This is a genomic window from Polyangium jinanense (assembly GCF_028435365.1).
The window spans coordinates 1-92177 of record NZ_JAGTJJ010000046.1; the positions used below are offsets into that span (position 1 = coordinate 1).

The window sequence follows — 92177 nt, forward strand, 5'->3', positions numbered from 1 at the left end:
CCTGGACTCGAGCTGGAAGAACTGCGCGATGCGCAGTTCTTCCACGGGCCGGTGGCAAGACCAGGAGGGGGGGTTGCACGCTGGCGACGGGCCTGTTGAATCGTCAGCGCCGCGGTCTTGATGGGCAGGGTCGTCGCTGGTCTTGCCTCGGCCTGTTCGATGAACTGCGCATCGCGCAGTTCATCGACCCCGGGTCCAGCGCTTGCGCTGGTCCAGGTCCAGGGGCGGACAGCCCCTGGTCGGGGTCCGGGGTGAAACCCCGGCGCTACGCTTTGCCCTGCCGGAGCCCGCGCAGGCAATGCTGGAGGCCCTGACGCAGGGTTGCGTGCGTCACGATGCCGCCGAGGTCCACGCCGAGCGTCACCATCGTCTGCGCGACACTCGGCCGGATGCCCGTGATGATGCCTTCCGCGCCGAGCAGCTGCACCGCGCGCAGCAGGTCGAGCATGTAGCCTGCCGTGGCTGTGTCCACGGCCTCGACGCCCGTCAGATCCAGCAAAACGAACTGGGATGCCTTGTTCACCACCTCGGCGAGCAGGTTCGTCATCACCATGGCTGCGCGCGTCGAATCGACCACGCCGAGCAGCGGCAATGCCAGCACCTTGTCCCAGACCTCGATGATGGGCGTCGACAGCTCGCTGATCACGCGCTGCTGGCGTTCGATCGTCGTGAGCCTCTCGCGCAGCTCCTGCTCGGCGTGCCGGGCCTCGGTGACGTCCATCGACACGAGCGAGACGAGCTCGACCTCGCCGGCTGCGTTTTTCAGCGGAAAGCACCAGTTCTGCCAGATGATGCCTCCGTACTCCCAGGAGACCTGCACGATCTCGCCGTTGAACGCGCGCTCGACGTAGGGCGCGCATGCGTGCTCGCCGAAGACCTCGTGGAAGCTCTGCCCGACGAACTGCCCGTCCTGGAGACCCAGTCCTTCGAGGGCTTTGCCTTCGTAATAGATGATGTAGCCTGCCTGATCGACGGCCCACATGGCCACGGGCGCCGTCGACAGGAGCACGCGCAGGATGGCCAGGCGCCGCGCGACGTCCGGATCCTTTCGACCATCGATGATCCCGTCGCCGAGGAAGGCGGTGGGCTCGCGGCGCAACAACTGGGGTGCGCGCAAGTGACCGGTCGCGGGATCGACGACATAAAGCGAGAGCGCGAACCCACGCTCCACGATCGTGTTTGCTTGCTCCTCCGAAAGTCCGAACGCCAAGCATGCGGCGAGCAGCCGCTCGCGCGGCGCGGGACCATGGGCATGGAGCAGTTTCGCGACTGCGGCCGCGTATGCCGCCGCCTGAATGTCCGTCATCGTGCCAAGTTGCCCCAACTGCCCGCGTGAAATCAACGCGCTCCCGCGTGTCCGAGGAGGCTTTCGTGCCCTTTTCCCACCCGCCACGTGTGGCAGGTCTCAATCCCGCTTGGATTCCGGGCTTTCCACGTGTGGCAGCGCCGTATGCCGAACGGGGAGGATTACGTACACACGTGTCACATGATTGACGGCGTCCTCGCGAATGTCCTGCCACGCTGTGCAGATGCCTGCGGAGGTCGGGGGCGGGCGGTGACACATGTGGCAGGCCCGGGACGAGGTCGGCTCGGTCGGGGTGCCACGTGGGGAAGGTGGCTCGGGAGCGCGGCGGATGCGGGTGAACCAGAGGGTACCCGGGAGGGGAGGTCGGCGAGGGCGGGTTCCACGTGTGTCGGCCGGGGATCGGGCTCAGAGGCAGTGAATGGACAGCTTCACCGCCAGCAGGCGTCCAGCGTCGTCGTTTACCGCATTCATGAACGGCCAATCCAGCCCAGGAGAAGAGGGCTGGCCCGAATGGCGGCTACGGTCCAGCTCGATGCCCCGCTGCTGCGGCTGCTTTACGTCTAGCCTGCCTGGCGCCTCGACCAGCATTTTCACGAACAGCGGTGGCGGTACCCCCGGGTTGGTAGTGCGTAACAATTCCGACATGTGCGACGCGCGGGAGCCTGGCATGCTCGCTCGAATGTGACGCGCAGGCGCCACGCAGAAGCTCGAATGACGAGGGCATCCGCAGGCTTTTCGCGCTCCCGACGCAATATAACCAAGCGAGATTTGCCATGACCATCCAGAGCGTTATTTGCCATCTGTCCGCGCTGACCTTCGCCGCCGCCACGCTGGGCGCTGCTTCCGTGGCCCAGGCCGAACCCTTAATCCAGGGTCGTTGTGCCAACGACGTGCTCTCGCCCGACCAGGCGCGCCTGCGCCTCGAATGGGCGCGCGCCTGCGGCGTCCCCCATCACGTCGGGGCATTCGACACCGGACTGGCGTCGGCGAACAATGCCGGCTACCTCTGGGAGTACATCGAGACATTCGATTTCTGGGGGAAGAACGCGTACTCCGGCATCTCCAGCGGCAATCAGATCAACGACACGTTCGTCCGCAACCAGTACTACAACGGGCCGACGTACCAGTTCACCGTGAACGGGTACAAGAAGTGGGCGCGGACGAACCTCCTGCCGCAGCCCATGTACCCCACGTTCGGAAACACCGCTGACATCAACACCGCGACGCCGCTCTACCCGCACCCGACGCTCGCGGATTGCCGGCTCTACTTCGACAAGAAGGGGCAGCTGCCGATCCCTGTGGGGGGCAGCTTCTACGTGAACGCCTATTGCGCATCGGGCTGCTACACGCCCGACCAGAAGGTGCTCTTCCCCGATGGGGAGAAACCCATCCTCGACGCGATGAACGAGGTCGTTCCGAAAATGATGACTCTCTCCACGGGCTCCACGCTGGAGAGCCCCGAGCTCGTGCGCAACGAGGTCTACAGCTACACGAGCGAGCTGCACGATGGCACGCACGTGATCTTCGTCCTCAAGACGGCCTCCGGCGGCGAGCTGCGCGTCACGGACAAGCACCCCGTCATCGACGGGCGCGGCAAGGTCGTCGAGGCCCGCTCGCTCAAGGTGGGTAACAACCTCATTCGCCCCGACGGCAGCTTCGACCCCATCGTCTCCGTGGAGAAGACGCTGCACAGGGGCAAGGTCTACAACATTCGTCCGGCGACGGAGGACCGCGTGTCGAACGTGCTCGTGGCGCAGGGCTACCTGGTTGGCTCCTCGCGTTACCAGAACGAGGATGCCGATTACATGAACCGGGTGATCCTCGGCCGTGCCATTCCCAAGGACGTCCTCCCGGGCGTCGAGCCCTGACGAACCCACCGCGCGGACGCCGCCACGTCCGGAGGGGAGGGGCGGCGTCCGCGCGAACGAGCGCGTCCACCCCACCACCAGCGGCGCCGGCAACGACCGGGGTTGTTTGTGCGGACAATTCCGACATGTGCGACGCGCGGGAGCCTGGCATGCTCGCTCGAATGTGACGCGCAGGCGCCACGCGGAAGCGCGAATGACGAGAGCATACGCAGGCTTTTCGCGCTCCCGACGCAATGCAAGCAAGCGAGGTTTGCCATGAGCATCCAGACGGTTATTCGCCATCTGTCCGCGCTGACCTTCGCCGTCGCCACGCTGGGCGCTGCTTCCGTGGCCCAGGCCGAACTCGTTCTCCAGGCCTGTTGTGCCCACGACCCGCTCCGCCCCGACGAGGCGCGCAAGCGCCTCGAATGGGCGCGCGCCTGCGGTGTGCCCAACCACGTCGAGGTTATCGATACCGCACTGCCGTCGGCGAACGGTGCCGGCAACCTCGTGGAGTACATCGAGACATTCGATCTCTGGGGGAAGAACGCGTACTCCGGCATCTCCAACGGCAATGAGATCAACGACACGTTCGTCCGCAACCAGTACTACAACGGGGCGACGAGCCAGTTCATCGTGAACGGGTTCAAGAAGTGGACGCGGACGAACCTCCTGCCGCGGCCCGCGTACCCCACGTTCGGAAACGCCGCTGACGTCAACACCGCGAAGCCGCTCTTCCCGCACCCGACACTCGCGGATTGCCGGCTCTACTTCGACAAGAACGGGCAGCATCCGCTCCCTGTCGGGGACAGCTTCTACGTGAACGCCTATTGCATATCGACTTGCTACACGCCCGACCAGAAGGTGCTCTTCCCCGATGGGGAGAAACCCATCCTCGACGCGATGAACGAGCTCGTTCCGAAAATGATGACCCTCTCCACGGGCTCCACGCTGGAGAGCCCCGAGCTCGTGCCCAACGAGGTCTACAGCTACACGCGCGAGCTGCACGATGGCACGCACGTGATCTTCGTCCTCAAGACGGCCTCCGGCGGCGAGCTACGCGTCACGGACAAGCACCCCGTCATCGACGGGCGCGGCAAGGTCGTCGAGGCCCGCTCGCTCAAGGTGGGTAACAAACTCATTCGCCCCGACGGCAGCTTCGACCCCATCGTGTCCGTGGAGAAGACGCTGCACAGGGGCAAACTCTACAACATTCGTCCGGTGACGGAGGACCGCGTGTCGAACGTGCTCGTGACGCAGGGCTACCTGGTTGGCTCCTCGCATTACCAGAACGAGGATGTCGATTACATGAACCGGGTGCTCCTCGGCCGCGCCATTCCCAAGGTCGTCCTCCCGGGCATCAGGCCCTGACGAACCCACCGCGCTGACGCCGCCACGTCCGGAGGGGAGGGGCGGCGTCGGCGCGACCGTCCTGTGCCCTGCCAGATGAAGGAGGACTCCAGCATGACGTCGAAGGTGGCCGGCGTCTGCTCTCGCCCGTCGGTTACGTCGCGATTTCAGCGCGTGAGCGGGACGTCCCCGGAGACGCCCCATTTCCTCTGGAACGAGCTCGACCAGCCGCTCGACGACGTGAGCGCGTTCCACGTCCCGTCAGAGGGCCGGAAGAACAGAAGCTCCGCCTTTCCGTCGCCGTCGAGGTCCGCGCCCGCGAGAGGCGTGTCGGTCGATGCACCCCAGATCTTCACGAGGGAGCTCTGCCAGTTGCTCGTCGACGTACGGATCGTCCACGTCCCGTCGGAGGGGCGGAAGACCGCCATGTCGGCCTGCCCATCGCCGTCGTAATCCGCGCCGGGGACGGCCACATCGCCCACGTTGCCCACGATCCCCTGAATGGCGCTCTGCCAGTTGCTCGACGATGTGAGCACGTTCATCGTCCGGTTCCCGGGCCGGAAAATCACGAAATCGGCCTTCCGATCGCCGTCATAATCGGCGCCCGCGAGCGGCACGTCGCCGTTGATGCCCCATTTCCTCTGGAGCATGCTCTGCCAGCTCGTCGCCGATGTGAGGACCGAGAAATTCGCCGTCGCGGGATCCCATATCGAGATGTCCGCCTTGCCATCGCCGTCGAAATCCGCGCCCGCGAGGGCCATGACCCCGCTCGCGCCGAGCTTCCGTGTGATCGCGTTCTGCCAGTCGCTCGACGACGTGAGGATGGTGAACGTCCTGTCCGAGGGGCGGAATGCGGTCATGTCGGCGCGGCCATCGCCGTCGAAATCGGCCCCGCCGAGGCCCTGATCCCCGACCTGCCCGATCGTCCGAAAGGTCGCGGACTCGAAGCCGCCCGAGGAGCGCAGCACGTTCATCGTGCGGTTGCCGGGACGGAACACGACGATCTCTGCGCGGCGATCGTCGTCAAAATCGGCGGGCGACGTGGGCCGGTTCAGGAAGTCCTCGAAGACCACCTTGCGGTGCGGCAGGAACACGGTCGTGAGGGCGGGCGAGATGGGGAATCGATTGCCTTCGGGACCCGCCTCCTGGAACTCGGAGACGTGGACGAACCCGAGCGAAGAAGGCCAGGTCAGGCCTCCGCCGAGGTTCGTCCCATTGGAGAGCTGGTGGCAGCCGCCGCAGGAGAGCGCCTCGGCGCGGGCGACGATCTGCGTCGGCGTGAGGTTGCTGCCGAGGGCCAAAAGCTTCGCCTGAATGGCGGTCCCGAAGGCACCGCCGCCGCCGAACTGTGCGGTGTAATCGTTCGCGCTCGGCGCCTGGGAGACGCTGTCGCCAGCGTTGAAGATGTCGGGTACCTGGTACACGAAAAGGTTGATGTCGGGCACGGCGAGGCTCTCGAGCTGCGAGACGAAGTGGTCCTGGAATGCCTGCCGGCGCGGCTCGATTGAGTTCGGGCCGAAGAGGGCGCCGAAAGGGTTCACCTTGTCCGTGACGGGGACGAACTTCAGCGCGCACCCCGCGGCGGGGCAGGATTTCTGAAGCGCGAACTCGCGCAGGGACCAGGGGCCCTGCATGAACTGGTTCGTGCGCACCTGGCCCGTGGGGCGCCTGAGGCCCGTGTTGCCGTAGTTGTCCACGTGGATCACGGGCGAGACGCCGGGGAGCCCGTCGAAATAGAAGTCATGGAGCAGGGCGGCGCGCGAGGCGACATTGCTGTTGCTCGAGAGATCCCTCCAGAAATTCGCCACGGGCCGGCACCCCTCGAGGCCGATCTCGGGACGCGGGTTGGGCAGGACGGCCTCGAAGTTGACGAGGTTGCGCCCGCCCCCGGAGGTCCGGGCGAAGATCACCCGGTACTCGCCGCAATGCGCCCCGTTGGCCGGCGCGAGGTCGAAGCGGTTGAAGAGGCCGATCGCGGTGTAGTGTGTGATTTCCGTCGCCGGCGCGCTCGCCTGACCGCCCTCGGTGGTCCGGCACGGATAGGAGAAGCCATTCAGCGAGGTCTGCTTGTTCGTGATCTGGTCGTCGCAATGGGGGCCGCTCGTCGTTCCCGGCTTCGGGTTCTGCGTGTCCCACAACTGCTCGAAGAGCGACAGCCCGGTGACACCGGGCACGCCGCTCTGCGCCGCGAGCGCGTCGAGCACCGCCTGGAGCGTGAAACGCGAGGTGATCGCCACCTCGGTGACCGCGAGCGAGCGTCGGGCATCGATCGTCACCGGACCCGGGACCAGCGCAAGCTCCGCGACCCCGATGCCCCCGCGATCGGAGCGAGGGGGCCCTTCATCGCTTCCATCGTCGTGCCTGGTCTCCCCGCAGCCCGCGCCCCCGAGCGCGATGACGACGAGACCCGCGATGGTATCCCTCCGCATGATGAACCTCGCTTCCTCAGGAGATCTGCGATCCCATGTCAATGCGCGACGCGGCGGAAGAAGAGGTCCTCCTTCCCAGCTCCGGGGCCGAGGAGCTCACCTTCGACATGGCCCGCGATGACGATGCCGCCGCAGCCGTCCGGGGCGAGCGCCGAGACGTGCTCGCGCGCCGTCGTGCTTGCCTGCCATGTCCTCACCTGCGCTCCCTGCGCATCGAATACCAGGACAAACGGCTCCTCCGCGCCGCTCCCGCCTCCCCCGGGAAGCAGGCTCCCCGGGCTCATCCCGGAGACGTACACCTGACCGTCGGGCCCGACGTCGAGGGATGTCACCCAATCGGATGCGGCGGAGCCAGCCTGCGCGGCCCAGAGCGTTTTGCCCGTGTCGGGCGCGAGCTTCAGGACGAACGCGTCCTGCTGTCCGAAGCTCTGCTTGCCCAGCGTGAGGAAGCTCGAGCCCGCGACGATCAGCTCACCGGCGGGCGAGAGCACGACGCCGGCCACCCAGTCGAGTGTTGATTTCGAGAGGATCTTCTTCCACACGACGGTGCCGGCCGCGTCGAGCCTCTCGACGAAGACACCCTGGCCAGGCCCGCCCACCGCCACGCCCGTGACGAAGAGCGCCCCGCTACCGTCCTGCGCCGCGGCCACGCCCGTGAAGGAATCCGGGGCCGGGGTCTCTGCCTGCCACCAATTGATCTTCTTCATTCCCCCCGCAGGAATTACCGCAAACCGGCCCCAAAAGCTGTCCTCCACGGACTCGACGTAATTCGAGGGGACGTACACGTCGTCATAGCCCGCGACCACCACGTCGCCGCCCGGGAGTAAGGCGAGCGCGGTCGGGTGCTGCGGTCGTTTGGAGCCCGCCTGCGTCAAACCAAGGAGCTTTCCTTCCGTATCGAGCGCGACGACAAAGAGGTCGAATTTCCCGGCGTTCTTCTGTCCCCTGAACGCGCCGCTCGTGCGCCCGACGACGAACACCCGGCCGCGCGCGGTGTCGACGACCACGCGCTCGGCGGTGTCGGTGCCCGCCGTGTTGAAGATCCGCCGCCAGAGCTGCGTGCCGGTCGGCGAGCGTTTCTCCACGAAGCCCCGGGAGTCGCCGTCGGGCTCGATGTTCGTCACGCCCGAGAGCCCCTGCTCAAAGCCGACGAGGTAAACGTTCTGCTTGTCGTCCCGGGTCATTCCCAGGATTCGATCGTCGAGCGGGGTGCCCCTCTGCTCGTCGACGGCCCACGGCGTGCAGGAGGTCTCGCCGCCTCCGCCAGCGCCGCCTCCGCCGGTCCCGCCGCCAGCGCCTCCTTCGCCGGCCCCGCCGCCAGCGCCGCCTCCGCCAGTCCCGCCGCCAGCGCCGCCTCCGCCGGTCCCGCCCCCGGCGCCGCCTCCGCCGGTCCCGCCCCCGGCGCCGCCTTCGCCGGTCCCGCCGCCAGCGCCGCCGCCAGCACCGCCCGTCGCGTCCAAGTTGGTACGATTGCAGCCGGCGAGCACGCTGCCGAGCGAAAGCGCCACCACGAGCAGAGCCCGCGCGCTCAAGGACGCACCTCCGTCGCGAGCGAGAGCTCGTTCTTCCGCCGTTGCGCAATCGAATTCGCGATGAAATCGATCAGCGCCTCGAGCCGCGTCCCCTTCGCCGCCTGCACCACGCCCGCGGCGCGCTCCGGCGCGTGGTCGAACAGCAATGCATAGAGTTCCATCTTGTTCGTGGCGATGGAGAGGCGCATGTCCGTGCCCATTTCTTCGGTGAAGTTGTCCGCCAGGAGGATCTGCTCGATCGTGTCGAGCAACGCCTCGTGCGAGGGGTTCTCGCCCCACACGAGCGCTTCGCGCAGGTAATCGATCTTCACCATGCGCGTCATGTTTCCCTGGAGCGTCTCCCTCGTCTCGCCAGGATGGAGGAGACCCTGCTTCACCTCGGCGTACATCGTCTGGTCGGAGAGCAGCTTCTCGTATTGCTTGCGGCTCTCGCGATCCAGCAGAACGTGCTCGTAGTAATAGAGGAACGTGCCGACGTTCTTGTCCTTGTCCACGATGTTCCTGAGCAGGTCGCCGAGGGGGTTGTCATCCCATTCGTCGCTGGACGGCGTGGCCGGCTCCTCATCCTGCGTCGCAGTCTCCGCAGGCGCCTCCAGCGACAGGCGAGGGGCGGTCGGCGCGACTTCCCGGTCGATCACGGGATTCGTCTCGTGGCCCTGGATCGCGACGGTCGCGTGCGGCGTGTGCGCCGCGATTTCGCCCCGCCGGAGTAGGAACAACCCGCCGAGCGCGCCAAGCGCGAGCGCGGCGACTGCCCTTGTTCGCTTGGATTTGCGCTTCGCGCAGGGGGGCCGCCTGGAAGCATTTTTCGACGTCATGCTGGAGTCCTCCTTCAATCTGGCAGGGCACGGGACGGTCGCGCGGACGCCGCCTCTCCCCTCCGGGCGTGGCGGCGTCCGCGCGGTGGATTCGTCAGGGCCTGACGCCCGGGAGGACGATCTTGGGAATGGCACGGCCGAGGATCACCCGGTTCATGTAATCGACATCCTCGTTCTGGTAACGCGAGGAGCCAACCAGGTAGCCCTGCGCCACGAGCACGTTCGACACGCGGTCGCTCGTCACCGGACGAATGTTGTAGACCTTGCCCCTGTGCAGCGTCTTCTCCACGGAGACGATGGGGTCGAAGCTGCCGTCGGGGCGAATGAGGTTGTTACCCACCTTGAGCGAGCGGGCCTCGACGACTTTGCCGCGCCCGTCGATGACGGGGTGCTTGTCCGTCACGCGCAGCTCGCCGCCGGAGGCCGTCTTGAGGACGAAAATCACGTGCGTGCCATCGTGCAGTTCGCGCGTGTAGCTGTAGACCTCGTTGCGCACGAGCTCGGGGCTCTCCAGCGTGGAGCCCGTGGAGAGGGTCATCATTTTCGGAGCGAGCTCGTTCATCGCGTCGAGGATGGGCTTCTCCCCATCGGGAAAGAGCACCTTCTGGTCGGGCGTGTAGCAGCTCGCTACGCAATAGCCGTTCACGAAGAAGGTGCTCCCGACAGGGATCGGCTGCTGCCCGTTCGTGTCGGAGTAGAGCCGGCAATCCGCGAGTGTCGGGTGCGGGAAGAGCGCCTTCGCGGTGTTGATGTCATGGGTGTTTCCGAACGTGGGGTACGCGGGCCGCGGCAGGTGCTTGTCGTTCGTCCGCGTCCACTTCTTGAACCCGTTCACGATGGACTGGCTCGTCGGCCCGTTGAAGTACTGGTTGCGGACGAATGTGTCGTTGATCTGATTGCCGTTGGAGATGCCGGAGTACGCGTTCAGCCCCCAGAAATCGATTGTCTCGATGTAGTCAATGAGGTCGCCGGCGCCGTTCGCCGACGGCAGTCCGGTGTTGATAGGCGGCGCGACGAAGTTGGGCACACCGCAGGCGCGCGCCCATTCGAGGCGCGTGCGCGCCTGTTCGATCGAGAGCGAGTCGTTGGAACAACGAGCCTGGAGAACGGGTTCGGCCTGGGCCACGGAAGCAGCGCCCAGCGTGGCGACGGCGAAGGTCAGCGCGGACAGATGGCAAATAACCGTCTGGATGCTCATGGCAAACCTCGCTTGCTTGCATTGCGTCGGGAGCGCGGAACGCCTGCGTATGCTCTCGTCATTCGCGCTTCCGCGTGGCGCCTGCGCGTCACATTCGAGCGAGCATGCCAGGCCCCCGCGCGTCGCACATGTCGGAATTGTCCGCACAAGCAACCCCGGTCGTTGCCGGCGCCGCCGGTGGGGGGGTTGCCGCCGCCGCCCCTGTTGGTGGACGTGCTCGTCGACGCGTCGGCTGGACGTAAAACAGCCGCCGCGGCTGGATATCAAACAGGATCGTGTAGCCTCGGGCCTGCCCAAGACGTCTCTTTCCCGGCTCGAAGCGACGCGCGACGTCCGGCTCCTTTCGAGCATCGATGATTCCGTCGCCGAGGAAGGCGTTGGGCTCGCGGTACGCGAGTTGGGCGCGCGCAAGCTGCCGCTTTCGTGCCCTTTTCCCACCTGCCACACGTGGCAGGTCTCGATCCCGCGCGGGCGCCGGGCCTGCCACGTGTGGCGGCGCCGCAAACCGAGCGAGTCGGATGGTGTACACACGTGTCACGTGACGAAGACGTCCTCGCGGGTGTCCTGCCACGCCGTGCAGTCGCCTGCGGAGGTCAGGGGCGGGCGGTGACACACGTGGCAGGCCCAGAACGAGCTCGGCTCGGCGGGGTGACACGTGGGGAAGGTGGCTCGGGAGCGCGGCGGATGCGGGTGAACCAGGGGGGACCCGGGCGGGGAGGTCGGCGAGGGCGGGTTTTACGTGTGTCGGCTGGGAATCGGGCTCAGAGGGTGTTCCACAGGCGTCGCGCCGGGGCGCTGCCCCGGACCCCGCGGGGGCTGTTCGCCCCTCGACCCGAACCAGGGCAAGCCCTGGACTCGAGTTGGAAGAACTGCGCGATGCGCAGTTCTTCCACGGGCCGGTGGCAAGACCGTCGAGCTTGGTCTCACGCACGGCCAGCGTTGCCGGTCGAAACGTCAACGTCGCTGTCTTGGTCGGCAGGGTCGCTTGCGGTCTTGACCTGGCCTGTTCGATGAACTGCGCATCGCGCAGTTCATCGACCCCGGGTCCAGCGCTTGCGCTGGTCCGGGTCCAGGGGTGGACAACCCCTGGTGGGGCCTGGGGCAACGCCCCAGCGCAGCGTCTCGTGAGCCTTCTAGCCGCCGCTGCTCCGCTCGGGAATCACGCCGCCGAACGTGCCGTCGCGCCGGCGCCTGAGCCCCATCCGATCGAACCACTGACCGACCGATTCGAATAACCCGGGGCGCGCGACACGGAGCACCTCGGCTGGGCCGTTCACGTCGGTGCGCACGTGCAGGATCTCGATTCCCTGCTCCTGCCACGAACGAAGGATCGGCGCGAGATCGGCGGCTGGGTGATCCGCCTCGCGCTGGACGAGCGCGGCCCTCCGGATGCCCGCGCGGGCGAGCGTCTTCACCGAGGGGAAATCATTCGGGAAGACGAACGAGCGATTGTCGTATTTGCCCGGTTCGAGCAGTACGCCTTTCCCCATCCGCCGCTGGTCGAGCAGGAACGCCGGCGGCGCGTCTTGCGCGAGCCCCGAGAGGCTCGACGCCGCGTCCACGAGACTTTGCATCGTCTCGGCGTAAGCGATGACGCCCTCGGGCGCGGGAATGGCATTGTACAAAGGCACGGGGCGGAATCCGTGCCGGCCGAGCGCCGCGCCGACGCGCACCCCCGCGGCTCCCGGCAGGTCCAGGATCACGGCGGTGTCCTGCCGTCGCGGCGCGCTGCGATAGGTATGCTCCCCGCCCGGCGCGGCCTGCGCATGCGCATGGATCGGCGCGACGATACGCGCCTCGATCCACGAGGGCGGGGAGGGCAGGGCCTTCGGCTCCGGATCCTCGACGAGATACGCGAAGAGGACGGGCTTGACCCACGCGCTCCACGTGGCGTCGTCGGGCGCCCACAGCCGGTGCACCTCTTCTCGTTTCATGGCCTCTCCTCCGCGATGAGCACGGCGACGTCCGTCGCCCCGGCGTCGATGAAAGGTTTTTCCGTCACCCGGCCATACGCACCCGCCGCGCGACCGTCGACGGTGTAGACGCCGATGCACGGGAGCATCGGTCCGAGCGGCGTTTCGAGCGGGACCGTGACGAACTTTCGCTGCGCCACCCAGCCGGACGGCGCGAGGGAGACACGGAGGGCGAGGTTTGCCCATTCGAGAGCCGTCATGTGCGGACGCATCGATACCGTGTCGCCGGTGTTGCAATAAGCCGATTTGAGGATCCATCCGTCGTCCCGGAGCCAGGGCGCGTCCCTGGGATCACGGGTCTCGGGGAGCAGGCGCCGCCACGTATCGAGGCGCGCGCCGAGCTCGTCCCAGACGAGCGGGAGCCGCTTGCTTTCGCTGAGCGCCGCGGTCCCCGGATTGGAGACCGGGGTCCGGCCGCCGACGAAGAGCGGCTCCCAATCGACGGCGCGCGGCAGGCGCGGAAGCCATTCCGCCTGGTAAAACCGTACGAGGGCCCCGAGCGGCCCGTGATACTCCGCCGAAATCAGGTGCGCCCGCCCGTCGTGGAAGCGGACGTGCGCCGGCGAGGCGCAAAACGCCGCGGCGCCACGATCCCGGAGCTGCTTCGCGAGGTGCGTGACGACCTGATGATCCTCCATGAACCCGGGCGCGGAGAGGAGCGCAATCGCGCCTTCGTCACGGGCTCGGCCGAGCAGCGCGTCGACGAGGCGTTTCGTCGGGTCGCCGGCCGCGCGGGTCCCGGGGAAACACCCGGCCACGAGGGCCGTGAAGTGCGTCGCCTCGGTGAAGCCACCCGGCACGTCGCTGTTGACCTCGGAGATGCGCCATCCTTCCGTGGTGAAATGAAAATCGAAGCGCATCACCCGCGCCGCGGACGGGGTGGGGCGTGCGGCCGCGGCGCGGCGGAAGAGGCGCTGGAGCGCGGGGGGCAACCAAATGCGGCGCTGGAGGGCCGGACGGTCGAGGATCTCCCGCTCGGCCGCGAGCGTCTCACGCGTCAGGCGCTCGGCGAGGCCTCCGAGATGCGCCCAGGTGGCCTCGTCGAGGAAGAGCGGGAAGGGCGCGAGGGCGGTGGTGTCGCCGACCTGCACGTCCCATTTGAAGCAGGCGAGCTCCATCGTGCGACGGAGCTCGCGAAACACGGCAGGAGCGAGCGCGGGGCCCGCGCGGAGGGGAGCACGCGCCTTCGGATCTTCGGCACGCGTCGCGCGGGTCATCAATCGCCGAGGAGATCGAGGTAAGGACCGTCGTAGATGCCCGAATCGGCGAGATACTCGAAGCGGCCGCTTTCGAGCGCATCCGCGTACCGCTCGAGCAGCGTGGCGAGGTCGGCGCTGCCGGTCGTGAAGGGCCCGCCCGCGACCTCCCACTTGATGACCTGCCCGACGCGGCCTGCGCGGCCCGGCGCGAGGTCGATGCAGTAGAGATTGCCGCAGCCGTCCTCGGCGATGGGAATCCAGGCCTCGTGCCACTTCACCGGTTTTACGCGCGGGCGACTTTGCTCGAAGACCTCGTGGTCGTCGAACGTCCCCTTCTTGCGCAGGGATTCGAGCCCGGCGCGCATCTTCCTCGACGCGGCTGCGCCCAGGCCGGCATACTCGAAAATCGGCAGGCCATCATGGACCTTCCACATCGCCACGAGCTCGGGCGGGAGCGGCTTGCCGAGGGCCTTCGCGAGCGCCTGCACGGAGGCATCACGGACCGGTGGGCGAAGCGCCTCTTCGGATGCGTGTTTTTGCAACCAGGCCGCGACTCGCCGCGTCGCCGCCGCGGCCCGCTCGGGACGGTCGGAATCTTTCGGAGAAGCCATCCGCGCCCCGTACGCCAACTCCGCGGCTGCGACAAGCGCCTGACGCCGAGGAACTTGGTTCCCGCCCCCGGCTGGGTCATCCTCCCCGCCGCCATGCGCGCCCACGTCCTTGCGATGCTGCTCCCTGTCGCCGTCCTCCTCCCGGCCTGCGCCGGCTACACGTCCGAGGCACGGCGCGCGGAGATCGCAGGCGAGATCTCGAAGACGAATCTCGAGAGCCGCGGGCGCGCCCTCGCGGCGACGCTGCGCGCGCATGGCGCCACGGCCCTCTCCGTCGAGGACGAGCCCCTCATCGCGCCCGACCTCGATCGATGCTTCTCCGGGTATCGCAATGTCAATCCCACGCCGCTGGAGACGATCGAGCTCGAGCGCGGCGGAGGCCGTAAGCTCACCGCGCCTTGCCGCGCCTTCGCTGATGGTCTTCACACCGGGGCCGCCGAGGCCACGACGGACGACGCAAACCACGTGCTCGTCGTCCGCTCGCGGAACGACCGCGAGGTCTATCCACTCGCCACCACCGCCGATGGAAAACTCCTCGTGCTCCGGCCGCAGCTCAGGGTCGTCGAGCGGCGCGTCATCCGCGTGCCGGGCACCTGCAATCGGATGCCAGGCAGACCTCCCCTCTTCACGACGATCGAGAGCGTCTACGTGCTCGAAGGACGTCGCGCCGATACGGTCGAATACGTGGACGTCCCCTACGACGGCCTCGACGAGGACGTGCACTGTGACGAATACGTGTATTGACGCGCCACGCCATGGCTTGGCTGGTAAGCCCATTGCCCACGCCAGGCCGGCTGTCGCCGCGCGTTCACGTGAAGCACCCCCTCCGACGTTTACACAGCGGACGAGCGGCGTGGTCCGAGAGATGGGGTGTCACCTCGAATCGCCGGGCGCGCAAAGAAAGCTTCCCCATGGCAGGGGCCTTGCTTAAGCTCATGTACTTGCCTTCCTCGGCAAAGGAGACCTTCCATGCGTAAAAGCGGTATCCTCGGGCTCTTGGGCCTTGCCATCGGCCTCACGACGGCGCTCCCCGCGAGCGCGGGCGTCGACCAGTGCGGCAACATCCGTTTCGAGGGGCTTTCGAACTGCGAGGTGCGCGTCACGGCCCAGTGCACGGCCGGGTGCAGCGAGCTCGGCATCTACAAGACGGCGTGCGCCACGAAGCTCGTTCAGGTCTGCGGCAACCAATGCACGTTCTCGGCGGACGCAACCTGCACGGACGACTGCACCGTGCAGTGCAAGTCCGACTGCGACAACGGCGTCAACGTCATCTGCTCCCACAACTGCTTCGAAGAATGCACGACGAGGCGCGACACCGAGTGCGCGGCCAAACCCGACCCGGCGCAGTGCGCCGCGACGTGGGACGCGAACTGCGACAACGAGTGCGACGCCAAATGCGTGACGGTGGACGGCGGCTGCTATCAGCACTGTATCGAGTGCTGCGGTGGCTCGTGCACGGCCGACGCCAACATGAACTGCCAGTACAGCTGCCAGGACGTCGAGTTCGAGCAGTGCGAGCAGGAGTTCCGTGCGAACTGCGAGGCCTCCTGCAGCGGCGACGGAGCGCTCTTCTGCGACGGCGAGTACATCATCTCCGGCTCGCAGGTGCCGGCCTGCCTGCAGGCGCTCGCCGCGCAAGGCATCGAGGTGAAGGCCGAGGCAAGCGTGAGCATCGGCCCCGACGGCATCAATGGCAACATTGCCGCGGGCGTCTGCTCCTACAGCCCGGGCGACAAGGCCACCGTCATCGGGCCGTTCGCGTTGTTCGCCGCGGCCACGGCCGGCTTCCTCTCGCGGCGCCGCAAGCGCGATTCGCGTTCGTCGCGGTGATCCCATGACCGTGCGGCCGACCCCCCTTTCGTGTTTCGTGCTGCTCGTCCTTTCCCTCGCTGGTTGTGCCGATGAGGAATCGAGCACGGAGGTGGTGGTCGGCCTCACGACCAACATGGCCGTTGGTTTCGATTTTTATGAGCTCGATCGGACCCTGAAGGTCGACGGCGTCGCCCTGCAAAGCGAGCATCTTTCGTATGGCGCGGGGAGTTTGCTCCTCCCGGCGGAGCTTCGGGTTCCGACGGCGGAGGACGGCGCCACGATCGAGCTGTCCCTCACGGCAAAACGTATTGGCGAGGACACCCCCGTCGTGACGCGCGAGGCAAGGACGCGCGTGCTCGGCGGGCAATCGCTGCTCTTGCCCGTCTCCCTGGACGAGGCGTGCGCCTTGGTCTCGTGCGCGGCGAATTCGACCTGTGTGCGAGGCGCGTGCGTCGATCCCTTCCTCGACCCGTCGTCCCTCGCGGCCTACGATCCGGCGTGGATCCATTCGGCGGACGATGCGTGCAAGACGGCGTCGTCGGGGGATCCGGCCATCGTGGTCGGGCAGGGGCAAATGGCGTTCGCCACGCTCACGGAGAGCGAGGTGGTGCCGATCGAGCAGGGCCCGCAAGGAGGCCACCACGTGTGGCTCGCGCTCCGCGTGACGGGCCTCCGCCAGATGGGCTCGAAGCTCAAGGTGAGCGGGTTCTATCCCGATCTCGAATACAAGCTGCCTCCGTTCTCCTCGCAGGTCACGCTCCGCAAAGCAGGCGACCATTGCGAGATGTACGGGATCCGGTTCCAGGTGGACCGAGGCATCGCGGTCGAGACCGTCCGGGGCCTTCCACTCGACATCGATCTCGTCCTGACGGACCCGACCGGCGATACCGCGACGGCCCGAACGCAGGTCGTCATCGCGCCCTCATGACACAAGAATCCCTCATGAGAACGGAGAGCGAACGAGCCGAACGACGCAAGCGGTGGGGCGACCGCGTGCCCGTATGTGTCGTCTTCATTGGGCTACCCGGGGCCGGAAAGTCGACGTTCTTCCGGGCGCGGTTCGTCGACACGCACATCCGCATCAACGGCGACATGCTCCGCACGGCGGCCCGCGAGCGGCTGCTCGTCGACGCTTGCCTGCAAGGCGGCACGAGCTTCGTCGTCGACAAGACCAACGTCTCCCGCGCCGAACGAGCGAGGTACATCCAATCCGCGCTCGAAGCGGGATTTTTCGTGCACGGGTATTTTTTCGAGAGCCGGAAGGACGTCTGCCTCGATCGCAATGCGAAGCGCCCGCCCCACGAGCGCGTGCCGGACGTGGCCGTGCTCGGAATGCGGTCGAGGATGGAGCTACCCTCGCGGGAGGAGGGATTCGACGAGCTCTTTTTCGTGCGCGGGGTGGAGGGGACGTGGTTCGTGGAGGCGTATCGCGAGGGAACGTGACACGCGCCCCGCGTGCGTCACGCGAGCGCGAACCAGGAGAAGCCCACGACCGAGTGATACCCCATCGCCTCGTAGACCGGATATCCCATGTCCGTCGCGTGCAGCACCGTGCGATGCAGGCCCGTCGCGGCTTGTGCCTCCGCCAGCGAGCGGCGCATCACGGCGTCGCCATACCCCTTTCGACGGTGCTCGGGGTGCGTCGCCACCCACGCGACGTACAGACGCCCATCGACGGGCGACGTCAGCGTGCAACTGACGGGCTCTCCGTTCACGAAGCCGACGTGCCCGTAAAAGTCATCATCCCAGTAGAAGTCTCGCGCGATGGCCTCGCGGCCAAGCTCGATCGGCATTCCGTACGAGATCATATTCAGATCGGAGAGCGCATTTCGCGTCTCCTGGTCGCGCACACGCCGGATCTCGAGCTCGGCAGGGAGGGGCCTCTGCGGAGGAAGGAGCACGTCGGTCACCATTCCTTTCGTGCCGAGCTGCCTTGTGAGACCCAGCCCCGAAAGTACCTCCTCTGCATCCTTGGGATCCCCGAGCCACGGGTCACACGCCGAGAAGAGCCAGGGCGCCCCGCTCGCCTTGCCGTACTCGATGGCCATGCGGCACCGCTTCGCGAGGTCGTCCCGGTCACGCACGGGCGAGGAGAGATGAATCAGGTTGACGAAGGTCATCGGCGTGCCCGAGAGGGTGACCGTGATCCCGGGCAACGCCTCGACCTTCGCGTCGGGGAACTTGCCGGCGAAGATGCTCCATATCCGGATCATCTGATCAACCGACTCCACAATCTCGTCGTTTCGTTCGTGCTGGCTCATGGGTAAGGTGCGGGCAGGTTATGCTGTCGTCGCGCCGCGCGTCAATGATCCTGGAACGGGGTGGAAGATTGCCGTGAGCTTGTCCTCGGCTTGATCGCAAAGTTGGCGCAGGGTTCGTTGGAACAAAAGGCACGCCTCGGTGTCGAGGCGCGCCATGAACATTCTCCGCATGGCTCTTCTGTGTTTCCTGACCCTCCCCGCCTGCTCCAGTGACACGGGGAGAAACGTCTTTTCCAGCGGTGGCGGCTTCGAGGGCGGCGAGGGCGGCGCCGGGGGTGGTGCCGCTTCGAGTTCGTCGAGCGCGAGCTCCGGCAGCGGCGACGGAGGTGGTGCCTCGTGTGGCCCCTCCCTGGGGTTGCTCTCGTTTCACGGCGTGCGCACGACCTCGTTCGATAACACGACGGCCATGGTCTCGGGGACGTACAGCAACCCGAACGACAGCACGCTCTCCGCGTACTGGGAGGCCGACGGAATGCTGCAGCTCCACGCCGAGAATGCGGATTGGGAGGTGGAGCTGAGTCTCCAGCTCGGGGCGAACATCGATCCGCCTTTGACGATCACCCCGGTGAGCTTCCCGCATTCCGTGTACGGAGCGTGCTTCAGCAGTGGCATCGGAATGGGAAATTCGTATTGCGCTGACGACGCCTTCGAGGTGACGGTGGACAGCCTGGAGTGCAATCACATCCAGGGCTCGTTCAAGGGCAGGGCCATATCCCTCAACGACCTCTATTTCCTCGACGTCGATATGGGCACGTTCGACGTGCCGATCGGTTCGATGCCTTGATGGGCGAGACCCGTCCCCGACATCACGTTTGGTTGCAGCACAAAACGAACGTGCCGCATGCTTTTGCCCGGGCCCGGCAAGATGCTATTGAAGAGGGATGCGAGCCATTCTCCTCCTCGGTTGTCTTCTGGTCACTTCAATGACCACCGGCTGCGTCGCTACGGTGCGTGGCGGTGCATACGCGCGCGATGACGATCGTTGGGACAGGAACCGGTCCCGCACGACCACGTACCGATCGACGTCCTCGCGTCCGAGCGCGTCCCGTCCGAGCACCCCACGTCCCTATGCCAGTCGCGCCAGCGACGATGATTGCCCCCCGGGGCACCGCTGGTCCGACGGCCGCTGCCACGACACCGGCAAGGGACACGATCCCAACAAGCATCGTGGCCATGGCAAGGCCAAGAAGAAGTAGCGACGAAAAGGACGAGGCCGATCTCGTTCACGAGCTCGAAGCGCGGCTTCTCGAGATCACGAACGACGGGGACGTGCGGAGCTCGACCTAGAGCATCGACCGGTTCGATGCTCGGAAGATCGCGAAGCGATCTTCCCTCGGGGGGTGAATCGGCCGGGCTTTGCCCGGACGAGAGGGGGACGCGAGGCGTCCCCCTCGGGACAAAAGAGCTAGGACATCGAGCGGTTGCAAACCGACCGATGTCCTAGCGCGCGCGCCGGACGAGGAACGTGACGCCCCAGAACAGGAGCGCGCCCGGCAGACCTCCCACGAAGATCGGCAGCAAAAGCTCGATCGTCAACGGCGCGGGCCGGCGTTCGAGGTACCACGCGACCGCCGGGAGCGAGCCGAGCGAGACGGCCACGAGCGCGATACAAAAGCCGAGGCGCGCGAGCGCCGTGCGGCCATGCACGAGCCCCGCAACGAGCCCGAACAGCGCAGCCACGACGATGGCCGGGGCGAGCGCGTCGGGATCGCCGAACCAATCTTCGAGCCAGCCCGCGCGGATCACGGCCCCGGCCACGCCGCCGCCGGCCGCAATGCCGAAATTCCTCGCCGCACGCAGGCTCTCGGGGTCCGCGTGGTTGTCATCCATGGCGGCGCGGATCTCGGCGCGCGCGGCGTCGACCATTTCGCGCGGTTCACGCCCTTCGCGGCGCAGCATGTACGCGGCGAGGACGAACATCAGGACGAGCGCCGGAACCTCGGTCACGATGAACGTGAGGCCGGCGGCCGCAAGCGGATGCTGCGCGGGATTTTCGCCGAGCTTGGCTGCGAGGAACACCGCGTAGGGACCGGTTCCGGTCGCGACCCAGTGTACCGTGAGCGCCAGCGCCCCGGCGCAGAGGAGGCCACCCGTGATCCGGGCCCGAAGCGGGAGCGTATGCTGCACGGCGTGGATGTATCCTAAGGTTTTTTGATCGGCTTCTGGGTCTCGCAATCCACCTGCTCGACCCAAGGCGGATTCGCGGCGTGTGTGATCGAGCAGGTCCCGTCTTCGTTGCGCGAAAAACCTTCCTTCACGCTCCCGAGGTTCGGCACATAGATGTCGTCGTTCGGGTCCGGCTTGGCGGGCTCCTGCGCCGCTCCGCCGCACCCCGCGGAGATCGTGACCACGAACGCGGCTGCGAGCCGCGGAGCTTTCTTGTGTCTCATCCTGCCGAGTAGATGCGAGCCCCGCCGCCCCGTCAAGCAGACGAAACGCGCGTCGCCACGACGAACCTTCGCGTGAACGGAAACGGCGTGCCGTAAGGCCGGGCAGGGTAGTCCGATTGCAGGAGCGGACGGAGCGTATCGAGGAAGGCGGCACCTTCCTCGGGCCCGAGCGCGGTCACGATGGGGCGCAGCGTGGTGCCGAGCAACCATTGCAAGACCGCGTTCTCGCCGGGCAACACGTGCAGGTACGTCGTATCCCACGCCTCGACCGTGAACCCGAGGCCGACGAGGTGATCCAGATAAAAAGCCAGGGGCTCGGCGTGCCCTCGGCGCACGTCACGGAGCGCGCTTGCGAAGCGGGGCAGGGCGCGGACCTCTTCCACGCACCGATGCGAAGGCGCCTCGAAATTCGCGGGGATCTGAAAGGCCAGCGTCCCGCCCGGGGAGAGCAGGCCCGCGAGGTGCGCGAGCAGGGCGGCGTGGTCGTCGAGCCAATGGATGGCCGCATTCGAGAAGAGCACGGAGGCGGGCCCGGGCAAGGGGACACGCGCGAGGTCAGCCTGGAGGAACCGGACGCGCGAGGACGCGTGTTTCGTCTGCGCGTCGGCGAGCATGGCCGCGGAGCTGTCCACGCCGAGGATCTCGGCTTCGGGCCAGCGCTCGGCCAGGGCGAGCGTCAGGTCGCCCGTGCCGCAACCGAGATCGACGACCCGCGCGGGGGCCAATGCGTTCACCTGGGCGAGCAAATCGAAGAACGGTCTGCGTCGCGCTTCGCGGAACAGGCTGTATTGCTTCGGATCCCACATGGAACACGGGTCACGTAACACGACCTCGCCGCGGTCGCATGCAGGATCTTTCGCGACGTGGCCCTGCGACTGCTACCTTGGCCGCGCCATGAAGTTCGACGATCTCGAAGCGAAGATGCGGATCTACGAGACCGCGCACGATCACCAGGTCCTTCCGGGGATCTACATGGTCGCGCGCCTCGACGGCCGCGGCTTCACCAAGCTCGTCCGCGAGCGCAAGCCGTTCGAGGCGCCGTTCGACGTCCGCGTCCGCGACATGATGGTCGAGACGACCAAGCACCTCATGGACTGCGGATTCCCGGTGGTCTACGGCTACACGCAAAGCGACGAGATCTCCCTCCTGTTTCGCCGCGACACGGACGTGTTCGGCCGCAAGCTGCGCAAGTACGAGTCGATCCTGGCCGGGGAGGCGAGCGCCAGGTTCGCCCGGCTCCTCGACGATCACGCGGTCTTCGACGCGCGCATCTCGCAGCTCCCCACCGAGCAGGACGTGGTCGATTACTTCCGCTGGCGGCACGAGGACGCGCATCGGAATGCGCTCGGCGGGCATTGCTACTGGCTGCTCCGATCGCAGGGGCTCACGGATCGCGCGGCGACACGGCAACTCGAAGGGCAGTCGATAGCGGATCGGAACGAGCTCTTGTTCCAGAACGGGATCCAGTTCAACAATCTGCCGGCGTGGCAAAAACGCGGCGTGGGGCTTTATTACCGCGACGTGGAGCACGTCGGCCGCGACGGGCGTGACGGAAGCCCCGTGGTCACGACGCGGCGCCGGATCCACATCGATTTCGAGTTGCCGCTGGGGCTTTCGTACACGGCGTTCGTTCGGCAGCGGATCGAGGAGGCGACGCCGGCAAAGGCGGTCCGCGACGACGAGGCGTCAGGCTGATGGAGCACGACGCTTACGTTCGTCGCTTGACAGCCGGGCGCGGAGAGCGGTCCGATGAGGGGTATGCCTCGATCGGCCGCTTCGCTCCTCCTTGGCCTCGCTCTCCTCGCGCCTGCTGCGTGCGGAGGAAGTGCGTCCCAGGAGCCGGCGCCCAAAACGGCCACGAGCACCGCCGCAGGCGCCTGCGAGGCCACCACCGAGGGCGCTTGCCGGGCAGCATGCGACGGCGGAAACGCGGCCTGCTGCGAGCGCCTCGGTGACCTCGCGCTGCAGGATCGCGACCGCGGGCCTTCGCGGGCCCTCGCCGCGTCGGAGGCGTTCGGCAAGGCGTGTAGCGGGGGGCGCGCGCGCGGCTGCCAGAAGCTCTCTCACCTCATGCTGTACGGTTTTCCCGGGGCGCTCGCCGCCGACCCCGCGCAAGCCGTGACCCTCGCGCGCCGCGCCTGCGACGGCGGCGATCCTGCGGGCTGCGGCGATCTCGGGCGGATGTTCCTCCGCGGCCTCGGCGTCGACATCGACGAGCAGCGCGGGGCCCCGCTGCTCGCGCGGGCCTGCGACGAGGGCGACGGCGAGAGTTGCGACGTGCTCGGCGTCGCGCTCCTCTCCGGCCTCGCCGTCACGCCGGATCCCGAGCGCGCCCAAGAGCTCTTCGTCAAGGCAGCACAAGGGAGCGAGAAGGGCTGCGCCGCTGGGGATCCGCGCGCGTGTCTTTCGCTCGGCAAGGCGCTCGTCCTCGGACGCGGCGTGTGGCGGGACCAGGCGCGCGCCGCGGCGCTCTTCCAACGCGCCTGCATGGCGGGGTTTGCCGACGGATGCAATGGGCTGAGCATGGCCTATACGTACGGCCTCGGCGTCCCCATCGACGCGCCCCACGCCCGCGCCCTCGCGCAGCGGAGCTGCGAGGAGGGCAGCCCCCACGGCTGCGGTACGCTCGGCACCCTCCTCATCGACGGCGTGGGCGGCGCGCGGGATCCCGACGAAGGGGCCGCCGCCGCGCGGCGCGGTTGCGACGCCGATCCCTCGGCGTGCATTCACCTCGCAGCGGCGTACGAAAAGGGCGCGGGCGTGTCCAAGGATGCGCAGAAAGCAGCCTCGCTCTACCGGCGCGCATGCGCCGCCGGCAACGCGCACGCCTGCACCGCGTTCGGGCTCGTCATGGTGCACGGCGAGGGCATCACGATGGACAAACGGGGCGGCTACGCGGTCGTCTCCGCGGCGTGTGACGCGCGCCTGCCTGATGCCTGCGCGGTGCTCGGCAAGCTCATTCAGAAAGGAACGACGGCCGCGCCGGATCCGACGCGCGCGTTCGTGCTCTTCCTGGAGAGCTGCGAGGCGGGCGCGCCGATTGGCTGCGAGCAGGCGGGCATCGCGTATGCCGAGGGGAAGGGGACGGCGCGGGACGACGCGCGCGCGGCCGAGCTCTTTCGCCGCGCGTGTGACAGCCAGCAAGAGAGCGCGTGCCTCGAGCTCGGCCTCTTCCGCGCCGAGGGTCGCGGCGGCCCGCGCGACGAGGCCGCGTCCACCGCGCTCATCCAGAAGGCGTGCGAAGCCAAGAGCGACCTCGGCTGCGCGCTCGTCGCGGCGAAGCCAGCCGATCGCGTCGCCCTTCGCGCCAAGCACCGCACGAAGGTCGACGAATGCAATGCGCTCATCGAGGTCATCAACGCCGGCGTGGCGGACCTCAACAAGGCGCCGCGCTCGGACGACGCCGATCCGACCGGTGCGCGCGAGCTCCGCAGGATGGCCGACGTGATGGATCGCGTGGCGCAGCAAGTGGGAGGCGTCCGGCTCACCGTACCCGAGCTCGTCCAGTTCAGCGCCGATTATCGGGGGTTGGCCGTCATCGTCGCGAAAGCCGCCCGCGCGATGGCGACGGCAGCGGACGCGAAGGACCTCGCCGCCCTCAACGCCGCGCAGGCCGACCTCGGCAAGGCGGTCAAGCGAGAGGACCCGATCGTCGACGCCATCAACACTTTTTGCCAGGAAAAACCATGATCTTTCGATCTCGTATCCTCTCGCTTGCCGCCCTCTCCGCGCTCGCGCTCTCCTGCTCCAAGTCGACCCCGACGCCCGAAAAAGAGGCGACGAGCACGCCGAGCACCGCGCCCGTGGCCCCGAGCGCAAGCGCCGTGTCGACCGAGCGCGAGCCGCCGAAACCGACGATTCCCACGCTCGCCCCCGAGCCATTCGAGGCCACGAGGATGCTGTCCGTGGACCTCTTCGCCATCGAGGGCGCGCTCCTCGTCACCGAGGGCCTGCGCGTCGGCCGCATCGTCGAAGAGCGCGTCGAATGGATCGGGAGCATCCCGGACGGCAACGAATCCCTCGGCGGCAATCGCCTCTCCTCCGTCCACGGCTACTGGCCGGACGGCGTCGACGTCCTGTACACGACGAACAATGGCCGCGCCCTGATGCCCACGCTCTTTCCGCTCACCGGAAAGGGCGTGGAGCGCAGGTTTGGCCCGGGCGGCGGGCTCGGGTGGATCAATGGCACGACCCGTCTCGGCAAGACGACACTCGTGGCGGGGTACGACGGGGAAGGGGGCCACCGGATCGAGACCGTCCGAGGGCCGACGTGGGTGATCAAACCGCTCGACGCCGAGAAGGGCGGTTGCAAGGAAGACGAAGTGCGAAAGGCCTGGGGCAACAACGCGGCGCTCGCGCTCCCGCCCCGCGCCATCGCCGGGACCGAGGCCGGCACGCTCGTGACGCTCGGAAACCTCTGCGAGCGAGAAAAGAGCCCGGCCGCGGAGGTCTGGGACCAACCCGGCAAATCACGCATCATCGAGCTCGGCAGCATGGTGAAGGAGCTCGGCTACTTCCCCAAGATGCTCCGGGGCAAGGGGGACGACCTCTGGGTCGAATCCACGCCGGTGCTCCATTACAACGGCGGGAAATTCGAGACCCTGCCGGCCCTCGACAAACCGATCCGGGACCTCTTCGTCTCGCCGAGCGGCAAGCTCCACGGCATCGCGGGCCGGTCGATCGTCCGCTACGACGAGGGCAAATGGACGACGATCGCGAATTTCCCCCGGCCCATGCGGTTTTCCACGATCGCCATGGATGAAAAGGAGACGATCTGGGTCTCGTACAGCGGCGTGTCCCGGCTGCGCGAGACGCAGAGCGCCGACCCAGAGGACCATTGCACGACGCCGTTCGTGTACCTGTACGAGGTGTCCTGGAAAAACGACGCGAAATACACCTATCCCACGACCGCGAAGGCGCTCTCCACGTTCCCGGCCGTCGCCGACCTCGGGCTCGTCGAGTATTACGAAGACGGCCGGCGTCTCGGCGTCACGGTGAAGAGCAAGGAGCAAGGCGAGGCCGTCATCGCCCACGTCAAGGCGAACATGAAGGACGAGCACCCCGAGCTCATCTGTTACGCCCCGCGAAGCCCCCGGGTCATCGAGATCAAGGCCGCCAAATGAGACCCCTCCAGAACCGCCCGCGCGTCACGACGCGCGCGGGCATCCCGTGAAGTACAGCGCCGAACCGGCGACACCCGCGTCCCAGTCATAGGCATCGCCGCCGGGCACGGAGCGCGCAATCGCGAGCAGCTCGTCGGGCGCGTAGGCGCGAATCGCAGAGACCGTGCCGTCCCACGCCACGAGCGTCGGGATCAGCGGGACGAGGTACGTCAGCGCCCAGCGCGACGCCCGCAGCGGGCGCACGAAGGGGACCAGGACGAACGAGCCGACGAACAACGTCGCGATGTTGATCCCCATCGCCACCGGCGCAAGCACGGTCGGCAGCCCTCGGATCGTCTTCGAGGCCGCGACGTCGAAAAAACCGAGCGGCTTTTGGTCGCGCACGATCGAGGCGACGAGCGCCGTGACGGCCTCGGGCGGGAAATGGTGCAGCGCGCCCCACATCGTGCGCACGCCGTCGAGCTCGGGCGGGACCGCAAGGGCGTCGACGGGATCTTCGCGGTAGACGAGCTTGGCGTCGTTCCTCTCCGCGACACGCGCACGGCCAGCCTCGTTCGGGTACCGGTCCGTCAGGACGAACCGCACGTCCTCGCGCCCCGCGTCACGCAGCGCGCGGATCGCGTAGAGCGCGCCGCCGCCGCCGCCCGAGCACACGTCGACCACCTGCGTGCATCGGGTCCGATCGAGCAGCGCCTCGAGCTTCGGCACGACCTCGCGGTAAAACCCCAGGCGATCGAAGGCCAAATCGAGCAGATCCGTGCCGCCGTCACGGATGGCAGCGGGCATCCAGGGGAGATCCTCGAGCTCGACGAGTTGCATGCGTTGCACGAGCGCGATGATGGGGGTGCCCGCGCCGCGCTTCAAGGCCCCGCGCGCCGTCCACGACCTGTCCGAACGGCCGCCGAAAAAAATCTGCGGGTGACCGATGAGTCTTCGCCGCCCCGGCAGTCCATGCCCCAGAACCCTCATGGAGGCACCGATGAACGAGCTCGACACCTACCTCTTCTTCGATGGCAACTGCGCCGAGGCGATGCGCTTCTACGAGCGCACGTTCGGCGGCAAGCTCGAGGCCCTGATGAAGTTCGACGAGGGGCCGGCCCCGTGTCCCGAGGGCGGCGCCGGGCGCATCATGCACGCGAGCCTCCTCATCGGCCCCCGCCGGCTGCTCGCATCCGACACCGTGCCGAAGTACCCCCACGAGGGCTTCAAAGGTTTTTCCGTTTCGCTCGGCTTCCCCACAAAGGCCGAAGCGCAGCGGGTCTTCGACGCCCTGGCCGACGGCGGCAAGGTGATGATGCCGCTCCAGAAGACGTTCTGGAGCGAGGCATTCGGCATGGTGACCGACCGCTTCGGCGTCCCCTGGATGATCGGCGGCGGCGAGCACACCAAAGCCTGACCCTCGCGAGGGCGGGAGGCCGCGGAGGAAGAGGAAAGAGAGCAGGGGGCTGTCCGCCCCCTGCACCCCGGACCAGGCACGGCCTGGACCGAAAGCCGAGAAACCGCGCGATGCGCGGCTTCTCGGACGGGCCCGGGCAAGACCTGAAGCGGCGTTGCCAGTCGAGGCGGCAGCGCTGCCTCCGCCTCGAGCAGCCCGCCACCGCGTCCACGTCTCTGCAAACCACGTCGTCGTAGCCCTTCCCCTGGCGCGTCCTCACCCTCTCCGGGCACGAGCACGTGCTCCTCCCCGGGCGTCCTCTCCCTCTCCGGGCACGAGCACGTGCTCCTCCCTGGGCGTCCTCAGCCTCTCCGGGCACGAGCACGTGCTCCTCCCTGGGCGTCCTCAGCCTCTCCGGGCACGAGCACGTGCACCTCCCTGGGCGTCCTCACCCTCGCCGGGCACGAGCACGTGCTCCTCCCTGGGCGTCCTCAGCCTCTCCGGGCACGAGCACGTGCACCTCCCTGGGCGTCCTCAGCCTCCGCGCGGCCGCCCACAGAGCGAGATTTCGCCGATGACAGCATTCGGGCTTCCACCGGCCCGTTGCCAGCCGAAAGGGCAGCGCGGCTGTCTCGATGGGCAGGGGTCGTTCCTCGGCCTGTTCGATGAACTGCGCATCGCGCAGTTCATCGACCCTGGGTCCAGCCCCTGGCTGGTCCGGGTCCAGGGGCGGATAGCCCCTGGTGGGGCCTGGGGCAACGCCCCAGCGAAACGGCCCCCGCGCGAGGCCCTACGAATCGATCCTCAAACGGCGCCGAACTCGGGCCGGTAGCGGACCACGCCGGGTCGCGTGCCGAGACAACCCGGGCGCAGCTCGAGCGCCATGAAGGCCTCGTCGTGCCCCGGCACCTCCCAGCGCAACCCGAATCGCGCGGCGGGCTCGAATCCGAAGCGCGGGTAATACGCGGGATGGCCGAGCACGACGACCGCGCCGTGCCCGGCCCCCCGCAGCCGTTCGAGCCCCTCGCGAATGAGCACGCTGCCAATGCCCTTCCGGTGCCATGCGGGCAGCACGGCCATCGGAGCGAGCCCCTGCGCGATCTCGCGGCTGCCATCTCGGTCGATCTCGACGGGCGAAAACAGGACGTGGCCAACGACGTGTCCGTCTTGCTCCGCGACGAGCGAAAGCGTGATGGCCCCGGATCGGCGAAGCGCGTCGACGAGCGACGCCTCCTCGGGACGACCGAACGCGCATTCGTTCACGTTGCGCACGGCGGCGATGTCGGCGGGGAGTTCGGGGCGTACGAGGAGGGGGCTCACGGGGGCGAGCATTGCGCAAGACGGGAACGTTTGCAACCGCCTGCCGCGGGTCCACCGACGTGCGTCGCGGGGAGGTCTTTCTTTTGGCCCGAGGCCAGGGTAGTGGAAGGCGTGAGTTACGAATCCGGCCTCGAAGGCTCCCTCGCGATCGACCCGCCGCCCGACCCCGCGCTCGTCCCCGATCTCCGGGCTGCGGTCGACGCCATCGCGGCCCTGCCCGGCGTCAAACCGGGGCACGCCTCGACCTGGCGCCTCACGCCCCTCGGCGGCGGGCTCGTGAACGAGCAGGCATTCGACTGGGAAGTGCAGGTCGAATGGCTCCGGCGCATTTTGGCCGAGGTCTTCGCGCCTCGCGGTTTGTCCCTCATGGGCAAACTCGAAGCCATCGGGGAGGACGACGAATCCCTCGCCGTCGTGCGTGTCGATGCCTCCGGCATCGTGGTCGAGACCATCGAAGGAGAGCCGGACGATCCCGAGGGGTGGATCGATTTGCTGAAGAACGGGAGCGAGGAAGAGCGAGCGATCGCCGCCGAACAGCTCGGGGCCTACGACGAGGACGTCGCGGTCCCGGCCCTCACCCGCGCGCTCACGGATCCGAGCGGGGACGTGCGCCGGCGCGCGCTCGAAACGCTCGGCCAATTCGAAAAATCCGCGCTCCCGGCGCTCGATGCCGTCATCGGCTGTCTTTCCGACGAAAACCCCTTCGTTCGTTACTGGGCCACCTTCGCGCTCGGGCGCATGGGAAGCCTGGCGGCGCCGGCGCTTGGTCGCCTCGAAGAGCTGACGCGTGACACGGCCGAGGGCCCGCGTTATGGCGCGATCGACGCCCTTCGGCGAATTCGGTCCTGAAGAATCACGCGTGAACCATCCTGCTTCGAATGTTCACGTGGCCCCGGCCCGCGCCCGCCACGCGGCCAGAATTCGTTGCTCCTTGTCTTCGTCGATGCCGAGCTTGGGCAGCTCGGGCCGAGGCCGCGCTTGCCAGCCCGTGCGCATCAGCGCCCACGTGTCCGCGATCGTCTCGATCATCGGGCGGCAACGAAGCCCGAGCTGTTCGGCGCGCGGGACGGCCATTTGCCACGCGGCGCTGCACTCTGCGTCCATCGGCGCCCAGATCGGGAGCTCGCTCCACGGCTTGACGTCGTGCGCGAGGAGGAAATCGTCGTCGACCCACACGAGGCGCGCCGCGCTCTCCGTGACCTTCGCGCATTCCGAAAGGAGAGACCCGAACGTCGGATGGCCAGAAGGCCCGGCGACATTGAGCGCGCCGCCTTCGCCGCGTTCCAGGAGGTCCACGGTCAATCTCGCGACATCACGAGCATCGACGAGCTGCATAGGCACGTCGGGCGCTCCCGGCGCGAGCACCTCACCGCCGCGGGCGATCCGCGAAAGCCACCAAGGGAGCCGACCGACGTCCTCGTACGGCCCCACGATCACGCCCAGCCGCAAGAGCAACGCAGCCTCCCCATAATGCTCGACGACGGCCCGCTCGCACCCGGCCTTGAGCGTTCCATAATCGCCGTCATCGGGGCCAGCATCCGGCGCGCAATCGTACACACGGCTCGTTTCGTCGACAGGGAGCCGCGGCCGATCGACATAGACGGATGCTGTCGAGGCAAACGCATACACCGGGGCGACCTCGCGCAGCACGGCGGCAGCCTGATTGACCACACGCGGTACGTACCCGCTCGTATCCACCACCGCGTCCCAGCGCCCGGCCCGCAGTCGTTCGAGATCGGCCCGCTCGGTCCGGTCGCCGCGAATCACCTCCACGCCGGGGGGATCGGAAAAACTTCGGCCGCGGTTGAACGTGGTCACGTGGTGATCACGCCCGAGCGCCTCCGTCACGATCGTTCGACCGAGAAATGCCGTACCGCCGAGAACGAGGATCCGCATGCCGACACCATGGCCCGTCGGGCCCGAGATGCCAAGCTTGGCCGATCCGGACCTTCCCGTGGTCGACCACGGTCCGACCCACGCGCTCCTCGGCGCTGTCCACCTCGCGTTCGCACAGCACCGGCCGCTCGTGCTCTCGCCCGACGCGGTATGGTTGACCATCGCGCAGGGCGTCGCGCCGGGGCGCTGCCCCGGGCCCCGCGGGGGCTGTTCGCCCCTCGACCCGAACCAGGGCCAGCCCTGGACCATTTGGGGAAGAACTGCGCGATGCGCAGTTCTTCCCACAGGCCGCTGGCAAGACCGCGAAGGAGCGTTGCACGCCGGCGACGGGCGCGTGGCCCGTTGAACCGTCAGCGTTGCCGTCTTGGTTGGCAGGATCTTCGTTCGTCTTGACCTGGCCTGTTCGATGAACTGCGCGGGAGCGCAGTTCATCGACCCCGGGTCCAGCGCTTGCGCTGGTCCGGGTCCAGGGGTGGACAACCCCTGGTGGGGCCTGGGGCAAAGCCCCAGCGAGGCGCCTCCCAGATTATTGACCCGAGCCCTCGACAGCGGCGGCGCCACGGATCTGCCCGAGGACGGTCGATTGCGCGACGTGCTTGCGGAGTGGTATTTCTTGCCCCCGCCGCCGCCTCGGAAGAAAAAGCGCCCCTGAGAATCCCTCAAGGCGGAAACACGAATCGCGCGGGCCCCGCGACGCCGGGCGCAGGGTCTTTCTGGTAATGGGCGAGCCGCGCGCGGCGCTCCTCCGTCCAGCCATTCTGGGGGGACGCGGCCTGAACGAGCGCGGCGAGCGCGATCCGGCGGAGCCTCCAGTCGGATTGCCCCCGCAGCGCCTCCTCCACGCGGCCCGGATGCACGGAGGTGCGCACCGCGTCGATCGCGGCCTCCAGCGCCTCGCGGTAGAGCCAGTCCTTCTTCGAAAGCGCGATCAGCGCGGAGCTGAGCTCCTTCGCGTCCCAGAGGCGCGAACCGAGAGAGAGATGATACGGCGTCGTCCAGGGGTTTTCTGCGAGCGCCGCGACGAACTCGGTCGCGACCTGCACGTGCATGTGCGACGCATACGGACCGAGGCGCGACGAGATCACGGGCAGGAACGCGAGGAGGTGCTGACCTCGCGGCAAGAGCTCCTTCAATCGCCACGAGACGGTTTTCACCTCCGAGGCCGACATCCGCTGCAGGACCGCCGCGAGCGCGTGCGCCGCCTCGTCGTGCGAAGCAGCGCCGAGGTGCGCGAGCAAGCGCTTGAAGAGCGAGCGATTCGAATCACGCAGCGGCAAGTAGGCCGCGCGCTTCAGCAGATCGATCCGCGCCTCCGGCTCCGCGCGCCCGAGGATCGTCGAAAGCAGCCCGACGACCCGCTCCTCCGCCGCGGTCGAGAGCCTGCCGAGCGGAATATCCGCGAGCTTTGACGCCACGATCCAGTCAGGGTCGTGCACGGCCTTCTCGAAAACGGCCCAGGTCTGGTTTTTTTCAAGGTGATCCCACAGCGCCCGGAGAAGCGCAATCCGCACGTCTCGGTGCGTCCCGGGTTTGTCGAGGCGCAGGAGATCCTCGTAGGCGTCGTCGCCGCCGATTTCGCCGAGCAGCCGGACGACCTCTTTCGCGACGGTGACCTTGGTCGTCGGGACCGCGCGGAGCTCCGCGAGGACCTCGGCGCGCTCGAGCTCCGAAAAGACCTTCCGGAACGCATAAATCGCCCAGCGCGCCCGATCGTCGCCGAGCGCCTCGATGAGCACCGGCACGCCCTGGCGCGCGTCGAGCCACGGGAGCCCGCGGATGGCCATTTCGCGTACAGGCTGGCGAGGATCCGAGGCGAACGGCAGGATCGACGTCGCGTCCGCGAACGCGAGGCGCACGAGCGTGGTGATGGCGAACCGGAGCGTCGGGACGTCGCGCGTCTCGTCCTTCAAGACCGACACGAGCGCATCCGCATACGTGCGCTGCTGGAGCGCCGTCCACCGCCCGTGACCGACCTCGAATTGAATGATCCAGCTCGTGCGACCCGTGGCGTTGCGGCCCTTCATCGGCTGCGCCGAGAGGAGCGCGGGGCTCAGGAGATCCTGCCTGCGAAGGCTGACATACCGGGCGACCAAAGGAAGGAGGACAAAACTCTCGTCTTCGCGGAGGAGCTCGGGGACGAGGCGCGTGAAGCGGCGCCTTTCGTGCGTGTCGAGCAATCCCAGGGCCGCGGCGGCGACGCCCGCGAACGGAAGCTCGCGCGCGAGCCGCTCCAATGCGTCGAGCAGCGGAGTCACGGCGCCGAGCCGCACACCGAGGCTCTGCGCGAGCGCAATGACGGAGCCCGCGCGCTCCTGCGTGGCCCAGCCCGCGGCAAGCTGGGCGAGGGCAGGGGAGAGGCGCTCGGCGTCCTTTTTGGTGAGCCCGTCCCCGAGCCCCCATGTGGAGACGGAGCCACGCACGGCCAAGAGCCGCGTGATCCATTGCGCGCCCCAGGCCCCGTCGACGCGGAACAGGCGCACGACGAGGCGCTCGACGGCGGACGCGGTGGCCGAGGAGAGATCCGCAGCGTCGAGGGCGTCCTGCACGACCGCGCCGACGGCTTCGAGGTGCTCGGGGCCGAACGTGGCCACGCGAAGCGCGCCCAGCGCTTCGATCATGCTCTTCCGGACCGGATCCTGCTCGAACTTGCGCGCCTTGATGTTGGCGATCGCGTCGCCGAGCGCGGGTTTGTCGTGGCGTACGCTCGAAAGGAGAATCGATTGTGCCCGCGCTCGCTCTTCTCCCTCCGGGTGTCCGAGCCACGGGGCGAGCACCTGCTTCGCCTCGGCGAAGGACAAGAGGCCCGCGTAGACGATGCGCTGTTCGGGCTTCGAGGTCAGCGCCGGGCACCGTTCGAGGTGGCGCCTCGCCTCGCGCTCTCGCAAATCCCGCGGGAGCCAATCGAGGACGTGCGCGGGAATCGTGCCATCCGTCCCTTGCGCCGCGCGCGACCAGCGATCGAACGCTCGCTCGCGGACGTTCTCCTCTTCGGCCGATTCCGCCTTGAAATACCGGAACAGGAACGCGCCGAAACCGCCTCGGCCTCCCTGGACGAACGCGCGGAGGACGGCCTTCTGCTCGTCCGTCGAGAGCCGGAGGAACCAGCGAATGCCCTGTTTGCCGTCGCCGACTGTGCTCCATGCATTTCGGATGAGGTAATCGAGCCGCTCGGGGCCGAGATATCTCGCGACCTTGTCGAAGCGGACGACGCCAAACGCGCCCGGCGCGTGCGTGGGCCTTCCGCTCTCGTGGCGCGCCTTCAGGAGATCGAAGGTCTCGCGCGGGCGGGCGCGGACGAGGTGGCCGAGCGCCCGTGCGAACAGATTCGGCTGCTCGCCGCGGTCGAAGAGCGCCTGCATGAGCTTCAGCGTGCAATCCGGCGCGCGCTTCGCGAGGCCCGGGAGCTCGTCATAAAGGCGATGACGCTGCCGGGGATGGACGGTGTCGCTGCGCTGCAGATCCGCGAGGAACCAGGCCGCGGCGAAGCTCGCATGCCGCGAGCACAGGCGCCACCAGGCAATGGGGCCGCCCCCCTCGACGAGGTGTTTCATGAAGCCGGAGACGAATGCCTCGGTGCCGAACGGCAGAAGGTCGATGACGAGCCGCTCTTGGCCCTCTTTCATGCGGGCCGCGAGAAACGTGTCGACGACCGCCGTGCGCCTTTTTCGCACGAGCGCGGCGATGGTGCGGCAGAGGATCCGCTTCTCGACGATCGTGTCGAGGGCGCGCGCGGCCTGCGTATCGTCGCAGAACACGGCCACCATGCGGCTCGCCCGGCGGCGGACGGTGCGCGAGGCGTCGGAGAGTCCCTCGAGAATCCACGTCCCCTCGCGGCTCCTGAACACGGACCAGAGCGCGAGGACACGCTCGTAAATCTCGGGGCTCCCGTGAAGCTCGGCGAGCGTCCTTCGAGCATCCGCGTCCCCCTGGGCCGCCTTGCGCCCGACGTCGATGACGCGGCCGATGCGCCCATTGTTGGTGAGAGGCTCGATCTCGGCGAGGAGCGTGGCTTTCGTCATCGACATCGTGGTGGGGGATGATACGGGTTTTCGACGAGGCGAAAAGAGTCCTCACGCCTCCGTTCGAGACATGCTGCCCTGCAAGCCGGCCCCGCGGGCGCGGAAGGCCGCGACGAGCCCGGCGACGAGCCACGCGGCGAGCGCCACGAGCTCCTGCCACGTGAACGAGCCGGGGACGAAGGGCAAGAGCTTCATGAGCACCAGGGCCGCCGAGACCAGCATGCCCGCGAGGGCGAGGAGCCGTTGCGACGCCGCCGGCTGCAAACGAAAATAAGCCGCGCACGCGCTCATCCAGCCCACCGCCGACGCCAGCGATCCGACTTCCGTCACGGGCACGAGAATGGCCTCGCCGAGCAGCGCACCCGCCGCCGTCCAGAGCCCCACGGCGAGCACCGCCACGGACGGCGTGAGGTTTGTCGGATGAACCTCGGCGAAGCGCGGCTGCGCGCGAGCTGTCCCATGGATCATCCCCCCTTCGTCGAGGGGGAGCATCGAATCCGGGTTCTCCCGCGCCGTCAAGGCAGCCGTGCCGCGGCACCTCTGGTCCGCGCGCATCCGATCCCCTATACACGGTGGCCATGCTGGCCCGCGTCAAGGGATGGCTCACAGGCAGGCGTGCTCCGCTGCTCGTCGCGCTCCTCGCGATCGTCCTGCTCCTGCCCACGCTCGGGGCCGGGGCGATCATGGACGATCACGCGCACCGGATGGCGTATCATTCGACGTTCACGCGGCCCGGCGGGCCTCGCGGCGACTGGGATCTCTTCCGCTTCCTCGACGACGATCCCGCCGCGCTCCGTTACCTCCGGGATAACGGCCTGTGGCCCTGGTGGACCGTCGACGGCTCGAAGCTCGCGTTCCTCCGCCCCCTCGCGTCGCTGTGGCACGCGCTCGATTACCGCGTCTGGCCGAACGCGCACTGGTTCATGCACGCCGAAAGCGTCCTCGTATTCGCGGCGACGGCGTTTTTCGCAGCGCACCTCTATCGAAGGCTGCTCGGCGCCACGGTCGCCGCGGGGCTCGCCGCGTTGATCTTCGCGGTCGACGACGCCCATTCGATGGTCATCACCTGGATCGCCAACAGGCACGCGATCCTCTCGACGCTGTTCGGCGTGATCGCGCTCGTCGCGCATGATCGTGCCCGCAGGGACGGCTGGAAGCCGGGCGTCTTCCTCGCGCCGCTCGCGCTGCTCGGGGCCATGTTCTCCGGGGAGAGCGGAATCGGCGCGCTCGCGTATCTCTTTGCCTACGCCATCTTCCTCGATCGCGCGCCCCTGCGAGCCCGCGTGGCCGCGCTCCTCCCGCACGCCGGGGCTGCGCTGGTCTGGTTCGTCGCATACAAGCTCGGCGGTTATGGCGCGGCCGGCGGCGCATTTTACATCGATCCGCTGCGACAAACGGGGGAGTTCATCCGCGCGGTGGGTGCGCGTCTGCCGGTGCTCCTCGCCGGGCAGATGGCCGCGCCGCCCGCCGACGTGTGGATGCTCTGGCCGCCGAACGAGACCCGGAGCCTCGTGTCGATTTGCCTGCTCGTTTTGCTCGTCGTGGGCGGCGGGATCTTCGCGGTGCTGCGCCGCGATCGCAATGCCGCGTTTTTCGCGCTGGGGATGGTGCTCTCTCTGCTGCCGACCTGCGCGGTTTGGCCGGGCGACCGGCTCTTGCTCTTCGCGGGGATCGGGGGATCGGGGCTCGTCGCATCGATGCTCACGGCCTCGCGGGAGCACCTCGGGCGGGCCGCGCGCGTGTACGCGGGCGCGGTGGCCGCGGTCCTCGTGCTCTTCCACCTCGTGCTCGCGCCCTTGCTGCTGCCGCTGCGGGCGTGGTCGACGGGATCGATGCTGCACGGATTCACCGAGCGGGCGATCGCGAGCATGCCCAGGATGGACGGGGCCGAGGGACGGACGCTCGTGGTGGTGAGCGCGCCCGACAGCGTGCTCGTGAATACGGTCATGGCGGCTTGGATCAACGAGAATGCGCCGTTGCCCTCGGAGCTCCGCGTGCTCTCGACGTCCGTCGGCGGGACGCTGAAGGTCGGCCGTGTGGACGATCGCACGCTGTCGGTGACGCTCTCGGACGGGTTTTTCCGTGATCCGACGGCGACCGTGTTCCGGGATACGGAAAAGGCCCCTCTGCGCGTGGGAGACCGCGTCCCGGTCGGGGCCATGGCGGCGGAGATCGTGTCCGTGACCGAGGATGGCAAGTTGCCTTCGCGAATCGATTTCCATTTCGATCGGTCGCTGGACGATCCGTCGATGGTGTGGGCTGTCTGGGAGAAAACCCGATTCGTGCCGTTCGTGGTGCCGAAGGTAGGGGAGACGAACGAGCTTTTGGTCGTGTCGTATCAGACGGCGATTGGCGGGTGACCTACCAGCGAGCGCGCATCTCCTCGGCCCAGCCGAAGAGGCCGTCCACGATCACGCGCTCGCCCCCGTCGCCCTGCACCTCGCCGGAGAAACGACCGAAGCACAGATGGAGATCCGCGCCGGCCACGACGAGCGGCACCTTCGTCCGTTTTTCGTGCGCCGGATGGAAGTCGAGCCGCACCCGATCGGAGGTTTCCGTCATGATCCGCCACGGTCTGCGAAAATCGCGGCGGTCATAGTCGAACCGGACGTCTTCGCCGACCTTGTGGAGCCGGCCGTCGATACAGATTCCATTTTCGGTCGCCCCCGTCCCATCGGTCCACTTGCCGCCGAATTGCAAGCCGACGACCTTCCCATCGACGACCCCCGACGCCGACGCCCAGTTCCAGACGGTATGCGTGGGCCAGACGCCGCGACCGAAATCGAGGCAGCCGAAGGCCTGCTTTTCTGGGCCGATCACCTGCTCGACGCCGTCCACGCGGACGATCCCGGTCGCGGGGAGCGTGTTTTGCTTCGAGGTGAACTGGAACAACCTCTCACTCCACGGCACCACGACATTGAGCGTCTCGTGCCCGGGCGGCCGAGCCACGAGCACGTCGGCCTCCACCAAGCGCCCGCGGCTCTGGAACCTGGTGACGAGGCGCGTGCCTCGGCTCTCCTCCCTGAATTCCAGTCGGAGCCCGAGCCCTTCGAACACGATATCGGCGCCGCCGACCGTGTCAGGCTGCGAGAACCCGAGCGCGAGTGGGACGGGGACGACCTTTTCGAGCTCGCGGCCGGTCTCCAGATCGAGGAGAAGCGCGCTCGCCATGCCGAGGTAGTCGAAGTCCGCGTACGTCAGCGACAGGACGCCGCCCTCCCAGGTGACGCCCCAGTAATCCCAGCGCTTCCTTCGCCCCCAGGGGCCGCGCAGGTTGCATCGATGCAGGGGCCTTCGCGACCAACCCTTCGCCTCGGGGTTCAGCCGACCCTCCGGCGTGCAGAGGGCCACGTAGCGGTCGAGCTCGTGAGAATTTCCGCTCATCCGGAGAGCCTCCACGGATTTTCTCATGAATTTTCTAGCTTGTAAAGTGGCTCGTGGGGGGCCATATCCCGGGGCGCGTCAGGCATCCCCCGGAGGGTCAACCCATGTCGTCACGATTCAAGCCCGAGGTCTATGCCATCGATTTCGGCACCACCAATTCGCTGCTGGCGGCGGCGAACGCCACGTCCACGTGCCCCCCGATCCCCCTCGACGACGCTGCGTCCGATCCGACCATCCTGCGCAGCCTGCTCTTTTTCGGCAAGAACGAGTTCTCGTGCGGCGCGGTGGCCATCCGCGACTTCGTCGCGAGCGGCATGCAAGGGCGGCTCATCCGCTCGATCAAGAAATTTCTCCCCGATCGCGGTTTCTCCGGCACGCAGATCAACCAGCGCGTCGTCACCATCGAGGATCTGATCAGCCGCTTCTTGCGGCTGATGCGTGACCGCGCGAACCGCCATTTCGACGCCGACGTCACGCGCGTCGTGCTGGGGAGGCCGGCCATGTTCTCGCTCGATCCCGAGGAGGACCGGCTCGCCCAGAATCGGCTCGAACGCGCGGCGCAGAGCGCGGGTTTCTCCGAGGTCGCCTTTTGCCCCGAGCCCGTCGCAGCCGCCCACGATTTCGAGCTCGAGCTCGATCGGCCCATGACCGTCCTCGTGGCCGATTTCGGCGGCGGGACCTCGGATTACACGGTCGTGCGGATGCGGCCGGAGGGTTTTGCGGCCTCGGACGTGCTCTCGCTCGGAGGCGTGTCCGTGGCCGGCGACGCGCTCGACGGGAGCTTGATGCGCCACAAGATCGCGCGCCATTTCGGCGCGGAGGTCACCTACCAGGTCCCGCTCGGCAAGAACCTGCTCACGATGCCGCGGGGGATCATGGAAAAGCTCTGCTCGCCGGCAGACATGGCCGTGCTGCAGCACCGGGACATGCTCGCGTTCCTGCGCGACGTGCAAGCGTGGTCGCTCGGGGACGACGACCAGCGGCGAATGGATCAACTCCTCTGCCTGGTCGAGGATTCACTCGCGTTCCAAGTGTTCGAGGCCATCGAACACAGCAAGTGCGCGCTCTCGGAGGTGACGAGAACGCAGTTCGCCTACGAATACCCGACGATGAGCATCCACGAATGGATCACCCGCGACGAGTTCGAGGCCGGCGCCGAGCGATCGATTGACGCGATCTTGCGGGCGCTCGATCGAACGCTCGAAGAGGCTGGGCTCGGCTTCGGGTCGATCGACGTGGTTTGTTGCACCGGAGGAACGGCGCGGGTCCCGCGGCTCGCGCGCGCGCTCGAAGAGCGATTCGGGCAAGGGAAGCTCCGCAAGCTGCGGAGCTTCCATTCGGTCGTGCAGGGGCTCGCGGAGCGGGCGCGGAAGATCGCGCGCGGCCTCGATTGAAGCCTCAGCCGAGGAGGGGGTGCAGCGGGACGAACCCGAGGTAGGCCTTGGCCGCCAAGGGCTCGTCCGGCGCGAGGACGAGCTTGATCCCGATCGTGGTCGATACGGGGCTCGGGGCGCGATGCTCGGGCAGGGCGAGCCGCGCGTAGGGCGGGAACCGGAGGAGGGCGTCGCGTTTGTCCGGCGTACACACTTCCCGGGTGACGAGCTCGTCGAGGATCGGGCTCCAGCGAGGATCGCCGGGGGGATGATGCAGTTCGATGCCGAGCGTCGGTAGGACACGGCCTCCGATGTCCAGGTGAAAGCCGATCCGCATGTTCGCGGGGACCATGGTGGCGAGGAGGGGTTCGAGCCGCGAGCGCGGTCCGGGCCATTCGATTCGATCCAGATAAGCCGGGAGCTCGTCCCGGGGGATTGTGGCGACGAGGCGGAGCGCGTCGATGCCGCGCGACGCGAGCGGCGCGACGTGGAGAACGCGGCCTCGGCGGGGCAATCGTTCGACGAGATGCGCCACGGTGTCGAACGTCGCGCACGGGAGCGGGCGCCCGAGCAGGAGCGAGGTCGCGCGGTCGAGGATGTCGAGACAAACAGCGCGCCCTCGTTCGTCCTGCTCCTCCGGCGGCTCTCCGTCACAGATGTGCCGCTCGATGCAGGGGAACGGGAGCGGTTGGGGTGCGGCGACGGAGTCCCCGTTCACGTCGAATTCGAGCCACAACGCAGGGACCTCGGTGTGGAGCCGCGACGCGGGATCGTCCCATTCTACGCAAAAATCGAGCACACCGCGCCACGCCCGCGCATCGAGCGCGGGAGCGCAACGCAGGAGGGCCCGAGGTCCGCCCGAACGCGCGAGCAGATACATCAGAAAATCGACCCGCGGGTTTTCCTCGAGACGGCATTCGAGGGCGATGCCGGACGCGGCCCTCGGCAGCCCTCGCGTGACGGCCTGGAGCGCGCTCCGGGCGGCGTCCACGAGCAGGGCCTCCGGGAGGAGCGTCGCGACGAGGTCGAGCATCACGTCGGGCGCGACGATCACCGCTTGCCCCCCTTCCACACACCGCCGATCTCGAAGCCGAGCTGGAGGTTCTCCAGGGGCAGCGGCGGGGCGCTCGCGCCCTCGTCTTCTCGCCGGGGATTCGCGAAGACCCAGTACACGCCCTGGTGCGCGTCCGGAGGGAGGGCGAAGCGCAGGGTGACCTTTTCTCCGCCAGGCGTGGTCTCCACTTGCCCGATTTCCCCTCGAATGTGCGTATCCCCATGACGCAGCTCACATTGGGTGAACGCGCCCTCGAGCCTGGTCGCGAACACGGTGAGGAGCAGCTCGCCGTCCCGGGCCTCCCAGAAAAAGCCGGTCACCGTTTGTCGGCCGTAGACCCAGGGCAATGGTGTCGGCCCGACAAACGCCGCGGACGGTCTCGTTCGACTTATCTCGGCCGATAATGCTGCGACGATGCGACGCCGATCGCTCGACAGCAGGATCTCCTTCTCCTCCGCGGACAGGTCCCCCCGCCGGGATACGACCGCGACCGGATCCCGCCGGTAAGCCTCCTGGATGTCCGGATCCTGCGCCAGGCTCATGATGAACGCGAGCAGCATGTGTGCCTCCCCTTGTGCCGTCGAAGAAGCGAACCGTCAGCGCGCGTGATGGTAAAATACGTAATTGGAACCCATCGTGCTCGCGAGGGTGATGTCCGGCGCCGGCGAATGCGTGTAGCGGACGCGGATCTGCTCCCCGGGCGAAAGGCGTCGCGCGAAGGAAATCCAGTTGTCGCCGGGGACCACCACGTATGCGCCGCGGCCGAGGAGAGCGCCGTCGCGGCGTACTTCGAGGATGTCCTCGACGAGCTGGGCCGAGAGCGTCAACCCGGCCTGCGGTTTTTCGATCATGAAGGACTCGACGGTCTCGACGAGGGCGCTCCGATCGAGATCCGCCACAGCAATCGCCTCGCCGACGCCGCACGTGCTGGAGGACCACGCGGGGGTCGTGTCGAAGGCGCGCGACGTTCCGAGGAAGATGACGAGCGGCGCGCCATACCCGTAAAACTGTGGGCCCCAGCGGCTCGCGAGCAGGTCGAGCGCGCCGTCGCCGTTCACGTCGGCGAGGCGGACGCCCGCGCCCCAGCCCGAGGTGTCCGAGGTCCAGATGGGATCGGCGCTGGAAAAAGGCCAGTAGGCCATCAGGCGCGAATCGCTGCCGATGCCGCCCGCGCAACTCTCGGGTGGGGGCGGGCTCGGGTAGAGGTTGCCCACATACGCGCGGGGCACGGTCGGCGGGCGCGCCTGCGCGAGCTCGTCGGGCGGGACGAAGTCCTTGTAATGGTCGTTGTAAAACGTGACGATCCCCCGACGACCGCCGATCTTCCCAACATCGACGAAGAGCGGAATGCCGCGCTCGACGCGAGCTTTCCAGGACTCCGACGTCTCGAGTTTCACGTTGCCGCCCTCGTCGAGGGTTCCCCGATACACCGGCAGCCCCCGCGCGGCGACGAGGAGATCGAGGAATCCGTCGCCGTCGATGTCTGCGAATTTCGGGGTGAGGGCGTGCATGCTGGCGTCGGATCTCCATGCAGGCGCCTCCGACAGCGTGCCTCCGTCGTTTGCATAGATCCGTACGCGCCCAGGCTCGACCTTGCCCTCGAAGGCGACGGCGACGGCGAGATCGAGGTCACCGTCGCCGTCATAATCGCCGAGCGCGGCGCCTACGCTCGAAAATTCGTCGGCCGTGTAAAAGCTGGGCGTCCGCTCGAGCGTGCCGCCGCGATTGAAGTAGACCTTGGCGTACCCCGACGTGGCCGCGTCTCTCCAGGGGCCCACCGTGACCGCGACGTCGACGAATCCGTCGAGATCGATGTCCCCCACGGCGATTCCGGTGTGGTAATCCTCGTCCTCCGAAGACCAGCTCGGCTCGCTCGGGAAGCCGCCCCGACCGTCGTTGCGATACACGGTCACGGGACGCCACGAAAGGTCGTTCCCATTGGCGACGACGAGGTCCTTGAACCCGTCGCCGTCGATGTCCGCGAGGGCGGCCCCGAGCGAATGCATTTCCGCGTCGGCGGATCGATATCCCGGCTCCGTCGGGTAGGGAGGAGCAACCGGAGGCTTGGACTCGCGGCCGCCGAAAACCGCGGGATCACGAGGCGCCGCCCCGAAGAGGGCTCCTACGAGCGCGAAGCACACCATCCCGATCCCGATCCTGGTCGCGGTGCCCCATGCCATTGCTGTCGCTCCCCATCATTCCGGCGCTTCGATCCCGAGGCCGGGCGCGAAGATCGCGGCCCAGCGATCGGGCCGCCGCACGCCGAGTTGCTCCATGACCGTATCGGCGACGGTCACGAGCGCGCGCCCGGAGTCGCCGCCGGAGAGCTCGCCCTTGCGGCGGCGCGCGCAGGCCGCGTGCAGCGCCATTTCGGCCTCGTCGAAGCCACGAATGGCGGCGTCGAGGTGGGCGAGGGCCTCGTCTTCATGCCCGCGGAGCCGCGCCACGGCGGCCCGGAGCAAGGCCGCGGAAGGGGGGGCATCGGCGCGAATCTCGCCTTCGAGCCGCGACGCGATTCGTTCGGCTTCCCGCGCGAGCCGCGCGCGGCGGCGGGGTGGCGCCTCCGCGGCGATGGCAATCGCGGTGCGCGCGCGGAGAAACAGCATGTCGATCCGGGACGGCTGCACGCGGAGCTGTTGCGACCGGACAATGGCGCCCCACGCTTGCAGGACGCGCCTGCGCGCCATGGGGGCGTGGCCCTCGTAGAGGTCCGCGTAGGCCTCGATCCGGAGCGCGTACATGTGCTGCACGTGCATGCCCCCGCGGGTCCAGGACGCGACGCCCTCGCGCACGCGGCGGCGCGCCTCCTCGACATCGTCGGCGGCGATGCGCGTGACGGCGGATGCGCTGGACGCGCTGATGGCCGCGAAAAGATTGCCGAGCGACGTGGCCTCGCGATGCCAGGCCGCAGTGCGTTCCGCGAGCTCCTTTAGACGCCCCATCGCGTCGAGGGCGATGACGGCGACGACGTGCGCCATGTTATGGTACATCGCGAGATCGAGCCTGCGGCTGCGGAGATGGCGGCCGATGGCGTCATAACGATCGAGCGCCGCTCGCCAGCGCCCCTCGATCATGGTGGTCGCCGCGCCGTACATGGAAACGGTCTCCATGACATCGGGATCGTCGCAGCCGCTCGCGATTTCCGCTGCCCGCGCGAGGAGGCGCGCCCCCTCGGCCACCGCGGACGGCCCACCTTGCAGGAGCGACAATTGCGCATACGTGCCAAGCGCCTGGGCGATCCGCGCGGGTTCGCCGGCGTCGAGCGCGAGACCGAGGCCGCGTATCAAAAACGCGCACGATCGCAGCGGATCGACGTCCGTCAGGGCCATGCTAACCGCCATGCAAACGTCGATCCGGGCGAGCACAGCCGGATCGACGTCGATAGCGTCGTGAGGCTGGAAATCGTAGCCACGACGCCGAATTCGAAGAATTCCCCGGAGGGCCATCATGGCGACGCTGGCGGTCGTCCTGGGCGGACGCAGACCGAGCCCGGGCAGGAACGTCGAGAGGACGCGGTTGCCCTCGTCCAGATGCCCGCCTACGAAAAGTTGCTCGATTGCGCGACGTCGCAAATCGAGCGCCTCGCGGGGAGGCGCTCCGTCGGCGCATTCGAGGTAAAGCTCGGCTGCTTCCCGGCAACGACCCGCGTGCGCCAGCGCGTGGGCCCGACGGACCTTGATTTCGTGCGTCGTCTCCGGGGTATCCGCGGGCCCTCCGCGCCCCCAGTCGAGTGCGAGCGCGTAAAGCTCGGCCGCATGGGCGAAGGCCAGCGCCTCGCTCGCCCGGTCGGCCGCGGCGATCGCGTAATGCGCCGCCTTGAACCTCTCTCCAGCACTCTGGAAATGCATCGCGAGCTCCTCCGGTTCGACCTCGGGCGACGTCTCCAGCACGGATGCCAAGCGCTCGTGCAGCGCGGCGAGCGCAGAGGCGTCGAGCATGGCGAGGATCGCGTCGCGGAGACGATCATGGGAGACCTCGCAGCCAGGGCGCTCATGCACGCTGCATACCCTCAGCAGTCCTGCCGAACGCAGAGGCGTCAGGTAAGCGAGCGCTTCGTCGGCGAGCTCGGCCGCCGCGAATGCGATATCCTGTTCGAGCGGGCGCCCTGCGACCGCCACGATTTCGAGGAGCCGCCTCGAGGGCGCGGGTGCCGCGCTGAGCCTCTCCCGCATCGCCTCGCGCAGATCGACCCGCGGCACGGCGCGTGGCCCGGCCGCGAGGACGTGCCGCGCGAGCTCCTCGATGGAGAAGGGATTGCCCTCCGATTCCCGCACGACGGCCCGCGCCGTCGCCTCGTCCGCCGAGGGCCCGAGGCGATCCATGGCGAGCGCGATCGCCTGCTCGTGCGTGAGCGGCCCGAGGTCCACGTCGTGGAGCCGGATCAGGCCTCCCGCCGCGGCGACGAGCTGCCCGAAACGCGCCACGAATGCGCTCCGCTCGACCTCGTCGCTGCGGTGACAGGCGAGCATGAGCATCGCAGGCGCGTCGGGCGGTGAAAGCAGCTCGAAGAGGAGCTCGGCGCTGTCGACGTCGCCCCATTGCAAGTCGTCGATGCAGAGCACGAGCGGGCCGCGCGCGGCGAGGCACCGGAGGAGGTCTTTGAGCGCCTGAAATGCACGAATTCGCGCCCTGGGCGGGTCGATGGCTTCCGCTCGGTCCTCCGCCTGCGGGGCGGGGTCGATGAGCCCGAGCACCGGGAAGATTCGCTCGAGGTCCTGCAGATTCGGCGGGACCAGGGACCGCGTTTCCTCCGGCGGGAGGTTTTTCACGTACCGCGCGAGCGCGTCCACGAGGCTATCGAGCGCCTTGTACGGCACCGATTCGCGATCATGACAGCGGCCACGAAGGACGATGGCTCCTTCCCAGCGGTGGAGCGCCGCGAGGAACGTCGATGCGAGCGCGCTTTTTCCCACGCCGGACGCGCCCGAGAGCCGGACGAGCACCGCGCGATCGGCCGAGCTCTCCCGAAATGCCTCGAAGAGCGACGCCATTTCGCGCTCGCGTCCGACGAGCGCGTGCCTTTGCCGGATCTCGACGAGCCGTGGATGCGCGACCTCGACGGGCGCCTCCGTCACCTCGAGCCGGGCAGCAATCTCCTCGTCCGACGGTCGCATCCTCGGATCGCCCCGGAGGAGCGCAAGGCAAAGCTCTTCGAGATCCTCGGGCACGTGCTCGGCAAGGATCGACGGAGGAATCGGACGGGTCGAGAGTTTCGCGTAAAGGACGTCCTCCACGCTGCCCTCGAACGGGAGGTGCCCCGCGAGCGCCTCGTAAAGCATCACGCCGACGCTGTACCAATCACTTTCGCGACGGCCCGGCTCGCCCAGGATCTGCTCGGGCGCCATGTACGCAGGCGTGCCGACGATGCCCTCGTGCAGAGCCGAAAGCTCGCCGGACGGCAAAGGCGAGAGCTCCCGCGCGAGCCCGAAGTCGAGGATCACGACCCTGTCGGCCTTCGTAAGGAGCACATTCGAGGGCTTCAGATCCAGATGCAATACGTCGGCGGCATGAAGCGCGCGGACGCCACGCACGAAGCGGGAGAACACGAACCGGAGCCGCGCGGCGTCGAGCGGACGCACGGCCGCGCGCGTGGCGACCCGATCCTCGATGTCGCGAGGAGGCTTGCGCCGCACGATCGACGCGGAGAGGTCACCCGTGCAGCCGGGCACGAAGCCGCTCAGCAAATGTTCGCCCTCGACGAACTCCATCGAGAGCGCCCAGCGGCCCTCGTCGTAGATGAGCTCGTGGAACATCACGAGGTTCGGGTGCGTGATGTCCGCGAGCACGCGGAACTCCTGCTTGAAGCGGAGCAGCGCCGCCGCGTCGTCCTGGTAGAGGACCTTGAGGGCCACCCGCGCGCCGTACCGGAGGTCGATCGCCTCGTAGACGACGCCGAAACCGCCGGCGCCGAGGTGGCGGAGGATCGAGAATCGTTCGCTCGATTGGTTCTCCTTGCGTGGATTGCGTGGAGCGCCCATGGTGTCCGCGGCGAGGAAGCGCGACGGCCTTGCGGCCCTATGGTGCTGGGAGGGTCGTTCGGCATCCGGAGGTTGCCACGAATTTCGCGCGGTCACGTCGGCCGGCTCGGTGTCCTTACTTCGCCCATCGACCCGCGCGCGTGGATCGGACAAGATTGCAGGGGATCAACATGGGTTCACGCGCAGCGCAGATCACCGAGACCATGCCTCTCCCGCCGGGCGGACGCGAGGTCGGCGCCGCCATGAGGCAGACGCGCAAATGGCCGACCCTGCTCGTTTATCATCGCGACGGCACCGAGCTCGTCGAGCTCCGGCCTGGCGTCCGGCAAGTCATCGGTCGGACGTCTCCGTCCGACGTGCAAATCGACGACGATAGTTTGTCGCGCCAGCACGCTTGTTTCACGCTGCTCGAAAGCGGGGGCGTACGCGTCGAGGATCTCGGCTCGCTGAATGGCACGTGGGTGCAGGGCGAGCGGGTGACGGAGGGCGTCGCGCGGATCGGCGACGAGGTGATGCTGGGGCGCGTGATCATCACGATCGGCGAGCGCGCGCCGGAAGCGAGCCTGCTCCCCGGGCTCCTGAGTTACGAGCGGCTCCGGAGCACGCTCGAAGACGAGGTCGTGCGGGCGCGTTTCCTCGGGCGCAACGCCGCGATTTTGATGGTGCAGGCCGGCGGCCGCGAGAGCGTGCACGTGAGCCGGTGGCTCTCGCGCGTGCAAGCGGAGCTCCGGCCCATCGACAAGGTGGGCGTTTACAGCCTCGACGCCGTGGCCGTCCTCCTGCCGGAAGCGACGCTCGGCGTCGCCTGCGACATCGCGCAAAAGATCAGCGAGCCCAAGGAGGGCGGCCCGACGCTGCTCGTGGGCGTGGCCGCTTCGCCGGAGATCGCGACGTCCGCGGAAAAGCTCCTCGAAGCCTGCCGCGCAGCCCTGCAACGCGCGGCGCCCGGGCGGCCCGTGCAATCGATGCCGGGCGGCCCGTGGACGTGGGGAAGTCCGTCGGGACAACCCAATGCGATCGAGCAGCCCGTGGTGGAGAGCGCGGCCATGCGCCAGGTCTTCATGACGGTCGCGCGGCTCGCTCGCTCGTCGATCCCGGTGCTTTTGCAGGGGGAGACGGGCACGGGCAAGGAGGTGATCGCGCGAGCCCTGCACGAACAGAGCGCCCGGCATGCTCGTCCGATGGTATGCGTGAACTGCGGCGCCATTCCGCAGCAGCTCGTCGAGAGCACGCTGTTCGGGTACGAGCGCGGCGCGTTCACGGGGGCGGTCCAGCAGCAAAAAGGCATCTTCGAGGCTGCCGAGGGCGGCTCGGTGTTCCTCGACGAGGTCGGCGAGCTGCCGCTCGCGGCGCAGGCGGCGCTCCTGCGCGTGCTCGAAACGAGGCGCGTGGCGCGGGTGGGCTCGACGAAGGAAATCGACGTCGACGTGCGGCTCATCGCGGCGACGCACCGGGATCTCGAAGCGATGGCCGCGTCCGGCAGCTTTCGATTGGATCTCCTGTTCCGCTTGAACACGATGACGCTGGACATTCCGCCGCTCCGGGAGCGCGTGGAGGAAATCGAGCCGCTCGCGATGCGCTTCTTGCAGCTCGCCAACCAGGCGAACGAGCGCCGGATCCAGCGCATCCAGCCCGACGCGCTCGCCCTTTTGCGGAGTTATCCGTGGTCGGGCAACGTGAGGGAGCTGCGCAATGCGATCGAGCGGGCCGTGGTCATCGCGGAGGGGGATTCGATCTCGGTGCACGACCTGCCCGAGCGCGTGCGCGCGCAGGGGCGGATCGGCTCGCATGCGGCGAAGGAGGTGCTCGTCGCGTCCGCGGAGCCCGCCCCGGCGAACGACGCAGGCGGGCTCCGCGCACGAATGCAAAGTTATGAGGCGCAGGCCATCGTGGAGGCGCTCCGCGCGTCGCAGTGGAACCAGACGGAGGCGGCGCGCAAGCTCGAAATGCCACTGCGGACCCTGGTGCACCGCATGAAGGTGCTCGGCATCAAAAAGCTCGGGTTCGGGACGGCCGAGCCGCCCTCGCAATCGCACCCGTCCGACGAGGGCGGAAGCGACGACGAGCCGGACGAGTGAACCCGGGCGAGCGCGCGGCGTGGGGGGCGTTCTCGAGCGCCCGCCGCGTCGCGCTGCGCTTGGTCGGGAGCTCGACGATGAACGTCGCGCCTTGTCCGGGCTCGCTCTCGACGCGGATCGACCCGCCGTGCGCCTCCGCGGCCGCGCGCGCGATGTAAAGACCGAGGCCGAGGCCGCCGAAGCGCGAAGGCGAGACGGCTCGTTCGAATCGCTCGAAAATGCGCGCTTGGTCCTCCTCGGCGATTCCGATCCCGTGATCCTGCACGACGAGCCGGGCTCCGCCCTCCACCTCCGCGACCTCGATGGCCACGGGCCTGCCTTCGCCATACACGAGCGCATTGCGGACGAGGTGCAGGACGAGCTGCTCGACCAGCATGCGGTCCCATTGTCCGCGAGGCGTGCCGGAGACGCGGATCGTGACGAGCGCGCGGGCGTCCGGGCGCTGCGCCACACGGTCGACGATATCGCCGACGAGCGCGCCCAGATCGACGTCCTCGCAGGCGATCGGGAGCTCGCTCGCCACGATTTGCGTGGCGTGCAGGAGCTCGTCGCAGAGGAGCGCCAGGCGCCCGAGCTGGCGGTCGAAGGTCTCCACCATGCTCGGAATGCGCGCCGGGACCTCCTCGGGGTGCTGCGAGAGGAGGCGACGAATGTTCTGCGCCTGAAGCCGGAGCGCGGTGACCGGGGTCAAGAGCTCGTGGGAGGCGAGCGAGATGAACTCGTCACACGGCGCCCGCATGCAAGGCGGATTTTGTCGTGCCTCGACGGGGGAGCCGGATCGGGCAGCGAGGGCGGGGGAGGGATGCCGAGCACACATGGTTGGACTCCTCGTCGGTTTTCCCTTGAGCATCGACCGTGCCACGACACGCGCCCCCTTCTTTCGCCGGATCCGCGCGTAGATCGCCATTTCATCGGGGCCGCTCGCTCGCCATTGCCTTGCGTGGTCAGGCAAGAAGCGTCAGACGCGGCCGCCCGTTCGCCGCGACGCGCGGGCAATGACGAACGCCTCTGGTTCGATGGGGACATCCACTTGTCCGTCTCCACCGGCCCCCGAACCGAGCATCGGTTTGTCCCTCCCGATTCACGCTCACCTCATTGCGCAGACCGATCGCGCGTATACCGGTACGTTCAGCGCGGGCGTCATCGTGGGGATTCCCTTGCCGCGCTGAACCGAGCGGCTGCTCGCGCCGCTCCTCGGGTGTCCGGACGCCTTGCGTGTCCTCGGACCGGCGCGGGTTATACCACCAAGGGGCGCGGCCTATACTGCAGACATGTCCAGAGGGCAGGACGAGCCCGCGACGCTCGGCCCCTACCATGTCCGAGGCATCCTTGGGCGCGGGGGAATGGGGATCGTCTACTGGGGCGAGCACCGGGACACGGGGCAAGAGGTCGCCATCAAGACCGTCGAGGCCGCCTTTGGGCAGGAGATCGCCAGCATTCGACGCGAAATCCACGCTCTCGGACGCCTCCGGCATCCCAGCATCGTCCAGATCCTCGCCCAGGGCGTCGACGACGGGCGGCCGTGGTATGCCATGGAGCTGCTCCGCGGACGCACGTTGCGCGCGCTCATCGAGGCGCGGCGCCCCGGCGAGCCCCTCTCGCCCGAGGAGCTCACGACGATCTGCAGCGTCATGCGCCGCCTCTGCGAGGCGCTGTCGTGCCTGCACGGCGCCGAGTTCGTCCACCGCGACCTCAAGCCGGAGAACATTTTCCTTCGGGACGACGGCACGCCCGTTCTCGTGGATTTCGGTATCGCCGCGAGGTTTTCCGGGACGAGCGGGCGCGACGCGCTCGAAATGGGCGTGGTGACGGGCAGCCCGCCTTATATGTCGCCCGAGCAGATCCGCGGCGATCTGGTGGACGCGCGAAGTGACCTTTATGCGCTCGGCTGCATCGTCTACGAATGCCTGACCGGTCGGCCGCCCTTCGAGGGGCACACGCCCCGCGACGTGATCGGAAAGCACCTCAGCGAGGCGCCCGCGCCGCCGTCGGCAAGCGTGTCCGGCATTCCCGCGGCACTCGATCGGCTGGTCCTCGATCTGCTCGCCAAACGACCACAGGATCGAATGGGTTATGCCGAGGACGTGGCGGCCGCGCTCGCTGCCTTCGCGCCGGCCGAGCCCACGCCGCGGTGCTGGGGGGAGCCTTATCTGTATCGACCGAGCTTCATCGGCCGGCACGACGTCGTCTTGAAGCTGCAACGGCACCTCGGCGCAGCGCGGCGCGGGGAGGGGCAGTGCGTGTTCATCGGCGGCGAGAGCGGCATTGGCAAGACACGCCTCGTCGCCCAGCTCGCCGGTCTCGCCATGCGAGCGGGGTTCACGGTGGTGACCGGCGAATGCGTCGCACTCGGCGCGCACGGGGCCGGCGCAGCGCCGCTCCATCCGTTACGCCCGCTGCTCCTCGTCATCGCCGACCATTGCCGCCGCGCAGGTCCCGAGGCGGCGGCGCGCATCCTCGGCGATCGCGCGTCCATGCTCGCGGCCTACGAGCCTGCTCTCGCCATGCTCGCGCCGGAGGCGCCGGCGGCCGAGCCCCTGTCCGCGCTGCCTTCGGCGACGGCCCGGCAGCGGGTCGTCGCGGGCTTGACCGAGACGCTGCTCGCGTTCGCCGAGACCGAGCCGTTGCTTCTGGCGATCGACGATCTGCAATGGGCGGACGAGCTCTCCCTGCGATTTCTGCGGGACCTCGTGTTTCGTCCGCTCGCGGGCCAGCGCATGCTCGTGGTGGGGACGTACCGCACGGACGAGGTGAGCGACACGCTCGCGGGCCTGCTCGCCGCGCCCCGAGCGAGCCGCGTCGAGCTCAGCGCCCTCGACGCGGCGAGCACGCGGCAGGTCGCGCGCGACATGCTCGCATTGCCGGATTTGCCCCAGGTTTTCCTCGATTTCGTGGCCGAGGCCTCCGACGGAAACCCGTTTTTCCTGGCCGAATATTTGCGCACGGCTCTGTCCGAAGGGCTCTTGTACCGGGACGCGGGCGGTATCTTCCGTGTCGCCGCGAAGGGCCAGGATCCGAGCGCCGTGCGTGCCGCGCTCGGGTTGCCGCGCTCGCTCGCGGGCCTCATCGAGCGGCACCTCGCCGGCCTCGACGCGCCGAGCCGCTGGCTCGCCCATTTATCGGCGACGCTCGGACGCGAGGTGGACGAGGAGGTCCTGCGCCGCGCCGCGGATCTGCCCGAGTCGACATTGATGGATGCGCTCGGCAGCCTGCGGCGCGCGTACGTGCTCGAGGACGGAGGCGGGGGCCGGCTCCGGTTCCTGCACGAAAAACTCCGCGAGCGCGCTTATGCCGAGATCCCCGAGGACGAGCGGAGGGACGTGCATGCGCGCGTGGGGCGAGCGCTGGAGGAGGTTTTTCCGGGCGACCAGCGAGGAGAGCACGTCGAGGCGCTCGCGTACCATTATCAGCGGAGTGGCCACATCGAAAAGGCGGCGCAATATGCCGAGGAGGCCGCGGCGAAGGCCGCGCGCGCGTACGCGCTCGACGATGCGCGGCGGCGCTACGGCGACGCGCTCGCCCTGATGGAACAACTTCCCCAGACGGAGGACGTGTCGAGGCGCCGCGTGAAGGTCACGGTGCGCTGGGCCGAGGCGTGCCTGTACGAGCCGTCGCCGCGGCAGATCGAGGTGCTCGCGGAGGCCCGGGAGATCGCGGCACGGATCGGGGATGCGAACGGGGTCGTGCGTTGCGATTACTGGGCAGGCTGGATCGCCTACGCGCTCGGTGATCATGCGGGGGCCATCCGGGTCTCGGAGCGCGCGCTCGACGAGGCGCGCGCGCTCGGCGACCACAAGCTGCATTACCAGCTCGTGCTGAACCTGGGCCAGAATTACGCCGCGGCAGGCGCCTACGACGAGGCCCTCGCGTACATCCACCAGGGCATTTCGATGAAGGAGCAATCCCCCTGGGGCGGGCGGACCGCGGGGTGCGCGTACGGCTACGGATACCTGGGCATGATTCACGGCGACCGCGGCGAATTCGCGGAGGCGCACGCCCACCTCGATACCGCGCTCGCCATCGCGGCCGAGCTCGGGCGCCGCTCGCTCGAGGGCTCGGTGCTCGTGCAGCGCGCGATGGTCGAAGGGTGGCAGGGTGCGTTCGACGCGTGCTCCGCGACGGCGGAGCGCGCGCGGCAGCTCGCCGCGGTTCTGGGCGCACCTTACGTCGCGACCATGAGCAAGACCGCCGAGGGGCTTTCGCTGTTCTCGCTCGGCAAGCGAGAGGAGGGGCTCGCGCTCCTGCGGGAAGCGGTGCAATGGATCGAGGCCACAGGGACGCGGCTCAGCGTCTCGTGGAGCTACGGCGCGCTGGCCGAAGCGCTCGCGCTTGCGGGGCAGACCGAGGAGGCAGCGGCCTCCGCGCGCGCCGCGCTCGCGCGGGCGGAGGCGGGGGATCGCATCGGTCTTTCGACGGCGCACCGGGCGCTCGCGCTCACGGCGCGCGGAGACGCGGCGCGCGAGCATATCGATGCGGCTCTCGAGACGGCGCGCCAGAAAAAATCCCCGCGCGAGGAGGCGCTCGCCCACCTCTGCGCGGCCAGGGTTTTTCGGGACGAAGGGGCGACCGCGACGGCGCGCGAGGAAGCGGACGCGGCGGTGGCCGCATTCGAGGCCATGGGAATGGTCGGGTTCGTGATCGAGGCGCGCGCGCTCCTCGCTTCGGCCGCCCTTTCGGGGAGCACGCGCGCCGCGTAGAGGTGGTCAGAGCCTCGATAGGAGCAGCGGGGCTGCGATCTCGGCCATCAGCGGACCCGCTAGAAATCGACCGATGCAGGCGTGTGAGCCGTAGCCGAAGAGCAGCGAGTGTTCGTCCGGGCGGCCCGGCTGGAACACGTCGGGCTCTTCGAGCGCCTCGTCGTCGGCCATTGCCGAGGCGAGCGAGAGGATGACCCGGCTGCCCTTCGCAATACGGGTCGCGCGGGGTGTGCCCGCAGCGAGCTCGTAATCGGTGAGCGCGGTCCTGTAGAGCAGCGACGGATAGGGGTCGAAGCGAGCGGCTTCGAGCAGGATGTCCGTCAGCCGGTCCATGTCCCGCTTCTTCGCGGCCTCGCGCGCCTTCTTGCAGGCCTCGGGCGCGCCTTGGAGGTACGTGAGGGCATGCAGGAGGGTCATCGCGGTCGGGACCATCGTCCCGGAAACGATCCCGCCCAGGATTTGACGGATGGTCATGCGGTCGAGCCCGTGCGTGGTGGAGAGCGCGAGGAGCCGGCCGAGCACGTCGTCCCCCGCGAGTTTTCCACTCGCGATCGAGAGCTCCCGCGCGCGCAGGAGCTCTTCGAGGTAATGCTGGTATGCAATGCCGGCCGCAGCGCCGGAGGCTGCACGCTCGTCGCTGGGCAGTGGGAAAAAGATGTAGGCCGACGCCACGCTCAGCCAACGGAAAAGGTCCTCGTCGGAAGGTCCGGGCACGCCGAAGTATTCACCGGCGGTACGCACCACCGAGGCGATGACGACCTGCGGAAGAAGGTCCGGCGCGCCGTTCGCGCGTCTCTCGAGGAGACCGAAGACGACGGGCGTGACGAAGCGTGCCCGCTCGAGAAGCCTCGGCAGGTCCCGAGGCCGGACGACGAGGCGCGCGAGGGATGCCTCGCGCTTGTGGCGTTCGCCGTCGAAGCCCAGGAAAAACGGGCCCACGGTGGCCGCCATGCGAGCCCCGTATTCCTGGGCCGAGAAGACCTCGGGTTTGGCGAGGACCTCCTGCACGTCCCGGAACCGCGACACGAGCACGCCGTGCGGGGTCTCGAAAATGGGCTGCTCCTTTCGCAGCGCAGCCCAGTTCTCCGCGGTGTCGCAGAAGGGCCTCCGCGCGGTCACCGGATCCAGGAGACAGGCCTCGACGCAGTCCCTCTTGTCCTCGTCGTTTTGCGCGAGCGCGTACTTCTGCAGGAACTTTTCGATTGCATCAGGCTGGGGTTTCTCCTCGTTCGTGATGTACCGGAGCGCTTCGATGCCCGGCACGAAGAAATACGCGCCTCCGCGCACCCGGACGAAGCTCGGTAGCCCGCAGAGGGTGTGGACCGAGGCGAGCTCACCGTTCGGGCCGGCTGCGGGCACGGTATACGTCCCCTGCGGGAAGGGAGAGCCGGCGACGGGATCGTGGACGGTGCTGGGCTCGCCGCTGACGTTTCCGTTGTTCAGCCATTGCTGCACGATCTCGAACTGAAGCGAGAGCGAGGCAGAGTAGGCGATGAACATGAGCCCGCGATCCACGTGGTCCTCGTCCTTTCCTTCCGGCAGCGGCGGGCCGTACGCCATCCCGCGGCGGATGAGCCGGTGCGAGCGGACGGCGGTGCGCCTCGCAACGGGCAGGGCGTCACGCGGATTCACGCGACGGATGTGGGCGCCGAACGGGCAGCGGAGCCCCTGCGGATCCTGCTCTTGATAGCCGAAATTGTCGCGCCGCTCGACTGGCATGTCGGGTTCGTCCTTGTCGGGGGCGAGCACGAGCGGCACGCCGCTCCGCCACCGGCCCATGAGCTTCGCGGCGACGAGCTCCTCGTCCATTCCGAGAATGGCCGCGTTTTTCGCGACGAAGCGGCGGAATCCGGGGACGTCCTGGCGCAACTTGCGGAGCGCGAGGTACGTGCCATTGCGGCGCAGCGCCCTCGGGTTCGGCCGAGCGGCGACGGCGCCGAAATCGTCGGGGTGATCGAGCAGGAACGCGCCGGGTTCGAGCGCGCGCCCCGGTGGTGCGTCCGTCCCGTCGCCGACGATACTGGGATTGCTGCCGCCGTCGGCGAACCCGAAATGCTCCCGCCCTCCCTCGAGCGACGCCGCCGTCTGCACGTGGAGGACGCGCACCCGAGCCGTTTCGGCCTCGGTGCGCAGTTCGCTTGCGCGCGCATCCGCCTCGGCATCGCTGCGCGCATAGACGATTGCCATCGCGTGCAAGGCCGGCGCGCCGGGGGGCAGGAGATCCCAGCGCTCGGGCGCGTCCTCGCCGACGTCGCCGAGGAACGCCGCGCGCTGCACCATTCCCTCGCGAAATTCCTCCGGGAAGCTCTCGAGCTCCTCGGCGGAGAGCCCCAGCGCCGCGAGCCCGTCGAACGTGAACGCGAGGTTCAGCGTGGAAGGCGGCCCCGGCGGCCTGGTGCGGGCCGTCGTGACTTCCGGGATCTTCGTGGCGATGAAGCGGCGCCCGGCAGGGACGTCCTCGAAATGCAGGAACAGGAAGCGCGCGTGGCGCATGTTGAATGTTTTGCCGTAGGAGAGCAGGAGGTGGCCCTGCACGTCCTCGAACTCGATCATGGAAGCTTTGTTCGTGCTCATGATTTCTCCCCCTGCAATGTCGCCATGACTTGTTCGAAATTACGCTCGATGGGCTCGATCTCGGCCGGAGCGAAGAGCCTCTGGTCCTTGAGGTCCTGGATGTTCGCGCGAACGCTGCCCGCGATCGACCGGAGGAAGCGGCTCTCCGCTACCTCGTCGATGCCGGAGAGCCGTGCGATCCCACGCTCGAGCTCGGCGAACAGCGAGACGATGTCGCCGCCGCAGCGAGCCTTGCGCCGAAATTCTTCGAATTGCGCGTGGAGCGCCTTCCACCACCGGATGTCGACGACGGTGACGCCCGGGTTCGCCTCGTAAAACCGGTCGGCCTGCACCATGTGCTGCTTCACCCACGCGACGAACGGCTCGAACTGCGCGGCTCCAGGGTATCCCTCACAATGCATCCAGATGAGGTCGAGGCCCCAGGCCATGCGGACCGAGAAGTCTTTGAGGTACGGCTCGAGCTCGCCCACGAACATCGAGACGAACAGGAGCCGCCGGCCGCCGTCGATGATGGACCACTGGCCGAAATGCACGGAATCGATGAGGTCGAGCACGCTCGGCCCCGTGTCCTTGCCGTCCGAGGACCCGTCGAGGACCACCTGGAGGCGATCGACGTACCGGAGCGCGGGGAGCGAAGGCACGAATCCCTGCAGGATCGGCGTGATCAGCACGAGCGATCGCACACGCGTCGCCGGAGCAATGGATTCCAATTCACGCATGATGTCTCCTTGTTCGTACGGGCAGATCGTCGCGGAAACTCACACCTCGGGCGTGAACCGCAGCTTCCCCGCCGGGCTGAGCTTGCGCTCGGCGAAGAAGAACTCGTCGGTCGGGTGGTGCTTTTGCCACGTCTCCTGAAGCTCGGACCATCGGGCCATCAGATCGACGAGCGCGTCCATCCGCGCCTTGGCGTGGTGAAACCATTCGTCCTCGGCGGGGCTCACGGAGCCGTACCAGGGTTTGTCGCTGCGATAGGCTTCTTGCTCCTGTTCGAGGAGATCGTGGAGCGCCTGCCTCAGGCCGTTCGTGGTAAAACTCTTGCAGAGGCGCCCCAGCTCGATTTCCATGCGGGACATCAAAAGCACCGTGCGTACCCATCGATGCTGCGGGAAGTCAAATCGTTCGAGGAAGAGCCGCGCCGCGGTGTCGCCTTTTTCGACGAGCTTGTCGATGGTCTCGACGTTCATGTCCAGGTTGAGCCCTCCTTCGTGTTTTTCGAGGTAGACCTGGGCGACTCGCTCGCGGTAGCCGGGTAGCGCGGCCTGGCTATCGTCCCGAAAGCTCTGCGCCAGCTCGAAGACCGCCCATAAAAAATCCTTCATGTCGGTGATCTCGCGGAACGTGGGGCTCGACGAGTGTCCGTCGCGCGGCTCGGGCAAGGAGACGTCGTCCCCCGGCGCGTGGTAGCCCTCCTTCGCACGCGGCGCCTTCTCCCGCAGGTTGATTCCGAAGGTCGGAAAGCGGGGGAACCAGCTATCGAAGAAGTGGATCGGGAAGTTGATCCCAATACCACCGTCGCTGAACCAGTGGCGCCGGAGCTCCCCCGATTCCTCGACGGTATACAGCGGCACCGCGCAAAGCAGCACAGGAAAACTGAGGCTCATCCGCATCGCCACGAGCACGGGCATGTGCTCGTCCATCGGGAAGACGTGATAGCCCGGCGGGAGCGCGGCGCTCTCGTGCGGAGGCGCGACGCTCACCAGGAAGCGGACCACGCTTTCGGGGAAGAGGCGCCGCATCTCGTTTTCCTCGAAGACGAACGAGCGGTCTTTCTTGAGCGTGCCGTCGAGCTCCTCCTCGGGCACCGCGCGCGGCTGCCGGACGTTGAGGTCGGAGGTGACCACCTTGAAATGAATGCCTCTCGCATGAAGCATTCCCACGGTGAGGGGGCGATCGTAGGGCAGGCCGGCCATCTCCTGGAGGCCCTCGTGCATCCATTCGGTGAGGGGGACCTGGTCATGGCGCGAGCCGTCGTCGATCGAGCCCGTGCATAAGCCGAACAGGCTCGTGCCCTCGTCGTCGTGGACGTGCCGGAGGCACGCGAGGAGCGTCCCCACGATTCCACCGAGATAGGCGAAAGAGACGAGGAAGACCCCGCAGAGGGACAACCCGAGGAGCAGGGGGAGCCACGAGAGCTCGTTCGCGACCGCCATCGTGAAGAGCGCCGCGGACGGGACCACGACCGCGAGGGAGACGAGGGCGCCCATGCGAGCGCCGCACCGCCGACCCCGCGTGTAGCCTTGGCCGGGGCAGGCCGCGCAGACGGAATCGATACCCGACTTGCGCACCTCGGTGAACAGGCGCCGAGCGGGGTGGGGCGAGCGTCTTTCCTCTCCGTTCTGCCGTTTTTGATCACGCAGCCGTTTCGTGAGGAGGAGCATTTCGAAGATGGGGCGAGCCTGCGGTGTCGGCTGGAAAAGGCCCATCAAAAAACCCTGCCGGTCGAGGTCCTCTTGCATGCGCTCGAACCGAGCGAAGCCACCACCATCGGCTCGGCCATACTCGGCCGCAGCGGCGGCCGCGGCCGCGATGGCGCCGGCCGAGGCGCCGCCAATGCAACGAAAACGACGCTTCTTGGCGAGACGGAGGACCGCTGATGGATACACCACGCCGCTGGTGATGCCGCCCTTCATCACGAGGTCACACCGGGCGCGGTCTTCGTCCGGAACGCGCCGGTAGACCTCGTTGTGATCGCCGCTCGTTCGATCATTCATACCTTTACCCCCACGCCTCACGCCGAAGGTGCAACCGTGAGGCCACGCGCGCGCCGCCGAGCGCCCCGGCGGCCGCAGCGCGTTTACCATCGCAGAAAAAAACGCGGATCAGCGCCGATCCCGTGATGCTACGGTTCGGCTGGTGTTGGGGGAGGGACGGGGAGAGGGGTGCCGAGCCTTGCGCGATCAGGCAAGGCGGAGAGCCGACGTGCGGGCCCAGAAGTCCCGCAGGATCCGGGGCACCTCGACGTGCCCGAACGAGCCGCTGCGCTCGAGCACGTGAAATTCGGCCGAGGGTGCGAACGCCAGGAAGTGGCGCGGAAGGGCGGGATGGAGCGCCCGAGGCTCCGCGGCCGCGGCGGCCTTTTCCGTGCTCATGATGGCGCTCCTCGTGAATCGTCGAGCTCCAGCTGCCGCTCTTTGTCGCGGATCTTGTGATAATCGGACAGCACCTGGGCGCGGTCCGCGTGCGCGAGGACCACGAAGCCGGGGTCCAGGCTGCCGAAGAGATCCCTCGTGGGCTGCAATCGATCGCCGTTCCGGAAGCGGATCACCGAGAAATAATGGCTCGGAAGCGCCTCGACGTCGGCGAAGATCTCCGCATTCCGCACGATCCCCGGCGTCCGGACGATCAGGAACACCACGAGGACGTGCGATTGCAGGCCGAAGCCTTCGCGGACGTGCCCGAGTCGGGCGAAATATCGCACGGTCCGGTCCACCTGGCTGTCGCCGGTCGCGACGCGGCAAAACCTCGGCTGGCCGCCGCCGTGCGGGCGCGCGCCGATCTCGATGAGCCGCGGTCCCTCGCGGGTGAGCATCAGCTCCACATGCGCCGCGCCGAACCGGATCCCGACCGCGTCGAGGACGCCACGCGTGTAGCCGATCAAGCGCTCGATCCCCGGGGTTTTAGGGGACAACCATTCCATGCGCTCGTGCACCGCCATGTGCGGGCCGTTGTCCACCTTGTGGTAGCGGCACACGTCGGTGACGGTGTGTTTGCCCTCGTAGGTGAACGTGTCCACCACGTATTCGGTGCCGTTCACGTGTTCCTGCACGACGAGCCGATCATTGACGATGCCGAGGCGGTTCGGACGACCGAGCATCGAATGAAACACCTCCCGCCAGTCTTCGCCGCGAGGGACGCGGGTCACGTCGTCCCTGCTGGCGCTCTTCGGCGGCTTGATCACGAGGTCCCGGCCGGCGAGGTTCGAGCGGCAGAGCCATGCCTCGACCTCGTCGGCGTCGCTCGTGCAGAGCTGGCGGATGATGGGCAAGCCGGCCCGGGCCACGGCCGCGGCCATGTCGCCTTTGTGGCGGCGCGCGCTCGCCTTCTCGGGGTCGTTGGCCACGTCCGGGACCACCCGGGGCGCGAGCGCGTCCGCGAGTTCCACGCCCGATTCGGAGCCCGGCAGCACGCACCGGGGGCGCAAGGCACGCAGACGCTCCACCAAGGGCTCGAGGTCCTCGGTCGCGGTGAGGATCGTCTCGAAATGCTCCGGTCTGTAGGAGGCGGCGTAAGCGGCCGGCGGCGAGGGGCTGGAGACGACCGCCACGACCGGGACGCCGGCCGCCGCGAATGCAGGCGCAAAGAGGGCGCCCGAGGAATAGGGGTCGACGATCACGGCCGGCCCATTCGGGTTACTTCGAGGCATGGTTCTCCTTCACGCAGGCGAGCCGGGCCGCCCGGCTGCAGTATCTGGCCCACGCGTCCTCGACCTGCGGACAGAGCCCTCGCGCGCGGACGGCGGAATGCACGAGGCCGGGTTCGATCACGAGGTCGACGTCGATGCGGTGCTCGCGGAGGCAGCGGGCGTAGGCTTCCGCGTCCACGCGTAGCGAATCGAGCTCCGCGCCCATCAGATATGCAGGCGGCAGGCCGTCGAAGGTCCCGCGAAGAAGCGGGGACACGTACGGATGCGCGACCTGCCAGGGATCGGGCGCGTAGCAGGCCGTGTAGTACTCATTTTCGCGGCCCGTGAGCAACTGGACGTCGGCGCCGCGGCGCCAGCGGGTGAGGTCGAGGACCGGGCTGATGAGGGCCTGGCCGCACAGTTTGGGGCCGCCACGGTCGCGGGCCATCAAGGCCACGGCGACGGCCATGTTCGCGCCCGAGCTGTCGCCGGCAATGACGATCCGGTCGGGATCGATGCCGAGCCGCGCGGCCTCGACGACGATGCCGCAAAGGGCGCCGTAGCAGTCCTCGAGGGCCGCCGGGAAGGGGTGCTCGGGTGCCAGGCGAAAATCGGGCGCAATGGTGACGAGCCCCGATCGGCAGGCGAGCTCGGCGACGACGGTGTTGTGCGTCTCCAGCGAGCCGACGACGAACCCGCCGCCGCGAATGTAGACGAGCAGGCCGCGTCCCACCGGGGAGCGCGGGCGATACACGCGAATCGACAGGCGCCGCCGCCCGTGGGCGACCACGTCGTCGGTGATGATCACGTCCGGCGGCAGCTCGTACGGGAACTCGAGGGTGAGCCCGAGATAGAGGGCACGCTGCTCCGCGAGGGGGCGCGTGTAGAAATCGGGGGGCATGGCCCGGTTGTATCGGTCGATGAAGGTTTGGAGGCCAGCGGCGAGAGGCATTCAATCCTCCTCGGGGGCGCTCGGAGCGCCGGTGGGGGTCGAAGGGCAGGGGGGAGAGGACGCGGCGACGCGCGGTGGCCCAGCGCTGAACCGGGCCATCGCGAATGCCGCAGCGGAGCAGGGCAAGTGCGGGGGGCGAGGCAGGTGTCCTTGGCCTGCGTATTCGTGCGATTGCTATTGCCTGCCTCCCGCGGCTTTCGGGGACTCCTCCGGGCGCAGCTTGATCGCGCGCGCGGCTACCTCGGCGCCGGCGGCGCACTCCGCCGTTGTTTTTCCGGCCGTAACGACGTACGCGTATCGGCTGGTGACGTGCCCGGCCGGCGGCAATTCGAGGCGCTGCCCGGGCGCCGCGAGGGCGGCTGCGACGTTCACGGAGGCCGGCAGCGCGGCCTTGTCCATGTCCACGGCGCCTACGACCGTGTCCTCTGCCGGATAGAGGAAATGCACGGACGCGACCCGCAGCCGGATCGGCATGGCGCGCGGCGGGCGGCCACAAGCCACGTCCACCGCGACCTGCCCCGGGTCGATGCCGGACGCGACCCAGCCGACGTAGGGAATGAGGTCGTCGCCCAGGCGGGCGTTGATTTCGATCACCTTGGGGCCGGCGTCGGTCAGGCGGAGCTCGGTATGCGTAATCCCGGTCCGGAAGCCGACGGCCCGGTGTGCCGCGTCGAGCACACCGAGCAAGGCCGGGTCGAGGAGCAGCGGATCGGCCGCGTTCACGACATGCCCGATTTCCTCGAAATGCGGAGGGAAGCCGAGGATCTTGCGCGCCACGAAGAGCGGGATCGGCCGGCCGTTCACCCACGCGGCGTCCACGCTGATCTCCGGCCCTTCGAGGTATTCCTCGACGAGCACGCTCGCATCGTCATGGGGTACGCCGTCCTCGGTCGACGTCCGGGCATGGTGATAGGCCGCGGCGAGTTCGTCCGGGCCCTCGACGCGGCTCACGCCGATGCTCGCGCCGAGCGCGCGCGGCTTGACCACGACCGGATACCCAATCCGAAAGGCCGTCGCGGTCGCCTCCTCGACGGAGGAAACCAGCTTGGAGATCGCTTGCGGCACGGAGGCCGCGGCCAATGCGCTGCGGGTCTGGTGTTTGTCGCGGCACCGGGCGACCGCGACCGGGTCGGTGCCCGGCACGCCGAGCGCCTCGGCGACGCGGGCCGCGTGCACCATGCGGATCTCGTCCCAGCAGATGACGCCGTCGATCGGGACCATGGCCGCGACCGCGCGGGCGGCGGTGATCATGGCCTCCGCGTCGAGCGTGTCGACAATCTTGGAATCGGTGATGTACGACCGTTCCCAGGAGGGCTCCCGGTCGAGGAAGAGAACCACCCGCGCGGCCTGCGAGATCATCCGCAAGAGATATTCGCGGTAAAGGTGATACCCGCTGCTCACGAGGAGGACGGTGGGCCGGCCGCTCGGGTCGGCATTCGGATGGGCCTCGAGCATCGTGATCTCCTTGTTTTCTCGTTGGAGTCTGGCCCCTCGGCGCCCGCGTACTCAAGCGTCGTGCCACCGGGCCCCGCTCCCCGTTCGGGCCACGATCCGGCACGTTTGTCGATCCATGATCGGCCGAACGAACCCCGCCTGCTTGCATGATCGAGCAAGTTCCTGCAAGGCCACGCAAAACGATGGAATGCTCGGGCTCGGCAGGCGCGCGGGGTGGCGGCGCGGGCGATGGCGGCGCGGGCAGCCCTGAAAGCCGCGAATCGTGTCTGGCATACGAAATGCTGTGAGGGGGCTCTCGGCACACCGCCCTAAGGAGACACCTCGTGAAGTTGTATGACGGAATGAGCGCAGAGGACCCTACGCCCGCGTCCGATACGGGTCTGCAATCGAGCCCGGAGCACCGGCGAGCCCCCCGCGCGAAGCTACGCGTGGTGGCCGATCGGGCGCGCGCACGCGCCCTCGTCGAGGAGGGCCATCGCCTCGCCGCGAGCTTTCAACTGGAGCGGGCCCTCGAGCGATTCGAGGAGGCCTCGACGCTCGACGCCGACAACGAGGCCATCGTTCTGACGATGAACGGGCTCCTGCGCAAGCTCGTTCCACGCTGGTATTTCGCGATGCTGAACGATCACGAGCGAAACCAGGCTTTCGAGCGCGCGCTCGAGATCGCCATTGGAGGCTCGCCGTGCACGGTGCTCGACGTGGGCTCCGGGACGGGGCTGCTCGCCATGATGGCGGCCCGCGCGGGGGCCGGGGCCGTGTTCACCTGCGAGTCGGTCGTGGCGATCGCGCGATTGGCGCGGCGGATCATCGCGGAGAACAAGCTCGACCATCAAATCTCGGTCATCCCCAGGGTGTCGACCGACCTCGTTGCCGGCCGGGACATCCCCCGGCGGGCCGATTTGCTGGTGACCGAGACCTTCGATTGCGGTCTGCTCGGCGAAGGGATCTTGCCCATCGTCCGCCACGCGCGGGAAAAACTCCTGCGACCGGAGGCGAAGGTCATCCCGGGGCGGGCGAAGGTCTGCTTCCAGCTCCTCGAGAGCGACGCCGTCCACCGCAACAACTTCGCCTTCGAGGTGGGCGGCTTCGACGTGAGCCTGTTCAATCAGGTCTCGACGAAGACATATTTTCCGGTGCGCCTGCGCGCGCACCCGCATGCCTTCCTGAGCCCTGCCGCGGAGGCGTTCGAATTCGACTTCGAGCGAGGCCCCCTGGATCCGCGCACATGCACCGTATCCGTCACGACGAAGCAGCGCGGCCGCGTCCACGGCATCGCGTTCTGGTTCGAGCTCGATCTCGGCGGCGGGGTCGTGCTGACGAACGCCCCGACAAACCACCAGAGCCACTGGATGCAGGCCGTCCAGTGCTTCGAGACGCCGCTCGACGTCGAGCGCAACCAGGTCGTGACCGTCACGTGCAAGCACGACGACACGAGCATCCGCTTCTCGCTCGCCTGATCCACCACCGATCCCCCACGGAATGACGATGCAGCACAAGAAACGCTCCCTCTCGGACGAGCGCTCGAGGAACCCGGCCGTCGACGATTACGATTTTTTCGCTCGGTGCCTGCAGGCGTACGGCGAGAGCGACCTCTACGCCGACATCGAGACCTGGCGCATCGAGGACAACCCGTACCGGCGCCCGCTGCGGCCGCACGTGTTCAAGGACCTGAACTTCCAGAAGCCGCTCGCCCGTGAGGAGCTGCTCACCTCCGCCAGCCTGACCGCGTGTCGCACGCTGCTCACCATTTACGAGAGCGACTTCGTCCTGCTCCCGCGACGCGACCTCGCGTCGAAGCGCGCCGATATGGACGAATTCTACGGGCGGCGCGCGCAGGTCCTCGGCGCCATCGTGCGCCCGTGGCTGGAGTCGTATCTGTTCGGCTTCCTCGATGACGCGATCTCGACCTCCGGCCGCTGGACGCTCTCCTCCATGAGCGAGTATTTCGAGAGCTTCATCGCCGAGGAGCGGCGGCGGTCCGATGGCTCGATGGCCACTGCCATCCTCACCTCGGAGTACCCGCAGCATGCGGCCCGGACGTGCCTCGTCCAGCTCGCGAGCGATTTTCTCCTCGAATCGTCCGCGATGGGGCGGAACGTGGGCGGCAGCTACGGGCCGCTCCAGTCGGAGATGTTCAAGATCCTCATCGACGAGCTCGGCTATGGTGTCCATCGGACCCGGCACAGCTCGCTCTACGAGGGCACCATGGAGAGCGTCGGCCTCGCCTCGACGCCGCACACCTACTGGCAGTTTTACCTGACGTCGTCGCTCCTCCTGAACAACTATTACAATTATGTGTGCCGCAATCACGGCCGGTTTTTCCGCTACATCGGGGCTCTCTTCCAGGCCGAGACCACCTTCATCGAGATGTGCCGCCGCATGGCCGACACGCTGCGCAAGGTCTTCGGCCCGGGCGTCGATGTCCGTTACTTCCAGGAGCACGCCCATATCAATCAGCATCGCAGCCGGATGGTCTTCGACAGGATGATCCTGCCGGCCGTGGAGATGTTCGGGGAGGGGATCATCCCGGACATCGTGCGCGGCTTCGAGGAGGGCAAGCTCCTCGCCGGGATCGCGAAGCAGGACTACCTCGATCAGGTCGCCTGGTCCGACAGCAGCGCCCACTGGAAACTGCTGGCCCCGGCGATCCACCGAAACATCGAGCATAGCCGGGAGAAGCCGAAGGTGCAGCGGTTCATCGAGCCACGCGGCGAGCTCTCGGTGACCCACGTGCACGACGGCGACGCGCTCTGCTTCATCCAGTCCGGCATCCTGCGGTTCGTGACCGGCCACGAGCGGTCGGTGCTGCTGCACGCGGGGGAGGGGACGGTGATCCGTCGCAATCGGCTGCACGGCGCGCTCATCGAGTCCGAGGAGTGCACCTACGACATCCATTCCATTGGAGATTACGAGCAATGGCTGTCGTGATGGGCCGCTCGTCATGCGACCCGGGCGTTGACTCGATCCACCGCCTGGTGTAGGGTTTTCACATTCAGGTGGCGCCATGAAGGTCTTCCGGTAGCAACGCGGTTCTCTCGCCGGGCGGGTCCCCCCGCCGCCCGCGTTGCTCATGCCGGCGCGCTTCGTCGCCGTTCGTCCCGCGCTCACATTGCGCGAGCGAGCCGGCCTGCGTTCGACCTTCGCCCCCCGAGGACCTCATGGCGCCCTGTCTTCCGCTTGCCATCAAGCTCACCCGCCGCGCCGTCGCGCGGCGTGACCTCTTCTGCGAGCTCGTTCAGAAAATCACGAAACCTTCCCAGGCCGAGGCGGCCTTCGCGTTTCATGCATTCGCGTTCAAGGCGGACGAGCATGCATTCGCCCGCGAGCTTCTCTCCCGCCGTACCGAGCTCTGGCTCTTCCGCGCGAACCAGCGCGCCTTTTGTGGCGATTTCCTGGCCGTCGACATGTCGAACCCGCGGCGGGTGCAGCGGCGGGCGTACGTGATCGAGCTGAAGCGGGGGATGCCGGTGCGGATTGGCGGTGGGGCGGTGGGGCTACAGCTCCAGAATGCAACGGTCGCCGTGCGAACGCTCGCGCGGGAGCGTGGGTTGCTCGGGGACGAGGCCACGTGCGTCACCGTGTCGGGGGATGGGGCGGAGATCATCGGGATGTTCACGTCAGCGCGTTTGACGACGGAGTACGCGTAAGGCGTCTCTCCAAACGGCAGCGTGAAAATCGTGCTTGCGACTGGGACCACGCGCGTGAGCCTGTGTATGAAACCGCGCTCTGCTGGAGAGATCATGGCAAAGTCGACAAATTGGCCCGTTCTGTCTCGTGTATCCGATCTGTCTCCGCCGCTTTCCGGTCGACCGGCGGCAGTCGACGAGACCATCGTGGTCGCGCCTCGCGGCCAGTACGTCGCGGTCTTCGATGCCCTCCCGCCCGATGGCGAGAACGAGCGCGACGACAAGGACGCGCTCCGGGTCCGCGTCTTCTCGCATGACGGGCGCACCTTCACCGAGGTCCTCGACCACACCCCGGCGCGCATCGGCTACCGCTTCGGGGACGCCCGGCTCGGGAAGGCGGCGGTGTCGGATGCCGGCGTCGTCGCCTTCGCCGTGGGGAGCACGATCCACGTCGTCCGACCCGGCGGAAGCGCGTCGAAGATCGAGGCGCCCGGCGCGTGGTTCTTCTTCGATCCCATCACGCCCGAGCGGCTGCGCCTCATCGTGTACCGCGACGGCGGTGAGGTGATCGAGACGCACGACACGAGCACGAACACCCTCGTCGACACGCTCCGCATCGGCAACAGCGGAGGCCTCCCGCCGCAGGTCGATCCAGCGACCGGCGATGTCCTGCTCTACGACGGCTGGTACGCGCGCGAGGGCGGTGCCTTCACCCCGATCGATGGCGGCCAGAGCCCCGGCCATGTGCTCCGCGTCGGACGTGGCACGCTCCACCTCGGTCATGACGTCGAGCAACCCGGCGCCACGCAACGCCGCGGCCGCGACGGCACGGAGATCCCGGTGCCCGAGGCGTTTCAGGTCTGGCGACGCGCGGACGCCTGGCGCGCGCGTAACCCGATGCTCGCGAGCGTCGACGGTCGCTTCATCCTCGGCCGCTATGTCGGCAAGAACACGCTCTTCGACGCGGAGCGCCTCGAGCCGGAGGAGCTGCCCGTGGTGCCGCCCCAGCATACGCTGCGCGGCTCGGGGATCTGGGCGCTCCTCGACGACCACCTGGCGATCGGATCGCGCTTCGGCCTCTTCCTCGTCGACCTGCGCACGGGGCGCCCGATCGGCGACGGGCCCGTGGCGCTGCTCGGCCTCGCGCTCGCCGGCGAGCGTGTCGTCACCCTCCATGAAGACGGTGTCCGCGTCGACGGCGGCGCGCCCATCCCGGTCACGCCGACCGTCGAGCCCGTCCTCGATGGGCTCCGGATCTCGCCCGGAGGCCGCTGGGCGGCGGTGCGCTGCGGCCATGACGGCTTCCCGGTGGTGATCCTCGATCTCGCCGAGGGCCGCGAAGTGCGGCGGATCGAGCCTGCCGCGACCGTCGCGTGGATCGACGGGGATCGGCTCGCCGTCCACGGCTCCACCGGTCTGCGCGTGCTCGACGTGACGACCGGCGTGATCACGGCGCTCGGTGACCTCCCGGGCTCCGCTTGCCTCGGCAGCGACGGCGCGGGCCGCTTCTTCGTCGGCACCGACGCGACGCTTGTCGAGCGCGACGCAAGCGGCGCGGTTTTGCGCACGCTCCCGGTCCCGAAGAAGCTCAAGGGCTACACGTGGCCCTCGGAGCTCGTCGTCCACGGGAGCGAGGTCTACGCGCTCGCGAGGTGCCGCATCTTCCGCTGGGACGCGGCCGGCAACTGCGAGCGGCTCAACGCGCTCGAGAACGGCATCGGGGGCGCGAAGACCGATCCGAAGTTCTCCGACGGCCCCTTGCGCAGCGTGGCCGTGAGCCACGACGGCCGCTGGCTCGCCGTGACCGCGAAGACGAAGAGCCACGCGCTTGGTGTCGTCGTCTGCGATCGCGAGGGCACGATCGCCGCATGGACGGGCCCGATCTTCGGCCGCCGGAGCGTCCATGGCGAGCGCGCCTTCTGCGCCTTCCGCGGCAAGACGCTCGTGGTCGGCACCGAGCACGGCGACGTCGGCGTGTACGCGCTGCCTGCCTGAGAAACCGGGATCTCCCGAGGTCACGCGATTTTTCTCCAGTAGATGCCGTAAAGCGAGGTGACGTCGCCGTTGATCCGCGACGAAAGGTCGTCGTACACGCGCGTCATGAGGACGCCGTTCGGCTCGCAGAGCGCCCGCAGCCGGTGTACGACGCGTCGTGGCTGCGTCGTATAGTCGGGCGGCAGCGGGCCCAAGCCGCCGTACCGCGTGGCAATCGCGACGAGGCGAATCCCGAGCGGCCGGCAGAGCGCTTGCTCGATGGCCTCGACGATCGCGAAGCGCAACCACGGCATCTGTCTTCGCAAATAGAGTCCGTTCAAGAGGACCGCGGGCCCATCCTCGCAGAGCCCGAAGCCGCCAAACACGAACCCCTGCGCCTCCGCGACGCCCGCGCGGGGCGCGCGCACGACCTGAAAGCAGAAGGAGAGCGGGTCCTTCCAGAGCGAGAGCACCATGCGCTGGGTGCTCACATCACGCCCGTACGCATACATGGAGCTCGTGCTGTTGAAGCAGCACGGCACGCAGTCGGCGAAGCGCAAGAACGCCGCGAAATCGCGCCGTTTGTCGAGGTACCGCAGCACGAGGACGCCGCTCGATCCGAGGGGCAGCGGCCGCGCGAGCGCGGGCACGGGCGGCGCGCCCTGGACGAGCGCCTGTACGGCTTGGTCGGCGCCGGGCAAGTGTCGGCGCAGGCGCGCGATCGGGCCGACGGCGACCGGGCCGACGTCCTTCTGCAAGCGCTCCACGATGCGCTGCCAATCGTGCTCACTCCACACGGCTGCGTTGTGCCCCGGCGACACGGGGCATAACGCGGAGAGCAGTCGCAGCCGATCCGGCTCCTCGGCGAGCCCACGCACGAAGTCCTCGGGATCGCCCTGGAACAGTGCTTCGCGACGTTCGAGGATCTGGCGCACGCGCTCCTCGCCGGTCGCCGGCAGATCGGGCGTGTCCACGATCGCCAGCACCTCCGGGCCGGGAGGCGTGCCGACATCACGCGTAAAGGTCCGGACGAAGTCGGCGAGCCACGTGGAGGCACGATCGCCGAGGCGCAACATGAGGCGCGTGAACGTGCGGCCGTGCGCGCTCGCGGTGCCCGGCGGGAACAAGCCCCGAGCCTCGATTTGCGTCGCAGCCCATGGTGCCTGTCGATCCCGCGCGAAGACCTCGTACTGCTCGACGAAGATCTCCGTCGCGCGCTGGGGCGCGAGCGCGGCGAGCGCGCCGAACAGAGTTCTTCTGGTCTGCGCATGCCCGCTGCGTTCCACGGAGCGCACGAGCGCGTGTTGCAGGACGATCGTGGCCTGCTCCCCGCCGAGGTTCTGGAGGCAACGAATCCGCGATGTCGTGGCGGCACGCGCCTCCTCGCCGCCCGCGGGATCCTTGTCGAGTACGCGGCGCAGATAGGCGCGGCCCGCGTCGATCAGCGCCACGCGGCGCCGCTTGCGCATGTTCGTGAACGAGATCCCCTCGTCGTAATGGGCGCGCGCGGCGCCGAGCGCGTCGCGGAAACGTGGATCAAGACGGCAGCGATCCCAGCTCGACGTCGGGCCGAGCGCGCCGAGCGCAAAGGCTGCCTCGGGCGTGACGTGGCCGCCGACATCGAGATCCGCGAGCGTATCCCGCAGCGTGGAGGCGCTCTCGAGAAGGTCCAGGCAGTGCTCCGTGATCCGCGTGGCGTTGAGCACGTCCGCCTTCCACCAGCGCACCTCGTGTGGCTCTCCTTCGTCCGGATGAAGCAGGTTGTTCCAATATGCGGTGTTCCTGAAGAGCACGCGTCGCAGCGAAGCATCGTCGAATGCACGAGCCACGAGCTCACGCGGCAGCAGGGCGTCACGTCCGTAGCCCGTGCGCGCACAAAAGATCCCGATCCGGACGAGCCATGCTTCGCGGGCCAGCTTGGTCTCCATCGGCTCGGGCTCGCCGGGGAGCCGCGGCTCGTGCAGCGCTGCGCGCCGCGGTGGGACGAGCAGCGTCATCGGCAAGGCAACCACGCGCTTCTCGGCCCGCCGCACGAGGCCCGCATCGAGATCGAGGCGCGCGAGCAAGAGCTGGATCGCGGGCGCGAGCGCCGGATCCTCCACGCGCTGGATCCGTCGCCGCGCCGCGAGCCGCTCGCCGTGATCGGCGAAAAACGCCGCGATGGCGAGCTCGGCACGACCTCGCAGATATCGCCCCGGCGCGTGCGCGAGCAGCGCCTCGGCGTGGTCCAGCCGCTCCGCATGGAGCGCAGCGCCGATCGCGCCGAGCCAGCCGTGATTCCACGCGTTTCGATGCCGCACGGCGCGCAGAAGCGCGATGACCCCGGCGGGCCCACGCTCCGGATACCGCGCAATCGCCAGGAGCGCGCGCGCCTCTTGTCCTGCGCTGCCTTCGATGCGCGTCCGCATTTCCTCGGCGATGCGCGACGCCTCCCCGCCCATCACGAAGAGTTCGCGCACGAGCGGCAGCGACGGCCGATACATGCGCGCCTCCTCCAGCGAATCGAGATTCCCCACGAACGAGTACGAGCGCTCGCGCCCCGGGTGTTGCTCGATCCCGTCCTCGATCCGCGCGAGGGCGCGCTCGCGCAGCCATCCCTTCGGCAAGGCCCTCGCGCGTTCGAGGGCCTCGCGCCGCCGGCCGCTCGCAAGCTCGATGCTGAAGCGATGGATCCGCGCGGATTCGACGCTGCCGAAGAGCCCTTCCGCGCGCTCGGCGATCCGCGCGATGGCCCGCGGGGCGGGGCTTTCCTCCGCCGCGAGCCGCTCCTCCAGATACGTCACGAGCAGCGCTCCCGCCGGACCGGCCTCGCAGTCCTCTCGTGCGCCCACGAGCGAGCGCAGCGACGAGAGGATCTCGCCGGAAAGCTCGCCTTCGCGGGCGACGGACCCGAGATATCGCCGCTCCAGCGCGCGCGCAGCGGCGGCGAGGTGAATCAACGTGCCGGCACGCACGGCGGGCCGGCGGAGATCTGCGGAAATGGAGACCATTCGACGAACAAAAACGATCACACGCGCCATCGAGTCCGTCGCAAACGGGTTCGATGCGCCATAGGCGGAGTCCATGCGCTCCTCCTTCGGGCGGACGCGGACCGGATGGCGCGTGCGCGACGCGGCTTCGAAGGCCCGCAGATCACGTGCAGCGCGCGCACTCGTCCCCGTCCGCCCTGGGTACGAGAAACACCAGGGGCGACGATGTGGGACGGGCCTTCGCGCTTACACGAAGAAGAAGAGCATGGCGGCGTGAGCCTGCACGCGGGGAGGGGGCCTTGTCAAGAGCCGTCGCGGCTGCCCGCACGGCGTGGCGCTCGCGCCCCGTTTGGCCCTCGGACGTACCGCGGCTACCATGCGGGTCCCCCATGAAGGAGAAGATCGACCTCTCGGCTAAGCAGGCACGGCGCATCGCCCTCGCGGCGCAAGGTTTTGCCGAAGCGCGGCCGGCGAGCGTGAACCGCCGCCACTTCGCCAAGACGGCGGACCGGCTGGGCGTGATCCAGCTCGACAGCGTCAACGTCCTTGTCCGCACGCACTATCTCCCCGCATTCTCGCGGCTGGGCGTGTATCCGCAGGCGCTCCTTGAAAAGGAGGCCTGGGGGAAGAAACGGTCGCTCTTCGAGTACTGGGGGCACGAGGCCTCGCTCATGCCGCTCGCGCTTCAGCCCTTGCTGCGCTGGCGCATGGCGCGCGCGCAGGCGGGGGAGCTGTGGGGCGGGCTCGCGCGCTTCGCCAAGGAGAAACGCGCGTATATCAAGAGCGTGCTCGCCGAGATCGAAAAGCGGGGGCCGGTCACGGGAGGTGATTTCGCCACGGGCCCGCGGGGTGCGTCCGGCTGGTGGTCGTGGTCCGATGGCAAGCGCGCGCTCGAATGGTTGTTCTGGGCCGGATACCTGACGACGGCGACGCGGCGTGGTTTCGAGCGGGTGTACGATCTGACCGAGCGGGTCATGCCTGCCGACATCATGGGCTTGCCCACGCCGTCGGAGGCGGATGCCCAGCGCGAGCTCGTCCGCATGGCCGCGCGAGCCATGGGCATCGCGACCGAGGCCGACCTGCGCGATTATTTCCGATTGCCCTTGCAGGGAGCTCGCGCTCGGGTGCAGGAGCTCGTCGAGGCTGGCGAGCTCTTGCAGGTCTCGGTCGAGGGTTTTCACAAGCCGGCGTACCTGCATCCCGAGGCGCAAACGCCGCGCCGGATCGGCGCCCACGCGCTCCTTTCGCCGTTCGACAACCTGATCTGGTTCCGCGACCGCACCGAGCGGCTCTTCGGGGTGAAGGTCCGGCTGGAGATCTATACGCCGGCCGAGAAGCGCACCCACGGCTATTACGTTTTGCCGTTCCTCGAAGGCGACACCATCACCGCGCGGGTGGATCTGAAGGCCGACCGCAAGGCCAGCGTGCTCCGGGTGCAGGCCTCTCACACCGAGCCCGGCGCGGGTCCGGACACGCCCGACCGATTGGCGGCGGAGCTCGCCCATATGGCCGAATGGCTCGGGATGGAGCGGGTCGAGGTGGCGGGGCGGGGGAACCTGGCGAACGCGCTCGGGGCAGCCGTCGCGGCGCTTTCTGCGTGACGACCTATCCCTGATCGCCGAGCGCGAGCGGCTCACGCGCGGCAATCCATTCGGCCGGAATCGACGCGCGCCCGGCCGAGAGCGCCACGACGCCGCCCGCCATCGCGCACGTCGTATCTCGATCCCCGAGCCCGCCGACGGTCGTCCAAAGCGCTTCCTCGTAGCTGTCCAGGTGCCGCGCGGCGCACCAGAGCGCAAAGGGCACCGTATCCCACGAGAGCACCCGATACCCCGATCCGAGCGCGAGCGCCGCCGTGCGCGGATCGTCCTCCAGCGCAATCGTCAATGCCTTCGCCAGACCGTCCTTCGTCTCGCCGTCGGGCGTATGGCGAAAGGCCGCGCGGAGCAACGCCTCGCCCGATCGAGGCTCCGCGCCCGTGCCCATACGCCACGCCACCGCCGCCGCGATCGCCACGGCGACGGCGCCGGCCTGGCCGTCCGGGTGGGCGTGCGTGACCTCGGCCGAGGCCTTGGCTTGACGCACGACCTCGTCGAGATCGTCGGCGAAGTAAGCACCGAGCGGCGCGACGCGCATGGCGCCGCCGTTCCCCATCGAGCCCGTCCCGCCGAAGACGGCCTTCGCGGTGAACTGCCACGGAATCTCCATGAGGATGTTCCGCAGGATCTCGTGGGCCGCGCCGCCGTACCCACGATCTGGCTCGGCGCCGTACCGCCTGGCGAACACGCGCGAAAGCACGTCTTGCTCGATCGTGCCGAGGCGCTCGAGCACCTCGACGATGCCGAGGGCCATCACGGTGTCGTCGGTGTACCTCCAGGGAGCGGCGGGGAGGGCGCGCTCGCTGATCAGGCGCTCGACGCGGTCGGGGTGCACGAAAAAGCGCTCGCCGAAGGCGTCCCCCGTGGAGAGGCCGTCGAGAGCGAGGAGGGCGCGTTCCATGCGGGATGCGTGATCGGCGGGGCGCGTCATGGGGGGAGAATACCTCAGGTGCTACGCCGAGCGGTCCGGGTGATTCCGCAAAAGGTCCAGGCGCGCCGCGTCCCGGGTCCACGCGCGCCTTCGTCCACCGTGGGCGCTCCGTCCTCGGTTCCAGACGCTCCCTGCGGAACTCCGCGCATGGCTTCCCTGAAATCCAACCGCTCGACCTTCGGGTCCAGGCGCCGCGCGCGCAGCCCGCGCACGGTTCCGGGTGAGGTCCACACGCTCCCAGGTCAGGTCCACGCGCTCCCGGGTCAGGTCACACGCGCTCCCGGGTCAGGTCACACGCGCTCCCGGGTCAAGTCCACGCGCTCCCGGGTCAGGTCACACGCGCGCTCGTGTGAACCCCACTACGTTCCGCATCAACCCCATGCGGTCCCTCGAGAGCCCCACGCGCCCCTGGCTCGGGTCCACGCGCCTCCAGGTGCCCACCCGCGAAGCGAGCAAGCGCCTCCCAAGGGCTCCCGCGAGCCTCGGGGCGATCGACTCACAGCGCGTCCCCGCCGGCTCCGCCGCCGTGGGTTGCTCTCCACTCCCTCTCCGCCTTCGACGGCATCTCTCGGGTCATCTCCGCGAGCGCGCGCATGCTTTCTCCGAGCGAATCCCGGACGGGCATCTCGACGGCAAAGTCCTCCGCCACCGCCTCCGCGACGCGCCGCCACTTCTCGTCGACCGGCTGTCCGAGGTCTTCCGACAGCTCGACCAGTACGTCGAAGTAATATGCGGCGTGCGCCAGAAACTTGGGCTCTTGATGGCTGAATGCCTCCTCGAAAGCCTCCAGGGCCTCGCGATGCCTTCCGAGCGCTTGCAATGTCCGCGCCTTTCCAAGGCCATACGACCATCGATACGTGATGTTCTCGAATCCAAGTTGCGCCTCGGCTTCGGATGCTTGCAGGGCTTCCTCGTACCTGCCAGCTGCGTAGAGGATGTACGCGCGCTCCGCCGCGATGCTTCGAGCCATCCATCCATCATGATCCCGATGGCGGTTCGCCTTTGCGAACGCATCCACCTGCGCGAGCGCCTCGTCGTACCGTTCGCTCTTCATGAGCTCGATGGTATCGAGAGTTTTGTACTCCAACGCCTCTTGCACCTCCAGACGGTCGAGGCACGTGGCGCACACCTCGATCGTGCGCCCTGCGCGCGTGTATGTATTCGTCGCCGCTCGCTTCTCGCAGAACGAGCAAGGTTGAGGTTTTTCAGGAGACGGCATGACGCTTTCCTCCTGACGGGAACTCAATACTGCCAATGCCGCGGGCACCTCTCTTCGGGCCAAATGCCGCCTTCGCGTTTGCACTCCGCAAGGCATCCCCTGCAATCCTTGTAGTCCCCATAGGTCTTCCTGTTCCGCTTCGGTTGCCGTGGGTTCTCGAGACACTCCTGGAACGGCGGTTGGCACTTCTCCTCCACCTTCCTCGGCCACTTTTTGATCGCCTCGGCCGTCTCCTCCACGGCATGCGCGGTGACAACGACGATGATCGTCACCCCCGCGGCAACGATCAACACCGGCACGAGGCTCACGGCGGGCCCGACGACCACGACGTTCCCCAGGGGACCACGGGGTTCCCCATGGGGCTGCTCCCACAGCCGAGCGGCGTGAAGACAACGCCCAACCCAACCGCGAGCCCCAAGGATGCCGTAAGCCTCGTTGCCGTGGAGTCCATGTTCGGAAGTGTACGGACACGCCAGACCACGCGCCTCCCGACTGGACACGTGTGCGCTCGCTCATGTAGCGTGCGCAACCTCCAGGGAGGAGGTTTCACATGGCGCTCGACTTGACCACCCTTTCTCCGGACGTTCGCGCGGCCTTCATCAAGGATGGCGAGCGATTCGGCTCCGAGGACACGCTGGATCAGGCGAATCAAACCTTGAATGCATACCTGACCCACGGCTCGAAGCTCGCCCCTTTCGGCTTCGTGGCCGAGGACGCCGCCGAGCTGAAGGACGCGCGGGATGCTTTGATCGAGGCCGGAATCGGGCGCGTGTCGAAGCGGACGAGCAAAAAGGTCGATACAGCCGCGCACGCGGCGGCGATACGTGACGGGCAGGCCATTCGATTGCGCGCGCGATCGGTGCTCGCCGGAGCCAAACGCGCGCTGCTCCTCGCGGGCAAGGTGGATGCGGTCCAGAAAATCGACGTGCTGCTCGGCCTGGATTCCGTGGCCTCGGACGACGCCGAAGGGCTGGCCAAGCAGCTCGATGCCCTGCGCACCGCCTTGAAGGAGCCCGTCGTGGCAGAGGCCGCGAAGACCCGCGGCGGGCCACAAGCGGCCCTCGACCTCGAATCACGCGCGCAGGCGCTCCGCGACGCGGCGAAGTCGAAGGCGGAGCCACGGGGGACGCCCGTGGAGACCGAGACGCTCGACCTCATCGACGGGATCATCGTGAGCCTCACGCGCACGGCGAGGGAAGCCGCGGACGCGGCGGCGCGGGAGCTCGGGGAGCCGGCCATTGCGACGGCGTTCGAGCTGTCGGCGCTCTACAAACGGCACGCGAAGAAGAAGGCCGAAGAGCCGAAGTAAGGCGGTTGATGCGCTTGTCGTTCTTCCCATGAAACGAGCCCCCCTCGTCCTCCTCGCCCTCGTCGCGGCCTGCGGCGGCGCCCCCGCTTCGCCCTCGGCCTCCGCCCCGCAGGCCGCGCCCGGATCCACGTCGGCAGCTTCGCTCTTGCCGCGACCGGTGTTCGACCTCCCGCCCGCCCTAGGCACGTCCGCCTCGCTGGCGGATGCCGTCCAGGCGAGCCGGAGCATCGTCGTGGGCACGATCTCCGAGATCCACGCCTTCAAGCGCCCCTGCGAGGCCGACCTCGTCCTCGAAATGCGCGCTGATTTGGTCCTCCGCGGCCCCGCGCCGCAGGGTCACGTGCGGTCCATGCTCGTGGCCTTTCCACGCGCCGCAGACGCGAACAAGGGCTGCGAGCGCAAGCCGCTCGGGTATCGTGGCGCGCCCGCGCCGTCGCGCTTCGCCGTCGGGCAACGTCTCGTCTTTTTCGTAGGCGAGCGCCACGAGGTGGAGCGGGATCCCGCGCACCCGGCGCCGCGCTGGGACTTGCACGCCATGCACGAGTCCCCCGTCCACGGCGACGATCTCCTCGGGGTCGCGGACGTGGACGAGATCCCCGGCATCGTCCGCCTGCGCGGGCCACTCGTCACCGACGCGCAACTCGCGCCCCTCGCCAGAAAACCCTCGCTGCACGTGGAGGGCGACGTCGTATTCGACGCCGCGACGGGCCTCGCGTGGCAGCGGGACGTGGCGCAACAAGAGCTCGCGATCGTCTCCGCCACGCGCCATTGTGAAAACCTCGTGCACGGGGGCCACGACGATTGGCGCTTGCCTCGTTTCTTCGAGCTCCTCTCCATCGTCGAGCACCGCCGCAGCAGCCCCGCGCTCGATCCCTCGGTGTTTCGTGGTCCTCCCGACGGCCTCTTGTGGTCCGCCACCGACGACGCCGGCTCCCCCTGGGTCCTCGACGTCGCCGATGGAACCCTTCATTCGACCCATTACGACGATCCGAGCCCGTACGGCAAATACCACGTCCGCTGCGTGCGCTCCGCCGCGGGCCCCTCGCTGCGCGCCGCGCTGCCCGGCGCGCGTTACCGGAAGGCCGGGGGGCTCGTCGAGGACGCGCTCCAGCGGCTTGGTTATTCGGGAGCGATCGCCCCACCCATGCGCTGGGCCGAGGCGAAAACGTTCTGCGAGGCGAAGGTCGAGGCCGGGCGCGACGATTTTCGGCTCCCCACCGTGCGCGAGCTCGTGAGCTTGTCCGAGGCGAGCTGCGAGGAGCTCTGGCAGGACGATTCGCAGGGCGAGCAGGGGCTCTGGACATCGACGCTCGATCCCGACGACCAGGGCCGCGCATTCCAGGTGCGAAACCTCTGCTCGCCGCAGCACTGGTCCGAGAAGACGGTCGGGCCGCCCGAGCTCGCGAGCGAGGGCGAGGACCACGCGCGTTTCCGGGCCCTGTGCGTGCGCGATCTTCCGCTGCTCCCCACAGCCGGGCGCCTCGTCCGGAGCCGCTACCCGAGCGGCCACGTCTTCGCCGAGGGCGCGCTGCGGAATGGGAAGAGGCACGGCACGTGGACGTACCACCACGATCAGGGCCCTCCGTGGATGCGCCTCGACTATCGGGACGGCGTGCTCGTCGGGACTTTTTCGATTTTTTACGACAGCGGCGAGCGCCTCGCCGAGGGCTCGTACGCCGCCGGCGCGCTGGCCGGGACGTGGACGCAATTCGACGTGCTCGGGCGGCGTGAATTCGTGGTGCGCTACGAACGCGGCCAGCGCTCGGGGCTATCGACGACATACACGCCCGATGACGGGAAGCTCCTTCTCGAAGAGGCCTGGGCCGCAGGGCTCCGGCACGGGCCGGTCGTCGAACATCACCCGGTGGAAGGGTGGAAGACGAGCGTGACGCTCTACGAGGCCGGCCTGCGCGAAGGCACCGCCGAGACGTTTCACCAGGGCGGCAAGCCCGCCATGATCGGCCAATATCGAGGGGACAGGCCCGACGGCACGTTCAAGCGGTTCCACCCGAACGGCGCGCGCGCCGCCGTCTACTCGTTCCGCGACGGCAAGCTCGACGGCCCCTACGAATCCTGGCACCCGGACGGCAAGCCCCACAAGAAAGGCACGTACCGCGAGGGCCTGCGCGACGGACCTTGGCTCGCGCTGTATCCCTCGGGCAAACGCGAGGAGGAGGGCAATTTCCAGCGAGGCACGGGGACGTTGCGAGCATTTTACGAGAACGGCAAGGTCCGGTACGAGGAGTCGATGGTGGGAGGGCTGCGCGAGGGGACGAGCGTGGTATTCCGGGACGACGGCTCGAAGGACCACGAAGTCGGCTTCTCCCGCGACGACCTCCACGGCCCATGGCGCGAGTACACTCCAAGCGGGCTGCTCCTGTCCGAACGGCATTACGAAAAAGGCCGGCAGCACGGGCCATTCGTGCGATTTCACCCGAACGGGCAGAAGGCCGAGGAGGGCACGAGCGTGCATGGCCAGAAGGTCGGCCCTTACCGGCGCTGGGACGAGAACGGCAAGATCAGCGAGGAGGGCGGCTTCCAGGCCGACCTGTACCACGGGACGTGGACCGACTACATCGCCGGCAAGCCCGTCCGTCGTCGATTCTACGAGCGCGGGGTCGAAGTGCGTGAGCCCGAGCGGCTTTGAGAGGGAGGCGCTGAGCTGGGGCTTTGCCCCAGGCCCCACCAGGGGCTATCCGCCCCTGGACCCGGACCAGCGCAAGCGCTGGACTCGGGGTCGATGAACTGCGCGATGCGCAGTTCATCGAACAGGGGTTGAGCGAGAGCTGGGCCGGTCAAGACGAACCCAGGCCTCGGCCCACCGCCGTCACGGCGCGTTCCCGCCGGATCCGGCGCCGTGGGTCGCTCTCCACTCCCTCTCCGCCTTCGACGGCATCCCTTGGGTCATCTCCGCGAGCGCGCGCATGCTCTCTCCGAGCGAGTCCCGGACGGGCATCTCAACGGCAAAGTCCTCGGCCCCTGCCTCGGCGACGCGCCGCCACTTTTCGTCGACCGGCTGCCCTGCGTTCTCCGAAAACTTGACCAGCGTGGGCAAGTAATAGGGAATGGCCGATGCGTACATCGGATCCTGATGGCTGAACGCTTCCTCGAAAGCCGCCAGGGCGTCCCGATGCCTCCCGAACGCTTGCAAGATGCTCGCTTTGACGCTCCCGTTGAACCATCGATCCGTGACGTTCGGAAAGCCGAGCTGCGCCCAGGCTTCCCACGCCTTTTCGGCCTCCGCATATCGACCCGCCTCGAAAAGCACCATGGTTCGGTCTCTCGCGACGCTTCGAGCCAGCCATTTGTCGTGATCGCGATGGCGGTTTGCTGCCAGGAACTCATCTATACAAGCGAGCATTTCATCGTATCGCTCCTGGCGTTCCAGCTCCAGAATATGATGGGCCCATTTCTGCTCATATGTATCTTGCACTTCCAGCCGGTCGAGACAGGTTGCACATACCATTTCGTTGAATTGCGGATGCACATACCTCACCGTCGCGGGCTGCTTCTTGCAGAACCAACAGAGCGGATGGTTTTCGTCGGCGGACTGCATGTCGCTTCACTTCTGGATCAGACTCAGTTCGGGCGCCAGCCAGGGGGCGGGCACTTGTAGTTTGGCCATTGACCTTCGTCTTTTCTGCACGCAAAAAGACAGTCAAGACAACTCTTCTTCTCCCCGAACGTGCGCCGATTCCAGTCCGGTTGGGCTTGATTGTCGAGGCACTGGTCAAAGAGCGGTCTGCACTTCTCCTCCACCTTCCTCGGCCACTTTTTGATCGCCTCGGCCGTCTCCTCCACGGCATGCGCGGTGACAACCACGATGATCGTCACCCCCGCAGCAACGATCAACACCGGCACGAGGCTCACGGCAGGCCCGACGATCACGACGTTCCCCATGGCGCCGCGAGCGTGCGGGGACAGCATCACGCCCTCCAACGCCGACGATCGCAGCGGCGTGACGACCCCGGGCAACGACATCGCCTGGAGCGCGTGCTCCATGCACGTTTCGATCTCCCGATCGCCGATCTCCGACTCCCGGATCTTGGCCTCGCGGACCTCTCCGCTCTCCATCACGTCGACGTCGAAGAGGATCGCGTAGTGGGTGCCCTTCAGCCGACCGGCGCCATGCTCGGCGCACGCCTCGAGCGCGGTGACCGTCGCCGCCGGCACCGACGGGCCGTCGCCCGAAGCATGACGGCTAGGCCGCGGGTTCCCCATGGGGCTGCTCCCACAGCCGAGCGGCGTGAAGACAAAGCCCAAGCCGAAGGCGAGCCCCAAGGATGCCGTAAGCCTTGTTGCCATGGAGTTTATGTTCGGAAGTGTACAGACACTCCAGGCCACGCGCCTCCCGTCTGGACACGTGTGCGCTCGCTCATGTAGCGTGCGCCACCTCCAGGGAGGACGTTCCACATGGCGCTCGATTTGACGATTCTTTCTAAGGAAGCCCGCGCGACCTTCATCAAGGATGGCGAGAAATTCGGCTCCGAGGACACGCTGGATCAGGCAAATCAGACCTTGAATGCATACCTGACCCACGGCCCGAAGCTCGCGGCCTTCGGCTTCGCGCCCGAGGACGCCGCCGAATTGAAAGATGCGCGAGATCTGCTCATCGAGGCAGGCGTGGGGCGCGAGGCAAAGCGTACGAACAAGAAAGTCGACACAGCGGCACACGCAACGGCAATGCGGGACGGGCAGGGGATTCGATTGCGCGCCCGATCGGTGCTCGCCGGATCCAAACGCGCGCTCCTCCTCGCCGGCCAAGCGGGAGCCGTCCAAAGGATCGTCGTGCTGCTCGATCAGGAGTCCGTGGCCGCCGACGACGCCGAAGGGCTGGCCAAGCAGCTCGATGCCCTGCGAGCCGCCCTGAAGGAGCCCGCCGTGGCCGACGCCGCAAAGTCCCGCGGCGGGCCACAAGCAACCCTCGACCTCGAATCCCGCGCACAGGCACTCCGCGACGCAGCAAAAGCAAAGGCGCAGCCACGGGGGACGCCCGTGGAGACCGAGACACTCGACCTCATCGACGGAATCATCGTAAGCCTCGCGCGCACAGCGAGGGAAGCCGCAGACGCGGCGGCGCGGGAGCTCGGGGAGTCGGCCATCGCGACAGAATTCGAGCTGTCGGCCCTGTACAAGCGCCGCGCGAAGAAGGACGACGAGGCGCCCGCGCAGGGCAGCTGAGCAGCCCGTTGGGGGCGCCGCGCCGGGGCTCTGCCCCGGACCCCGCGGGGGCTATCCGCCCCTCGACCCGGACCAGGCACGGCCTGGACCGAGGGTGGAAGAACTGCGCTCCGCGCAGTTCTTCCAACGGGCCCGTTGGAAGACCAGGAACAGCGTTGCCAGTCACGGCGGTCTTGATTGGCAGGGCCTTCGCTGGTCTTGCCTCGGCCTGTTCGATGAACTGCGCATCGCGCAGTTCATCGACCCTGGGTCCAGCCCCTGGCTGGTCCGGGTGCAGGGGCGGATAGCCCCTGCTGGGGCCTGGGGCAAAGCCCCAGCGCGGCGCCTTCTACCTACCGCGCCGGCACGATCCGAAAGAGCCCGCCGGGGCCGACCACCCATCCAGGCTTTGCCCCGGGCGCGATCACCGACGATAGCGTGGCTTCTTTCCCGGCCGCGCTCGTGTCCACGCGGCGCAGGGCCTTGCCGTCCCAGTGCAGGAGCGTCGCGCCGTCTCCCACGATCCACACGTCGTTCGGCTTCGTGGCCGCCACGCCGCGAAGTAGGACCGGGTGCCGCACGCCGCCCTCGCGCTCGAGGTGGAATGCCTCCACGGTGTTGCCTTTCGCGTGGAGCACCGCGCCGGCGAGGCCGACTGCCCACGCCTCGCCGGGCCCCGCTGCCGCCACGGAGAGTAGCGCGCCGTCGGGCCCGCGGTGCCGCGTGAACGTGCGGCCGTCGAACCGGACGAGTGTGCCCTCGCCCTCGGGCAAGATGCGGCCGTCGGACATGGAGGCGCCCGTGAGGCCGCCGGCGAACCAGGCGTCGTCGTCGGCCCGGACGGCCACGTCGGCGTAGGCCGCGGGCGGGAGGCCCGTCACGAGGCGGATGCCGCGCGGGCCTTGGATCATCGCGTGCGGACCGTCGTCGTCGGCCGCGGAGACGGCCCAGATGGCGCCCGAGGGCGCGACGGTGACGGAGAGCAGATCCGCGAGGGGTGTGGGCTCGGGGGACGCGCGTCCGCCGCGGACCGGGTGCCATCCCTCCGGCGCGAGCAGCGCGCCCTCGCCGGCGGCGGTCGGCGCGACGCACCGCTGGCAGCCGAGCGCGTTCGGTTTTCGCTCGGTGCATTGCGCGCAGAGGTTGCAATCCGGCTCGGGCGCGTACCAGCAGAAAAACGGCTCCGGCTTGGGCGCCTGGTAGAGGACGCGCGTGCGGGCGCCGTCGTATTCGACGACGCGCGCGCCGTCGTGCAGCCAGACGACGCCGCCCGGGCCCTCGGCGACGTGGAGGGCGGCGCGGAGCGGCTTCTGGCCGTCGACGTCGAGCACCACGCGCTCCAGGCGGTAGGACGGATCGGCGCCCGTGATGGGGAGCGCGAGGCTCGGAGAAGCCGCCGGCGGCGGAGGTGAAGGCGTGCCTTCGAGATCGGCCTCGGCCCGCGGGTCGGGCGTGATGTGCCAGAGGCCGGCCTCGCCGTAGACCCACACGTCACCGCGGCCGCTTCCGGTCAGCGACAGGCCGCTCATGCGCTCGATCCCGAGGATGTGCCACCAGCGCTGGCCGTCGAAGCGCGCGACCTCGCCTTCGATGCCCATGACCCAGACGTCGTCCCGGCCGCTGGCCCACGTGGACCTGTATGGGACGGGGCTCTCGTGGTCGCCGAGGACATCGGGGATCTCGAGGCCCTCGCCATCCGGGACGATCTTCGGCGTGACGCCGCGGCCGAATTCGACGCAGACCGCGGGATCGCTGCTGCACAGGACTTCGCGACCGCCGGGGCTCGCCGTGTGGGACAGCTTCGTTCCGTATTCGATCTCGATGTTCGCGAAGGCGGCGCGTAGCTCGCGCCGCTCGCGATAGGCCGAACCCGCGCGTTCGAGCACGCACGGCCGCACGGCGCCCCCGACACGCACGCCGAGCACGAGCAGCGCGCCCGACGGGCTGCGCGAGAGGTTCAAGGGGACGAACCTGCTCACGCGCGCCGGTACGCCTTCGGCAAACACCTCCTTGGGAAAACTCATCGATGGCACGCCGAGGTCGGACCAGGTCCGGCCGTCGTAATGGAAGAGCCGATCGGCGTCCTCGCCCGGGGCCCGCTCGCGCTTGCCGAGCACCCAAACGTCGTTCGGCGCGGCCGCGACGACGGATTGTACGTGCTCGAAAGGTTTTTCGGGGGAGAGGCCTTCCCGCTTGGCGCGATAGGCGATCGTGGGCTTCCAGGGCACCGGCGGGGTCGCGGGGGTTTCCTCGGTCGGTTTGCCTTTTCGCTTGTCGACGACGCGCACGCCCCCTGGCGGCCGAGATTCTGCGGTCTCCAGCACAGCGCCGCGATCGACGAGCACCGCCCCGTCGTCCGTATGCACGCGGAAGCTGCCGCCGGCGCGGGCTTCGATGCGGGAGATGGAGCCGCGCACGCCGAGCTGGTAGAGCGGTTTGCCCGCGGCATCGAGCGCGACGAGCGAGCCGTCGGAGGTGCCCGTGAGCACCGTGCCGTCCATGCCCACGGCGACCCTGCGGGGGCCCTCGGGCAGGGTCGGATCGAGCGAAGGAAAGCGGCCGACGTGCACGCTCCACACGGGCTCGCCGTCCGGTCCGATCCGGGAGACGTGGCTCCCGTCGGAGACGACCATCACGCCGCCGCGCGCATCGATGTCGGAGAAGGCGAGGTCGACATCCCGCAGGCGCTTGCCAAAGGCGGCGTCGAGCACGTAGAGGTGCCTCTTGCCCTGGGCGTTCCGGCCGGAGAACTCGAACGCGAACAGGCGATCTCTGTCGCCTTTGGACGACGCAGGCTCCGTGCCCGTGGGGCCGGCGAGAAAGAGGCGCCAGGTGAAACCACCCTTTTCGAGCGACGTCCTCCATGTCTCCTGGCCGCGCGCGTCGATGCGGAGGACGACGGGCGTGTAGGGGTTTTTCGGCGCTTGCTCCATCACGACGGCGTAGGCGCCGCCGTCCGGCGCGCCGAGCACCGCGAGCGCCCACCCGATCGTCACCTCGTAAAGCTCGTCGCCGTCGGGGTCGTACCCCGTGAGCACCGTCTTGGCGTCCGTGCCGGAGAGCTCGATCCACGGCAACCGAGACGCAGGCGCGGGGGCGGCCGCGGAAGCCTTGGCCGAAGCCGAGGGCGAAGGGACGTGCGCGGAGGGCGGCGGCGGCGGCGCGGCGCTGCACGCGCTGGCGAGGAGCAGGGGGACGAGCGCACGCCTCACGGCTTCTGCCCTCCCGGCACGCGGAATACGGCGCCCATGCGGATTTCCTCGTCGCCTTGTGTCGTCTTGGCCGTCGGATCACTGCCCACGAGCCAGAGCTCCCCCGAGGGGCTCCGCCATGCGTGCTGGATCAAAAGTGGAGGCGCGGCGCGGCGTAGCGCGGCGCCGTCCCAGCGATAGAGCGCCTTCTCGCCGAAGATCCAGAAGTCCTTGCCGTCGCCCTTCCTGGAGGTGGCGCCGGGCGTTTCGAAGCGCTGCCCGCCGCCTTTCTCGGCGTCCCACCGGACGAGCTGCTCTTTTCCCTCGACCTCGGCGCCGAGGATCCACGCGGCTTCTTTCGCGTCGAACCAGATGTCGTTCACCGCTGCGAGCCCGAGCGCGAGCGGCGTCCAGGAGAGGCCATTGCCACGCCACGCGCGGTCGCCGGACACCCAGATCCAGAGGTCGTCGGGCGCGCGCGCCGCGATTTGCGCGTCGGGTCCGTATCCCAAGTCGTTCGGCAGGGGCACGCGCCGGCCGTCGAGGAGGAGCAGATTGCCGCCATAAGCATTGACGAGCACGGCGGAGCCCTCCAGGCGGAGCGAGGCGCCGTCGACCGAGATCTCGGCGGCATGCGCGCCGTCGCCGCGCCCGGCCGAGCCGGGGTAGACGTAGTCGTCCGCGCCTTGCTCGCACGCCCAGCGGCCCTTCTTGCCGAGCCGCGACTCGACCACGCTCGCGCGCATGCCGCCCGTCTCCACGATGGCGCGGACGATCACGTCGTCGGCCTCGAAACGGATCGAGCTCCACGTGACCGGGAGCGCGCAGCTCGGGCCGAAGGGCTGACAGTTCTCCACCGCCTGCTTGGCGCACATGGCGGGCTGCTTCGCGCAATCGACGAGCGTGCCGCAGCAGCTATCGGTGAAGCACTGGGGCGTGCCGCGATCGACGACACGCGCGCCGTCCCAGCGCAGCACGTGGCCGTCGGCCGCGACCATCCACACGTCGCGCTCATTGCGCGCGTCCACGCTGACGATCGTGGGCATCTGCGGCGGCAGCGGCACAGGCTCGAAGCGGCCCGCGAACGGGGCCACCGGGCCCGCGGCGAGGGCCACGGCGGAGGGCTCGTCGACCTGGAGGAGGCTCAATTTCGGCGGCCCGGCGGGGCGCGCGGCCGTCTCTTTGGGCGGGGGCGGCTCCGCGGGGGTCGGGAGGGGTGGCGGGAGCGGCGGACCGCTGCACGCGGAGAGCGCAACCAGCGCGAGGGACGAGGCAAGGACACGCGCCATGGGGAAGGAGGGAAGGTCGACGATCCGGGAAGTTTCGTCAATGCGCATCTCGCGTGCGCGCCGAAGGCGCGAGGCATTTACGAAAGGCGGGGCGCGAGCCATGACCAAGCGTGGGGGCTCAGGGGCACGGGCTCGGAGAACGGGCAAAGGGGGGAGAGATGCGGCGGCGGACGTTCGGGGGAATCGGGCTCGCGCTGCTCGCCTCGCTGCTCGGATGTGGTGGCCGATCGGAGACCACGGCGCCTCCGTCGGGCTCCCTGGAAGATCGGCAGGTGCGCGCGCTGCTCGATCGCATGACGCTCGAAGAAAAGGTCGGTCAGATGAACCAGTACATCGCGCCGATCTACGCCCGGAGCATCGATTCCCCCGATCTCGCAGAAAAGCTCGATGATCTGCTCGCGCGGGGGCTCGTCGGCTCTTTCCTGTTCGTCACGGATGCCGAGGAGGCGAACGCGCTCCAGGAAAAGGCCTCGCGCGCTCGGCTCGGAATTCCGCTGATCTTCGGCATCGACGCGGTGCATGGCCTCGCCCCCGTGCGCGGCGCGACGATCTTTCCCACGCCGATCGGCATGGCCGCGACGTTCGACGACGATCTCGTGGAGCGCAGCGCGGAGATCACGGCGCACGAGATGCGGGCCACGGGCATGCATTGGGCGTTTTCTCCGGTGCTCGACGTGGCCCGTGATCCGAGGTGGGGCCGGACGGCGGAGACGTTCGGCGAGGATCCGCTCGTCGTCGCGACCATGGGCCGAGCCACAGTCCGCGGCTTGCAGGGCCCGGACCGGTCGCGTCTCCGCACGCTCGCTTGCCTCAAGCATTTCCTCGGCCCGGGTGTGCCTCTCGGCGGCCGGAACATGGGGCCGGTGGACGTCTCCGAGCGGACGTTGCGCGGGGCGTTTCTCCCGCCGTTCCAGGCCGGCGTGGCGGCGGGCGCGCTCTCGGTGATGGCGGCGTACAACGACGTCAATGGGGTGCCGAGCCATGCCTCGGACGAGCTGCTCACGCGGATCCTCCGGCGCGAATGGGGTTTTCGTGGGTTCGTCGTGAGCGACTGGGAGGGCATCGAGATGCTCCACACCACGCACCACGTGGCCGCGTCGCAGAAGGACGCGATCCGGCAGGCGGTGCTCGCCGGCGTGGACATGCACATGCACGGCGAGGGTTTTTCCGAGCCGCTCCTCGAGCTCGTGCGGGAGGGCACCGTCCCCGCATGGCGAATCGACGAGGCGGCGGGACGTATCCTGCGGGTGAAGCACGCGCTCGGCTTGTTCGAGCAGCGGTACGTGGACGCATCGCGCGCCTCCTCGGTGCTCGCGGCGCCGGGGCACCTCACGGTGGCCCTCGAAGCGGCGAGGAAGTCCATCGTGCTCTTGCGGAACGAGGGAAACCGTTTGCCCTTGCGCAAGAACCTGAAGAAGATCCTCGTCACCGGGCCAAATGCGGACAATACGGCCTTGCTCGGGGACTGGAGTGCGCCTCAACCCGCGGAGAACGTGATCACCGTGCTGGAAGGCATTCGCGCGGCGGTGTCTCCGGCGACGGAGGTTCGATTCGTGAATCCGGGCCGGGTGTTCGAAGAGACGGACGAGGCCCTCGCGCGCGCCGCCGAACAAGCCCGCGATGCGGACGTGGCCATCGTGGTGCTCGGAGAGAACGAGACGCGGTACGACGAGGCCGGCGTGCTCGACCGGCGGCGGCGCGAGCGAACCGGCGGCGAGGGCGCCGATCGCGCCGATCTGACGCTCGTGGGCCGGCAGCTGGAGCTCGTCCAGGCGGTCGTCGCGACGGGCACGCCGACGGTCGTGGTGCTCGTCAACGGTCGACCTCTCGCGATTCCGTGGATCGCCGAGAACGTCCCCGCCGTGCTCGAAGCCTTCGAACCGGGCCTCGTCGGGGGCCGGGCCGTCGCGGAGGTGCTCTTCGGCGACGTGAGCCCGAGCGGCCGGCTACCCATCTCCATTCCGCGCTCCGTGGGCCAGTTGCCCGTCCATTACAATCACCCACCGTCGGCCGAGGGGGCGTACGTCGACGAGAGCTCCGCGCCGCTTTACGCATTCGGCCATGGATTGAGCTACACGCGGTTCGTGTATTCGCACCTGCGGGTTCCCGAGCGAATCCGGCAAGGGGAAGCCGCCTGGGTCTCCGTCATCGTCCGCAACGCCGGCCCCCGCGAGGCTGATGAGGTGGTGCTCATGTTCGTGAGCGACGTCGTCTCCAGCGTGACCCGGCCGGTGCGGCAACTCGCCGGCTTTCAGCGAGTGCGGCTTTCGCCGGGGGAAAGCCGGGTCGTCCACTTTCGGATCCCGTTCGATGCGCTGGCGCTCCACGACCGCCGGATGGCGCGCGTCGTGGAGCCGGGGCGGTTCGAGGTGTCGATCGGCGGCCTTTCCAGATCGTGGATCCTCGAATGACGATTCCCCCCAGGCGCCGCTTCGCTGGGGCGTTGCCCCAGACCCCACCAGGGGCTATCCGCCCCTGGACCTGGACCAGCGCAAGCGCTGGACCCGGGGTCGATGAACTGCGCGATGCGCAGTTCATCGAACAGGCCAGGTCAAGACCAGCGAAGGCCCTGCCAATCAAGACCGCTGCGACCGGCAACGCTGTCGCTCGTCTTGCCACCGGCCTGTGGGAAGAACTGCGCATCGCGCAGTTCTTCCCCAAATGGTCCAGGGCTTGCCCTGGTTCGGGTCGAGGGGCGAACAGCCCCCGCGGGGCCCGGGGCTGCGCCCCGGCGCGGCGGCCCCAACGCGGCAACCTTTCCGCCGGCCGATCTCGGGCGCCGCGGAGCGAGGGGGCGTCCCGTCCATGCCTTCGTTTAAGTCACTTGACTTCTTCAGTCATGCGCCTCAAACCTCCCTCCGGAGGTCTTGATGGGCACGGACGTCGGATTGCCTCGCCGCGAAGGGGTGGTCGTGGGCGGGCTGACCGAAATTCTGGTACACTGATAAAGGATCATGGTCGGCCCGAGGATCAGGCAGACGCACGGAAGCGAGACGCGCGAGGTCATCCTCGCCGCCGCGGAGCGGCTCTTCGCCGAGCACGGGGTGGCGGCGGTCTCGAACCGACAGGTGAGCGAGGCCGCAGGACAGGGGAACAACTTCGCCGTCGGTTACCATTTCGGCACCAGCACGAGGTCGGTCTTTCGCTTCATGGCCCAGGTGACGACGGACCCGGCGCTCCGGCAGCTCGTGATCAGCGAGGCCAGCTCATCGTGCACATCTGCGCCGAGCGAGAACGCGCGCTGCAAGCGGGGCACGCCGACGCCGCGCGCGACCTGGGAGGCCGCCGCGGTGGGGCTCGTGGACGCGATCGTCGGGTTATGGCTCGCGCCGGTCTCCACGACGGAACAATGAAACGAGCTTCTTTAGGACGGGTGAGAGGAGAATGACCATGCGCGTGATCGTGGATCTGGACAAGTGCTGCGGGGCAGGCCAATGACGACCCCGTCGAGTGTGCTCGTCGTGGGCGCCTCCGCGGGCGGTCTCGCTGTCGCGGAGGCGCTGCGGCGCGAAGGGTATGAGGGCCGGCTTTCGCTGCTCGGCGCCGAGCGGCACTTGCCCTACGACCGGCCGCCGCTGTCGAAAAAGGTGCTGTCCGGCGCCTGGAAACCCGAGCAAGCGCAGCTCCGCCCCGAGAGCGCGCTCACGAAGCTCGATGTCGAGCTCGTGCTCGGGGACGCCGCCATTCGCCTGGACGTCGCGGCGCGCGAGGTCACGACCGCCTCGGGACGTAGCCTGCGCGCGGACGTCGTCGTGCTGGCCACGGGTCTCGAGGCGCGTCGGCTGCCAGGGCAGGAGGCATGGGCGGGCGTGCACGTGCTGCGCACCGTGGACGACACGCTCGCGCTGCGCGCGGATTTGCTCGCGGGGCCACGGGTGGTCGTCGCGGGCGACGGCGTGCTCGGCACGGAGATCGCCGCGACCGCGCGGGGCATGGGCCTCGAGGTCACGATGGTCGGCCCGCAATCGGCGCCGCTCGCGAATCAGCTCGGATTGCAGGTGGGCGGGTATCTGGCGAAGTTCCACGAGGATCAGGGCGTGAAGCTTCGTCTCGGGATCGGCGTGCAGGAGCTGCTCGGCGCGGAGGGACGGGTCCATGGCGTCCGTCTGGCGAACGGCGAGGTGTTGCCTGCGGACGTGGTCGTGGTGGCGATTGGCTCACGCCCGGCAATCGGATGGCTCGCGGGGAGTGGGCTTCAGCTGGCCGATGGAATCGTGTGTGATTCGCGGTGCCAGGCGGCGGCGGGCATTTACGCCGTCGGCGACGTGGCGCGGTGGCACCACGAGGGGCTCGGAACGGGGGTGCGGCTGGAGAACCGGACCAATGCCGTCGAACAGGCCATGGCGGTGGCGGCCAATATCCTCGGAAAGGATCGGCCGTACACGCCGGTGCCGTATTTCTGGACAGACCAATACGATGCCAAGATCCAGGTGCACGGTTTCGTCGGCGCCGACGCCGAGGTGGCGATCGTGGAAGGAGATCCTGCGCTCCGGCAGTTCGTCGCGCTTTATGGGAGCCGCGGGAAGGTCATTGGGGTGCTCGGGTGGAACATGGTGAAGCAAACCCGGCAGCACCGGCAGCACGTGGTGGATGCGACGGCGTGGGAAGCCGTGCAGAAGCTCGCCATCCCGCAATGAGCGTCAGAGCGCCTCGATGAGGCTCACCTGCCAGAGCGCGCAGGCCTCGCGCTTGCCCCCAGCCGGCGCGCGTCCACCGGTGATCCGCACCTTCGAGCCCACGCCCACGACCTTGCCGTTCTTCGTGTGGAGCTTGAGGTCCTTGTCCGTGAAATTCTTCGGCAGCCTCTCGATCTGATTCTTGCCGTCTCCGACCGGCACGTCGGCGTTCACGCGTTTGCCCTTGTTGCCAGGCTCGGAGAAGAGGTCGAAGTCACACGTGTCGCTGCAGACCTTGAGCATGCTCCGAGGCGCGCCGACATAGCCCTCGATGGTCACCTTCTTGGTGACGTTCAGGCCCTTCTCCATGGTGGGGTCGAACTCGGCGGCGCAGACGTTATCGAACGTGACGGGCGTGCCCGGCTTGGGCTCTTCGCAGCCGAGGCCGAGGGCCGCGAGCAGGGCGGCGGCCACGAGAACGATGGGGAGACGGTTGGGGGAGGCTGTCATCGTGCGGCGGATGTTACCCGGAACCGAACGGGCGGCCACATATTTGTACGCGCGCCTGCCACCGTGCTAGGGAACGGCATTCCCATGCGGCGATTTCTCGTTTCGATGCTCGCCCTCGCGCTCGTGCCGCTGGCCACGGCCGCCGCCGCGCCGAAGGATCCCAAAGCGGGGCTCGCGTATTACGAGAATCCGCGCACGCTCTCCCACGTGGCCGCGAAATTCGGGATTCCGGTCGAGGAGATCGCGCGCCTGAACGGCATCAAGGACAAGGACCATTTCCATCGGTACGGCCTCGTTTTGCCGGACGTGCCCTCGACACGGAAGCTCCCGCGCTACGTGCCCTGGGCTCCGGCGCGGCCGCGCGCGATGTGTCCGGTCACGCCGTGGAAGCTCGTCGCGGCCCAGGAAAAGGGATGCACGGAGGCGTATTGCGGGACCGGCCCCGGAGGCGGGCGCGCGTGCCTTTGCAGGGACGACCAGGCGGAGACGACGATATCTCTCACCACGAACGGGAAAACCCTGCGCCTGCCCGCAAGCATTTCCATGTGGAATCCGTGGGGATCGAGCTTCGTGGACGTGACGTCTGCCGACCTCGACAGCGACGGCTCGCCCGAGGTGATGCTCTCGACGCTGGGGGCCGTGTCGAACGGGCTCGGCCAAGAGTATCGCGAGTTCATCGTGGTCCGCGACGGCCGGGAATGGTTCCGCTACGACAGTGGCACGTTCACCGCGAAAACGGCGCTCGTTCGCGTGGGGAACGAGTGCCACCTCGCTTCGGCGCACTGGGAAGAAGTGACCCATCCGCTGAAGGGTCCGGCCCTTCACCTCGTGGAGCGCACGTTCGACCCGACGAACCTTCGTGTCGACCGCGAGATCGTGGGCGCTCGCGCCGGCGAAGGCCAGTTTTACGAGCTGCCTTTCGACCCGCTCGCCCCGCGCACCTTGCCCGCGCAATCCGCCACGGTCCTCGCGATCTCGCGCGTCGATGACGGCACGACCGTCACGATTCGCACGGACGCGGGGAAGAAGACCCTGCCCGACGCCCGCTTCGGGGACGCGAGCACGGGGCGTGTGCTCCCCTTGGGCTTCCTTCCGAGCAAAGCCTCGGTGGGGAAGGGGAAGGTGCTCTTCGGGCGCTCACACGATATCGATATCGTGTGGCTGTCCAGCCCGAAGCAACGTTAGGCCGTCGCCGGAGTTGGTCTCTTCTTGGGGCCGCCGCGCCGGGGCGCTGCCCCGGGCCCCGCGGGGGCTGTTCGCCCCTCGACCCGAACCAGGGCAAGCCCTGGACCGTTCGTGGAAGAACTGCGCATCGCGCAGTTCTTCCACAGGCCGGTGGCAAGACCAGGGACGGCGTTGCCGGTTGCAGCGGTCTCGGTTGGCAGGGTCGTCGCTGGTCTTGACTCGGCCTGTTCGATGAACTGCGCATCGCGCAG

70 protein-coding genes are annotated in these 92177 nt (G+C 68.2%); 30 read left to right on the forward strand and 40 right to left on the reverse strand.

Going from position 1 to position 92177, the window contains the following annotated elements:
* Positions 1–265: 265 nt before the first annotated feature.
* Together KEG57_RS41300 and KEG57_RS41305 are read right to left on the reverse strand one after the other, a co-directional pair.
* On the reverse strand, positions 266–1306 hold the full coding sequence (locus tag KEG57_RS41300) for an STAS domain-containing protein (protein ID WP_272428771.1): 1041 nt from the start codon (positions 1304–1306) through the stop codon (positions 266–268).
* A 405-nt stretch (positions 1307–1711) separates the two neighbouring features.
* The gene (locus tag KEG57_RS41305; protein ID WP_272428769.1) at positions 1712–1900 is read right to left on the reverse strand and encodes a hypothetical protein; all 189 of its coding nucleotides are present in this window, start codon (positions 1898–1900) and stop codon (positions 1712–1714) included.
* Between the two features lie 179 nt (positions 1901–2079).
* On the opposite strand from KEG57_RS41305, the gene KEG57_RS41310 reads away from it, so the two are divergent.
* Positions 2080–3174: a Hint domain-containing protein gene (locus KEG57_RS41310; protein ID WP_272428767.1), complete on the forward strand. Its 1095-nt coding sequence runs from the start codon at positions 2080–2082 to the stop codon at positions 3172–3174.
* Positions 3175–3429: 255 nt separating this feature from the next.
* Positions 3430–4524 (forward strand): Hint domain-containing protein, encoded by a 1095-nt coding sequence (locus KEG57_RS41315; protein ID WP_272428764.1) that lies wholly within the window; start codon positions 3430–3432, stop codon positions 4522–4524.
* A 146-nt stretch (positions 4525–4670) separates the two neighbouring features.
* Here the strand turns inward: KEG57_RS41315 and KEG57_RS41320 are convergent, their stop codons facing one another.
* From KEG57_RS41320 to KEG57_RS41350, 7 genes are all read right to left on the reverse strand, one after another.
* Positions 4671–6932, reverse strand: a complete 2262-nt coding sequence (locus tag KEG57_RS41320) for an FG-GAP repeat domain-containing protein (RefSeq protein WP_272428762.1) — start codon at positions 6930–6932, stop codon at positions 4671–4673.
* A gap of 38 nt (positions 6933–6970) precedes the next feature.
* On the reverse strand, positions 6971–8464 hold the full coding sequence (locus tag KEG57_RS41325; protein WP_272459521.1) for a hypothetical protein: 1494 nt from the start codon (positions 8462–8464) through the stop codon (positions 6971–6973).
* Positions 8461–9282 carry a hypothetical protein gene (locus KEG57_RS41330; RefSeq protein ID WP_272428759.1) on the reverse strand — a complete coding sequence of 274 codons (822 nt, stop codon included), beginning with the start codon at positions 9280–9282 and terminating at the stop codon, positions 8461–8463. Before KEG57_RS41330 ends, KEG57_RS41325 begins: the two co-directional genes overlap by 4 nt.
* 94 nt (positions 9283–9376) lie before the next feature.
* On the reverse strand, positions 9377–10480 hold the full coding sequence (locus KEG57_RS41335; RefSeq protein ID WP_272428757.1) for a Hint domain-containing protein: 1104 nt from the start codon (positions 10478–10480) through the stop codon (positions 9377–9379).
* Positions 10481–11613: 1133 nt separating this feature from the next.
* Positions 11614–12414, reverse strand: coding sequence for a hypothetical protein (locus KEG57_RS41340; RefSeq protein ID WP_272427316.1), 801 nt, complete (start codon positions 12412–12414; stop codon positions 11614–11616).
* Entirely contained in the window at positions 12411–13670 is a 1260-nt protein-coding gene (locus KEG57_RS41345) for a glutathionylspermidine synthase family protein (protein ID WP_272427317.1), read from the reverse strand. The genes KEG57_RS41340 and KEG57_RS41345 overlap by 4 nt, the downstream gene beginning before the upstream one ends.
* Entirely contained in the window at positions 13670–14263 is a 594-nt protein-coding gene (locus tag KEG57_RS41350) for an SMI1/KNR4 family protein (RefSeq protein WP_272427318.1), read from the reverse strand. Before KEG57_RS41350 ends, KEG57_RS41345 begins: the two co-directional genes overlap by 1 nt.
* A 93-nt stretch (positions 14264–14356) precedes the next feature.
* Here KEG57_RS41350 and KEG57_RS41355 point away from each other — a divergent pair, with 93 nt between their 5' ends.
* The 4 genes from KEG57_RS41355 to KEG57_RS41370 all read left to right on the forward strand — a co-directional run bounded on the left by KEG57_RS41355 (position 14357) and on the right by KEG57_RS41370 (position 17518).
* A complete protein-coding gene (locus KEG57_RS41355) occupies positions 14357–15007 on the forward strand; it encodes a hypothetical protein (protein ID WP_272427319.1) in 651 nt (216 codons plus the stop codon).
* Between the two features lie 225 nt (positions 15008–15232).
* Complete coding sequence (locus KEG57_RS41360) at positions 15233–16093, forward strand: hypothetical protein (protein ID WP_272427320.1); 861 nt, start codon at positions 15233–15235, stop codon at positions 16091–16093.
* Positions 16094–16097: 4 nt separating this feature from the next.
* A complete protein-coding gene (locus tag KEG57_RS41365) occupies positions 16098–17003 on the forward strand; it encodes a hypothetical protein (RefSeq protein WP_272427321.1) in 906 nt (301 codons plus the stop codon).
* A gap of 14 nt (positions 17004–17017) precedes the next feature.
* Positions 17018–17518 (forward strand): AAA family ATPase, encoded by a 501-nt coding sequence (locus KEG57_RS41370; RefSeq protein WP_272427323.1) that lies wholly within the window; start codon positions 17018–17020, stop codon positions 17516–17518.
* Between the two features lie 17 nt (positions 17519–17535).
* Here the strand turns inward: KEG57_RS41370 and KEG57_RS41375 are convergent, their stop codons facing one another.
* The gene (locus tag KEG57_RS41375; protein ID WP_272427324.1) at positions 17536–18336 is read right to left on the reverse strand and encodes a GNAT family N-acetyltransferase; all 801 of its coding nucleotides are present in this window, start codon (positions 18334–18336) and stop codon (positions 17536–17538) included.
* A gap of 154 nt (positions 18337–18490) precedes the next feature.
* Here KEG57_RS41375 and KEG57_RS41380 point away from each other — a divergent pair, with 154 nt between their 5' ends.
* Positions 18491–19120 (forward strand): hypothetical protein, encoded by a 630-nt coding sequence (locus KEG57_RS41380; RefSeq protein WP_272427326.1) that lies wholly within the window; start codon positions 18491–18493, stop codon positions 19118–19120.
* 656 nt (positions 19121–19776) lie between these two features.
* On the opposite strand, the gene KEG57_RS41385 is transcribed toward KEG57_RS41380, so the two are convergent.
* Genes KEG57_RS41385 through KEG57_RS41395 form a run of 3 tightly spaced genes read right to left on the reverse strand, consistent with a single transcriptional unit; the run spans position 19777 to position 21532 of the window.
* Positions 19777–20463, reverse strand: coding sequence for a hypothetical protein (locus KEG57_RS41385; RefSeq protein ID WP_272427328.1), 687 nt, complete (start codon positions 20461–20463; stop codon positions 19777–19779).
* A gap of 14 nt (positions 20464–20477) precedes the next feature.
* Positions 20478–20726 carry a hypothetical protein gene (locus KEG57_RS41390; protein ID WP_272427329.1) on the reverse strand — a complete coding sequence of 83 codons (249 nt, stop codon included), beginning with the start codon at positions 20724–20726 and terminating at the stop codon, positions 20478–20480.
* Positions 20727–20758: 32 nt separating this feature from the next.
* Positions 20759–21532, reverse strand: a complete 774-nt coding sequence (locus KEG57_RS41395) for a methyltransferase domain-containing protein (protein ID WP_272427330.1) — start codon at positions 21530–21532, stop codon at positions 20759–20761.
* An 88-nt stretch (positions 21533–21620) separates the two neighbouring features.
* On the opposite strand from KEG57_RS41395, the gene KEG57_RS41400 reads away from it, so the two are divergent.
* From KEG57_RS41400 to KEG57_RS41410, 3 genes are all read left to right on the forward strand, one after another.
* The gene (locus tag KEG57_RS41400) at positions 21621–22421 is read left to right on the forward strand and encodes a tRNA(His) guanylyltransferase Thg1 family protein (RefSeq protein ID WP_272427332.1); all 801 of its coding nucleotides are present in this window, start codon (positions 21621–21623) and stop codon (positions 22419–22421) included.
* A 63-nt stretch (positions 22422–22484) separates the two neighbouring features.
* Positions 22485–24416, forward strand: coding sequence for a tetratricopeptide repeat protein (locus KEG57_RS41405; protein WP_272427333.1), 1932 nt, complete (start codon positions 22485–22487; stop codon positions 24414–24416).
* Positions 24413–25849 carry a hypothetical protein gene (locus tag KEG57_RS41410; RefSeq protein WP_272427334.1) on the forward strand — a complete coding sequence of 479 codons (1437 nt, stop codon included), beginning with the start codon at positions 24413–24415 and terminating at the stop codon, positions 25847–25849. The genes KEG57_RS41405 and KEG57_RS41410 overlap by 4 nt, the downstream gene beginning before the upstream one ends.
* 24 nt (positions 25850–25873) lie before the next feature.
* On the opposite strand, the gene KEG57_RS41415 is transcribed toward KEG57_RS41410, so the two are convergent.
* A complete protein-coding gene (locus tag KEG57_RS41415) occupies positions 25874–26677 on the reverse strand; it encodes a class I SAM-dependent methyltransferase (RefSeq protein WP_272427336.1) in 804 nt (267 codons plus the stop codon).
* Positions 26678–26828: 151 nt separating this feature from the next.
* On the opposite strand from KEG57_RS41415, the gene KEG57_RS41420 reads away from it, so the two are divergent.
* A complete protein-coding gene (locus KEG57_RS41420) occupies positions 26829–27245 on the forward strand; it encodes a VOC family protein (RefSeq protein WP_272427337.1) in 417 nt (138 codons plus the stop codon).
* 783 nt (positions 27246–28028) lie between these two features.
* On the opposite strand, the gene KEG57_RS41425 is transcribed toward KEG57_RS41420, so the two are convergent.
* Entirely contained in the window at positions 28029–28544 is a 516-nt protein-coding gene (locus tag KEG57_RS41425; RefSeq protein ID WP_272427339.1) for a GNAT family N-acetyltransferase, read from the reverse strand.
* A 111-nt stretch (positions 28545–28655) separates the two neighbouring features.
* Between KEG57_RS41425 and KEG57_RS41430 the strand changes: the two genes are divergently transcribed.
* Positions 28656–29393, forward strand: a complete 738-nt coding sequence (locus KEG57_RS41430) for a HEAT repeat domain-containing protein (protein ID WP_272427340.1) — start codon at positions 28656–28658, stop codon at positions 29391–29393.
* A gap of 33 nt (positions 29394–29426) precedes the next feature.
* Here KEG57_RS41430 and KEG57_RS41435 read toward each other — a convergent pair whose 3' ends face one another.
* Complete coding sequence (locus tag KEG57_RS41435; RefSeq protein ID WP_272427342.1) at positions 29427–30440, reverse strand: NAD-dependent epimerase/dehydratase family protein; 1014 nt, start codon at positions 30438–30440, stop codon at positions 29427–29429.
* A gap of 28 nt (positions 30441–30468) precedes the next feature.
* Here KEG57_RS41435 and KEG57_RS41440 point away from each other — a divergent pair, with 28 nt between their 5' ends.
* Entirely contained in the window at positions 30469–30786 is a 318-nt protein-coding gene (locus tag KEG57_RS41440) for a DUF4419 domain-containing protein (protein ID WP_272427393.1), read from the forward strand.
* Between the two features lie 183 nt (positions 30787–30969).
* On the forward strand, positions 30970–31092 hold the full coding sequence (locus tag KEG57_RS41445; RefSeq protein ID WP_272427343.1) for a hypothetical protein: 123 nt from the start codon (positions 30970–30972) through the stop codon (positions 31090–31092).
* Between the two features lie 7 nt (positions 31093–31099).
* On the opposite strand, the gene KEG57_RS41450 is transcribed toward KEG57_RS41445, so the two are convergent.
* Together KEG57_RS41450 and KEG57_RS41455 are read right to left on the reverse strand one after the other, a co-directional pair.
* Positions 31100–34465: a HEAT repeat domain-containing protein gene (locus tag KEG57_RS41450; protein WP_272459522.1), complete on the reverse strand. Its 3366-nt coding sequence runs from the start codon at positions 34463–34465 to the stop codon at positions 31100–31102.
* Between the two features lie 45 nt (positions 34466–34510).
* Positions 34511–34927, reverse strand: coding sequence for a hypothetical protein (locus KEG57_RS41455; protein WP_272459523.1), 417 nt, complete (start codon positions 34925–34927; stop codon positions 34511–34513).
* 110 nt (positions 34928–35037) lie between these two features.
* On the opposite strand from KEG57_RS41455, the gene KEG57_RS41460 reads away from it, so the two are divergent.
* Positions 35038–36819: a hypothetical protein gene (locus KEG57_RS41460; RefSeq protein WP_272459524.1), complete on the forward strand. Its 1782-nt coding sequence runs from the start codon at positions 35038–35040 to the stop codon at positions 36817–36819.
* Between the two features lies 1 nt (position 36820).
* On the opposite strand, the gene KEG57_RS41465 is transcribed toward KEG57_RS41460, so the two are convergent.
* Positions 36821–37843, reverse strand: a complete 1023-nt coding sequence (locus tag KEG57_RS41465; RefSeq protein WP_272459525.1) for a DUF2804 domain-containing protein — start codon at positions 37841–37843, stop codon at positions 36821–36823.
* Between the two features lie 104 nt (positions 37844–37947).
* On the opposite strand from KEG57_RS41465, the gene KEG57_RS41470 reads away from it, so the two are divergent.
* On the forward strand, positions 37948–39237 hold the full coding sequence (locus KEG57_RS41470; protein ID WP_272459526.1) for an Hsp70 family protein: 1290 nt from the start codon (positions 37948–37950) through the stop codon (positions 39235–39237).
* Between the two features lie 4 nt (positions 39238–39241).
* On the opposite strand, the gene KEG57_RS41475 is transcribed toward KEG57_RS41470, so the two are convergent.
* The 4 genes from KEG57_RS41475 to KEG57_RS41490 are packed head-to-tail and all read right to left on the reverse strand — an operon-like array spanning position 39242 to position 46248.
* The gene (locus KEG57_RS41475) at positions 39242–40270 is read right to left on the reverse strand and encodes a hypothetical protein (RefSeq protein ID WP_272459527.1); all 1029 of its coding nucleotides are present in this window, start codon (positions 40268–40270) and stop codon (positions 39242–39244) included.
* Complete coding sequence (locus KEG57_RS41480) at positions 40267–40830, reverse strand: hypothetical protein (protein ID WP_272459528.1); 564 nt, start codon at positions 40828–40830, stop codon at positions 40267–40269. Before KEG57_RS41480 ends, KEG57_RS41475 begins: the two co-directional genes overlap by 4 nt.
* A 36-nt stretch (positions 40831–40866) precedes the next feature.
* Positions 40867–42414, reverse strand: coding sequence for an FG-GAP repeat domain-containing protein (locus tag KEG57_RS41485; RefSeq protein WP_272459529.1), 1548 nt, complete (start codon positions 42412–42414; stop codon positions 40867–40869).
* Positions 42415–42465: 51 nt separating this feature from the next.
* Positions 42466–46248, reverse strand: coding sequence for a serine/threonine-protein kinase (locus KEG57_RS41490; protein ID WP_272459530.1), 3783 nt, complete (start codon positions 46246–46248; stop codon positions 42466–42468).
* Positions 46249–46418: 170 nt separating this feature from the next.
* Here KEG57_RS41490 and KEG57_RS41495 point away from each other — a divergent pair, with 170 nt between their 5' ends.
* On the forward strand, positions 46419–48326 hold the full coding sequence (locus tag KEG57_RS41495; RefSeq protein WP_272459531.1) for a sigma 54-interacting transcriptional regulator: 1908 nt from the start codon (positions 46419–46421) through the stop codon (positions 48324–48326).
* Here the strand turns inward: KEG57_RS41495 and KEG57_RS41500 are convergent.
* Positions 48238–49065, reverse strand: coding sequence for a sensor histidine kinase (locus tag KEG57_RS41500; protein ID WP_272459532.1), 828 nt, complete (start codon positions 49063–49065; stop codon positions 48238–48240). The genes KEG57_RS41495 and KEG57_RS41500 overlap by 89 nt on opposite strands.
* 532 nt (positions 49066–49597) lie before the next feature.
* Here KEG57_RS41500 and KEG57_RS41505 point away from each other — a divergent pair.
* The gene (locus KEG57_RS41505) at positions 49598–53023 is read left to right on the forward strand and encodes a serine/threonine-protein kinase (RefSeq protein WP_272427361.1); all 3426 of its coding nucleotides are present in this window, start codon (positions 49598–49600) and stop codon (positions 53021–53023) included.
* 6 nt (positions 53024–53029) lie between these two features.
* On the opposite strand, the gene KEG57_RS41510 is transcribed toward KEG57_RS41505, so the two are convergent.
* The 7 genes from KEG57_RS41510 to KEG57_RS41540 all read right to left on the reverse strand — a co-directional run bounded on the left by KEG57_RS41510 (position 53030) and on the right by KEG57_RS41540 (position 62349).
* Entirely contained in the window at positions 53030–55597 is a 2568-nt protein-coding gene (locus KEG57_RS41510) for a cytochrome P450 (RefSeq protein WP_272459533.1), read from the reverse strand.
* On the reverse strand, positions 55594–56316 hold the full coding sequence (locus tag KEG57_RS41515; protein ID WP_272459534.1) for a hypothetical protein: 723 nt from the start codon (positions 56314–56316) through the stop codon (positions 55594–55596). Before KEG57_RS41515 ends, KEG57_RS41510 begins: the two co-directional genes overlap by 4 nt.
* A 39-nt stretch (positions 56317–56355) precedes the next feature.
* On the reverse strand, positions 56356–58311 hold the full coding sequence (locus KEG57_RS41520) for a patatin-like phospholipase family protein (RefSeq protein WP_272427365.1): 1956 nt from the start codon (positions 58309–58311) through the stop codon (positions 56356–56358).
* Between the two features lie 186 nt (positions 58312–58497).
* Entirely contained in the window at positions 58498–58689 is a 192-nt protein-coding gene (locus KEG57_RS41525) for a hypothetical protein (protein ID WP_272427367.1), read from the reverse strand.
* A complete protein-coding gene (locus tag KEG57_RS41530) occupies positions 58686–59963 on the reverse strand; it encodes an ATP-grasp domain-containing protein (protein WP_272427369.1) in 1278 nt (425 codons plus the stop codon). Before KEG57_RS41530 ends, KEG57_RS41525 begins: the two co-directional genes overlap by 4 nt.
* Positions 59950–60894: an alpha/beta hydrolase gene (locus tag KEG57_RS41535; RefSeq protein ID WP_272427371.1), complete on the reverse strand. Its 945-nt coding sequence runs from the start codon at positions 60892–60894 to the stop codon at positions 59950–59952. Before KEG57_RS41535 ends, KEG57_RS41530 begins: the two co-directional genes overlap by 14 nt.
* Before the next feature lie 174 nt (positions 60895–61068).
* The gene (locus KEG57_RS41540) at positions 61069–62349 is read right to left on the reverse strand and encodes an ATP-grasp domain-containing protein (RefSeq protein ID WP_272427373.1); all 1281 of its coding nucleotides are present in this window, start codon (positions 62347–62349) and stop codon (positions 61069–61071) included.
* A 323-nt stretch (positions 62350–62672) separates the two neighbouring features.
* Here KEG57_RS41540 and KEG57_RS41545 point away from each other — a divergent pair, with 323 nt between their 5' ends.
* From KEG57_RS41545 to KEG57_RS41560, 4 genes are all read left to right on the forward strand, one after another.
* On the forward strand, positions 62673–63806 hold the full coding sequence (locus tag KEG57_RS41545) for a 50S ribosomal protein L11 methyltransferase (RefSeq protein WP_272427375.1): 1134 nt from the start codon (positions 62673–62675) through the stop codon (positions 63804–63806).
* Between the two features lie 28 nt (positions 63807–63834).
* Positions 63835–65277 carry an iron-containing redox enzyme family protein gene (locus tag KEG57_RS41550; RefSeq protein ID WP_272427376.1) on the forward strand — a complete coding sequence of 481 codons (1443 nt, stop codon included), beginning with the start codon at positions 63835–63837 and terminating at the stop codon, positions 65275–65277.
* Between the two features lie 230 nt (positions 65278–65507).
* On the forward strand, positions 65508–65996 hold the full coding sequence (locus KEG57_RS41555; RefSeq protein WP_272427377.1) for a hypothetical protein: 489 nt from the start codon (positions 65508–65510) through the stop codon (positions 65994–65996).
* A 186-nt stretch (positions 65997–66182) separates the two neighbouring features.
* Positions 66183–67970 (forward strand): WD40 repeat domain-containing protein, encoded by a 1788-nt coding sequence (locus tag KEG57_RS41560; protein ID WP_272427378.1) that lies wholly within the window; start codon positions 66183–66185, stop codon positions 67968–67970.
* Between the two features lie 20 nt (positions 67971–67990).
* Here the strand turns inward: KEG57_RS41560 and KEG57_RS41565 are convergent, their stop codons facing one another.
* A complete protein-coding gene (locus KEG57_RS41565; protein WP_272427379.1) occupies positions 67991–71014 on the reverse strand; it encodes a hypothetical protein in 3024 nt (1007 codons plus the stop codon).
* A gap of 293 nt (positions 71015–71307) precedes the next feature.
* Here KEG57_RS41565 and KEG57_RS41570 point away from each other — a divergent pair, with 293 nt between their 5' ends.
* Positions 71308–72519, forward strand: a complete 1212-nt coding sequence (locus KEG57_RS41570; RefSeq protein WP_272459535.1) for a winged helix-turn-helix domain-containing protein — start codon at positions 71308–71310, stop codon at positions 72517–72519.
* Between the two features lie 4 nt (positions 72520–72523).
* Here the strand turns inward: KEG57_RS41570 and KEG57_RS41575 are convergent, their stop codons facing one another.
* From KEG57_RS41575 to KEG57_RS41585, 3 genes are all read right to left on the reverse strand, one after another.
* The gene (locus KEG57_RS41575; protein ID WP_272459536.1) at positions 72524–73447 is read right to left on the reverse strand and encodes an ADP-ribosylglycohydrolase family protein; all 924 of its coding nucleotides are present in this window, start codon (positions 73445–73447) and stop codon (positions 72524–72526) included.
* 496 nt (positions 73448–73943) lie between these two features.
* Positions 73944–74666, reverse strand: a complete 723-nt coding sequence (locus tag KEG57_RS41580; protein ID WP_272427382.1) for a hypothetical protein — start codon at positions 74664–74666, stop codon at positions 73944–73946.
* A gap of 23 nt (positions 74667–74689) precedes the next feature.
* The gene (locus KEG57_RS41585; RefSeq protein ID WP_272427384.1) at positions 74690–74974 is read right to left on the reverse strand and encodes a hypothetical protein; all 285 of its coding nucleotides are present in this window, start codon (positions 74972–74974) and stop codon (positions 74690–74692) included.
* 242 nt (positions 74975–75216) lie between these two features.
* Here KEG57_RS41585 and KEG57_RS41590 point away from each other — a divergent pair, with 242 nt between their 5' ends.
* Entirely contained in the window at positions 75217–75975 is a 759-nt protein-coding gene (locus KEG57_RS41590) for a hypothetical protein (protein ID WP_272427385.1), read from the forward strand.
* A 28-nt stretch (positions 75976–76003) separates the two neighbouring features.
* Complete coding sequence (locus tag KEG57_RS41595; RefSeq protein WP_272459537.1) at positions 76004–78622, forward strand: Lcl domain-containing protein; 2619 nt, start codon at positions 76004–76006, stop codon at positions 78620–78622.
* 180 nt (positions 78623–78802) lie between these two features.
* On the opposite strand, the gene KEG57_RS41600 is transcribed toward KEG57_RS41595, so the two are convergent.
* Complete coding sequence (locus KEG57_RS41600) at positions 78803–79531, reverse strand: tetratricopeptide repeat protein (protein WP_272427388.1); 729 nt, start codon at positions 79529–79531, stop codon at positions 78803–78805.
* Between the two features lie 23 nt (positions 79532–79554).
* A complete protein-coding gene (locus KEG57_RS41605; protein WP_272427390.1) occupies positions 79555–80319 on the reverse strand; it encodes a hypothetical protein in 765 nt (254 codons plus the stop codon).
* Between the two features lie 69 nt (positions 80320–80388).
* On the opposite strand from KEG57_RS41605, the gene KEG57_RS41610 reads away from it, so the two are divergent.
* The gene (locus KEG57_RS41610) at positions 80389–81156 is read left to right on the forward strand and encodes a hypothetical protein (protein ID WP_272459538.1); all 768 of its coding nucleotides are present in this window, start codon (positions 80389–80391) and stop codon (positions 81154–81156) included.
* 332 nt (positions 81157–81488) lie between these two features.
* Here the strand turns inward: KEG57_RS41610 and KEG57_RS41615 are convergent, their stop codons facing one another.
* Both KEG57_RS41615 and KEG57_RS41620 read right to left on the reverse strand, forming a co-directional pair.
* Complete coding sequence (locus KEG57_RS41615) at positions 81489–84347, reverse strand: PQQ-binding-like beta-propeller repeat protein (RefSeq protein WP_272459539.1); 2859 nt, start codon at positions 84345–84347, stop codon at positions 81489–81491.
* Entirely contained in the window at positions 84344–85615 is a 1272-nt protein-coding gene (locus tag KEG57_RS41620; protein ID WP_272459540.1) for a hypothetical protein, read from the reverse strand. Before KEG57_RS41620 ends, KEG57_RS41615 begins: the two co-directional genes overlap by 4 nt.
* 158 nt (positions 85616–85773) lie before the next feature.
* Here KEG57_RS41620 and KEG57_RS41625 point away from each other — a divergent pair, with 158 nt between their 5' ends.
* The 3 genes from KEG57_RS41625 to KEG57_RS41635 all read left to right on the forward strand — a co-directional run bounded on the left by KEG57_RS41625 (position 85774) and on the right by KEG57_RS41635 (position 90252).
* Entirely contained in the window at positions 85774–88026 is a 2253-nt protein-coding gene (locus KEG57_RS41625; protein WP_272459541.1) for a glycoside hydrolase family 3 N-terminal domain-containing protein, read from the forward strand.
* Between the two features lie 543 nt (positions 88027–88569).
* Complete coding sequence (locus tag KEG57_RS41630) at positions 88570–88968, forward strand: TetR/AcrR family transcriptional regulator (protein ID WP_272459542.1); 399 nt, start codon at positions 88570–88572, stop codon at positions 88966–88968.
* An 81-nt stretch (positions 88969–89049) separates the two neighbouring features.
* Positions 89050–90252 (forward strand): NAD(P)/FAD-dependent oxidoreductase, encoded by a 1203-nt coding sequence (locus KEG57_RS41635; protein WP_272459543.1) that lies wholly within the window; start codon positions 89050–89052, stop codon positions 90250–90252.
* Positions 90253–90255: 3 nt separating this feature from the next.
* On the opposite strand, the gene KEG57_RS41640 is transcribed toward KEG57_RS41635, so the two are convergent.
* On the reverse strand, positions 90256–90741 hold the full coding sequence (locus tag KEG57_RS41640) for a hypothetical protein (RefSeq protein ID WP_272459544.1): 486 nt from the start codon (positions 90739–90741) through the stop codon (positions 90256–90258).
* An 84-nt stretch (positions 90742–90825) separates the two neighbouring features.
* On the opposite strand from KEG57_RS41640, the gene KEG57_RS41645 reads away from it, so the two are divergent.
* Positions 90826–91926, forward strand: coding sequence for a LysM peptidoglycan-binding domain-containing protein (locus tag KEG57_RS41645; protein ID WP_272459545.1), 1101 nt, complete (start codon positions 90826–90828; stop codon positions 91924–91926).
* Positions 91927–92177: the final 251 nt, after the last annotated feature.

Bases quoted from the DNA above. Each gene is read 5' to 3' on its own strand.
- KEG57_RS41300 (WP_272428771.1), bottom strand. From the start codon at position 1,306: ATGACGGACATTCAGGCGGCGGCATACGCGGCCGCAGTCGCGAAACTG.
- KEG57_RS41310 (WP_272428767.1), top strand. From the start codon at position 2,080: ATGACCATCCAGAGCGTTATTTGCCATCTGTCCGCGCTGACCTTCGCC.
- KEG57_RS41315 (WP_272428764.1), top strand. From the start codon at position 3,430: ATGAGCATCCAGACGGTTATTCGCCATCTGTCCGCGCTGACCTTCGCC.
- KEG57_RS41320 (WP_272428762.1), bottom strand. From the start codon at position 6,932: ATGCGGAGGGATACCATCGCGGGTCTCGTCGTCATCGCGCTCGGGGGC.
- KEG57_RS41330 (WP_272428759.1), bottom strand. From the start codon at position 9,282: ATGACGTCGAAAAATGCTTCCAGGCGGCCCCCCTGCGCGAAGCGCAAA.
- KEG57_RS41335 (WP_272428757.1), bottom strand. From the start codon at position 10,480: ATGAGCATCCAGACGGTTATTTGCCATCTGTCCGCGCTGACCTTCGCC.
- KEG57_RS41340 (WP_272427316.1), bottom strand. From the start codon at position 12,414: ATGAAACGAGAAGAGGTGCACCGGCTGTGGGCGCCCGACGACGCCACG.
- KEG57_RS41345 (WP_272427317.1), bottom strand. From the start codon at position 13,670: ATGACCCGCGCGACGCGTGCCGAAGATCCGAAGGCGCGTGCTCCCCTC.
- KEG57_RS41350 (WP_272427318.1), bottom strand. From the start codon at position 14,263: ATGGCTTCTCCGAAAGATTCCGACCGTCCCGAGCGGGCCGCGGCGGCG.
- KEG57_RS41355 (WP_272427319.1), top strand. From the start codon at position 14,357: ATGCGCGCCCACGTCCTTGCGATGCTGCTCCCTGTCGCCGTCCTCCTC.
- KEG57_RS41360 (WP_272427320.1), top strand. From the start codon at position 15,233: ATGCGTAAAAGCGGTATCCTCGGGCTCTTGGGCCTTGCCATCGGCCTC.
- KEG57_RS41365 (WP_272427321.1), top strand. From the start codon at position 16,098: ATGACCGTGCGGCCGACCCCCCTTTCGTGTTTCGTGCTGCTCGTCCTT.
- KEG57_RS41370 (WP_272427323.1), top strand. From the start codon at position 17,018: ATGAGAACGGAGAGCGAACGAGCCGAACGACGCAAGCGGTGGGGCGAC.
- KEG57_RS41375 (WP_272427324.1), bottom strand. From the start codon at position 18,336: ATGAGCCAGCACGAACGAAACGACGAGATTGTGGAGTCGGTTGATCAG.
- KEG57_RS41380 (WP_272427326.1), top strand. From the start codon at position 18,491: ATGAACATTCTCCGCATGGCTCTTCTGTGTTTCCTGACCCTCCCCGCC.
- KEG57_RS41390 (WP_272427329.1), bottom strand. From the start codon at position 20,726: ATGAGACACAAGAAAGCTCCGCGGCTCGCAGCCGCGTTCGTGGTCACG.
- KEG57_RS41395 (WP_272427330.1), bottom strand. From the start codon at position 21,532: ATGTGGGATCCGAAGCAATACAGCCTGTTCCGCGAAGCGCGACGCAGA.
- KEG57_RS41400 (WP_272427332.1), top strand. From the start codon at position 21,621: ATGAAGTTCGACGATCTCGAAGCGAAGATGCGGATCTACGAGACCGCG.
- KEG57_RS41405 (WP_272427333.1), top strand. From the start codon at position 22,485: ATGCCTCGATCGGCCGCTTCGCTCCTCCTTGGCCTCGCTCTCCTCGCG.
- KEG57_RS41410 (WP_272427334.1), top strand. From the start codon at position 24,413: ATGATCTTTCGATCTCGTATCCTCTCGCTTGCCGCCCTCTCCGCGCTC.
- KEG57_RS41420 (WP_272427337.1), top strand. From the start codon at position 26,829: ATGAACGAGCTCGACACCTACCTCTTCTTCGATGGCAACTGCGCCGAG.
- KEG57_RS41435 (WP_272427342.1), bottom strand. From the start codon at position 30,440: ATGCGGATCCTCGTTCTCGGCGGTACGGCATTTCTCGGTCGAACGATC.
- KEG57_RS41440 (WP_272427393.1), top strand. From the start codon at position 30,469: ATGCCAAGCTTGGCCGATCCGGACCTTCCCGTGGTCGACCACGGTCCG.
- KEG57_RS41450 (WP_272459522.1), bottom strand. From the start codon at position 34,465: ATGTCGATGACGAAAGCCACGCTCCTCGCCGAGATCGAGCCTCTCACC.
- KEG57_RS41455 (WP_272459523.1), bottom strand. From the start codon at position 34,927: ATGATCCATGGGACAGCTCGCGCGCAGCCGCGCTTCGCCGAGGTTCAT.
- KEG57_RS41460 (WP_272459524.1), top strand. From the start codon at position 35,038: ATGCTGGCCCGCGTCAAGGGATGGCTCACAGGCAGGCGTGCTCCGCTG.
- KEG57_RS41465 (WP_272459525.1), bottom strand. From the start codon at position 37,843: ATGAGCGGAAATTCTCACGAGCTCGACCGCTACGTGGCCCTCTGCACG.
- KEG57_RS41470 (WP_272459526.1), top strand. From the start codon at position 37,948: ATGTCGTCACGATTCAAGCCCGAGGTCTATGCCATCGATTTCGGCACC.
- KEG57_RS41480 (WP_272459528.1), bottom strand. From the start codon at position 40,830: ATGCTGCTCGCGTTCATCATGAGCCTGGCGCAGGATCCGGACATCCAG.
- KEG57_RS41485 (WP_272459529.1), bottom strand. From the start codon at position 42,414: ATGGTGTGCTTCGCGCTCGTAGGAGCCCTCTTCGGGGCGGCGCCTCGT.
- KEG57_RS41490 (WP_272459530.1), bottom strand. From the start codon at position 46,248: ATGGGCGCTCCACGCAATCCACGCAAGGAGAACCAATCGAGCGAACGA.
- KEG57_RS41495 (WP_272459531.1), top strand. From the start codon at position 46,419: ATGGGTTCACGCGCAGCGCAGATCACCGAGACCATGCCTCTCCCGCCG.
- KEG57_RS41500 (WP_272459532.1), bottom strand. From the start codon at position 49,065: ATGCGGGCGCCGTGTGACGAGTTCATCTCGCTCGCCTCCCACGAGCTC.
- KEG57_RS41505 (WP_272427361.1), top strand. From the start codon at position 49,598: ATGTCCAGAGGGCAGGACGAGCCCGCGACGCTCGGCCCCTACCATGTC.
- KEG57_RS41510 (WP_272459533.1), bottom strand. From the start codon at position 55,597: ATGAGCACGAACAAAGCTTCCATGATCGAGTTCGAGGACGTGCAGGGC.
- KEG57_RS41515 (WP_272459534.1), bottom strand. From the start codon at position 56,316: ATGCGTGAATTGGAATCCATTGCTCCGGCGACGCGTGTGCGATCGCTC.
- KEG57_RS41520 (WP_272427365.1), bottom strand. From the start codon at position 58,311: ATGAATGATCGAACGAGCGGCGATCACAACGAGGTCTACCGGCGCGTT.
- KEG57_RS41525 (WP_272427367.1), bottom strand. From the start codon at position 58,689: ATGAGCACGGAAAAGGCCGCCGCGGCCGCGGAGCCTCGGGCGCTCCAT.
- KEG57_RS41530 (WP_272427369.1), bottom strand. From the start codon at position 59,963: ATGCCTCGAAGTAACCCGAATGGGCCGGCCGTGATCGTCGACCCCTAT.
- KEG57_RS41535 (WP_272427371.1), bottom strand. From the start codon at position 60,894: ATGCCTCTCGCCGCTGGCCTCCAAACCTTCATCGACCGATACAACCGG.
- KEG57_RS41540 (WP_272427373.1), bottom strand. From the start codon at position 62,349: ATGCTCGAGGCCCATCCGAATGCCGACCCGAGCGGCCGGCCCACCGTC.
- KEG57_RS41550 (WP_272427376.1), top strand. From the start codon at position 63,835: ATGCAGCACAAGAAACGCTCCCTCTCGGACGAGCGCTCGAGGAACCCG.
- KEG57_RS41555 (WP_272427377.1), top strand. From the start codon at position 65,508: ATGGCGCCCTGTCTTCCGCTTGCCATCAAGCTCACCCGCCGCGCCGTC.
- KEG57_RS41565 (WP_272427379.1), bottom strand. From the start codon at position 71,014: ATGGACTCCGCCTATGGCGCATCGAACCCGTTTGCGACGGACTCGATG.
- KEG57_RS41570 (WP_272459535.1), top strand. From the start codon at position 71,308: ATGAAGGAGAAGATCGACCTCTCGGCTAAGCAGGCACGGCGCATCGCC.
- KEG57_RS41575 (WP_272459536.1), bottom strand. From the start codon at position 73,447: ATGACGCGCCCCGCCGATCACGCATCCCGCATGGAACGCGCCCTCCTC.
- KEG57_RS41580 (WP_272427382.1), bottom strand. From the start codon at position 74,666: ATGCCGTCTCCTGAAAAACCTCAACCTTGCTCGTTCTGCGAGAAGCGA.
- KEG57_RS41590 (WP_272427385.1), top strand. From the start codon at position 75,217: ATGGCGCTCGACTTGACCACCCTTTCTCCGGACGTTCGCGCGGCCTTC.
- KEG57_RS41595 (WP_272459537.1), top strand. From the start codon at position 76,004: ATGAAACGAGCCCCCCTCGTCCTCCTCGCCCTCGTCGCGGCCTGCGGC.
- KEG57_RS41600 (WP_272427388.1), bottom strand. From the start codon at position 79,531: ATGCAGTCCGCCGACGAAAACCATCCGCTCTGTTGGTTCTGCAAGAAG.
- KEG57_RS41610 (WP_272459538.1), top strand. From the start codon at position 80,389: ATGGCGCTCGATTTGACGATTCTTTCTAAGGAAGCCCGCGCGACCTTC.
- KEG57_RS41620 (WP_272459540.1), bottom strand. From the start codon at position 85,615: ATGGCGCGTGTCCTTGCCTCGTCCCTCGCGCTGGTTGCGCTCTCCGCG.
- KEG57_RS41625 (WP_272459541.1), top strand. From the start codon at position 85,774: ATGCGGCGGCGGACGTTCGGGGGAATCGGGCTCGCGCTGCTCGCCTCG.
- KEG57_RS41630 (WP_272459542.1), top strand. From the start codon at position 88,570: ATGGTCGGCCCGAGGATCAGGCAGACGCACGGAAGCGAGACGCGCGAG.
- KEG57_RS41635 (WP_272459543.1), top strand. From the start codon at position 89,050: ATGACGACCCCGTCGAGTGTGCTCGTCGTGGGCGCCTCCGCGGGCGGT.
- KEG57_RS41640 (WP_272459544.1), bottom strand. From the start codon at position 90,741: ATGACAGCCTCCCCCAACCGTCTCCCCATCGTTCTCGTGGCCGCCGCC.
- KEG57_RS41645 (WP_272459545.1), top strand. From the start codon at position 90,826: ATGCGGCGATTTCTCGTTTCGATGCTCGCCCTCGCGCTCGTGCCGCTG.